This is a genomic window from Streptomyces sp. NBC_01197 (assembly GCF_036010505.1).
Classification (GTDB): domain Bacteria; phylum Actinomycetota; class Actinomycetes; order Streptomycetales; family Streptomycetaceae; genus Streptomyces.
Genome location: NZ_CP108569.1, coordinates 4,629,580 through 4,744,922, shown reverse-complemented (window position 1 = coordinate 4,744,922; position 115,343 = coordinate 4,629,580). Strand labels below are relative to the sequence as shown.

The 115,343-nt window shown below is 70.5% G+C and carries 99 protein-coding genes, 1 tRNA gene and 1 riboswitch (2 of these 101 only partly in view); of the genes, 44 read left to right on the top strand and 56 right to left on the bottom strand.

Translation table 11 applies throughout. The annotated features are described in order from the left end of the window. Positions 1-89, top strand: the end of a protein-coding gene (cofD, locus tag OG452_RS21760) for a 2-phospho-L-lactate transferase (protein WP_327297266.1). It extends 868 nt beyond the left edge of the window; only the last 89 of its 957 coding nucleotides appear in the window; the start codon falls outside the window, past its left edge; it ends in the stop codon at positions 87-89. After that, positions 86-1,393 carry a coenzyme F420-0:L-glutamate ligase gene (locus tag OG452_RS21755; RefSeq protein ID WP_327297265.1) on the top strand — a complete coding sequence of 436 codons (1,308 nt, stop codon included), beginning with the start codon at positions 86-88 and terminating at the stop codon, positions 1,391-1,393. The genes cofD and OG452_RS21755 overlap by 4 nt, the downstream gene beginning before the upstream one ends. A gap of 24 nt (positions 1,394-1,417) precedes the next feature. Here the strand turns inward: OG452_RS21755 and OG452_RS21750 are convergent, their stop codons facing one another. The 3 genes from OG452_RS21750 to OG452_RS21740 form a co-directional block, all read right to left on the bottom strand. Further along, positions 1,418-2,320 (bottom strand): DNA-3-methyladenine glycosylase family protein, encoded by a 903-nt coding sequence (locus OG452_RS21750; protein ID WP_327297264.1) that lies wholly within the window; start codon positions 2,318-2,320, stop codon positions 1,418-1,420. A 10-nt stretch (positions 2,321-2,330) separates the two neighbouring features. Then, a complete protein-coding gene (locus tag OG452_RS21745) occupies positions 2,331-3,413 on the bottom strand; it encodes an NDP-sugar synthase (protein ID WP_327297263.1) in 1,083 nt (360 codons plus the stop codon). A gap of 129 nt (positions 3,414-3,542) precedes the next feature. After that, entirely contained in the window at positions 3,543-4,970 is a 1,428-nt protein-coding gene (locus OG452_RS21740) for an N-acetylmuramoyl-L-alanine amidase (protein ID WP_327297262.1), read from the bottom strand. 149 nt (positions 4,971-5,119) lie between these two features. On the opposite strand from OG452_RS21740, the gene OG452_RS21735 reads away from it, so the two are divergent. The 4 genes from OG452_RS21735 to OG452_RS21720 all read left to right on the top strand — a co-directional run bounded on the left by OG452_RS21735 (position 5,120) and on the right by OG452_RS21720 (position 11,040). Continuing rightward, entirely contained in the window at positions 5,120-5,875 is a 756-nt protein-coding gene (locus OG452_RS21735; protein WP_327297261.1) for a TIGR03089 family protein, read from the top strand. A 179-nt stretch (positions 5,876-6,054) separates the two neighbouring features. Further along, positions 6,055-7,290 carry an LCP family protein gene (locus tag OG452_RS21730; protein WP_327297260.1) on the top strand — a complete coding sequence of 412 codons (1,236 nt, stop codon included), beginning with the start codon at positions 6,055-6,057 and terminating at the stop codon, positions 7,288-7,290. Positions 7,291-7,509: 219 nt separating this feature from the next. Further along, on the top strand, positions 7,510-9,282 hold the full coding sequence (locus OG452_RS21725) for an LCP family protein (RefSeq protein WP_327297259.1): 1,773 nt from the start codon (positions 7,510-7,512) through the stop codon (positions 9,280-9,282). Between the two features lie 48 nt (positions 9,283-9,330). Beyond that, entirely contained in the window at positions 9,331-11,040 is a 1,710-nt protein-coding gene (locus OG452_RS21720; protein WP_327297258.1) for an LCP family protein, read from the top strand. Positions 11,041-11,122: 82 nt separating this feature from the next. On the opposite strand, the gene OG452_RS21715 is transcribed toward OG452_RS21720, so the two are convergent. Beyond that, the gene (locus OG452_RS21715) at positions 11,123-12,145 is read right to left on the bottom strand and encodes a glycosyltransferase family 2 protein (RefSeq protein WP_327297257.1); all 1,023 of its coding nucleotides are present in this window, start codon (positions 12,143-12,145) and stop codon (positions 11,123-11,125) included. A 97-nt stretch (positions 12,146-12,242) separates the two neighbouring features. Here OG452_RS21715 and OG452_RS21710 point away from each other — a divergent pair, with 97 nt between their 5' ends. Continuing rightward, complete coding sequence (locus OG452_RS21710) at positions 12,243-13,709, top strand: LCP family protein (protein WP_442810165.1); 1,467 nt, start codon at positions 12,243-12,245, stop codon at positions 13,707-13,709. A 64-nt stretch (positions 13,710-13,773) separates the two neighbouring features. On the opposite strand, the gene OG452_RS21705 is transcribed toward OG452_RS21710, so the two are convergent. After that, positions 13,774-14,298, bottom strand: a complete 525-nt coding sequence (locus tag OG452_RS21705; RefSeq protein WP_327297255.1) for an acyl-CoA thioesterase — start codon at positions 14,296-14,298, stop codon at positions 13,774-13,776. A 118-nt stretch (positions 14,299-14,416) separates the two neighbouring features. On the opposite strand from OG452_RS21705, the gene OG452_RS21700 reads away from it, so the two are divergent. Then, on the top strand, positions 14,417-15,676 hold the full coding sequence (locus OG452_RS21700) for an LCP family protein (RefSeq protein WP_327297254.1): 1,260 nt from the start codon (positions 14,417-14,419) through the stop codon (positions 15,674-15,676). Between the two features lie 202 nt (positions 15,677-15,878). Continuing rightward, positions 15,879-16,262: a tautomerase family protein gene (locus OG452_RS21695; RefSeq protein ID WP_327297253.1), complete on the top strand. Its 384-nt coding sequence runs from the start codon at positions 15,879-15,881 to the stop codon at positions 16,260-16,262. A 608-nt stretch (positions 16,263-16,870) separates the two neighbouring features. On the opposite strand, the gene OG452_RS21690 is transcribed toward OG452_RS21695, so the two are convergent. Together OG452_RS21690 and OG452_RS21685 are read right to left on the bottom strand one after the other, a co-directional pair. Further along, on the bottom strand, positions 16,871-17,890 hold the full coding sequence (locus OG452_RS21690) for a DUF5954 family protein (protein WP_327297252.1): 1,020 nt from the start codon (positions 17,888-17,890) through the stop codon (positions 16,871-16,873). A gap of 201 nt (positions 17,891-18,091) precedes the next feature. Further along, positions 18,092-19,249, bottom strand: coding sequence for an acyl-CoA dehydrogenase family protein (locus OG452_RS21685; protein ID WP_327297251.1), 1,158 nt, complete (start codon positions 19,247-19,249; stop codon positions 18,092-18,094). Positions 19,250-19,415: 166 nt separating this feature from the next. On the opposite strand from OG452_RS21685, the gene OG452_RS21680 reads away from it, so the two are divergent. Next, entirely contained in the window at positions 19,416-20,759 is a 1,344-nt protein-coding gene (locus OG452_RS21680) for a UDP-glucose dehydrogenase family protein (RefSeq protein ID WP_327297250.1), read from the top strand. A 92-nt stretch (positions 20,760-20,851) separates the two neighbouring features. Here the strand turns inward: OG452_RS21680 and OG452_RS21675 are convergent, their stop codons facing one another. Genes OG452_RS21675 through OG452_RS21665 form a run of 3 tightly spaced genes read right to left on the bottom strand, consistent with a single transcriptional unit; the run spans position 20,852 to position 23,748 of the window. Beyond that, entirely contained in the window at positions 20,852-22,039 is a 1,188-nt protein-coding gene (locus tag OG452_RS21675) for a dipeptidase (protein WP_327297249.1), read from the bottom strand. A gap of 9 nt (positions 22,040-22,048) precedes the next feature. Then, positions 22,049-22,600, bottom strand: coding sequence for a 5-(carboxyamino)imidazole ribonucleotide mutase (gene purE, locus OG452_RS21670; protein WP_327297248.1), 552 nt, complete (start codon positions 22,598-22,600; stop codon positions 22,049-22,051). Continuing rightward, positions 22,597-23,748, bottom strand: coding sequence for a 5-(carboxyamino)imidazole ribonucleotide synthase (locus OG452_RS21665; protein ID WP_327297247.1), 1,152 nt, complete (start codon positions 23,746-23,748; stop codon positions 22,597-22,599). The genes purE and OG452_RS21665 overlap by 4 nt, the downstream gene beginning before the upstream one ends. Positions 23,749-23,909: 161 nt before the next feature. Here OG452_RS21665 and OG452_RS21660 point away from each other — a divergent pair, with 161 nt between their 5' ends. Beyond that, a complete protein-coding gene (locus OG452_RS21660; RefSeq protein WP_327297246.1) occupies positions 23,910-24,389 on the top strand; it encodes a GtrA family protein in 480 nt (159 codons plus the stop codon). 19 nt (positions 24,390-24,408) lie between these two features. Here the strand turns inward: OG452_RS21660 and OG452_RS21655 are convergent, their stop codons facing one another. Continuing rightward, a complete protein-coding gene (locus OG452_RS21655; protein WP_327297245.1) occupies positions 24,409-25,692 on the bottom strand; it encodes an ATP-binding protein in 1,284 nt (427 codons plus the stop codon). 75 nt (positions 25,693-25,767) lie between these two features. Beyond that, a complete protein-coding gene (locus OG452_RS21650; RefSeq protein WP_327297244.1) occupies positions 25,768-26,445 on the bottom strand; it encodes a response regulator transcription factor in 678 nt (225 codons plus the stop codon). A 466-nt stretch (positions 26,446-26,911) separates the two neighbouring features. Here OG452_RS21650 and OG452_RS21645 point away from each other — a divergent pair, with 466 nt between their 5' ends. Next, on the top strand, positions 26,912-28,393 hold the full coding sequence (locus OG452_RS21645; protein ID WP_327297243.1) for a peptide MFS transporter: 1,482 nt from the start codon (positions 26,912-26,914) through the stop codon (positions 28,391-28,393). Positions 28,394-28,548: 155 nt separating this feature from the next. Here the strand turns inward: OG452_RS21645 and OG452_RS21640 are convergent, their stop codons facing one another. The 6 genes from OG452_RS21640 to OG452_RS21615 form a co-directional block, all read right to left on the bottom strand. Beyond that, a complete protein-coding gene (locus OG452_RS21640) occupies positions 28,549-29,937 on the bottom strand; it encodes a hypothetical protein (protein WP_327297242.1) in 1,389 nt (462 codons plus the stop codon). 14 nt (positions 29,938-29,951) lie between these two features. Further along, complete coding sequence (locus OG452_RS21635; RefSeq protein WP_405561395.1) at positions 29,952-31,070, bottom strand: hypothetical protein; 1,119 nt, start codon at positions 31,068-31,070, stop codon at positions 29,952-29,954. After that, positions 31,067-32,071: a hypothetical protein gene (locus tag OG452_RS21630; protein WP_327297241.1), complete on the bottom strand. Its 1,005-nt coding sequence runs from the start codon at positions 32,069-32,071 to the stop codon at positions 31,067-31,069. The genes OG452_RS21635 and OG452_RS21630 overlap by 4 nt, the downstream gene beginning before the upstream one ends. A 47-nt stretch (positions 32,072-32,118) precedes the next feature. After that, entirely contained in the window at positions 32,119-32,820 is a 702-nt protein-coding gene (locus OG452_RS21625; protein WP_327297240.1) for a peptidase, read from the bottom strand. A gap of 146 nt (positions 32,821-32,966) precedes the next feature. Then, positions 32,967-33,458, bottom strand: coding sequence for an ATP-binding protein (locus tag OG452_RS21620; RefSeq protein ID WP_327297239.1), 492 nt, complete (start codon positions 33,456-33,458; stop codon positions 32,967-32,969). A 117-nt stretch (positions 33,459-33,575) separates the two neighbouring features. Continuing rightward, positions 33,576-33,944, bottom strand: a complete 369-nt coding sequence (locus tag OG452_RS21615; protein ID WP_327297238.1) for an STAS domain-containing protein — start codon at positions 33,942-33,944, stop codon at positions 33,576-33,578. A gap of 236 nt (positions 33,945-34,180) precedes the next feature. Here OG452_RS21615 and OG452_RS21610 point away from each other — a divergent pair, with 236 nt between their 5' ends. Further along, the gene (locus tag OG452_RS21610; protein WP_327297237.1) at positions 34,181-35,074 is read left to right on the top strand and encodes an RNA polymerase sigma factor SigF; all 894 of its coding nucleotides are present in this window, start codon (positions 34,181-34,183) and stop codon (positions 35,072-35,074) included. Positions 35,075-35,289: 215 nt separating this feature from the next. Here OG452_RS21610 and hutI read toward each other — a convergent pair whose 3' ends face one another. The 4 genes from hutI to hutU are packed head-to-tail and all read right to left on the bottom strand — an operon-like array spanning position 35,290 to position 40,722. Further along, on the bottom strand, positions 35,290-36,468 hold the full coding sequence (gene hutI, locus OG452_RS21605; RefSeq protein WP_327297236.1) for an imidazolonepropionase: 1,179 nt from the start codon (positions 36,466-36,468) through the stop codon (positions 35,290-35,292). A gap of 32 nt (positions 36,469-36,500) precedes the next feature. Further along, positions 36,501-37,850 carry a formimidoylglutamate deiminase gene (locus OG452_RS21600; protein ID WP_327297235.1) on the bottom strand — a complete coding sequence of 450 codons (1,350 nt, stop codon included), beginning with the start codon at positions 37,848-37,850 and terminating at the stop codon, positions 36,501-36,503. Continuing rightward, positions 37,841-39,040, bottom strand: coding sequence for an allantoate amidohydrolase (locus tag OG452_RS21595; RefSeq protein WP_327299724.1), 1,200 nt, complete (start codon positions 39,038-39,040; stop codon positions 37,841-37,843). The genes OG452_RS21600 and OG452_RS21595 overlap by 10 nt, the downstream gene beginning before the upstream one ends. A gap of 17 nt (positions 39,041-39,057) precedes the next feature. Further along, positions 39,058-40,722, bottom strand: coding sequence for a urocanate hydratase (gene hutU, locus OG452_RS21590; RefSeq protein ID WP_327297234.1), 1,665 nt, complete (start codon positions 40,720-40,722; stop codon positions 39,058-39,060). A gap of 119 nt (positions 40,723-40,841) precedes the next feature. Here hutU and OG452_RS21585 point away from each other — a divergent pair, with 119 nt between their 5' ends. From OG452_RS21585 to OG452_RS21565, 5 genes are all read left to right on the top strand, one after another. Next, positions 40,842-42,221 (top strand): diaminopimelate decarboxylase, encoded by a 1,380-nt coding sequence (locus tag OG452_RS21585; protein ID WP_327297233.1) that lies wholly within the window; start codon positions 40,842-40,844, stop codon positions 42,219-42,221. A 225-nt stretch (positions 42,222-42,446) separates the two neighbouring features. Continuing rightward, complete coding sequence (locus OG452_RS21580) at positions 42,447-42,869, top strand: hypothetical protein (protein ID WP_327297232.1); 423 nt, start codon at positions 42,447-42,449, stop codon at positions 42,867-42,869. Continuing rightward, a complete protein-coding gene (locus OG452_RS21575; RefSeq protein WP_327297231.1) occupies positions 42,869-43,666 on the top strand; it encodes a transcriptional regulator in 798 nt (265 codons plus the stop codon). Before OG452_RS21580 ends, OG452_RS21575 begins: the two co-directional genes overlap by 1 nt. Before the next feature lie 38 nt (positions 43,667-43,704). Continuing rightward, a complete protein-coding gene (locus OG452_RS21570) occupies positions 43,705-44,112 on the top strand; it encodes a roadblock/LC7 domain-containing protein (protein ID WP_327297230.1) in 408 nt (135 codons plus the stop codon). 134 nt (positions 44,113-44,246) lie between these two features. After that, positions 44,247-44,621: a hypothetical protein gene (locus OG452_RS21565; RefSeq protein ID WP_327299723.1), complete on the top strand. Its 375-nt coding sequence runs from the start codon at positions 44,247-44,249 to the stop codon at positions 44,619-44,621. A gap of 27 nt (positions 44,622-44,648) precedes the next feature. Here OG452_RS21565 and OG452_RS21560 read toward each other — a convergent pair whose 3' ends face one another. The 3 genes from OG452_RS21560 to OG452_RS21550 form a co-directional block, all read right to left on the bottom strand. Further along, positions 44,649-45,188, bottom strand: a complete 540-nt coding sequence (locus OG452_RS21560; RefSeq protein WP_327297229.1) for a hypothetical protein — start codon at positions 45,186-45,188, stop codon at positions 44,649-44,651. A 300-nt stretch (positions 45,189-45,488) separates the two neighbouring features. Further along, entirely contained in the window at positions 45,489-46,325 is an 837-nt protein-coding gene (locus tag OG452_RS21555) for a MurR/RpiR family transcriptional regulator (RefSeq protein ID WP_327297228.1), read from the bottom strand. A gap of 91 nt (positions 46,326-46,416) precedes the next feature. Further along, on the bottom strand, positions 46,417-47,910 hold the full coding sequence (locus tag OG452_RS21550) for an aromatic amino acid ammonia-lyase (protein ID WP_327299722.1): 1,494 nt from the start codon (positions 47,908-47,910) through the stop codon (positions 46,417-46,419). Between the two features lie 141 nt (positions 47,911-48,051). On the opposite strand from OG452_RS21550, the gene OG452_RS21545 reads away from it, so the two are divergent. From OG452_RS21545 to OG452_RS21530, 4 genes are read left to right on the top strand one after another with little or no spacing between them, the layout of a single operon-like run. Then, positions 48,052-49,185 carry an ABC transporter ATP-binding protein gene (locus OG452_RS21545; protein ID WP_327297227.1) on the top strand — a complete coding sequence of 378 codons (1,134 nt, stop codon included), beginning with the start codon at positions 48,052-48,054 and terminating at the stop codon, positions 49,183-49,185. Beyond that, positions 49,182-49,841: an ABC transporter permease gene (locus OG452_RS21540; RefSeq protein ID WP_327297226.1), complete on the top strand. Its 660-nt coding sequence runs from the start codon at positions 49,182-49,184 to the stop codon at positions 49,839-49,841. Before OG452_RS21545 ends, OG452_RS21540 begins: the two co-directional genes overlap by 4 nt. Positions 49,842-49,844: 3 nt before the next feature. Further along, on the top strand, positions 49,845-50,516 hold the full coding sequence (locus tag OG452_RS21535) for an ABC transporter permease (RefSeq protein ID WP_327297225.1): 672 nt from the start codon (positions 49,845-49,847) through the stop codon (positions 50,514-50,516). Between the two features lie 16 nt (positions 50,517-50,532). Next, positions 50,533-51,462 (top strand): ABC transporter substrate-binding protein, encoded by a 930-nt coding sequence (locus tag OG452_RS21530; protein ID WP_327297224.1) that lies wholly within the window; start codon positions 50,533-50,535, stop codon positions 51,460-51,462. A gap of 266 nt (positions 51,463-51,728) precedes the next feature. On the opposite strand, the gene OG452_RS21525 is transcribed toward OG452_RS21530, so the two are convergent. After that, positions 51,729-52,763: a LacI family DNA-binding transcriptional regulator gene (locus OG452_RS21525; protein ID WP_327297223.1), complete on the bottom strand. Its 1,035-nt coding sequence runs from the start codon at positions 52,761-52,763 to the stop codon at positions 51,729-51,731. A 246-nt stretch (positions 52,764-53,009) separates the two neighbouring features. On the opposite strand from OG452_RS21525, the gene OG452_RS21520 reads away from it, so the two are divergent. From OG452_RS21520 to OG452_RS21505, 4 genes are all read left to right on the top strand, one after another. Continuing rightward, on the top strand, positions 53,010-53,900 hold the full coding sequence (locus OG452_RS21520; RefSeq protein ID WP_327297222.1) for an amidohydrolase: 891 nt from the start codon (positions 53,010-53,012) through the stop codon (positions 53,898-53,900). A gap of 28 nt (positions 53,901-53,928) precedes the next feature. Further along, on the top strand, positions 53,929-54,432 hold the full coding sequence (locus tag OG452_RS21515) for a cysteine dioxygenase (RefSeq protein ID WP_327297221.1): 504 nt from the start codon (positions 53,929-53,931) through the stop codon (positions 54,430-54,432). A gap of 158 nt (positions 54,433-54,590) precedes the next feature. After that, positions 54,591-56,015, top strand: coding sequence for a purine-cytosine permease family protein (locus OG452_RS21510; RefSeq protein ID WP_327297220.1), 1,425 nt, complete (start codon positions 54,591-54,593; stop codon positions 56,013-56,015). A gap of 93 nt (positions 56,016-56,108) precedes the next feature. Further along, complete coding sequence (locus tag OG452_RS21505) at positions 56,109-56,543, top strand: hypothetical protein (protein WP_327297219.1); 435 nt, start codon at positions 56,109-56,111, stop codon at positions 56,541-56,543. A 459-nt stretch (positions 56,544-57,002) separates the two neighbouring features. Here the strand turns inward: OG452_RS21505 and OG452_RS21500 are convergent, their stop codons facing one another. Further along, positions 57,003-58,394 (bottom strand): cystathionine beta-synthase, encoded by a 1,392-nt coding sequence (locus tag OG452_RS21500; RefSeq protein ID WP_327299721.1) that lies wholly within the window; start codon positions 58,392-58,394, stop codon positions 57,003-57,005. A 97-nt stretch (positions 58,395-58,491) separates the two neighbouring features. Here OG452_RS21500 and OG452_RS21495 point away from each other — a divergent pair, with 97 nt between their 5' ends. The 3 genes from OG452_RS21495 to OG452_RS21485 all read left to right on the top strand — a co-directional run bounded on the left by OG452_RS21495 (position 58,492) and on the right by OG452_RS21485 (position 62,292). Continuing rightward, on the top strand, positions 58,492-59,622 hold the full coding sequence (locus OG452_RS21495) for an SGNH/GDSL hydrolase family protein (protein ID WP_327299720.1): 1,131 nt from the start codon (positions 58,492-58,494) through the stop codon (positions 59,620-59,622). 176 nt (positions 59,623-59,798) lie between these two features. After that, the gene (locus OG452_RS21490; protein ID WP_327297218.1) at positions 59,799-61,019 is read left to right on the top strand and encodes an acetyl-CoA C-acetyltransferase; all 1,221 of its coding nucleotides are present in this window, start codon (positions 59,799-59,801) and stop codon (positions 61,017-61,019) included. Between the two features lie 421 nt (positions 61,020-61,440). Next, entirely contained in the window at positions 61,441-62,292 is an 852-nt protein-coding gene (locus OG452_RS21485; protein WP_327297217.1) for a hypothetical protein, read from the top strand. A 74-nt stretch (positions 62,293-62,366) separates the two neighbouring features. On the opposite strand, the gene OG452_RS21480 is transcribed toward OG452_RS21485, so the two are convergent. After that, a complete protein-coding gene (locus tag OG452_RS21480) occupies positions 62,367-62,684 on the bottom strand; it encodes a hypothetical protein (protein ID WP_327297216.1) in 318 nt (105 codons plus the stop codon). Positions 62,685-62,794: 110 nt separating this feature from the next. On the opposite strand from OG452_RS21480, the gene OG452_RS21475 reads away from it, so the two are divergent. Next, positions 62,795-63,025, top strand: coding sequence for a DUF4287 domain-containing protein (locus OG452_RS21475; RefSeq protein WP_327297215.1), 231 nt, complete (start codon positions 62,795-62,797; stop codon positions 63,023-63,025). 145 nt (positions 63,026-63,170) lie between these two features. Here OG452_RS21475 and OG452_RS21470 read toward each other — a convergent pair whose 3' ends face one another. Both OG452_RS21470 and OG452_RS21465 read right to left on the bottom strand, forming a co-directional pair. After that, on the bottom strand, positions 63,171-64,052 hold the full coding sequence (locus OG452_RS21470; protein WP_327297214.1) for a Bax inhibitor-1/YccA family protein: 882 nt from the start codon (positions 64,050-64,052) through the stop codon (positions 63,171-63,173). A 129-nt stretch (positions 64,053-64,181) separates the two neighbouring features. After that, positions 64,182-64,264: transfer RNA gene (locus tag OG452_RS21465), tRNA-Leu, on the bottom strand. 408 nt (positions 64,265-64,672) lie between these two features. On the opposite strand from OG452_RS21465, the gene OG452_RS21460 reads away from it, so the two are divergent. Then, positions 64,673-65,443: an ABC transporter ATP-binding protein gene (locus OG452_RS21460; protein WP_327297213.1), complete on the top strand. Its 771-nt coding sequence runs from the start codon at positions 64,673-64,675 to the stop codon at positions 65,441-65,443. A 94-nt stretch (positions 65,444-65,537) separates the two neighbouring features. Further along, complete coding sequence (locus tag OG452_RS21455; RefSeq protein WP_327297212.1) at positions 65,538-68,063, top strand: ABC transporter permease; 2,526 nt, start codon at positions 65,538-65,540, stop codon at positions 68,061-68,063. Positions 68,064-68,178: 115 nt separating this feature from the next. Here the strand turns inward: OG452_RS21455 and OG452_RS21450 are convergent, their stop codons facing one another. Continuing rightward, positions 68,179-69,474 carry a cyclopropane-fatty-acyl-phospholipid synthase family protein gene (locus tag OG452_RS21450; RefSeq protein ID WP_327297211.1) on the bottom strand — a complete coding sequence of 432 codons (1,296 nt, stop codon included), beginning with the start codon at positions 69,472-69,474 and terminating at the stop codon, positions 68,179-68,181. Positions 69,475-69,679: 205 nt separating this feature from the next. Continuing rightward, entirely contained in the window at positions 69,680-71,092 is a 1,413-nt protein-coding gene (locus tag OG452_RS21445; RefSeq protein WP_327297210.1) for an NAD(P)/FAD-dependent oxidoreductase, read from the bottom strand. Between the two features lie 635 nt (positions 71,093-71,727). On the opposite strand from OG452_RS21445, the gene OG452_RS21440 reads away from it, so the two are divergent. Both OG452_RS21440 and OG452_RS21435 read left to right on the top strand, forming a co-directional pair. Continuing rightward, positions 71,728-72,000 carry a type II toxin-antitoxin system Phd/YefM family antitoxin gene (locus OG452_RS21440; RefSeq protein WP_327297209.1) on the top strand — a complete coding sequence of 91 codons (273 nt, stop codon included), beginning with the start codon at positions 71,728-71,730 and terminating at the stop codon, positions 71,998-72,000. After that, the gene (locus OG452_RS21435; protein WP_327297208.1) at positions 71,997-72,266 is read left to right on the top strand and encodes a type II toxin-antitoxin system RelE family toxin; all 270 of its coding nucleotides are present in this window, start codon (positions 71,997-71,999) and stop codon (positions 72,264-72,266) included. The genes OG452_RS21440 and OG452_RS21435 overlap by 4 nt, the downstream gene beginning before the upstream one ends. 50 nt (positions 72,267-72,316) lie before the next feature. Here OG452_RS21435 and OG452_RS21430 read toward each other — a convergent pair whose 3' ends face one another. From OG452_RS21430 to OG452_RS21385, 10 genes are all read right to left on the bottom strand, one after another. After that, positions 72,317-73,246: a Ppx/GppA phosphatase family protein gene (locus OG452_RS21430; RefSeq protein WP_327297207.1), complete on the bottom strand. Its 930-nt coding sequence runs from the start codon at positions 73,244-73,246 to the stop codon at positions 72,317-72,319. A 59-nt stretch (positions 73,247-73,305) separates the two neighbouring features. Next, entirely contained in the window at positions 73,306-73,854 is a 549-nt protein-coding gene (locus OG452_RS21425) for a DUF501 domain-containing protein (RefSeq protein ID WP_327297206.1), read from the bottom strand. Positions 73,855-73,971: 117 nt separating this feature from the next. Then, complete coding sequence (locus OG452_RS21420) at positions 73,972-74,448, bottom strand: FtsB family cell division protein (RefSeq protein ID WP_327297205.1); 477 nt, start codon at positions 74,446-74,448, stop codon at positions 73,972-73,974. Between the two features lie 199 nt (positions 74,449-74,647). Next, complete coding sequence (eno, locus tag OG452_RS21415) at positions 74,648-75,937, bottom strand: phosphopyruvate hydratase (RefSeq protein WP_327297204.1); 1,290 nt, start codon at positions 75,935-75,937, stop codon at positions 74,648-74,650. Between the two features lie 324 nt (positions 75,938-76,261). Beyond that, on the bottom strand, positions 76,262-76,966 hold the full coding sequence (locus OG452_RS21410) for a transglycosylase family protein (RefSeq protein ID WP_327297203.1): 705 nt from the start codon (positions 76,964-76,966) through the stop codon (positions 76,262-76,264). A 3-nt stretch (positions 76,967-76,969) separates the two neighbouring features. Beyond that, positions 76,970-77,157: riboswitch (cyclic di-AMP (ydaO/yuaA leader) on the bottom strand. Between the two features lie 257 nt (positions 77,158-77,414). Further along, complete coding sequence (locus OG452_RS21405; RefSeq protein WP_327297202.1) at positions 77,415-78,479, bottom strand: transglycosylase family protein; 1,065 nt, start codon at positions 78,477-78,479, stop codon at positions 77,415-77,417. 136 nt (positions 78,480-78,615) lie between these two features. Further along, positions 78,616-79,908 (bottom strand): cytochrome P450 family protein, encoded by a 1,293-nt coding sequence (locus tag OG452_RS21400; protein WP_327297201.1) that lies wholly within the window; start codon positions 79,906-79,908, stop codon positions 78,616-78,618. Beyond that, positions 79,905-80,873, bottom strand: coding sequence for a nucleoside triphosphate pyrophosphohydrolase (locus OG452_RS21395; RefSeq protein ID WP_405565416.1), 969 nt, complete (start codon positions 80,871-80,873; stop codon positions 79,905-79,907). Before OG452_RS21395 ends, OG452_RS21400 begins: the two co-directional genes overlap by 4 nt. Positions 80,874-80,972: 99 nt before the next feature. Further along, positions 80,973-81,644: a SurA N-terminal domain-containing protein gene (locus OG452_RS21390; protein ID WP_327297199.1), complete on the bottom strand. Its 672-nt coding sequence runs from the start codon at positions 81,642-81,644 to the stop codon at positions 80,973-80,975. Positions 81,645-81,752: 108 nt separating this feature from the next. Continuing rightward, entirely contained in the window at positions 81,753-82,205 is a 453-nt protein-coding gene (locus OG452_RS21385; RefSeq protein ID WP_327299719.1) for a GtrA family protein, read from the bottom strand. Between the two features lie 185 nt (positions 82,206-82,390). On the opposite strand from OG452_RS21385, the gene OG452_RS21380 reads away from it, so the two are divergent. Beyond that, a complete protein-coding gene (locus OG452_RS21380) occupies positions 82,391-84,952 on the top strand; it encodes a YfhO family protein (protein ID WP_327297198.1) in 2,562 nt (853 codons plus the stop codon). Positions 84,953-85,190: 238 nt separating this feature from the next. Beyond that, on the top strand, positions 85,191-86,093 hold the full coding sequence (locus OG452_RS21375) for a class I SAM-dependent methyltransferase (RefSeq protein WP_327299718.1): 903 nt from the start codon (positions 85,191-85,193) through the stop codon (positions 86,091-86,093). 15 nt (positions 86,094-86,108) lie between these two features. Here the strand turns inward: OG452_RS21375 and OG452_RS21370 are convergent, their stop codons facing one another. The 6 genes from OG452_RS21370 to OG452_RS21345 all read right to left on the bottom strand — a co-directional run bounded on the left by OG452_RS21370 (position 86,109) and on the right by OG452_RS21345 (position 91,001). Next, the gene (locus OG452_RS21370) at positions 86,109-86,441 is read right to left on the bottom strand and encodes a winged helix-turn-helix domain-containing protein (RefSeq protein WP_327297197.1); all 333 of its coding nucleotides are present in this window, start codon (positions 86,439-86,441) and stop codon (positions 86,109-86,111) included. Between the two features lie 506 nt (positions 86,442-86,947). After that, a complete protein-coding gene (locus OG452_RS21365) occupies positions 86,948-88,069 on the bottom strand; it encodes a serine hydrolase domain-containing protein (protein WP_327297196.1) in 1,122 nt (373 codons plus the stop codon). Positions 88,070-88,149: 80 nt separating this feature from the next. Then, entirely contained in the window at positions 88,150-89,157 is a 1,008-nt protein-coding gene (locus OG452_RS21360) for a DUF6895 family protein (RefSeq protein WP_327297195.1), read from the bottom strand. Further along, positions 89,154-90,119 (bottom strand): DUF6895 family protein, encoded by a 966-nt coding sequence (locus OG452_RS21355; protein WP_327297194.1) that lies wholly within the window; start codon positions 90,117-90,119, stop codon positions 89,154-89,156. The genes OG452_RS21360 and OG452_RS21355 overlap by 4 nt, the downstream gene beginning before the upstream one ends. Next, the gene (locus OG452_RS21350; protein WP_327297193.1) at positions 90,116-90,802 is read right to left on the bottom strand and encodes a hypothetical protein; all 687 of its coding nucleotides are present in this window, start codon (positions 90,800-90,802) and stop codon (positions 90,116-90,118) included. The genes OG452_RS21355 and OG452_RS21350 overlap by 4 nt, the downstream gene beginning before the upstream one ends. 10 nt (positions 90,803-90,812) lie before the next feature. Further along, positions 90,813-91,001 (bottom strand): hypothetical protein, encoded by a 189-nt coding sequence (locus OG452_RS21345; RefSeq protein ID WP_327297192.1) that lies wholly within the window; start codon positions 90,999-91,001, stop codon positions 90,813-90,815. A 752-nt stretch (positions 91,002-91,753) separates the two neighbouring features. Between OG452_RS21345 and OG452_RS21340 the strand changes: the two genes are divergently transcribed. From OG452_RS21340 to OG452_RS21315, 6 genes are all read left to right on the top strand, one after another. Then, on the top strand, positions 91,754-93,256 hold the full coding sequence (locus OG452_RS21340; protein ID WP_327297191.1) for a glycoside hydrolase family 3 protein: 1,503 nt from the start codon (positions 91,754-91,756) through the stop codon (positions 93,254-93,256). 327 nt (positions 93,257-93,583) lie between these two features. Continuing rightward, a complete protein-coding gene (locus OG452_RS21335) occupies positions 93,584-94,648 on the top strand; it encodes a phytanoyl-CoA dioxygenase family protein (protein WP_327297190.1) in 1,065 nt (354 codons plus the stop codon). Further along, a complete protein-coding gene (locus OG452_RS21330; RefSeq protein WP_327297189.1) occupies positions 94,630-95,937 on the top strand; it encodes a DUF6271 family protein in 1,308 nt (435 codons plus the stop codon). The genes OG452_RS21335 and OG452_RS21330 overlap by 19 nt, the downstream gene beginning before the upstream one ends. Further along, positions 95,927-97,174, top strand: coding sequence for a type III PLP-dependent enzyme (locus OG452_RS21325; RefSeq protein ID WP_327297188.1), 1,248 nt, complete (start codon positions 95,927-95,929; stop codon positions 97,172-97,174). Before OG452_RS21330 ends, OG452_RS21325 begins: the two co-directional genes overlap by 11 nt. Beyond that, complete coding sequence (locus OG452_RS21320; protein ID WP_327297187.1) at positions 97,171-97,668, top strand: GNAT family N-acetyltransferase; 498 nt, start codon at positions 97,171-97,173, stop codon at positions 97,666-97,668. Before OG452_RS21325 ends, OG452_RS21320 begins: the two co-directional genes overlap by 4 nt. A gap of 97 nt (positions 97,669-97,765) precedes the next feature. Then, positions 97,766-98,941, top strand: a complete 1,176-nt coding sequence (locus OG452_RS21315; RefSeq protein WP_327299717.1) for an MFS transporter — start codon at positions 97,766-97,768, stop codon at positions 98,939-98,941. 89 nt (positions 98,942-99,030) lie between these two features. Here OG452_RS21315 and OG452_RS21310 read toward each other — a convergent pair whose 3' ends face one another. The 3 genes from OG452_RS21310 to mfd form a co-directional block, all read right to left on the bottom strand. Then, positions 99,031-99,717, bottom strand: coding sequence for an HNH endonuclease family protein (locus OG452_RS21310; protein WP_405561436.1), 687 nt, complete (start codon positions 99,715-99,717; stop codon positions 99,031-99,033). Positions 99,718-99,784: 67 nt separating this feature from the next. Then, positions 99,785-102,079 (bottom strand): MMPL family transporter, encoded by a 2,295-nt coding sequence (locus OG452_RS21305; protein WP_327297186.1) that lies wholly within the window; start codon positions 102,077-102,079, stop codon positions 99,785-99,787. Positions 102,080-102,230: 151 nt separating this feature from the next. Next, positions 102,231-105,770: a transcription-repair coupling factor gene (gene mfd, locus OG452_RS21300; protein WP_327297185.1), complete on the bottom strand. Its 3,540-nt coding sequence runs from the start codon at positions 105,768-105,770 to the stop codon at positions 102,231-102,233. 382 nt (positions 105,771-106,152) lie between these two features. Here mfd and OG452_RS21295 point away from each other — a divergent pair, with 382 nt between their 5' ends. Then, complete coding sequence (locus OG452_RS21295; protein ID WP_327297184.1) at positions 106,153-106,644, top strand: SigE family RNA polymerase sigma factor; 492 nt, start codon at positions 106,153-106,155, stop codon at positions 106,642-106,644. Between the two features lie 144 nt (positions 106,645-106,788). Here the strand turns inward: OG452_RS21295 and OG452_RS21290 are convergent, their stop codons facing one another. From OG452_RS21290 to OG452_RS21280, 3 genes are all read right to left on the bottom strand, one after another. Beyond that, positions 106,789-107,121 carry a hypothetical protein gene (locus OG452_RS21290; protein ID WP_327297183.1) on the bottom strand — a complete coding sequence of 111 codons (333 nt, stop codon included), beginning with the start codon at positions 107,119-107,121 and terminating at the stop codon, positions 106,789-106,791. Between the two features lie 264 nt (positions 107,122-107,385). After that, positions 107,386-109,959: an ABC transporter permease gene (locus tag OG452_RS21285; RefSeq protein WP_327297182.1), complete on the bottom strand. Its 2,574-nt coding sequence runs from the start codon at positions 109,957-109,959 to the stop codon at positions 107,386-107,388. Then, entirely contained in the window at positions 109,956-110,744 is a 789-nt protein-coding gene (locus OG452_RS21280) for an ABC transporter ATP-binding protein (RefSeq protein WP_327297181.1), read from the bottom strand. Before OG452_RS21280 ends, OG452_RS21285 begins: the two co-directional genes overlap by 4 nt. Positions 110,745-111,202: 458 nt before the next feature. On the opposite strand from OG452_RS21280, the gene OG452_RS21275 reads away from it, so the two are divergent. Next, the gene (locus OG452_RS21275; RefSeq protein WP_327297180.1) at positions 111,203-111,472 is read left to right on the top strand and encodes a hypothetical protein; all 270 of its coding nucleotides are present in this window, start codon (positions 111,203-111,205) and stop codon (positions 111,470-111,472) included. Positions 111,473-111,544: 72 nt separating this feature from the next. On the opposite strand, the gene OG452_RS21270 is transcribed toward OG452_RS21275, so the two are convergent. Further along, positions 111,545-112,441, bottom strand: a complete 897-nt coding sequence (locus OG452_RS21270) for a cellulose-binding protein (protein ID WP_327297179.1) — start codon at positions 112,439-112,441, stop codon at positions 111,545-111,547. 342 nt (positions 112,442-112,783) lie between these two features. After that, positions 112,784-115,343, bottom strand: partial view of an SUKH-4 family immunity protein gene (locus tag OG452_RS21265; protein WP_327297178.1) — the 3' portion only. Its footprint extends 41 nt past the window's final position; the window shows 2,560 of its 2,601 coding nt (coding positions 42-2,601); the start codon falls outside the window, past its right edge — the gene reads right to left on this strand; it ends in the stop codon at positions 112,784-112,786.

Here is a 115,343-nt window from a genome sequence, read left to right as displayed (position 1 = left end):
GGGCCGTGCCGCTGATGATGACCGACCTGGGCGCCACCGCGGCGATGGCACGTGAGGCGCTCACCCTGGCCGAAGAGGTCAGGGCATGACGTCCTTCCGCGTCTGGGCCGTGCCCGGACTGCCGGAGGTACGCCAGGGCGACGACCTCGCCAAGCTGATCGCCACCGCGTCGCCCGACCTGGCGGACGGCGATGTCGTCCTCGTCACCTCCAAGATCGTCTCCAAGGCCGAGGGCCGGATCGTGCAGGCCGAGGACCGTGAGGCGGCGATCGACGCGGAGACGGTACGGGTGGTGGCGCGGCGCGGCACGCTCCGTATCGTCGAGAACCGGCAGGGCCTGGTGATGGCCGCCGCCGGGGTCGACGCCTCCAACACTCCTCCCGGAACAGTGCTGTTGCTCCCCGAGGACTCCGACAGTTCGGCGCGGGCGATCCGCGAGGGCCTGCGCGACGCGCTGGGCGTAGAGGTGGGCGTGCTCGTCACAGACACCTTCGGGCGCCCGTGGCGCAACGGCCTCACCGATGTGGCGATCGGGGCCGCCGGGGTGCGGGTCCTCGACGATCTGCGCGGCGGCACGGACGCGCACGGCAACCCCCTGAGCGCCACCGTCGTCGCCACCGCCGACGAACTGGCCGCCGCGGGCGACCTGGTGAAGGGCAAGGCCGCGGGCCTGCCGGTCGCGGTGGTCCGCGGTCTGCCGCACGTCGTCACGGCATCCGGTGCCGACGACGCTGCCGGGCGCGCCCGTGCCATGGTGCGCGTCGCCGCCGATGACATGTTCCGGCTCGGTACGTCCGAGGCGGTACGGGAAGCGGTCACCCAGCGGCGCACGATCCGCGACTTCACCGACGAGCCGGTGGACCCGGGCGCGGTGCGCCGGGCGGTCGCGGCGGCGGTCACCGCGCCGTCCCCGCACCACACGACGCCGTGGCGTTTCGTCCTGCTGGAGTCGGCGGCGGCGCGGACCCGGCTGCTGGACGCGATGCGGGACGCGTGGATCGCGGATCTGCGGCGCGACGGCAAGTCGGACGAGTCCATCGCCAAACGGGTGCGCCGCGGTGAAGTGCTGCGGCGGGCACCGTACTTGGCGGTGCCCTGCATGGTGCTCGACGGCTCACACACGTACGGGGACGCCCGGCGGGACGCGGCGGAGCGGGAGATGTTCTCCGTCGCGACCGGTGCGGGCGTGCAGAACTTCCTGGTGGCGCTGGCGGGTGAGCGGCTGGGGTCCGCCTGGGTCTCGTCCACGATGTTCTGCCGGGACGTGGTGCGGGAGGTGCTGGCGCTGCCCGCGGAGTGGGAGCCGATGGGGGCCGTGGCGGTCGGGCATCCGGCCGCGCCTGCGGTGGCGCGTCCCGAGCGCGCCGTGGAGGGGTTCATCACGGTGCGGTGAGGGTGCGGGGTGCGTGTGCGGGGTTTACAACCGCGCGATGTCCGTGCGCGGCATCTTCGGTGTGCGGCGCTGCGGTACCCGTCCCGTCAGCAGGATCAGCCGGACCGCGCGGTGGCGCTGGCCCGCGTACGGTTCCAGGAGTTCCAGCATCCCGTCGTCATCGACGCCCCGGCGCCCCGTCAGCGCGTAACCGACGATGCCCGGCAGGTGCAGGTCGCCGACCGTGACCGCGTCCGGTGCTCCGATGGCGCGCTGGAGCGTCTCCGCCGAGGTCCAGGGGCCGATGCCGGGAATCAGTTCCAGCCTGCGGGCCGCGTCGGCCGGTGCCATCGCCGTCGCCTCTTCCAGCCGGCGGGCCACCCGTACCGCGCGCAGGATCGTGGACGCGCGCTTGTTGTCGACACCCGCGCGGTGCCACTCCCAGGACGGGATGAGCGACCAGCCGCGCGGATCGGGCATGACGTACATGTGCTCGGGCGCGGGACCCGGCGCGGGTGTGCCGGACGCACGGAGCAGCCGGCGCCAGCCGCGGTACGCCTCGTCGGCCGTGACTTTCTGCTCCAGGATCGACGGGATCAGCGACTCCAGGACCAGGCCGGTGCGGCAGAGTCTGAGGTGGGGGCGGCGCCGGTGCGCGTCGGCGACCAGCCGGTGGCGCGGTACGAAGCCCGACGGGTCGTCCAGCTCGCCGAGCAGCCCGGGAAGGCCCGCGAGCAGCCAGTCGGCGCCGGGGCCCCAAGCCTCCGCCCCGTCCGCCGAGATCCGGAGTGTGCCCGGCCCCTCCGGCGTACGGCTGGCCCGCCACACCGCGCCGTCCGGCGTCGTCCGGTACGTGGGGTCCCAGGGACCACGGCGGAGTACCCCGAGGACCAGAGCGAGGTCGGCGGAGTGGGGGCCCGGGGCCCTGGCGATGAAACGTCCTGCCACCCCGTAGAGGCTACTGGTCCGACGAGAAACGCACGGCACCGTCCGGCAGCACGGCCCCGCACCAGATCCTTATCCCGGCGCGCAGCTCGTTGTCGGCGCCCACCCGTGCGCCGTCGCCGATCACCGCACCGGTCAGCACCGAGCGGGCCCCGATCCGGGCGCCGGCGCCGATCAGCGAGTCGGTGACCACCGCGCCCGGCTCGACGACCGCGTGGTCGAGGACCGTGCTGCCGTCGATCCTGGCGCCTTCGCCGACGACCGCGCCGGCACCGATGACCGTGCCGCCCGTCACCTTGGCGTCGGGGGCCACCGTGGCGCTTTCCAGGATCAGCCGGTCGCCGCAGAGGCCCGGGACTGCCGGGGACGGGGCGTGGCCGAGTACGAGGTCGGCCGAGCCGCGTACGAAGGCCTGCGGGGTGCCCAGGTCGAGCCAGTACGTGGAGTCGACCATGCCCTGCAGGTGGGCGCCCGAGCCGAGCAGGCCGGGGAAAGTCTCCCGTTCCACCGAGACCGGGCGCCCGGCCGGGATGGTGTCGATGACCGAGCGCGTGAAGACGTACGCGCCCGCGTTGATCTGGTCGGTGACGATCTCCTCGGGTGTCTGCGGCTTCTCCAGGAAGGCCGTCACCCGTCCGGTCACGTCCGTGGGGACGAGCCCGAAGGCGCGCGGGTCCTCCACCCGTGTGAGGTGGAGCGAGACGTCCGCGCCCGAGGTCCCGTGGGTGGTGACGAGTGCCTCGATGTCCAGGCCGGTGAGGATGTCGCCGTTGAAGATGAGGACCGGCTCGTCCGGCGCGGAGTGCAGGCGTTCCGCGACGTTACGGATGGCGCCGCCCGTACCCAGCGGTTCTTCCTCGGTGACGTACTCCAGGTGCAGGCCCAGCGCGGACCCGTCGCCGAAGTACGGCTCGAAGACCTCCGCGAGGTACGACGTGGCGAGCACGATGTGGTCGATCCCGGCGGCCCGCGCGCGGACGAGCTGGTGGGTGAGGAACGGGACTCCCGCCGCCGGGACCATCGGTTTGGGTGTGTTGACCGTGAGCGGCCGCAGCCGCGTGCCCTTGCCGCCGACCAGGAGAATCGCTTCTGTCACCTTGACGTCTCTGCTTCCTGCTGGGGCGGGCCTTGAACGGCTGGCCAGTGTATGCAGACGGGTGAAGCGCGGTTGCGGGCAGGCTGTACGGAGTTGCCGTCGCGGGCAGGCCGTACGGACTGCCGGGACTCAGCGGCCCTGGTCGCGGGCGGCCGCGCTGCGGATCGCGTCGAGCTTGGCGTAGAGGCGGTCTCCCGGGCACTCGGTGCTGAATCCGTCCCGGTGTCCGGAGATCACGTCCAGCGTCGCCTTGGTGCCCTCCGGGTAGCGGTTGCCGCCGCCGGACACCAAGGTGGTCTTCCCGGCCGGGTCGGCGCCGGTCAGCCCGAGCTTCCACGCCGTGAAACGGGAGAGCGCGGTGATGACGGCGGCGGGCGGTTCGGTCGAGGTGAAGGTGCCGAGGACGGCGACGCCGGTGCTGTCGGAGTTGAACCCGAGAGTGTGGGCGCCCATCACGGGCTTGGTGATCCCGCCCGCGCGGCCCTCGTAGATGGTGCCGCACTTGTCGATGACGAAGTTGTATCCGATGTCCCGCCAGCCGAGGCTCTTCACGTGGTAGCGGTAGATGCCCCGCAGCAGCGAGGGGGCCTCATCGCACGTGTAGTTGTTGCCCGTCGCGGTGTGGTGGACGAACGCGACCTTCACGGTGTCCGTGTAGCGGAAGGCGGACTCGCGGACGCTCTCGTCGGCGCCCCAGCCCTCACGGGTGACGATGCGCGGCCGGGGCGCGACGTAGGGGCCCGCCTTGGCACCCGTGGCCTCCAGCTCGGCCACGGTGGCGTCTTTGCTCAGGGCGGGCAGTTCGGTGGGGGCGGCGTGATCGCCGGACTGGGAGCCGGCGGTGTTCGGGCCGGCTGCCGTGGGGTCAGCCGCGGTGGGATCGGCCGCTGTCGGGTCGGTTGCCGTCGGCTCAGTCGCTGTGGGGTCGGCTGCCGTCGGGTCAGTTGCCGTCGGCTCAGTCGGCGTCGGCTTGGCCGCTGTGGGATCGGTTGCCGTCGGGTCGGCCGGTCGTGGGTGCGGGTCGGGGCCCGGGTCCACGAGGTCCAGCCGCAGCCCCTTCGGAAGCGGGGTGGCCGCGGCGCGGGTGGCACCGGTGGGCGCCTTGGCGTGTACACGGACCTGGACCGCGTCCGAGTTGCCCACCCAGAGCGGGGCGGTGGAACCGTGCACGGCCGAGGACTCGGCCTCCGCCGTGGCGGGGTCGGGCGCGTGGCCGTCGTTCCGGGCCTCGACCGACTGCCAGCCGGTCCAGGCCGTGGAGCCCACGCGGCGGGTCCGCAACTGGACGGTGCCGTTCAGGTGGGCGTTCTTGTCGTTCCAGACCACGCCGACCAGCGAGAACGGTTTGACCTTCTGCCTGGACAGAGCGGCGGCGGCCGAGTGGTCCGTGGAGCGGTCGGCGGAGGGGTTGAGCCGCAGCGACTGGGTGGAGCCGGGGAACGGCGTGGCCGGCGAATCGGCGCGGGGCGTGGTCGCGCCGGCCGGTCCGGCGGCCGGGAGGGCGAGCGCGGCGGCACATGCCACGGCAATCGAGGCGGAGAGTACAGAGGTAGTCATAGGAGCACGCATAGCAACGATTTGGACATACCCACCTGACTCTGTCCATCCCGCAACTGACGCCGCATCGGCTCGCCGGCGTGGCCGGCCGGCCGTGGAATCCGCGGAGGCAGCCGTCCCCGGCACCTCGCGCGACGTACGCTTCCCGCATGACTGCCAGCGACCACACCCCCGCCGACCTGCTGCGATCCGCACTCGCCCTGGAACCGGCGCGCCCTCTTGTCACGTTCTACGACGATGCGACCGGCGAGCGCGTCGAACTTTCCGTGGCGACCTTCGCCAATTGGGTGGCCAAGACCGCGAATCTGCTCCAGGGCGAGCTGTCGGCGGAACCGGGCGACCGGCTCGCTCTGCTGCTCCCAGCGCACTGGCAGAGCGCCGTATGGCTGCTCGCCTGTTCGTCGGTGGGCGTGCTCGCCGACATCGGCGGCGACCCGGCCAAGGCGGACCTGGTGGTCAGCGGCCCCGACACCCTGGAGCAGGCGCGCGCCTGCGGCGGGGAGCGGGTGGCGCTGGCGCTGCGCCCGCTCGGCGGCCGCTTCCCGCAGCCGCCGGCCGGGTTCGCCGACTACGCGGTCGAGGTCCCCAGCCAGGGCGACCGCTTCGCGCCGTACGCCCCGGTCGACCCGGCCGCACCCGCGCTCGCGGTCGGCGGAACCGAGCTGTCCGGCGCGCAGGTGGTGGAGCGGGCCATGCACGACGCGGCGGGTGTCGGACTCGCCCCGGGGGCACGGCTGCTGTCGGGGCGGCCGTACGACAGCTGGGACGGTCTCTCGACCGGTCTCTACGCCCCGCTCGCGGCGGGCGCCTCGGTGGTGCTGTGCCGCAACCTCGGGCAGCTGTCCGACGGCGGCCTCGAAAAGCGCGTCGAGAGCGAGCGGGTCACGCACTCCGTCGTGCACTGAAGCGAGCGGGCGCCAGGCTCGCCGACCCTGACGGGCCACCCGTCTGGCCCACCCCTGGACGAGCCCCCGGGAACCGGCGCGGTCTCCGGTACATGATCAGGAGAGAGCACAACCCCGCGCGCGGTTCAGCCGTCCGTCCGGTCGATCGGCGGCCCAGCGCGTCGCCGACTCCGTGAAGGATGGACGCAGACGTGACCGACAGTGCTGGTACGCCCGACGACGAGCCGCAGACGGACGGCCAGGACACGGATCCGTCGAACGCCGCCCCCGAGCCGCCGAAGCGGCGCAAGCGGCACTGGATGCGCTGGGCCGCCATCGGTGTCTCGTTCGTCGTGCTCGTCGCCGCGGGCGCCGGCTGGTGGTTCTACAACAAGCTCGACCACAACATCAAGACGGACAACACCACGACCGCGGAGCTGCGCGCGTACGAGAAGGAGCGCCCCACGCCCGCCGCGGCCGGCGCCGAGAACATCCTGCTCATCGGGTCCGACTCGCGCTCGGGCGACAACAAGAAGTACGGCAGGGACGAGGGGTCACAGCGTTCCGACACCACGATCCTGCTGCATCTCGCCGCGGACAAGAAGAGCGCGACGGCGGTGTCCCTGCCGCGCGACCTGATGTCGCACGTGCCGAGCTGCGTCAAGGCGGACAAGACCCGTACGCAGAAGCAGTTCGTGCAGTTCAACTGGGCGTACGAGTTCGGCGGCACCGCCTGCACCGTCCGCACCGTGGAGAACATGACCGGGATCCGGATCGACCACTACATGGTGGTCGACTTCAACGGTTTCAAGGGCATGGTCGACGCGGTCAACGGCGTCGAGGTCTGCCTCAAGAAGCCGGTGGACGACAAGGACGCCCATCTCAAGCTGCCCGCGGGCCGCCAGACGCTCAACGGGGAGCAGGCGCTCGGATACGTACGCCTCCGGCACTCCATCGGCAACGGCAGCGACACCGAACGCATGCAGCGCCAGCAGGAGTTCCTCGGTTCGCTGGTGAAGAAGGTGCAGAGCAACGGGGTCCTGCTGAACCCGGCGCGGCTCTACCCGGTGCTGGACGCGGCGACCAAGTCGGTGACCACGGACCCCGGTCTGGACACGCTCAGGGACCTGTACGACCTGACGCGGCGGATGCGCGACATCCCCACCCACCGGGTCCAGTTCCTGACGGTGCCTCGTGAGCCGTACACCGCCGACCGCGACCGCGACCAGCTCGTGCAGCCGGACGCGGACCGGCTCTTCAAGCGGCTCCGCGATGACGCCCCGGTCACCGTGACCAAGGGCGGCACCGGCACCTCGGCGGCCCCGGGCACGGAGAGCACCCGAGGCACCGCGGACGCCGGCGGGCAGGGCAAATCATCACCTTCTCCGCAGGCCACTTTCCCGGGCACGAATGCGGCCGCCGCGGCCTGCGGGTAAACAATTCTCAAACCCGTATCCGCAGGGCATGTGGATTGGGTGGTATGCCCAGTTGTAAGCGCCAAGGAATATGTCCCGGACGTCGCTGGACATTGATCCGGGCAGATAGTGTGACGCGATCCGGTGCGTCCGGCCATGTGGTCGCGCACTGCAGGACGAAAGACCGAGCGCCCGGGGGGAGGGCGCCTCGCGTGGCACCGACGGAGGACACAGGCAACCGTGGACGCGCATAGCCGTGGCCGGGACGATATCGACCCCGCAGACCAGTGGGTGCTCAACCCGGAAACCGGCAATTACGAACTGCGACTGAACCCTTCCGGACCGCAGTCGGGGGGCAGGACGGCTTCCAGTTCCGAGTCCGCTTCCGGCCGCACACGGCGCAGGGATTCGCTGCCGGAGCAGTCCTCCCGCAGGCGTTCGCAGCAGCAGTCGCCGCCGCAGTCGCCGCGCCGCGACGTGCCCGGACAGCGCAGCCGCCGGGCGGGGAGCGGCCAGGACGGCCGTCCCGGGAGCGGGCCGCAGACGGCGGCCGGCCGCCGGAAGCGCAAGCAGCAGAAGTCGCGCAGGAAAAAGGCGCTGATGTGGACCGGCGGTGTGACGGCCTTCGTCCTCATCGGCGGCTCGGTCGCCACGTATCTGCTCTACGAGCACTTCAACAACAACATCAACAAGATCGATGTGGTCGGCGGTACTTCGGGCTCCACCAAGGACCGGGCCGTCAACATCCTGCTGATCGGTACGGACAAGCGCACCGGCAAGGGCAACGAGGGTTACGGCGACAAGGGGAGCGTCGGCCACGCCGACACGAACATCCTCTTCCATGTCTCCAAGGACCGGACGAACGCGACCGCGCTCTCCATCCCCCGCGACCTGATCACCGACATCCCGGACTGCCAGACCAAGCAGCCCGACGGGTCGATGAAGACCATCCCCGGTACGCAGCAGGTCCGCTTCAACACCAGCCTGGGCCAGGACGACCGCGACCCCGGCTGCACCATGAAGACGGTCAAGGCCATAACCGGCCTGACGGTCGATCACTTCATGATGGCCGACTTCAACGCCATCAAGACGCTCAGCACCGCGGTGGGCGGCGTCGATGTCTGTGTGGCGCACCCCGTGGACGACAAGGAGTCGCATCTCAAGCTCCCGGCGGGGAAGTCCAAGGTCGAGGGCGAGCAGGCGCTGGCCTTCGTCAGGACCCGGCACAGCTTCGGCAACCAGGGCGACCTGGACCGCATCAAGGTGCAGCAGCAGTTCCTGGCCTCGCTGATACGCAAGATGACGTCGGGCGACACGCTCACCAGCCCCACCAAGCTCTACGACCTGGCGAACGCGGCGACCAAGGCGCTCACCGTCGACAGCGGCATCGGGAGCATCGACCACCTCAAGAGCCTCGCGATGGACCTGAAGTCGGTGAACCCGAAGAACGTCACGTTCACCACGCTGCCGGTCCTGGACAACCCGGCGGAGAAGGTCCACGCCACCGTGGTCGTGAACCACGCCCAGGCGGACCCGCTGTTCTCGATGATGCGCGACGACGTCTCGCTCACCGAGGTCAAGAAGAAGAAGGACGCGGCCGCGAGCAAGCAGGAGGCGCTCCTCAAGGGGAAGCAGGCCAACGCCTCCGACGTCCGGGTCAAGGTACTCAACGGCGGGGCCCAGCCGGGATCGGCGCAGACCACGCTGACCTGGCTGCAGAACACCGAGGGCGTACTGAAGTCGGAGAACGGCGGCAACTACAAGCCGGATCTGACCAAGACGACCCTCAGCTACGCGCCGAACCAGGCGGATCAGGCCCGCAAGCTCGCCGACATCATGGGCCTGCCCGCGGCGGCGCTCAAGCCGGGCACGAAGGACTCCGTCGGGCTCACCCCGATGACGCTCGTCCTGGGGGCGGACTTCAAGGCCGCCGGCACGCCGATCACGGCGCCGGCGAAGCCGCCGGCCGACATACAGAAGGTCGAAGCCGACAAGAGCGTGTGCGCCAAGTGACGCCAGGTCACCGGGCCATACGAATACCTGAGTAGCAGGGGGGACCTGGTGGGAAAGAGCAGCACGCGGGGGGAGGGGACGCGGCCTCGCAGTCGGGGCGCGAGCCAACTCGGCCAAGACGGCGCCCTGCACGGGCAGGGCGCCCCGAGACCTGGGCCCGACGGCCCGACGGGCGGCGGCCCGACGGGCGGCGGCCCGACGGGCGGCGGCCCGACGGGCGGTGGCGGAAGCCACCGACAACGGACGTCGCGGCGGCGCGCGCGGCGTGGGAAGCGCCGAATACTCCGCTGGGTGGCGGGCGCCGCGGCACTGCTGATCATCGGCACCGCGGGCGCGGGATATCTCTACTACCGCCACCTGAACGCGAATCTGCAGAAGAGCGCCCTCAACCTCGGCGACCATGAGGCCCCGAAGGCGAAGGCCAACGCGGCGGGCCAGACCCCGCTGAACATCCTCATGATCGGCTCGGACGCGCGGGACTCCAAGGAGAACCAGAAGCTCGGCGGCGCCAAGAACACCTTCGGCGCCGCTCCCCTGGCGGATGTGCAGATGCTGGTGCACGTCTCGGCCGACCGCAGCAACATGTCGGTCGTCAGCCTGCCGCGGGACACCGTGCTGAAGATCCCCAAGTGCACGGCTGAGGACGGCAAGACCTATCCGGCGACGGGCTGGACCCTGGCCAACGAGTCTCTCGGACGCGGCGGCCCCGGCTGCACCGTGGCCACCTGGGAATCCCTCACCGGCATCCACATCGACCACTTCATGAAGATCGATTTCGCCGGTGTGGTCTCCATGGCCGATGCGGTCGGCGGGGTGCCGGTCTGTGTGGACGCCAATGTTTACTCGCACACCCACGACGGCCACGGTTCGGGGCTCAAGCTGAAGAAGGGCACCACGTCGGTCAAGGGGCAGCAGGCGCTCCAGTGGCTGCGGACGCGGTACGGATTCTGGCCGGACACCGACGTCGTACGGACCAAGGCCCAGCACGAGTACATGAATTCGATGGTCCGCCAGCTGCGTGAGGGCACCAAGCTCACCGACCCCGGCAAGCTCATGGACCTCGCGAACACGGCCACCCATGCGCTCAAGGTCGATACCGGGATCGAGACGGTCAAGAACCTGTACGACCTGGCCGGGGAGTTCCAGAAGGTCCCGACGTCCCGGATCACCATGACGACCATGCCGAATGTGAACTCCGTACGGCCCGGGTTCGAGGAGAAGGTGGACCCGAAAGCGGGCGACGCGGACCAGCTGTTCGCGATGATCAGGGACGACACCCCGCTGGACGGCAAGGGGGCCAAGAAGAAGCCCGCCGAGAAGGTCTCCGACGATCCTGCGGCGCCCAAGGGCGAGATCGGCATCACCGTGCGGAACGGCACGGGGGGCGACGGCGGGCTGCCGTCGAAGGGCCGGGCCGGTTCGGTCGCGGCGCTGCTGACCGGGCAGGGCTTCGCACGCGCCGTGGCCGACCAGTCGCTGGACCCGCAGAAGAAGACCGAGGTGCTCTTCCCCAGCGCCGATCTGGAGGGCGACGCCCAGTCGGTGGCGAAGGCCATGGGCGTGCCGCTGAAGTCCGTGACGAAGTCCACCCAGGTCACCGGGGTCACGGTGATCGTCGGAAGCGACTGGCGTACGGGCGAGGTCTACCCCAAGTCCGCGGGGGACGACGGGAAGACACCGGACTCCGCCAACGCACTGCACGGGGACGACAAGTCGGCGTGCATGCATGTGGACCCGGCGTACACCTGGACCTCGTAACCCGGGTCCGTAAGCCGGAGCACAGCACGGGAAAGGGCCGGCCTGCCGCCTCACGGCGGGCGGGCCGGCCCTTTCTCCACGCTCAGACGGCGGTGCGGACCGCCGGGCGGCGGCTGGCGATGACCTTGCGGGCCAGCGCGCGCGGGCTGGTCAGGAAGCCGAAGCCCCAGCACATGTGCATGGTGGCCAGGGCCACCGGGATCCGCACCCGCGCCTTCGGCGAGAGCCCCTTGCCGGCCGGCAGCGAGCCCGCCACGATGGCCGCGACATAGCCGGCCGGCACCAGGAAGGCCCACGGGGTGACGGCCGCACCGACCACGATGCCCGCCGCGATCGCGCAGACCGCGGCCGGCGGGGCGAGGTAGCGGAGGTTGATCGAGCCCTCGTGGTAGCGGGCGACGACATGGCGCCAGCGGCCGTAGTCCTTGTACTGCTTGGCGAGCGCCCGGACCGAGGGGCGCGGGCGGTACTGGACGCGCAGCTCGGGCGAGAACCAGATCAGGCCGCCGGCCTCGCGGATCCGGAAGTTCAGCTCCCAGTCCTGGGCGCGGATGAACTCCTCGTTGTACCCGCCCTGCTGCTCCAGCGCCTCGCGCCGGAAGACACCCAGGTAGACGGTCTCGGCGGGGGCCGCCTTGCCGCCGGTGTGGAACGCCGCGTTGCCGACGCCGATCTTGGAGGTCATCGCGGCGGCGACCGCGTCCTCCCAGGCGTTCTCACCTTCGGCGTGCATGATCCCGCCGACGTTCATCGCGCCGGTCTCCTCCAGGAGGCGGACCGCGGTGGCGATGTAGTTCGGCGAGAGCATTCCGTGGCCGTCCACCCGCACCACGACGGGATGGCTCGACGCCTTGATGGCTGCGTTGAGCGCGGCGGGCGTACGGCCGGTCGGATTGGCGACGGTGTGGACCCGGGGGTCCTCCCGTACCAGCTCGGCGGCGATCTCCTCGGTGCGGTCGGACGACGGGCCGATGGCGATCACCACCTCCATCTCGCCGTCGTACTCCTGCTCCAGGATGTGGCGGACCGAGTTGCGCAGATGCCTCTCCTCGTTGAGGACCGGCATGATCACAGAAACAGCGGGCGTGGCGGGCGTGGCGTCCATAGGAAGGTCACGTTACCGCGAACGAGGGACACCGGGCGCGGCGGCCGGGTGGCCTGCCCGGGATGTTGATCACAGCGGCTTACCGTGGTCGCTTCCCCTGCCCGCCCCCCGCGGAGGTGTCCCAGTTTCCCCCGTGCCCCCACCCCGCCGCCGCAGGCCGCCGCCGCGCCGCCCGCCCCGCCCTCGCTGGGGTATGCGCATCACCACCACCCTGTCCGTCCTGGTGCTGGGCGCCGGCGGGATCGGTCACGCGCTCATCGGCGAGCTGGACGGCATCGGCCGTATCGACCCGTTCAAGGACATGAAGGACCGTCCCGCGCCGGGCCGCGGTATGAACGTGCTCCTCGTCGGCACCGACGGCCGCGACAAGATCACGCCGGCGGAGAAGAAGAAGTACCACCTGGGCGGAGCCCCCTGTCACTGCACCGACACGGTCATGCTCGTCCACGTCTCGGCGGACCGCTCCCGGGTGAGCGTGGTGAGCCTGCCGCGGGACAGCTACGCGGTGGTACCCGCGCGCACCGACCCCGCCTCCGGGAGGCGCTACCCCGCCCACCCGCTCCGGCTCAACGCGGCGTACGCCCAGGGCGGCCCCCAGCTCACAGTGCAGACCGTGGAGAAGATGACCGGCGTCCAGATCAACCACTATCTGGAGGTCGACTTCACCAGCTTCATGAAGACGGTGGATGTGCTCGGCGGCGTCGACATCTGCTCCGCCCGCCCGCTGAAGGACTCCTACACCGGGCTCGACCTGCCGGTGGGGACCAGCAGGCTCAACGGTGGCCAGGCGCTGCAGTACGTACGCTCCCGCCACCTCGACGCGGCGTCCGACCTGGGCCGGATGCAGCGCCAGCAGCGCTTCATGGCCTCCCTCATCGCCAAGACGACCAGCAGCGGCGTCCTGCTGAACCCGGTCAAGTTCCGCGATGTCGCGTCCACGATCTTCGGCTCGGTCCGGGCGGACAAGGGCTTCGGCCCGGACGAGATGCTCTCCATCGGGCAGGCGATGCGGGGCTTCGAGCCGGCGTCGTCGGAGTTCACCTCCGTACCCATCGGGCAGATGAACTACCAGGTCAAGGGCATCGGCTCGACGGTGAAGTGGGACCCGGTCAAGGCGGGGAAGCTCTTCAGGGAGATCCGCGCGGACGTGCCGATCGCCGTTCACCGGTCGGCGGCGCCGAAGGCGCGGAAGGTCGACGTGCCGCCCAACCAGATCAGGGTGCAGGTGTCCAACGGCACATCGACCACCGGCCTGGCCGCCCGCGCCGACAAGAGCCTGCGCTCCACCGGCTTCCTCTCGTCGGTCGCGGCCACGGTCCCGGGCGGGCCGGTGACCTCGGACAGCAAGCGCACGGTCATCGAGTACGACCCGCGCTGGAACCGGTCGGTGCGCTCGCTGGCGGCGGCGCTGCCGCACGCGGAGCTGCGTCCGGTGACGGGGATCGGCTCCACGCTGAAGGTGACGCTCGGGTCGGACTTCACCACGGTGACACCGGTCCGGGCGGACGAGCCGGATCCGGGCAGGTTCGCGGCGGTCACGGGCGACCAGGTGGTCTGCAAGTAAGGGGTTGCGAGTAAGGGTCCGCGAGTCGGCCGGCGGTCCCGGGGCGCGTGTCCGTCCCGCTCGCTCAGTCGTCGATGCCGTCGGCCAGGTGCCGCTCCCGCAGCTCCTTGATCGCGCGGCGCCGGGCCAGCCGGTGCGTGCGGCGGATCTGCGCCTCCTGGTAGCGCCGCTTGTCGCGCTCGCTGCCGGGGACCACCGGCGGTACGGCCCGGGGCTTGCCGTCCGCGTCGACCGCGGCGAAGACCAGATAGGCGCTGCCGACCTGCTGGGCCGGGGACGACTCGTTCCACCGCTCGGCCAGGACCCGTACGCCGACCTCCATCGACGACCGGCCGGTCCAGTTCACCTGAGCCTTCACATGGACCAGGTCACCGACGCGGACCGGCTCCAGGAAGACCATCTCGTCCATCGACGCGGTGACCGCGGGCCCGCCGGAGTGCCGGCCGGCCACGGCGCCGGCCGCGTCGTCCACCAGTTTCATGATCACGCCACCGTGCACGGTACCGAGGAGGTTGGTGTCATTGCCCGTCATGATGTGACTCAGGGTGGTTCGTGAGGCCGAGGTGGGCTTGCCCGGAAGATCTGTCATACGTGCCAGCTTAGGCCGGGCCCGCAGCCCGGCACTTTGCATCAGCTCTGCAACAGCACAGCCCCGATTCCACACCCGCCCTGTAATACATACGCACTGTGACGGCACACTGGTCCACATGGACGACAGGGACCGCTACGGACGCGGCAGCGAGAACGCACAGCCCGACGGTGCTCGGGTCATGCGGCACGTGCAGCGTTCGACGCCACCTGCCCAGCGGCAGTACGGCGGACAGCAGCAGGACCAGGGTTACGACAACGGATACGACTCCGCGTACGACAGTGGCTACAACACGGGCCAGGTCTACGGGCAGGGTGGCCCCTCGGGCCCCGGCAGCCGGAGAGGCCAGGGCGGCCAGGGCGCTGGCGGCCCGTACCCCACCACACGTCCGGGCACCCCCCCGAACTGGCGCCGCCGCATCAAGATCGGCGCGCTGGTCCTGGTGATCGCGATCCTCGGCGTCTCCATCGGTACGTACTTCTGGGCCGACGGAAAGCTGCGCCGCGAGGTCGACCTGTCCAAGGTCATCGACCGTCCCGCCACGGGCAAGGGCACGAACTACCTGATCGTGGGCTCGGACAGCCGCGACGGCATGTCCGCGGCCGACAAGAAGAAGCTGCACACCGGCTCCGCCGAGGGCAAGCGCACCGACTCCATGATCATCCTGCACGTCGGTGACCACGGGAACACGATGGTCTCGCTGCCCCGTGACTCGAACGTCACGATCCCGTCGTACAAGGGCTCGTCGTCCGGCAAGCTCTACCCGAACACCGGCCGGCAGACGAAGCTGAACGCCGCGTACGCGGAGGACGGCCCGGAGCTGCTGGTGCGCACCATCGAGTACAACACCGGGCTGCACATCGACCACTACGCGGAGATCGGTTTCGACGGCTTCGCAAGCATCGTGGACGCGGTCGGCGGGGTCCAGATGGACATTCCGCAGGCGTTCAAGGACAAGGACTCCGGCGCCGACTTCCCGGCGGGCAAGCAGACCCTCAACGGCAGCCAGGCCCTGGCCTTCGTCCGCACCCGGCACGCCTTCGCGGCCAGCGACCTGCAGCGCACGAAGAACCAGCAGAAGTTCCTGGCGGCCCTGGCCTCCCAGACGGCCACCCCGTCCACGATCATGAACCCCTTCAAGCTCTACCCGGTGATGGGCGCGGGCCTGGACACGCTGATCGTGGACAAGGACATGAGCCTGTGGAACCTGGCATCCATGTTCTGGGCCATGAAGGGTGTGTCGGGCGGTGACGGCAAGCAGATGAACATGCCGATCTCCGGCTCCACCGGCGGCAATCTGGTCTGGGACAAGACCAAGGTCAAGCAGCTGGTGCAGGAGCTGAAGGACGACGACACGGTGACGGTTTCGGGTAACTAGCGCCGGCTTGGGCCCGAACTGGCCCGGCTTGGGCCCGAACTGGACCCGAACTGGTCCGCTGGACAAGACGGAGCAGGCCCCCGGACCCCGGCCCGGGGGCCTGCTCCGTCCAATGCAGTTGCTTTAGGCGGCACTCGCACGTCGTGTGTACCTACTGGTACGTACACTCGGTGTCGCATTGCCGATCTCCCCAGGAGGCTCCATGCCGCTCGTTCGCATCGATGTTCTGGGCTGTGACGCCCAGCGATTGAAGGCATTGGGGCGCGCCGTCCAGGAGGCGCTGGGCGAGACGATGGGGATCCCGGACGACGATCGTTTCCAGATCCTCACCGGACACGACGGGGAACGCAGCGTTTTGCGTCACGGCACCTACCTCGACGTGCAGCGGGACGACGGCATCGTGTACGTGGCGATCACTTTGCGGGGTGGCCGGTCGGCCGCCCAGAAGCAGGCGCTGTACCGACGTATTGCCGAGCTCGCTCAGGAATACGCGGGGACGGAACCCCGCAACGTGTTCGTCGTGCTGACCGAGAACACCGATGCCGACTGGTCGCTCGGGAACGGGGACGCCCAGTACCTGCTCTAGGGCGGTGGGGGTTGGTGCTTCTCTGAGTCGGCCTTTCGACCCGGCAGGTGCTCTTCGGCTTCCTGGACTGATTGTGGGCCCAACGGCCGGGCTGCACGGTGCCGCGTCTGGCGCGGGTCCTCAGCACGGGCTATCGGTTCGGCTTCTTGTACCGCGCGTGGGCAGTCCCGATTGCGCCGGGCCGGGAGGAGGCGCGCGCGTGCCTCCTGCCTGGCCTCAGTGAAGGAGCGGGTGAGCCTGGCGTCGGTCGCTCCGAGCTGGGGTGGGATGCTGCGGACGCACTTCAGGTCGGAAATGCGGTCGGCGTCCACGGCGGGGCGGGCGAGCGCCGCTGTGTGAGCGAACTTGCGGATCGCGTGGTGACCGCGAAGTAGGCCCACAGTTCCAGCCGGACGCCCTCCGGTGCGACCTGATCGGCCCGGCAGGGAAGTCGGCGGCGCCGCTCGGCTCGGTCGTGCTTGGCTACTCCGCATCGACCAGCTCGGCGGTGAACACCTTCGTCAGGGTCCCAATTCGCACCCGCTGGCCCGCGCCCCACCCCGTCACACGCGGGGCAACGATCTCCGCTACTCAAAGACAACTGCATTGTCCTGCTCCGTCCGCCCGGGCTACTCCCCGTGCGTGATCGTGCCCCACTCGTCCATGGTGGGGCGGATCTTGATGGGCTCCTGGATGTCCGTGTCCGAGCGCCGCGGGGGCTCGGGGCCGTCCGGGCCGATGCGCATCATGCGCTCCACCCGGACGATCTGGAAGCAACGTCCGCGCACCCGGAGCTCATTGGGCCTGCGCTGCTGGGTGAACCGCCCGGCCGCCCGTGCGTACACCTCGGCGTCCCGTTCGCTGATGTTCCCGAACATCGGCAGCGACTCGGTCAGGTAGTGCACCAGCCAGCGCCGCGCCTCCTGGGGGGTGACGCACTGCGCGCCCACCATCGACCAGGTGTGCTCCTTGTGCTCCATGATCCGGAAGGCGACCGGCAGCAGCACCAGGCCGGGGTGGGTCGTCACCGCACGCCGGGAGTCCGCCAGTACGTCGGGCGGGAAGCGCCGGGAGGTGTACGAGAGCGGCAGCAGGCCGGCCCGGTCCAGGCCCTCGGTCAGCCCGACCGCGGCGCTGTGGTCGATCACGAAGCCCTTGGTGCGCGGCACCGGGCGGACGCGCGGCTCGTCCCAGCCGTCCGTATCGACGTCGGTGGGCCTCGGCGGCTCCAGCCGGCCCCCGCCGATCCTGGCGAACTCGTCGGCGCGCACGATGCGGTAGCGCGTACCCCAGGCGGACACGGCGTTCAGCGGCTCGGTCTCCAACCGGGCGACCGCCGCGAGCAGTTCGCGCCGTTCCAGGTGATCGTCGGTCTCGTCCTTGGCCTTGAGCCAGAGATACGAGTTGAGTTCGTCCCGGGCGTCCTGCGGATACCCCGTGTCCATCCCGCCGAGCAGCCGCCACCGGGGCCGTTCACCACGCCGCTGCTCGGCGAAGCCGAAGAGCGGCCCCCGGACCACGATCTCGCCGTACTTGCGCGCCGAGGCCATCGCATCCAGCTCGGTGACTTCGGATACGGGGTCGTCCCGGCGCTGCACATTGATGAAGAACCGCCCCGGCGTCTGCGTCTGCTGTTCCTGATCCTCCATGGCGACAGTGTGCAGACGGTCAGGGACACCGGGCAGGGGGAATGCGGAAATACAGTCCTCTTCGGTCAGAGCTGTCGTATACCTGAACGTATTGCGACAGCCCGTACAGCGCGCGCAGCGTGGTCAAGGGCCCTGCCCGAAGTGAGGAAGCCCCGGCGGCCGGGGCTTCCCTGGGCGTGCTCGGGCAGGGGGCGGTGGCCGCTACGGCAGGTTCCGCGCCATCACGATGCGCTGGACTTGATTCGTTCCCTCATAAATCTGCGTGATCTTCGCGTCGCGCATCATGCGCTCCACCGGGTAGTCGCGCGTGTAGCCGTACCCGCCGAGGAGCTGGACCGCGTCCGTCGTGACCTCCATCGCGACGTCCGACGCGAAGCACTTGGCGGCCGCGCCGAAGAACGTCAGGTCGCCGTCGAGGCGTTCCGACTTCGCGGCGGCCGAGTAGGTGAGCTGGCGGGCCGCTTCGAGCTTCATCGCCATGTCCGCGAGCATGAACTGGATGCCCTGGAAGTCGCCGATCGGCTTGCCGAACTGCTTGCGCTCCTGGACGTAGCCCTTGGCGTAGTCGAGGGCGCCCTGCGCGATGCCGATGGCCTGGGCTGCGATCGTGATGCGGGTGTGGTCCAGGGTCTTCATCGCCGTGGCGAAGCCTGTGCCCTCCTCGCCGATCATCCGGTCGGCGGGGAGGCGAACGTTGTCGAGGTAGACCTCACGGGTCGGGGAGCCCTTGATGCCGAGCTTCTTCTCGGGGGCGCCGAAGGAGACCCCCTCGTCGGACTTCTCGACCACGAAGGCGCTGATGCCCTTGGAGCGCTTGGTGGGGTCGGTGACGGCCATCACCGTGTAGTACTCGGAGACACCCGCGTTGGTGATCCAGCGCTTCACGCCGTTGAGCACCCAGAAGTCCCCGTCGCGCACGGCCCTGGTCTTCATGCCCGCCGCGTCCGAACCCGCGTCGGGCTCGCTCAGGCAGTACGAGAACATGCCCTCGCCCCTGGCCAGGCGGCTCATGTACTTCTTCTTGAGGTCCTCGGAGCCCGACAGGATCACCGGGAGCGAGCCCAGCTTGTTGACGGCCGGGATCAGCGAGGAGGACGCGCAGACGCGGGCCACCTCCTCGATCACGATGACCATGGCGAGCGCGTCGGCCCCGGCGCCGCCGTACTCCTCGGGTACGTGCACGGCGTGCAGGTCGGCAGCTGTCAGCGCGTCCAGCGCCTCCTGCGGGAAGCGGGCTTCCTCGTCCACCGCGGCGGCGAAGGGCGCGATCTTCGCCTCAGCCAAGGCACGCACCGAGTCGCGGAGCATGTCGTGCTCCTCGGCCGGGCGGTACAGGTCGAAATCGGGCGAACCTGCCAAGGTCACTCACTCCCCAAGATGCTAACTACCGTTAAGTAACTAGATTTTAGAGGCTGCCCGCCCACAGGGATACGTGAGCTGCACGACAGGGGTCGGGCCGGGCACCGGGCGCCCCGACTATGCTCGGGCGCGCAACCGATCCCGTACGCCCCCCTGGAGCTCCCTGATGGCCCTGAAAATCACCGTGATCGGTACCGGTTATCTCGGTGCCACCCACGCCGCGGCCATGGCTGAGCTGGGATTCGATGTGCTCGGTCTGGACATCGTCCACGAGAAGATCGAGATGCTCTCGCAGGGGCGCGTCCCCATGTACGAGCCCGGACTCGAAGAGCTTCTGCAGCGGCACGTCGCGGGGATCCAGGGGTCGACCGGGCGGCTGCGCTTCACCACGTCGTGGGAGGAGGCGGGCGGGTTCGGCGATGTGCACTTCGTGTGCTGCAACACCCCGCAGAAGCACGGCGAGTACGCCTGCGACATGTCGTACGTCGACAACGCCTTCCGCTGGCTCGCGCCGCATCTGAAGGCGAACGCGCTGGTCGTCGGCAAGTCGACCGTGCCGGTCGGCAGCGCGGCCAGGCTCGCCGGGGTGCTCCGGGATCTTGCGCCCGCCGGTGCGGGTGTGGAGCTGGCGTGGAACCCGGAGTTCCTGCGGGAGGGCTTCGCCGTCAAGGACACCCTGCACCCCGACCGGATCGTCGTCGGCGTGGAGAGCGTGGGGGCCGAGAAGCTGCTGCGCGAGGTGTACGCGGGGCCGGTGGGCGAGGGGTCGCCGTTCGTGGTGACCGACTTCCCCACGGCCGAGCTGGTGAAGACCGCCGCGAACTCCTTCCTCGCCACGAAGATCTCCTTCATCAACGCGATGGCCGAGGTCTGCGAGGCCGCCGACGGCGACGTCGCGAAGCTCGCGGAAGCACTCGGGCACGACGAGCGCATCGGCAAGAAGTTCCTGCGGGCCGGGATCGGCTTCGGCGGCGGGTGTCTGCCCAAGGACATCAGGGCCTTCATGGCCCGCGCCGGCGAACTGGGCGCCGACCAGGCGCTGACCTTCCTCCGCGAGGTCGACTCGGTCAACATGCGCCGCCGCGGCCACATGGTGGAGCTGGCGCGGGAGGCCGTGGGCGGCGGCTCGTTCCTTGGCAAGCGGGTCGCGGTGCTCGGCGCGACCTTCAAGCCGGACTCGGACGACGTACGGGACTCCCCCGCGCTGAACGTCGCGGGCCAGATCCACCTCCAGGGCGGCCAGGTCACGGTTTACGACCCGAAGGGCATGGAGAACGCCCGCCGTCTCTTCCCGACGCTCGGCTACGCGGAGACCGCGCTGGACGCGGTACGCGGCGCGGATGTCGTCCTGCACCTCACGGAGTGGCGCGAGTTCCGCGAGCTGGACCCGGCGGCACTGGGCGCGGTGGCCTCCGAGCGGATACTGCTGGACGGCCGCAACGCGCTGGACCCGGTCGCTTGGCGGGAGGCCGGCTGGGTGTACCGGGCGATGGGGCGCCCGCGGGCTTAGGTGTACGCGGATCCCGCCGGGCACCCGTTCTGTCTCTGCGTCTGCTGAGCACGGTGGCCGGCCCGGGATTCTCCCCCGGGCCGGCCATCCATTCAGCCGTCCAGGTCGGCCAGAGTCGCGTTGGACGGGCCGCGCTCGGCCTGGAGGCCGCGGGCCACGTCCTCCGCGGCGCGCAGCACCCGTACCGCGTTCTGCCAGGTCAGCTTCGCCAGGTCGGGTTTCGACCAGCCGCGGCCGATCAGCTCACCGATCAGGTTCGGGTAGCCCGCCACGTCCTCCAGGCCGGCCGGGGTGAAAGCCGTGCCGTCGTAGTCGCCGCCGATGCCGATGTGGTCGACGCCCGCCACCTCACGCATGTGGTCCAGGTGGTCGGCGACCGTCGACGCGGTGGCCATCGGGCGGGGGTGCGCCTCCTCGAAAGCGCGCTGGACCTTCAGCCCCGCGGGCGTGGTGTTCAGGTGGTGCAGCCCGTGGGTGCGCATGTTCTCGTCCGCGCGGGCGGTCCAGGCGACCGCCTCGGGGAGGATGAACTTCGGTACGAACGTGGCCATCGCGATGCCGCCGTTCGCCGGGAGCAGTGCGAGGACGTCGTCCGGGATGTTGCGCGGGTGGTCGCAGACCGCACGTGACGAGGAGTGCGAGAAGATCACCGGCGCCGTGGAGGTCGCCAGCGCGTCGCGCATCGTGGACGCCGCCACGTGCGAGAGGTCCACCAGCATGCCGGTGCGGTTCATCTCGCGGACCACCTCGTGGCCGAAGGCGGTCAGTCCGCGGGCCTTCACGACGTCGGTCGCGGAGTCCGCCCAGGCGATGTTGTCGTTGTGCGTGAGCGTCATGTAGCGGACGCCCAGCGTGTGCAGGGCGCGCAGGGTGCCCAGCGAGTTGTTGATGGAGTGGCCGCCCTCGGCGCCCATCAGGGACGCGATGCGGCCCTGGCTCCTGGCCTTCTCCATGTCGTCGGCGGTCAGCGCGCGGACCAGGTCACCGGGGTAGCGGGTGAGCAGCTGGTCCACCGCGTCGATCTGCTCCAGCGTCGCGCTGACCGCGTCCTCGCCCGCCATGTCGCTGCGGACGTAGACCGACCAGAACTGCGCGCCGACGCCGCCCTTGCGCAGCCGGTGCAGGTCGGTGTGGAGATGGCCCGTCTGGTCCCGGGCGATGTCCAGCGCGTCCAGGTCGTACCGGACGTTCTCGCGCAGTGCCCAGGGCAGGTCGTTGTGGCCGTCCACGACCGGGTACTCGGCGAGCAGGTCCAGCGCTTCGGTGAGGTGATTGCTCATGGGAGCCGCCTACTTTCCGAATCCGAAGGTCTCCGCGCCCGCCGCCCTGGCGCGCAGCCGGGTGCCCTTCTCCGTCGCTTCGTCGTTCAGCTTCTGCTGGAACTCCCGCATCTTGTCCTGGAGTTGCGGGTCGGACGCGGCCAGGATGCGCACGGCGAGCAGCCCCGCGTTGCGCGCGCCGCCCACCGAGACGGTCGCCACGGGGACGCCGGCCGGCATCTGCACGATGGACAACAGGGAGTCCATGCCGTCCAGGTACTTCAGCGGCACCGGAACGCCGATGACCGGCAGCGGGCTGACCGAGGCCAGCATCCCCGGCAGATGGGCCGCTCCCCCGGCGCCCGCGATGATCGCCCGGAGCCCCCGTCCGTCGGCGTGCTCGCCGTACGCGATCATCTCGCGCGGCATCCGGTGGGCGGAGACGACGTCCACCTCGTACGCCACCCCGAACTCGTCCAGGGCCTTGGCCGCTGCCTCCATGACGGGCCAGTCGGAGTCCGAGCCCATCACGATGCCGACCACGGGAGCGGCAGAGGCCGCGGGAGCTGACGGAGAGGTCATTCGGTGATCGTCCCTCGCAGGTATCCGGCGGCATGACGGGCGCGTTCCAGCACGTCGTCGAGGTCGTCGCCGTAGGTGTTGACGTGGCCGACCTTGCGCCCCGGCTTCACGTCCTTGCCGTACATGTGGATCTTGAGTTGGGGGTCGCGGGCCATGCAGTGCAGATAGGCCTGGTACATGTCCGGGAAGTCGCCGCCCAGGACGTTGCACATGACCGTCCAGCGGGCGCGCGGGCGCGGATCGCCGAGCGGCAGGTCCAGGACCGCGCGCACATGGTTGGCGAACTGCGAGGTGATCGCGCCGTCCTGGGTCCAGTGGCCGGAGTTGTGCGGGCGCATCGCCAGCTCGTTGACGAGGATGCCCGGCGTGCCGTCGGGTCCGCGGACCTCGAAGAGTTCGACCGCGAGGTGGCCGGTCACGTCCAGCTCGGCGGCGATCCGCAGGGCGAGCTGCTGGGCCTCGCCCGCCAGCTCCTCGCTGATGCCGGGCGCGGGGGCGATCACGGTGTCGCAGACCCCGTCGACCTGCTGGGACTCGACCACCGGGTAGGCCACGGCCTGGCCGTGCGGGGAGCGTACGACGTTCGCCGCCAGCTCCCGTACGAAGTCGACCTTCTCCTCGGCCAGCACCGGGACGCCCGCCTTGAAGGGGGCTTCGGCGTCCGCGAGGGAGCGTACGAACCAGACGCCCTTGCCGTCATAGCCGCCCCGGACCGTCTTGAGGATGACCGGGAAGCCGCCCGCCTCGTCCGCGAAGGCGACCGCGTCGGCCGGGTCGGAGACGATGCGGTGGCGGGGGCAGGGGGCCCCGATCGCGGTGAGCCGCTCGCGCATCACCCCCTTGTCCTGGGCGTGCACCAGCGCGTCCGGGCCTGGCCGGACGGGGATGCCGTCCGCCTCCAGGGCGCGCAGGTGCTCGGTGGGCACATGCTCGTGGTCGAAGGTGATCACGTCGCAGCCGCGCGCGAAGGCGCGCAGCGTCTCCAGGTCGCGGTAGTCGCCGACGACGACTTCGCTGACCACCTGGGCCGCCGAGTCCTGCGGGGTGTCACTGAGCAGCTTGAATTTAAGGCCGAGGGGAATACCCGCCTCGTGGGTCATCCGGGCGAGCTGTCCGCCACCGACCATGCCGACTACGGGGAACGTCACGTACCCCAGGGTATCCGCAGGCCCCTGGCCCGCATGCCAGCACGTCACAGCCTTGGGCGGGCACCCGAACGGACCACTGGCTAGCATGGTCGCGTTGACCCACCCGACGACACACTCGACCGAACGCTGACTCCATCGACCGAACGGGGCTTTCCACCACCATGAGCGATTCCGGCGGGATGCGGACGCGGGTGCAGCGGCTCTGGCGCGAGGTCGCCAAGTTCGGCGCGGTGGGCGCCCTCGGCCTGCTGGTCAACATGGCGGCGTTCAACCTGCTCCGCCACACGACCTCACTGCAGGTGGTACGGGCCAGTGTGCTGGCGACCGTCATCGCGGTCGTCTTCAACTACGTGGGCCTGCGGTACTTCGCCTACCGGGACCGCGAGAAGAGCGGCCGCGCCCGGGAGATGGGTCTTTTCCTGCTGTTCAGCCTGGTCGGGGCGGTCATCGAGAACGGGATCCTCTACGCGGCGACCTACGGCGCCGACTGGAACTCCCCGCTGCAGAGCAACTTCTTCAAGTTCCTCGGTATCGCCGTCGCGACGCTCTTCCGCTTCTGGTCCTACCGCACCTGGGTGTTCCGGGCGCTGGCCGCGCCGGCCCCGGCTGCCGGGGCCCTGGTGGAGGCCGGCCCGGAGTAGGGCCTGCCGGCAGCCCCGGTCACCGGATCGTCGGCTGCGGGTCGGGGGCGCTGTTCTGCTGCGGCGGGTTCTTCGACACCCGGCTCAGGAAGAGCGCGAAGACCGGCGGGTACTGCTGGAGCATTTCGAGCCGTCCGCCGTCCGCCTCCGCCAGGTCACGGGCCACGGCGAGGCCGATACCGGTGGAGTTGCGGCCACTGATGGTCCGCTCGAAGATCCGCGCCCCGAGGTCGGACGGCACACCGGGCCCCTCGTCGGTCACCTCGACGACCGTCTGGGTGCCGGTGACCCGTGTACGCACCGCGACGGTGCCGCCGCCGTGCATCAGCGAGTTCTCGATCAGGGCGGCCATCACCTGGGCCACCGCGCCGGGCGTACCGATGGCCCGCAGCCCGCGCTTCCCCGACCGTACGATCGCGCGCCCCGCGCTGCGGTACGCCGGGCGCCACTCCTGGAGCTGCTGGGTGACGACCTCGTCCAGATCGAAGGTGACGGCGGAGCCGGTGCGCGGGTCGCGGGAGTTGGTCAGCAGCCGCTCCACGACGTCCGTCAGCCGCTCGACCTGGGTCAGCGCGATGGTCGCCTCCTCCTTCACCGTGCCCAGGTCCTCGGTGAGGGTGATCTCCTCAAGGCGCATGGAGAGCGCGGTCAGCGGCGTACGGAGCTGGTGCGACGCGTCGGCGGCCAGCCGGCGCTCGGCGGTCAGCATCCTGGTGATCCGCTCGGCCGACGAGTCGAGCACATCGGCGACCCGGTCCAGCTCTGGCACCGCGTACCGCTTGTGCCGGGGGCGCGGGTCACCGGAGCCGAGGCGTTCGGCGGTCTCGGCCAGGTCGGTGAGCGGCGAGGTGAGCTTGTTGGCCTGGCGTACGGCGAGGAGCACCGCCGAGACGATCGCCAGGAGGGCCACCGCGCCGATGATGAGCAGGGTCCGGCCGACCTCTCGGGTCACGGTGGAGCCCGCTTCCTCGACCGTGACCTCCTCGCCGTGGGCGCCGGTCGCCCTGGACCGGATGACGCTACCCTCGGGCTCGGTGCCGAGCCTGACGGTGTCCCGGCCGGGGACCTTGATCACCGCGTAGCGGTGGGCCTCGACCTGGTCGTGCAGGACAGACCCGGTGACCCGTTCGTTGCCGACGATCCGGCTCTCGACGATGCTCGCGAGACGCAGCGCCTCGGAGTCCACGCTCTCCTGAGCACTGCTGCTGATGGTGCGCGTCTCGACGATGACGAGTGAGACGCCGAAGACGGCGATCACGACGAGTACGACGGCGAGCGTGGAGTTGATGAGTCGGCGGCGCATACGGCAAGTGTCGCAGTCGCCGCCCCCGGGACCGGGACGGTTCTACGCCCGCGGCCTCGCCTTGTGGCTCCCGCCTCAGCTCTTCTCGAAGCGGAAGCCGACGCCCCGCACGGTGGCGATGTAGCGCGGGTTCGCCGCGTCGTCGCCGAGCTTCTTGCGCAGCCAGGAGATGTGCATGTCGAGCGTCTTGGTGGACGACCACCAGGTGGTGTCCCAGACCTCGCGCATCAGCTGGTCGCGGGTGACGACCCGGCCTGCGTCCCTGACCAGGACCCGCAGCAGGTCGAACTCCTTTGCCGTCAGCTGGAGTTCCTCGTCACCCATCCAGGCCCGGTGCGACTCGACGTCGATCCGTACGCCGTGGGTGGCGGGCTGCGGGGTGGTCTCGGCGGCGCCGCGCCGCAGCAGGGCCCGTACCCGCGCCAGCAGTTCGGCGAGCCGGAACGGCTTGGTGACGTAGTCGTCGGCACCGGCGTCCAGGCCGACCACCGTGTCGACCTCGTCGGCGCGGGCGGTGAGCACCAGGACGGGCACGGTGTGCCCGTCGGCGCGCAGCCGCCTGGCCACCTCCAGGCCGTCCATGCCGGGCAGGCCCAGATCCAGGACGACCAGGTCGATCCCTCCTTGAAGGCCGGCGTCGAGCGCGGTCGGTCCGTCTTCCCGCACCTCGACCTCGTAACCCTCCCGACGCAGTGCGCGGGCCAGCGGCTCCGAGATGGATGCGTCGTCCTCGGCGAGCAGTACACGGGTCATGAAGGTGATGGTAGACCGCGACGGGTCGTGCTCGTGAGGTGATCGCGGAGGGCTGCGGGTCTGGGCGGTCATACGGATTGCCACCTTCGAATACAGTGGCCGGTTCCGGCATTCACCTGTGATCCATGTCTCAAACCCTTTCAAATGCCGCAGCTGCCTCTTTATGGTGGCGAGACGCCTCAAGCAGTACTTGAGGTTCTTTGGCCTGCCATGAGGCGGCAAAGGCCCCCTTATTGTGTGCGCGGTCGGCATTTCGGCCGCTTGGACAGTGAATGACCTAGCGGCCGGGCCCTGTGTGCGAGGAAGCGCGCGGAGCGTGGATCCCGGTGTGGTCTCCCCCTTCGGTACGGATCACATCCGGCTGGCCCCTCAGGCGTGGGGCGGGGACGGACCATGCCGGTGCCGGCCACCCCCCCACCGGGCGCGTCACCGATCTGCGACGCGTCCCGAAAAGCAAGGAACGACCATGGCGTCAAGCCTGACGAAGGCTCCGGAGACCCCGGAAAAGACCTTCTTCGGACACCCCCGCGGCCTGGCAACGCTCTTCATGACCGAGATGTGGGAGCGTTTCAGCTTCTACGGCATGAGGGCTCTGCTCCCGCTGTACCTGGTGTCCAACAGCGGTCCGCACCTGAGCGCGGCCACCGCCACGGCGATCTACTCGATCTACCTGGCGATGGTCTACCTGCTCGCCATGCCCGGCGGCTGGTTCGGCGACCGCGTCTGGGGGCCCCGTAAGACGGTCGCCATCGCGGCCTCGGTCATCATGGTCGGGCATCTCACTCTGGCGCTGCCCAGCACGGGTGCGTTCTTCGCGGGTCTGGCGCTCGTCGCGTTCGGTTCCGGGCTACTGAAGGCCAACATCTCCACGATGGTCGGCCACCTGTACAAGGGCCCCGACGACCCGCGCCGCGACGGTGGCTTCACCGTCTTCTACATGGGCATCAACCTCGGTGCCTTCCTGGCGCCGCTGGTCATCGGCACGGTCGGCGAGAACGTCAACTGGCACCTCGGCTTCGCCCTCGCGGCGCTCGGCATGGCGATGGGCCTGATCCAGTTCCTGGTCGGCACCCGCCACCTGAACGCGCGCAGCAGCGTCGTCCCGAAGCCGCTGTCGGCGCAGGAGCGCAGCTCGACCCTGACCAAGGGCCTGATCTGCCTGATCATCGCCGCGGTCTTCTACGGCGGCGTGGTCTTCAGCGGAGCGTTCACCCAGAACTGGGCGCTCTACCCGATCACCGTGCTCGGTCTGCTCATCCCGATCGGCGTCCTGGTGCGCATCAAGCGCGACCGGGACCTGTCGGGCCACGAGCAGAAGAAGATGTCCGGGTACATCTGGTTCTTCGTGGCCGCGGCCGTCTTCTGGATGATCTACGACCAGGGCGGCTCCACGATGTCGCTCTTCGGTGAGAACTCCACGACGAACAGCCTGCTCGGCTTCCACTTCCCGACCTCCTGGTACCAGTCGGTGAACCCGGTGTTCATCATGGCGCTGGCCCCGGTCGTCGCCTGGATCTGGCTGGCCCTCAACAAGAGGGGCAAGGAGCCCAGCACGGTCGTCAAGTTCGTCTCGGGCCTCTTCCTGATCGGCATCTCGTTCTTCGTCTTCATGCTGCCGCTGATGTCGACCACGGACGGCTCGAAGGTCAGCCCGATGTGGCTGGTGGCGGTCTACTTCATCCAGACCGTCGGTGAGCTCTGCCTCTCCCCGGTCGGCCTCTCGGTGACCACGAAGATGGCCCCGGCGAAGTACGCCAGCCAGATGATGGGTGTGTGGTTCCTCGCCGTCACGGCGGGTGACTGCTTCACCAGCCTGATGTCGCTGGCCGGTGTGAACCTCAACAAGTCCGGCATCGTCGGTCTTGAGGCGGCGCTCGCGGTGGTCGCGGCGATAGCGATCTGGATGTACCGACGCAAGGTCAAGGACCTCATGGGCGAGGTCCGCTGACGCGGTCCGCGCTCGACCTGTTTTTGTACGCAGGCCCCGCCGCACCGGTCAGGTGCGGCGGGGCCTGTCCCGTACGCGCTCAGCTTCGGGAGCCCTCCGGTACGCGCCGGGCCCTCCCCAGGACGGCGGCGGACCCGGTGCCCTGTGCCCGGGGGTCAGCGAGTGCCGCGCAGCCTCCTCCACGGGGTGAAGGTGAACACCGCGCCGCCCAGCAGGATCACCGTGCCGGCCACCAGGCCGAGCGCCCGCAGACCGCCGTTGTCACTCGCACCGGTCTCGGCGAGGCCACCGCTGGTGCTGGTGCTGCCGCCCGAGCCGCCCGTCGCCGTGCCGCCGGTGGTACCGCCGGTCGACGTGCCACCCGACGCGCCGCCCGGCTGGGCCGACGTGTCCAGTTGCAGTGAGACGGCGACGTTCCCCGGCGGGGTGCAGGTGGTGGTCGTACCGAGCGCCTTGACGGTCAGTACGCCGGGGCTGAGCGTCGTCTTGCCGCTGGCGCCCGGCTTGTACGTGCCGGTCAGGTCGGGGATCACGATGGGCGCCCCCGACTTGATGGCCGACTTGTTGGCCGGGCCCACCACATGGACCGTGCCCTTGTCGGAGCCGCCCAGTTTGACGTCCATGGACGGGACGACCGAACCGGCGGGGATGTCGGCCGGGCTGTCCATCACGGACTTGCTGAACTTCACGGTGAGGCCGTAGTTCCCCCCGCTCTTCTTGGCGTTGATCTGCACCGGCGATGTGGCGTTCTTGTCGCCGATGGGCGTCTTGCAGGCGTAGGCGACGGAGACCTGCTTGCCGGGGAAATCGGTCGCGCCCCCGGTGCCGCCCGTGGTGCTGCCGCCTGTGGTGGACCCGCCGGTGCTCGTACCGCCGGTGGTGGTGCCGGCCGTCGTACCGCCCGTGGTGGTACCGCCGGTGGTCGTCCCGGCCGTCGTGCCGCCGGTGGTCGTCCCGGCCGTCGTGCCGCCGGTGGTCGTTCCGCCCGTCGTGGTCCCGCCGGTGGTCGTCCCCCCGCCGTCCGTGACCTTGATGGTGGTCGACGGCTTCACCGTCTCCTTGGGCGAGCACTTGGTGTCCGTGGAGATCGGCTTGCTGACGTTGATGTTGTACTTGTCGGCCGTCAGCGTGACGTCCCCGGCCTTGGTCAGCTTCAGCTTGGCCGTCATGTCGGAGAGGACCATCGGGGCGCCCTTGGGGATGGGCGGGTTGGTCCGGGGCCCCTGCACGGCCAGGTCCGCTGTCTGGGCCCCGCCGACCTTGACCGTGCCGGTCGGCTGCACGGTGTTGGCGTCCAGATTGAGGATGTCGGGGTTCTTGGAGGCGGCCGAGACCGTCTTCCACACGACGTCGACCTCGTCGCCCACCTTCGCCGTGGCGGGCGCGGTGATCGCCACGGCGGTCGTGCCCTCGATGGGCGGCAAGCCGGAAATCGAGGGCGGTATGCACTCGGTCTTGTACGAGACGTCCGCGGCCTGCGCGGGGCCCGCGGCCAGCATGATCCCCGCACCGCCGAGCATCAGCGCGAATCCTGCCGCGCTCATCCTCCGTTGTCTGATCACGAGTTTCCCTTCGTCGTCGGGTGCTTCTCGGCCGGGTGGTTCTCAGACGGTGCGGTGTCCGGGGTGAACCACGGCAGAACCGTGGTCGTAGAGGGCGGCCCGTCACCGGACGGCGACGCCGCCCGCCCGGGCCTGCGGAACGCGGGCATTCTCACGGTGAGTCCGGGCAGCAGCGCGTTCCGGTGGCGGCCGGCGCCACCGGCCGTACCGCGTGCGCCCCGCGGCCTGACCTTGTCGACGACCGCCATGCCGATACGGAACACGGCGGCCGGTACGACCACGCACAGCAGCAGCCAGAAGAACGTGACGCCCCACGGGCGGCCCACCCCCCAGGGCTGCTCGACCAGCACCTTGCCGGCGTACTTCACCGCGACCTGGTAGTCGCCGTGGGCGCCCGCCGACAGTTCGGCGTCCAGTCTGATCTGCGCCTTCTTGCCAGGTGCGACGGTGCCGTGCCACTGGCCGTCCTGCCACTGCGGGGCGAACACGCCGTGCGAGGTGCCGAGGGAGAAGAGCGGGTCCTTGACGGGCGTCGAGCCGAGGTTGCCCACGGTGAAGACGATGGTCCGGCTCGGTGGCGCCCCGAACCAGGTGAGGACCCCGCTCGACCCTTCGAGACGGGCGTCGGACAGGACCGCCAGCCGCCCGGGCGAGGGTTTCGGCAGGGCCGCGACCGGATGTCCCGCGACCTTGAACACCACGTCGGCCGCGGCCTGTTCACCGGTCACGGTCGCGATGTGCACCACGCACGGGCAGGGCTTGGGCGGCTCGGCGACCGGCAACTTCTTGCTGAAGCCACCCTCGGAGTCGGTGGTGACGGCGCGTCCCTCGGAGTTGGCACAGGAGTTGGTGCCGCCGATCACGCCGCGGGCCGGGGTGGCCTGACCGCAGATCAGCATCATGAGCAGCGCGTCCGGACGCCAGCCCGTGCCCCTGACGGTGATGTCGCCGCCCTTGCCCGCCTGTTGCTGGGAGAGCGTGGCGCCGGGCCGGCCGGCCGCGGCGGCGCCGGTGGCCGGGGACACGACCAGGACGGGGAGCAGCGCCAGGAGGAAGGCCAGGGCGGCCCCCCAGCTCCCGAGTGCCCGCAGCCACCGGGCGGGTTCGATCTTCACGTTGCCGCTCCCGCCGTCGCCGGTTCGCTGTCGGTGTACTCCGTGTCCCTGGTGCCGCTGCCGCCGGTGCCGCTGTCGCTTGCGTACGGGTCCGGGCCGGCGCCCGGCCCCTCTTCCCGGCGTCTGCGCCGTACGGCGGACCAGCCGCCCGTACCCGCGAGCACCAGGACCACAGCCCCCGCCACGCGCCACCACGGCACGAACACCGCGGACACGGTCCCCGTCCCGCGTGCTCCGCCCCCGGCCGCCACCGTGAGGTGCACGGACGCCGAGTCGAGCGCCGGCGGATGCGGCCACCTCTCCGTGAGCCGTGCGCGCCGTCCGGGCAGCAGTTCCACCGGCAGCGTGCGCCCGGCGATGTGGTGAGCGCCGCTGATGAGGCCGTCGGTACGTACATCGAGGTGCGGGGTGAGGGCGGTGTTGCCGCGGTTCACCAGCGTGTAGTGGATCAGCCCCCGGCCCTTGTCGACCCGGACGTCCTCGACGGTCAGCGCCGAGAGCGTCGGTCCGCTCACCCGTAGCTGGACCCGCACCCCGGCCTCGCGCCCGCCTGCCGCCGCCACGATCGCGGCCGGGTGGTCGCCCGGTTCTGCGGTGGCGGGGACCGTGACGCTGAAGGGGACCCGGGCGCTGGTGCGCGCCGGGACCTTCACCGTGCGGGCGGCCGGAGTGATCCAGGAGTGGCCCGTGGTGCGGAACGCGGACCCACCGGAAGCCGTGTTGTCCGCCTCGGCCCCCCGCAGCCGTACGGTCACGGCCTTCTTCCCCGGATTGGTCAGCGCCAGGGTGTCCTCCAGGACGGTCCCCGGCGCACCCTCCAGATAGAAGTACGGCCGGCCGTCGGCGCTGGGTCTGGTCCCCGCGCCGGACGCGGGCGCCGCCGTCCAGCCGGAGCCGCCGGCCGCCGGTTCCGCCGCGGCCGCGGGTACGAGCGCGGGTACGGCGGAGCAGAGCAGTACGGCAGCCGTGAGCACGGCGGAACGGATGTTGCGCGTGAGCATGAGAGAACTCCCTGTTGCTTGGACCGCCTCCCTGGTCCCGGCAGGTGTCAGGCGGACCGCTGGCCCCGCCGGGTCAGCCACAGCACCCCCGCGGCCCCGCTGAGCAGCACGGTCCCGCCGAGCGTGCCGAGCGCCATCGTGGAGTCGAGCGGCCCGGTCTTCGGCAGGCTGCCGCCCGATGTGCTCTGCGAGGAACCACCGCTCGTACTGGAGCCGCTGCCCCCGCTCGTACCGCCGCCGCCCGATCCGGCGACCGTCAGTTCCAGTGAGGGCTTGGGGCTGTTGGACGGAGTACAGGTGGTCGTCGTACCGAGCGCCTTGATGGTCAGCGTCGACGCGGTGAAGGTGACCTTGCCGCTCTTGTGGGGCGTGTAGGTGCCCGACAGATCGCTGATCTTGATGGGCGAGTTGGCGGGTATGGCCGCCGGGTTGGTGGGTCCCGAGACCGGGACCGTTCCGCTCTCGGCGCCGCCCAGCTTGATGAGCGCGCTGGGCTTCATGGCGCCCTTGCCCAGTTCGACCGGGCTGGACGAGACGCCTTTCTGGAAGGACATGGTGAGGGTGTAGCCGCTGCCGCTCTTGACGCCCTTGATGTCGATGGGCGAGACGGCTCCCTTGTTACCGATCGGCGTCTTGCACTGGTAGTTGACGTCCACCACGTCGGCCTGGGCTGCCGGTGCGGTCATCAGCACCACCGAGCCCGCGACGGCCGCCGCCAGCGCAAACGCTGTCCGCTTCTGGTACGACACCTCGAAACCCCTTATGCCGGATGCCGCCGCTAAGTTACTGACGACACATCAGATTGGGCGCTCAAGGTACGCCGGAGCCCTTGCCGAGGGAAGACAAAGAGCGCACCGGATCGGTGCGCTCAGGGGAAGAGGAGAAGAGGGGGAAGTTAAGCCGGTGCGGCCAGCTCGGCCCAGACCATCTTGCCTGGCCTGCCGGGAGTACGGACCACGCCCCAGTCGAGGCAGAGCCGCTCCACGATGAACATGCCGTGCCCGCCGGGCCGGCCCGCCCGGTGCGGGCTGCGCGGTGCGGGCTGGCCCGCGCCGCGGTCGACGACCTCAAGACGGAGCACCTTCTGCCCGTACGAGACGCGAAGCTCCTCGGGGCCCTCGGCGTGCAGGCACGCGTTGGTGACCAGCTCGGACACGACCAGCAGGACGTCCTCCGCCGCGGCACGGCGGTCGGCGCTCTCGGCGGGCAGCCAGGCCCAGTCGTACAGCGCCTGGCGCGTGAAATCACGCGCCAGGGGAACGATGCCGCTCGCGCTCTGCAGGGAGAGCGTGCGACTGCGGCCTTCGGCGGACTCGGCAAAGGCTGGTCCGGCGTCGTCGCGCTCGGGACCGAGGTCCCCCGGCGGCTGCTGCCGGGTGGTGCTCATCAGCGCTTCACCTCACCGATTCACCGGTTCAAAAAAGTCAGCGGTACAGAGATTGCGGAGGGACTCCTGCCCTGCCTAATGGTGACAACACTCTTTTCTTTCTACAGAGTGTGCGGATCAGTCGCGCAGCGCGTCTTCGAGACAATCGTGCACGGTGAAGACTGCCTCGGCGCCTGTGATCTCGAACACTCTGGCCACCACGGGAAGCATCCCGGCCAGGTGAACCCCTCCCCCGGCGGCCTCCGCCTTGAGACGGGCCCCGAGGAGCACGTTCAGGCCGGTGGAGTCACAGAATTCCAGCTGGGAGCAGTCGATGACCAGCCTCGACCGGCCCCGCTCCAGCGCGTCGTCCAGCGGCTCGCTCAGCAATTCGGCAGTGTGGTGATCGAGCTCACCTGCCGGAGTCACCACCTCACTCCGGTCAACGGACCTGACTTCGACCTGAAGCCGGCCCCGGTTTGTGCTGCCGACCGTCCCGCGGTCCATGTCCGTTCCTCTTCGCCGTCTTGGAGATGTCGCTGACGTGCGACGAAGACTACGCCTTTCGCACGTCGACCGGTAGCCGAACAACCCCAACAAACCTTATCAATACGGACATTTAACACTTGCGCTTGGCCATCGCCAGCCGGTAGGGGTAGTAGCGACATCATTCGAACACGGTCGGCTTCGGAGGCGCCGCTACACCGCTGAACACAGGCATCGGCAGCCATATGCCGAGAACCATGGAGGACACCATGTCACCCCGGCTCGACGAATCCCGCAGCGATGCGTCGACTGCACGTCCTACCCAGCCCCACCGGATCGAGTCCGGAATCGAGGATTTTCCTGAGATTCCGCCGTACGGCGAAGTGGGCCCGCTGGACGCCAGGGCCCTGTCGAAGACGCTCTTCTCGCGGCTGGAGTCCCTCGAAGAGGGAACGCACGAGTACGCATATGTCCGTAACACGCTCGTCGAGCTCAACCTGGCCCTGGTCAAGTTCGCCGCCTCCCGGTTCCGCTCACGCAGCGAACCGATGGAAGACATCATCCAGGTCGGCACGATCGGGCTGATCAAGGCGATAGACCGCTTCGAGCTCAGCAGAGGCGTGGAATTCCCCACGTTCGCGATGCCGACGATCATCGGCGAGATCAAGCGCTTCTTCCGTGACACGTCCTGGTCGGTGCGGGTACCGCGCCGTCTCCAGGAGCTCCGTCTCGACCTCGCCAAGGCAGGCGACGAGCTCGCCCAGCAGCTCGACCGCGCCCCGACCGTGGCGGAACTCGCCGCACGCCTCGACCTGACCAAGGAAGAGGTCGTCGAAGGGATGGCGGCGAGCAACGCGTACACCGCGAGCTCGCTCGACGCCCAGCCCGAGGAGGACGAGTCCGAGGGCGCGCTGGCCGACCGGATCGGCTACGAGGACCACGACCTCGAAGGCGTCGAGTACATCGAGTCGCTCAAGCCCCTCATAGCCGGGCTCCCCTCGCGCGACCGGCAGATCCTGTCGCTGCGCTTCGTCGCCAACATGACGCAGTCGGAGATCGGCGAAGAGCTGGGCATCTCGCAGATGCACGTGTCGCGGCTGCTGTCGCGCACCCTGGTGAAGCTGCGCAAGGGGCTGACCCTGGAGCAGTGAGGCACCGTCGCGAGGAGCGTCCGTCCGGCACACGGCCGGGCAGCGCCTCGGCGGAAGAGCCGGTCCCGCTCGCCGGGACCGGCTCTTCCGCGTGCGGAGCCGGTACGTACGGGCCGCGTACGGAGCTACCGGGCTACGGGGCGTTACGGCGCGCGTTCAAGCCCGCGTACGCCGGTCGTGAACGGCGTACGCGGGCTGAGTGAGTTTCGGCCGGGTCAGACCACCCGGGTTCCGCGCTGCCACACCCCCGAGACCAGCGGGACACCGGGCCGGTAGGCGAGGTGGACGTGGGACGGGGCGTCGAGCAGTGTCAGGTCCGCCCTGGCCCCCGGCACGAGCCGGCCGATGTCCGTACGGCGCAGCGCCTGCGCGCCGCCCGCCGTTGCCGCCCAGAGCGCCTCGTCCGGGCTCATCCCCATGTCCCGTACCGCCAGGGCGATACAGAACGGCATGGAGGACGTGAACGACGAGCCCGGGTTGCAGTCGGTGGAGAGCGCGACCGTCACCCCCGCGTCGAGGAGTCTGCGGGCGTCCGGCCAGGCTGCGCGGGTGGAGAACTCGGCGCCCGGCAGCAGCGTGGCCACGGTGTCGCCGTCGGCCAGGGCCGTGACGTCCTCGTCGGTGAGATGGGTGCAGTGGTCGGCCGAAGCGGCGTCCAGCTCGACGGCGAGCTGGACTCCCGGCCCGTAACCGAGCTGGTTGGCGTGGACGCGCGGATGCAGGCCCCTGGCCCGTCCCGCGGTGAGGATCGCGCGGGCCTGGTCCCCGTCGAAGGCGCCCTTCTCGCAGAACACGTCGATCCAGCGCGCGTGCGGCGCGCAGGCGTCGAGCATCTCGCCGGTGACCAGGGCGACGTACCCGTCGGGGTCGTCGGCGTAGTCGGGCGGGACGATGTGGGCGCCCAGGTAGGTGACCTCTTCGGTGTGGCGGGCCGCGATCCGCAGGGCCCGTGCCTCGTCCTGGACGGTCAGGCCGTAGCCGGATTTCGTCTCCAGCGTGGTGGTGCCCTGGCGGAGCGCCTCGTGGAGGTACGCCGCGACGTTCGCCGACAGCTGTTCGTCGGTGGCCTCGCGGGTGGCGGCGACCGTGGTGCGGATGCCGCCCGCCGAGTAACTGCGGCCCGACATGCGCGCGTTGAACTCGGCCGTCCGGTCGCCCGCGAAGACCAGGTGCGAGTGCGAGTCGACGAACCCCGGGATCACCGCCCGGCCGCCCGCGTCGACCGCGTTGTCAGTGGCGGGTGCTTTGCTGGATTCACCGACCCAGGCAATGCGGTCGCCGTCGATGACGAGCGCCGCGTCCTGGATCAGACCGAGCGGGGATCCGTCCCCGAGGGAGGGGTCGTTGGTGACCAGACTGCCGATGTGGGTGAGGGCGGTGGCGGGGTTCGTCATCGCGGTGTGCTCCTACGTGTACGGGTACGGGGTCAGGGACGCAGCGCCGCGATCGACTCGGCCAGCGCGTGCGGGACGTCCGGGACCAGTGCGTGGACTCCGTCGCGTACGACATGGCGGCCGCCCACGACCGTGTGGCGTACGTCCGCTGCGGAGCCGGCGAATACCGCGGTCTCCGCTCCGAGTCGCGGTACGGGGCCCGCTGTTCTGACCGTGTCGAGTGCGATCGTCGTGAGGTCGGCGAGCGCGCCGGTCTCGATGACGCCGCCCTCGGACCAGCCGAGCGCGCCGTGCCCGTCCAAGGTGGCCGCGCGCAGCAGGGCCGCCGCCGTCCAGTGGCCGCGGGTGCGCGAGCGCAGTCGTTCGTTGAGCTCCAGGGCGCGCGCCTCTTCGAGGATGTCGATCACGGCGTGGCTGTCGCTGCCCAGGGAGAGCGGGCTGCCCGCGTGCTGGAGCCGGACGGCGGGGCCGATGCCGTCGGCGAGGTCGCGTTCGGTGGTGGGGCACATACAGGTGCCGGTCCCCGAGGAGCCGAGGAGGCTGATGTCCTCGTCGGTGAGGTGCGTGTTGTGGACGCCGACGGTGCGGGGCCCGAGCACTCCGTGGTCGGCGAGCAGCCGGGTGGGCGTGCAGCCGTGCGCCGCAAGGCAGGACTCGTTCTCGGCGGTCTGCTCCGAGAGGTGGACGTGCAGCGGGGCCTGCCGGCTCTCGGCCCACGCGGCCACGGTGGCGAGCTGGTCGGCCGGGACCGCCCGCACGGAGTGGACGGCCGCGCCGATCCGGGCGTGATCGCGGTCCTTCAGCAGGGAGGCCCGCTCGGCCCAGCTCTGCGCCGAGCCGTCGGAGAAGCGCAGCTGGTGCTTCTCGGGCTCCGCGCTGCGGTACTTGTCGATCATCCCGGACGCCAGGTAGGCGGTGTCGAGGAGGGTGATGCGGATGCCGGCGTCGGCGGCGGCGGCGATCAGCGCCTCGCCCATCGCGTTCGGATCGTCGTAGGGGGCGCCGCCCGGCGTGTGGTGCACATAGTGGAATTCACCGACCACGGTGATCCCGGCCATCGCCATCTCGGCGTACACCGCGCGGGCGAGCGCGTGGTAGGTGTCCGGGGTCAGCCGGGCGGCCACGCCGTACATGACGTCGCGCCAGGTCCAGAAGGTGCCGGAGCCGACCTGGGCTGCGGACCGCAGGGCGCGGTGAAAGGCGTGGCTGTGGGCGTTCGCCAGGCCCGGGATGGTCAGACCGCGCAGGGCCGTCGCACCGGGCGGCGGGGCCGGCACCTCCTTGCGGACGGCCGTGATCCGGCCCTGGCCGGTCTCCAGGACGACGCCTGGCTCGACATGTGTGTCGAGCCAGGCGTGTTCCAGCCAGTACGTCACCTGCACGCCAGGCCCTCCAGTACATCGGCGAGTGCGGTCACCCCGGCCAGGCAGTCGTCCTCACCGGCGGTCTCCGCCGGGGAGTGCGACACACCCGTGGGGTTGCGTACGAACAGCATGGCGGTCGGGACGGACGCGGAGAGGATTCCGGCGTCGTGTCCCGCGCCCGTTCCGAGAACGGGCACGTCGGTGGCGTCGCCGCCGAGGATCTTGCGGAGCTCGTCGCGCAGGGTGTGCTCGAACTCGACGACGGGGGTGAAGGACTCCCGGGTGACGCGGACGTCCACGCCGTCCCGCTCGCCGCGTTCCCTGGCGGCCTGCTCGATACCGGCGATGACCGTGTCCAGCGTCGACTGGTCGGCGGCGCGCGAGTCGAGCCAGCCGCGCACCAGGGAGGGGATCGCGTTGACGCCGTTCGGCTCGACGGAGACCTTGCCGAAGGTGGCCACGGCGCCGGCGAGTTCCGCCTGGCGGCGGGCGGCCAGGACAGTCTCGGCGTATGTCAGCATCGGGTCGCGGCGGTCCACCAGCCGGGTCGTCCCGGCGTGGTTGGCCTCGCCGTGGAAGTCGTACCGCCAGCGGCCGTGCGGCCAGATCGCCGATGCGATGCCGACCGGGTCGCCGCTGAGGTCGAGGGCGCGGCCCTGCTCCACATGGAGCTCGACGAACGCGCCGATCCTGGCCAGCCGCTGGGGGTCGGCGCCGATGGTGGCGGGGTCGTACCCGGCCTGCTCCATGGCGTCGGGCAGCGAGACGCCGTCGCCGTCACGGAGCTGGTGGGCCTTGTCGACGGTGAGCTGTCCCGCGGTGAGCCGGGAGCCTACGCAGGCGAGCCCGAAGCGGGCGCCTTCCTCGTCGCCGAAGTTGCTGATCGCCAGCGGCCTGGTGAACTCGGCTCCCCTCCGGCGGAGTTCGTCGAGCGCGGCGAAGGAGGAGACCACCCCGAGGGGCCCGTCGAAGGCGCCGCCGTCCGGTACGGAGTCCAGGTGCGAGCCGGTGACGACGGCGTCGGTGCCCAGCGGGTCGCCAAGCCAGGCCCACTGGTTGCCGTTGCGGTCGAGTTCGTATGTGAGACCGCGGGCCAGGGCCTGGTCCTTGAACCAGGCGCGGCAGTCGGCGTCGGCACCGGTCCAGGCGTACCGGCGGTACCCGCCGGACTCGGAGCTGCGGCCGATGGGCAGCAGCTCCGCCCACATCTCTTGGAACGAGGAGGTCACTGCGTACCGCCCTCGCGCATCGGCACGCGGACGCCGCGCTCGTCGGCGACCCGCTCGGCGATGTCGTATCCGGCGTCGACATGGCGGATGACGCCCATGCCCGGGTCATTGGTGAGCACCCGGCGGATCTTCTCGCCCGCGAGCGGGGTGCCGTCGGCGACGGAGACCTGTCCGGCGTGGATGGAGCGGCCCATGCCGACCCCGCCGCCGTGGTGGATGGAGACCCACGAGGCACCGGAGGCGACGTTGACCATGGCGTTGAGCAGCGGCCAGTCGGCGATGGCGTCGGAGCCGTCGAGCATGGCCTCGGTCTCGCGGTACGGGGAGGCGACCGAGCCGCAGTCGAGGTGGTCGCGGCCGATGGCCAGCGGGGCGGCGAGGGTGCCGTCGGCGACCATGTCGTTGAAGAGGGCGCCGGCCTTGTCGCGCTCGCCCTGGCCCAGCCAGCAGATGCGGGCGGGCAGGCCCTGGAAGTGGACGCGCTCACCGGCCATCTTGATCCAGCGGTGCAGCGACTCGTTCTCGGGGAAGAGCTTCAGGAGCGCCTTGTCCGTCTTGTGGATGTCCGCGGCCTCACCGGAGAGAGCGGCCCAGCGGAACGGGCCCTTGCCCTCGCAGAAGAGCGGGCGGATATAGGCGGGCACGAAGCCGGGGAAGTCGAACGCCCTGCTGTAACCGGCGAGCTGGGCCTCACCGCGGATGGAGTTGCCGTAGTCGAAGACCTCGGCCCCCGCATCCATGAAGCCGACCATGGCCTCGACGTGCCGGGCCATCGACTCGCGGGCGCGGACCGTGAAGTCGGCGGGCTTCTCGGCGGCGTACGCGGCCATGTCGTCGAAGTCGATGCCGAGCGGCAGGTAGGCGAGCGGGTCGTGGGCGGAGGTCTGGTCCGTCACGATGTCGATCGGCGCACCCTCGGCGAGCATCCGGGGCAGCAGTTCGGCCGCGTTGCCGAGGAGGCCGATGGAGAGCGGCTTGCGGGCGTCGCGCGCCTCGACGGCGAGCTGGAGCGCGTGCTCAAGGGAGTTCGCGCGGACGTCCAGGTAGCGGTGCTCGATCCGGCGGTCGATGGCGCGCGGGTCGACGTCGATGCAGATGGCGACACCGTCGTTCATCGTCACGGCGAGCGGCTGGGCGCCGCCCATGCCGCCGAGGCCGGCGGTGAGCGTGATCGTCCCGGCGAGGGTGCCGTTGAAGCGCTTGGCGGCGACGGCGGCGAAGGTCTCGTAGGTGCCCTGGAGGATGCCCTGGGTCCCGATGTAGATCCAGGAGCCGGCCGTCATCTGGCCGTACATGGTGAGCCCGAGCGATTCGAGCCGCCGGAACTCCTCCCAGTTGGCCCAGTCGCCCACCAGGTTGGAGTTGGCGATGAGCACCCGCGGGGCCCACTCGTGGGTCTGCATCACGCCGACGGGGCGACCCGACTGGACGAGCATCGTCTCGTCCTGCTTGAGCGTCTTCAGCGTGCGCACCATGGCGTCGAAGGAGCGCCAGTCGCGGGCGGCCTTGCCGGTGCCGCCGTAGACGACGAGCTTGTCGGGGTGCTCGGCGACTTCCGGGTCCAGGTTGTTCTGGAGCATGCGCAGGGCGGCTTCCTGCTGCCATCCCAGGGTGCTCAGCTCCGTACCGCGCGGGGCCCGTACCGGCCGGGGTCCTGACATGGTCTGCCTCCTCGATCCCACACTGTTACACGTTCTATTCACATATTGACGAGCTGAATAGAACTAGTCAATACAGTCGGGCGTCCCACCCCGCCCCGGTCGATGATTGGCTGGATCACATGGCTTCTGAAACGGGTTCTGAAACGGGTTCCGATACGGGCGCCGCCGCCCGGCGTGAGCAGGCGGTGCGGGCCGCGGTGGCGACCGGGCTGGCCGGGCCGGACAGTCCCGTCGTCGGGCTGCTGGACATCCACGGCATCCGCGGCAGCGCGGCCGCCCTGCGGGCCGCGTTCGAGGAGGTCACTCCGCCGGGTACGCCCGTTCTGCACGCCTTCGCCGTGAAGGCGGCCCCGCTCGTCCCCGTCCTTCGGCTGCTCGCCCATGAGGGCATCGGCGCGGAGGTCGCGAGCCCGGGCGAGCTGGCGCTGGCCCGCGCCGCGGGGGTGCGCCCGGCGCGCACCGTCCTGGACTCCCCCGCCAAGACCGCCGCCGAACTGCGCGAGGCGCTCGCCATCGGGATCGCCGTGAACGCCGACAACCCGCAGGAACTGGCCAGGCTCGACGCCCTCGTCCGGTCCGCCCCGACGGCCTCACCGCTGGGCCTGCGCGTCAATCCGCAGACCGGCGGCGGCTCCATCGGCGCGCTGTCGACGGCCACCGCGACCTCCAAGTTCGGGGTGGCGCTGCGTGACGAGGGCGCCCGCGCGTGGGTCGTCCGCGCCTTCCTGGACCGCCCCTGGCTGAACCGGCTGCACACCCACTCGGGCTCGCAGGGCCTACCGCTGGCGCTCATGGCCGAGGGCGTACGGGCCGTCCACGAACTGGCCGAGGAGATCAACACGGCGGCGGGCCGGCAGCAGATCGACACCATCGACATCGGCGGCGGCCTCCCGGTCAACTTCTCGTCGGACGGTGAGACCCCCACGTACGCCGAGTACGCACGGCTCCTCAAGGCGACGGCGCCCGGCCTGCTCGACGGCCGCTACGGCCTGGTCACCGAGTTCGGCCGCTCGCTGCTCGCCAAGCACGGCACGATCCTGGCCCGCGTCGAGTACGCGAAGTCGGCGGGCGGGCGGGCCATCGCGGTCACCCACGCCGGGGTCCAGGTGGCCACCCGCACGGTGTACGCGCCCGCTTCATGGCCGCTGCGGATCGCCGCGTACGACAAGGAGGGCCGCCCCAGTACGGCCCCCGCCACCACCCAGGACATCGCGGGCCCCGCCTGCTTCGCGGGCGACCTGCTGGCGGAGGGCCGGGAACTGCCACTGCTCGGACAGGGCGACTACGTCGCGGTGCTGGACACCGGGGCGTACTACTTCGCGCACCATTATGCGTACAACAGCCTTGCCAGGCCCGCCGTTTACGGGTTCGCGGCGGGGGCTGCGGCCGAGACCGCGTCCGGCGCGCGCGGGGTCCGGTTCGCGACGGTGCGGGACGCGCAGAGCGTGGCAGAGATCGTCGCCGAGTCGGGCGGTTCACACGCGGACGCGCTGCTCTGACCTCTGGCGCACGCCGGTCGACGGCGCAGGCACAGCAGCCGGACCGGGCACAGGCCCAGCCAAAGCCGCACGAACAGTCGGAACGCAGACCCTAATCCCGCCGCGCATGTTCCGCTGGAAAATGCCAGAACTCCCCCCGGAGGACTGAGCGTTGCGTAACTTGGCCGTCACTGGAGCACGGCCGCCCCCGCGGCCACGCGCGCCACGCTGGGAGGGGAGTTCCGCGTGCCCGGAATCGATGAGTGTCTGCTGGAAGCCATGCGGCTGCCCGGTTCCCTCGGTGCCGCCGTGGTCGACTGGACCAGCGGGCTCGCACTCGGCACCATCGGCGAGTCACCGAACGACGACCACGAGGCGACCGCGGCCGAGACCGCGGAGCTGGCCCGGATGGCCGCCGAGCAACCCGCGTTCGCCCCGGCCCCGGCAGCCACCGGCGAGATACCGGAAGCCTCGACGCCCGCCCCCCGTGAGGGGCTTCCGGTCGAGGACGTCATCGTCACCAACCGCACCGGCTACCACATCCTCCGCTTCGTCGAGACGACCTTCGACAGCAGCGTCTTCCTGCATCTCTGGCTCGACCGCGACGAGGGCAACCTGGCGCTCGCCCGGTTACGGCTGCGGGACCTGGCCGGACGACTGGTGCTCTGATGGCCGCCGCGACCACCGCGAACAGATCTCCGGGCGTCTCGCCCATGCTCGTCCGGCTCGCGGGCGAACGCGCTACCGGCGCCCTGCTGCGTGACCGCGGCACCCTCTATCTGGTCGACGGCCAGGTGGTGCACGCCGAGAGCCCGGCCGCCCCCGGGATAGACGTCCTGCTGACCGCATCGGGACGGCTGCGCCCCGAGGGATGGCAGCAGGCTCTGGACCGGGCCGGGGCGCACGGCCGGGTCGGCCGGTTCCTGGTCGAGAGCGGCCAGGTCGCGGACGGCGAGCTGGAGATCTGTCACCTCGGCGCCCTGCACGACGCGGCGTACTTCGCCCTCGCCCCCAGCAGCGGCCCCACCCGCTTCCGCTACGGCGTCGCCCACTGGATCGGCACCGTGCACCCGGTCGCCGCCGACACGGTGGAGCGGGAGGCCGCCCGCCGCCGGGAACTGCTCGACCGGCTCTGGCCGTACCCGGACATCGACACCGCCCCGGTGGTACGGGCCCCGAGCCGCTCCGACGCCCCGGTCACCCCGCGCCAGCGCGCCGTGCTCGACCTGGTGGACGGGGTCCGCACCCCGCCCGGCATCGCCAGGGCACTGGGCCGCCCGGCCTTCCATACCCTCATCGACGTCCGCAGGCTGGCAGCCGCCGGCGCCGTCGAGACCCCGCGCGCACCCGTACCGCAGTCGCCCACGGTCCCCGCCCGGTTCGCCGACGCGGTCGCCGACATGGCACCGGACCCCGATGTCGCCCTGCTCCGCCGGCTGCGAGACGCATTGGAGGCCACGCTGTGATCCGCGCTCTGCGGCAGCGCGCCGAGAGGAGACAACTGATGTCCGCGGAGGCCGAAGTACTGGACGAACTGCGGCGGTTGAGAGCCCGGGTGCCCCTGATCAGCGGGGCGCTCGCAGCGAGCGCCGACGGCCTGGTGCTGGCGCAGGACACCACGTCGGCCGAGGGCGAGTCCGTCGCCGCGCTCACCGCTGCGGCCCTCGGCGTCGCGCAGCGGCTGACCGAGACGACGGGCCAGGGCGCCTTCCGTGAGCTGCTGGTCCGCGGCGAGCACGGCTATGTGGCGACGTACGCGGCGGGGCCGTCCGCCGTGCTCACCCTGCTCGCCCAGCCGCGTACCAACGTGGGCCGGCTGCATCTGGAGGCCCGCCGGTCGAGCACCCGGATCGGCGAACTGGTCGACGGCGCCCTCGACCGGCCGGAGAGCCCACGACCGGAGAGCCCATGACCCGCACACCCTCTCGGGGCGCCCACTCCGGAGCCGCCCGCACCCGTACGGCATCGGAAACCAGCCGCTCGGACACCACCCGCACTGACACCACCCGCTCCGACACCAACCAGAAGAAGGGAAGTGCGCCTCCCATGGCGAACACCGAAACCGCACTGAAGGACGCGATGAGCTCGATCGAGGGGACCATCGGGGTGGCCCTCGTCGACTACACCAGCGGAATGGCCCTCGGCACGCTCGGCGGCGGCAAGGATCTCGATCTGGCCGTGGCCGCGGCCGGGAACACGGATGTGGTGCGTGCCAAGGTGCGGACCATGGAACACCTCGGTATGAAGGACGAGATCGAGGACATCCTCATCACCCTGGGCGGGCAGTACCACCTGATCCGGCTGCTCAAGGGACGTGGGAACAACGGCCTGTTCCTCTATCTGGCGCTGGACAAGTCCCGGGCGAACCTCGCGATGGCCCGTCACCAGCTGAAGAAGATCGAGGCCGAGCTGGAGGTGTGACCCGGCCGGGTCACCTTCACGGCCCTGTCAGCGACGCCGTGCCCCGCCGGGTGCGGCGTCGCCCGCGAGGACACCCGTGGAGCTGTAGCCCTTGACCGGCTTCCCCGCCGGGCCGCGTGCGATCCAGTCGGTACGGACCCAGAAGAGCAGGTCGTCCGCTTGTTCGCGACGGCCGAGCCGCACCGCCTTGAGCCAGAGTCCGGCGCCCGCTCCGGCGAGGGTCAGCCCGCCCGCGGCGGGAAGCGCGAACGACGAGCCGAGCGCCGCGGCGAAGGCCACGAGCAGCCACCAGCGGTGGGCACGCCGCCAGTTCCGTACCGTCACGGCCCGGTCCTGGAGGAAGTCCGAACGGCCCGCCCGCGAGGGCGACTTCGACAGATGGTCGAACCTGCGCCCGCGGACCAGGGCCACCAGCGCGCAGGTGACCAGGGCGAGCGCGGCCCCGGCCAGGAGACCGATCCTGCGCCCCGTCAGGCCGGGCAGCAGCGCCCCGGTGGCTGCGGCCACCAGCCCCAGCCACCACAGCGGCGCGGCCCCGGCCCGTACCAGCACCGCGACTCTCGCCACGGTCCGCGGCCGGCCCTTACCGTGCCCCTCCGACCACCGGCCCTGACCCTGTCCCCGAGTCTGCGCCTGCCCCCGCACCTGTGCCTGCGTATGCGCTCTGCCGCGCCCCACGTCCGTACTCCCTCCGCACGCCTGCTCCGGACCGAGCGGAGATTAGCGACGGTTTCTGAGAGTGTTCTTTATGGCCCGGCCCGTCGCATCCGGTGACGCTCTCGACGCGTCCGGCTGTGACGAATGTGCGCCCAACCCGTTGGCGCCCGGCCCGCCGGGGCCTACAACCCTCCTCACGTATGACCTGAGCTACTCCATGAACAGCCCCCGCGCCACCGCCCGGGTGTCGAACTCCTCCAGGCGCGACTGCGCCTCCGGCAGGTCGTCGCACATCGCCTCAAGCAGCACCCGCCCCAGCAGCATCGGCCCGCACACCGTGTCGAAGGCAAGGCCGGTACCGACGGCGGCGGGGATCAGGATGTCGCTGTGCTTGGCGACGGGCGCGAAGGCCGAGTCGGCGACCGTCACCACGGTCAGCCCGGCCGACTGCGCGTACGCGAGCGCCTCGACCACCTCACGCGGGTGGCGGGGCAGCGCGAAGCAGAGCAGCACCGTGGCCCCCGCCCGTACCGAGGCGTCGATACGGTCGGCCAGCATCGTGCCGCCCTCGTCGAGCAGCCGGACATCCCGGTGGACCTTGGCGGCGAAGTACGCGAACCCCCTGGCCTGCGAGGAGGCGGCGCGCAGCCCCAGTACCGGCAGGGTCGGGGACTGAGCGAGCAGCCGGCCCGCGCGTTCCACCAGCGAGGGATCGGCCAGTGCCTCGGCGAGCCGGCGCAGATTCTCCATCTCGGCGTGGACTGCCTGCTGGTACTCGTTGAGGCTGTCGTCGTCCGCCTCACGTCCGGCCGGGGCGACCTCCCGCAGGTGCCGGCGCAGCGCCGGGTAGCCGTCGAAGCCGAGCGCCACCGCGAACCGGGTGACGGACGGCTGGCTGACCCCGGCCAGTTCGGCCAGTTCGACGGAGGAGAGGAAGGGCGCCTCGGCGGCCTGCCGCACCATGCAGTGCGCGATGCGCCGCTGGGTCGGTGTCAGCCGGTGCCCTTCGAAGAGCTGTTGCAGCCGTGCGGCCGGGCTGTCGCTCATGCCGTCATCCCCCTCAAGTTCCACTTCCACATCGGAGTTCATTGAACCGCCGCCTTCCGGACGTGCCCGCTCCGGGGCACCGCCCGTTCCCTCAGAGGTCATGGAACCGGTCGAGGAGCGCCGCCGCCGTCTCCACGTCGTCGGTGAGCGGCCGGTCCGCGAGATCCGGATCGAGCACCTCGTCCGCCAGGGCGAAGGCACATCCGACCGGCAAATCGGGGTCGATCCGCAGCTCGCGCTGGCGCAACGCCCTTACAGCGGAGACCAGTTCGCAGCCCACGACATAGCGGTACGCGCGTCCGGCCCGCAGCGCCTGCCGGGCCGCGAGCGACGCGAAGCTGGCCTGTTCCTCGACGCCGCGGGAGAGTACGGCGTGCCCGAGCGAGGCGGGCGCGGACAGGGCGCTCAACTCACCGAGTGCCGCCCCGGCCGCGTACTCCAGGATCATCACGCCCGACGACGCCGCCTCACCGTCGGCGAGGAAGGGCCTGAGCCGGGTGAACCCGGGTTCGTTCAGCTCGGAGAGCCGGGACGTGGAGAGCCGGGCGGTCTGGGTGAGGGCCAGCCGGAAGTGGTCGAGCGCCAGGGCCAGCTGGGCCATGTAGAAGCCGCCGTGGTGGTAGGCAGCCATGTCCTCCGCGTGGATCAGCGGGTTCTCGGCCGCCGAGTTGATCTCGACGGCGATGGTGCGTTCCAGCAGGTCGGCCGCGTCCTGAGCGGGCCCGTGGATCTGCGGGACACAGCGGAAGCCGTACGGGTCCTGGATGCGGCCCAGCGGCGGGGTGGGCCGGTCGGGCGCGCCGAGCAGCCGGCGGCTGCGGGCGGCGACGGCGTACGAGCCGGGGTGCGGGCGGGCCGCGTGCACCGGCTCCGCGTACGCCTCGAACGAGCCGTCCACGGCGAGCAGCGACAGCGCGGCCACCACCTGGGTCGCGTCGACCAGTGCGCGCAGCTCGTCGAGTGCGAGCGCTGCCTGTCCGAGGGTGAGGGCGTTGCTGCTGATCAAGGCGAGGGCGTCGTTGTTGTCGAGGAGCAGCGCGGCGGGCGGCGGGCCGCCCTGCCAGGGATGCTCGCCGGCCAGCGCGAGGCCCATCTGGGCGAGGGCCGCGATGTCGCCGGTTCCGACCGAGCCGAACTCGTTGACGACGGGGTGGGCGCCGGACTCCAGAGCTTCGCAGAGCGCGGTGACGACGGTGGGCCGCAGCCCGGCCCCTCCGGCGAGCAGCTGGTTGGCGCGTACTGCGAGCATGGCCCTGACTTCGTGGCCCGGCAGCGGGTCCCCGATGGCCCCGGCGTGCGAGCGCAGCAGCCGCAGTCCGTGGTCGGCGGCTGCGCCGGAGGGCACCGACTCGTTACGGTTGGCGCCGACACCGGTGGAGCGGCCGTACACCCGGCCCGACGCGGCGAGCTCACGCGCCGCGTCCCAGGACTGTTCGACACGCTTCATCGCCTCGGTCCCGGGTACGGGCCTTGCCGTGCCACGGGCGAGCCGGACCACATCGGCGACCGGAAGGGACTCACCGTCGAGGACCACGATGCCGGTCTGGGGGGTGCCGGTCCGGGTGTCCACCGTGCGGTACGACATCATGCGCGAACGCCTCCTTTTCCCGACATTCGGTCTCGCCTGATGGACCGGCGTCACCAGTGTTTCAGCGCAGCCCATTGACAAATTATTCAGACACCGAGAACTCTGCATGACCATATGCAGCCGGGCAAGGGATGACCGATGATCAAATTCGACGCCGTGCACAAACGCTTCCCGAACGGCACCACCGCGGTCCACGACCTCAACCTGGACCTGCCGGAGGGGCAGATCACGGTCCTCGTCGGATCGTCCGGGTGCGGCAAGACCACCACACTCCGCATGATCAACCGCATGGTCGACCCGTCGTCCGGGACCATCCGACTCGCGGGCAAGGACATCCTCGAAGCGGACGCAGCCGAGCTGCGGCGCGGCATCGGGTACGTCATCCAGCAGTCCGGGCTCTTCCCGCACCGGACGATCCTGGACAACGTGGCCACCGTGCCGCTGCTGCTCGGCTGGGGCCGCAAGAAGGCCCGCGCCCGCGCGGCGGAGCTGCTGGAGACGGTCGGGCTGAACGCCGACACCGGCAAGCGCTATCCGCACCAGCTCTCCGGAGGCCAGCAGCAGCGCGTCGGGGTGGCCCGCGCGCTCGCGGCCGACCCGCCGGTGCTGCTGATGGACGAGCCGTTCGGCGCGGTGGACCCGGTGGTCCGCACCCAGCTCCAGGACGAGCTGCTGCGGCTCCAGAAGGACCTGAACAAGACCATCGTGTTCGTCACCCACGACATAGACGAGGCCGTCCGGCTCGGCGACCGCATCGCGGTCTTCCGTACCGGCGGCCATCTCGTCCAGTGCGCCGAACCCGCCGAACTGCTCGCCCGGCCCGCCGACGACTTCGTGGCCGACTTCCTCGGCGCCGAGCGCGGACTGAAGCTGCTGTCCCTCTCCACGCTCGCGGGGATACCCCAGACCCCCGCCCCGGTCATCCGCGCCGACGAGCGAATATCGGAGGGGAAGGGCTCGGGCCGCTGGCAGCTTGTGGCGTCCGCCGACAACAGGCCGCTCGGCTGGCTCGACGCGGACACCGCACCAGCGGCCGGGACCGCGGGCGACGCCCCGCTGCTGCCCGTCCGGGCGCTGCGCGACACCGACTCGCTGCTCTCGGCGCTCAACGAGTCCGTCTCGTCCCCGGCCGGCCTGGTGGCCCGGGTGGACGCCGACGGCGCACTGACCGGCGTCACCTCGCGCGACGCGATCCACGACCGTGCAGGCGAGGCCCACACGAGCGCGGGAGCCGCAGGCGACACCCCCGCGAAGACCGGTACCGCCGCATGACCGTCGACTGGGGCTGGTTCCCCGACCACACCGGCGAGATGGCGCACCTCACCGCGGACCATCTCTCCACCGCGGTGCCCGCCGTCCTCATCGGCCTGCTGATCGCACTCCCGCTGGCAGTGCTCGCCCACCGGGTCCGGGCGCTCCGCGGCTTCGTACTCGGACTCTCGAACATCCTCTACACGATCCCGTCGCTGGCCTTCTTCGTCCTGCTGCTGCCCATCACCGGGCTCACCCGGACGACGGCGATCACCGGCCTGACCGCGTACACCCTGGTGGTGCTCGTACGGAACACCGTCGAGGGCCTGGACGCGGTGCCCGCCAAGGTGCGCGAAGCGTCCACCGCCATGGGCACCCGGCCGCTGCGCACCCTGCTCACCGTGGAACTGCCGCTGGCGCTCCCGGTGATCATGGCCGGTATCCGGGTCTCCACGGTGATGACGATCTCGCTGGTGAGCGTCGCCAGCTACATCGGGTACGGCGGCCTCGGCCAGCTCTTCACCGACGGCTTCCAGCGCAACTACCCCACCCCGGTCGTCGCCGGAGTGATCCTGACCCTGCTGCTCGCCCTGGTGGCGGACGCGCTGCTCGTCACCGTCCAGTGGCTGTGCACGCCCTGGACCAGGCAGCGCCATTCCATGAAGAGGGGCGCCTGACCCATGCTGGAACTCCTCAAGAACCTCGCGTCCTGGCTCACCAGCTCCGCCCAGTGGTCCGGCCAGGCAGGCATCGCGCACCGGCTGGTCGAGCACCTGCAGTACTCACTGCTCGCCACCGTCGTCGCGGCCGTCATCGCGCTCCCCATCGGCATGCTGATCGGCCACACCGGGCGGGGCGCGTTCATCGCGGTCAACCTGGCGTCGTTCGGCCGCGCGCTGCCCACCGTCGGCCTGGTGACCCTGGTCTTCCTCGCGGGCGGGCTCTCCATCTGGCCGGTGTACATCTCCCTGGTCGCCCTCGCCGTGCCGGTGATCATCACCAACACCTACGCCGGCATGGCCGCCGTCGACCCGGAGGTCAAGGACGCGGCGAAAGGGGTGGGGCTCCGCGGCCACCAGATCCTCTGGCAGGTCGAACTCCCGCTCGCGCTGCCCCTGATCATGACCGGCATCCGGCTGGCGACCGTGCAGGTCGTGGCCACCGCCACCATCGCCGCCTATGTCAGCTTCGGCGGCCTGGGCCGGTACGTGTTCGACGGGCTCGCCCAGCGAGACCTGGTGCAGGTGCTCGGCGGAGCGGTGCTCGTCGCCGTCCTGGCCGTCATCGCCGACCTGGCCCTGGGCGGGGTGCAGCGGCTGCTGCTGCGCGGCCGACCCGACACCGCCCGCTGACTTCTGGAGACCCGAGATGAACCGACGTACCGCACTCACCACCCTGCTGGCCGGCGCATCCGCGCCCATGCTCGCCGCCTGCTCCTCCGGCATCACATCCCTCAACGGGGACAGCTCCGGCGGCGACGCCGGAAGCAGCTCGGGCGGGCTGGTCATCGGCACCGCCAACTTCACCGAGAACCAGATACTCGGCTACCTCTACGCGGGGGCACTCAAGGCCGCGGGCATCAAGTCCACGGTCAAGCCCAATCTGGGCTCCCGCGAGATCATCGTCCCCGCGCTGAAGGGGGGCGACATCGATCTGCTCCCCGAGTACCAGGGCAGTCTGCTGCTCTATCTGAACAAGAAGGCCACCGAGACGGAGGCGGGCGCCATGCAGAACGCGCTGGCCGCTGTACTGCCCGCGAGTCTGGAGGTCCTGCCGTACGCGGCGGCCGAGGACCGCGACAGCTTCGCGGTGACCCAGGAGACGGCCGACAAGTACGGCCTCAAGACCCTCGCCGACCTGAAGAAGGCCAACGGCAAGCTGGTGTTCGGCGCGGCGGCCGAGATGCAGAAGCGGGTGGTCGGGGTCGTCGGCCTGAAGGACCAGTACGGCGTGGAGTTCAAGGAGTTCAAGGCGCTGGACTCGTCGGGCCCGCTGGTCAAGGGCGCGCTGAAGAAGGGTGATGTGGATGTCGCCAACGTCTTCACGACGGACGTTGATGTCGCGGCGAACCACTGGGTGGTCCTGGAGGACCCGAAGCACCTGGTGCCCGCGCAGCACATCGTCCCGCTGATCGCCGCCCGCAAGGCGGACGGCAAGGTCCGCAAGGCACTGGCCCTGCTGGGCAACGCGCTGACGACGGAGGAGCTGACGAAGCTGAACCGGCTGGTCGACAAGGAGAAGCAGGACCCGGACCGAGTCGCGGACGCGTGGCTGAAGCGGCACAGGCTGATGGCGTAGCGCTGCCGTTCCGGGGCGCTGCCCCGGGCCCGGTCCGCAACCCCCCTCTTCCCCTGCTATCGCTGGGAGGTGCCTCCTGGCCTCAGGCTTGACTTTTCAAACCTGAGGCCACAGAAGGCCCCCACCGGCCCCCTCAACAACCCGAGAACATCCCTGACCAGCGAAAACCAACGAATCACATCCGTCAGGAGAACGGCTTCCAGGCCGAACCGAGCCGCCCGGCGCTTGAGGTCGCGTCCAAGCCCGTCCAGGGGCCCCTCCCAGCGTCAGCTGGGGGAGTTCGAGTGCCGGGGGCCCGGGGGCATCGCCCCCGCAGCCGACCCGCGCTCCACCAGCCGCGGCGCGCACAGAATCCGCTTGCGCCGCACCCGCCGCCCCTCGATCGCCGCCACGGCCAGCCGCGCCGCCTCCGCCGCGATCTCCGCGAGGCCCCAGTCCAGGGTCGTCAGCGCGGGCGTCAGGACCCGGGAGACCGGGTGGTCGTCGAAGCCGACCACCGACAGGTCCCGGCCGATCGCCAGGCCCGCTTCGGCGGCCGCCGCGTACACCCCGTACGCGATCGAGTCCGAGAAGCAGAACACCGCGGTGGAGCGGCCGTCCACCACTCCGCGCGCCACCCCGGTCGCCTCGCCCAACTCCTGTGCGCACGGCACCACTTCGACATCGAGCCCGAGCCGGCCCGCCGCCTCGCGCACATAGACGTCGGCGGGGCGGTCGGGGGTGCTGGGCCCCGTCGGGGTCAGCACCGTCACCCGCCGGTGTCCGAGCCGGCCCAGATACGCGAGCACCGCGTCGATCCCGGCCCGGTTGTCGAAGAGCACCTCCCCGGCGGTCCTGGCCTGCTGGAGCGAGTCACCGATGGAGACCACCGGCACCACGTCGGCGATCTTCGCCCACCCCTCGGCCGACGGGTCGACGGGCGAGACGAGCAGACCGTCCACCCGCTGGTCGCGGAGCTGCTTGGCGAGGACGAGCTCCCGTGCGGGGTCGCCGCCCGCGTCGAGGATCAGCGCATAGCGGTCCCCCGCCAGGAGTTCGCGCCCTATCGCCGCCATCAACTGCTGCTGCCAGAGGTCCTGGAGGTCACCCGCGAGGACACCGACCATGCTCGTACGGCCGCTGGCGAGGGCGCGGGCGATGGGATCCGCCTCGTACCCCAGCTCGGCGGCGGCCTTGCGGACCCGCTCCTCGGTCTCCTTGGAGACCTGTTTGCCGCGCAGGGCGTACGAGACGGCGGCAGTGGAGAGGCCGGTGGCCTCTGCCACCTCGCGGAGGGTGGTGCGCTTGCTCGGCCTGGCCATGACGGGAAGCCTACCGGCCACCTCCGACAGCCCGCCGTGCCATTGCGCAGACCCGCGACCGGCTTTCCCCGGCCCGATCGGCCCCGTCCGGCCCAGCCCGGCCCGCTCACTGGCCCCGCCCGGCCCGGCACCGGGTGCCGGCCGGCGCCCACCCGGCACCCAGCCCTGACACCTCACCTTGACACCACACCTCGTTAACCGCTTCACTTAAGCGCGTCAGTTAATCGCTTAACACAAAGGTGAACCTTGCTTGTAGACGTCCACCAGCACCTCTGGCCGCCGGGCTTCACGGAGCTGCTGCGTGCCCGCACCGCCGCCCCGCACCTCGACGGCTGGACGCTCCACCTGCAAGGAGAGCCGCCGTACGCCGTCGACCCGGCCGATCACGACATCGCGGCCCGCACCGCACTGGCCCACTCCGACGGCCTCGGCCTGGCGCTCGTCTCGCTCTCCAGCCCGCTCGGTATCGAATACCTGCCGCCCGCCGAGGCGGACCCGCTGCTGGCCGCCTTCCACGACGGCGCACTGGCCCTCCCGGCACCCTTCGGCGCCTGGGCGTCGGCGGGGCTCGTCGCGCCGGACCCCGAAGCTCTGGCCCGCACCCTGGGCCAGGGGTGCGCGGGGCTCCAACTGCCCGCCACCGCACTGCTCGACGAGGCGGGCTGGGCGCACTGCGCACCGCTGCTCGACACGCTCACCCGCATCGGCAAGCCGCTCTTCGTCCACCCGGGCGCGGCGCCGCCCAGCGGCCCCGGCGCCCCGCCGTGGTGGCCCGCACTTGTGCCGTACGTCCAGCAGCTGCACGCCTCCTGGTTCGCCTTCCGCGCGTTCGGCCGACCGCGCCACCCCGGCCTGCGGGTCTGCTTCGCCGCCCTCGCGGGTCTCGCCCCGCTGCACGGCGAGCGGCTCGCGGCCCGGGGCGGCGGCCGGGGCCAGGTCGATTCCGATGTCTTCTACGAGACCTCCTCGTACGGCACCCGGGCGGTGGACGCCCTGGTGCGGGCGGCCGGTATCGACGTGATCGTGTCCGGCAGCGACCGCCCGTACGCCCGGCCCGTCATCCCCGACCTCGGCGCCGAAGCGGCCGTCCACGCGCTCCGCGCCGCCAACCCCGCCCGCCTCCTGCGGATCCGGTGAAACCCCTCCTCCCGAAAGGAGCAACCCCGTGACGTACGACGCCGCGCTGCCCGACCGTAATCTCGACAAGCGTGAACTCCAGGCGCTGGTGGACGACTTGGCCGCCCGCCCGGAGCTCTGGCGCTCCGAGGTCGCCTTCTCGGACACCGACCGGCACTACGCCTCGCTGCACCGCGACGAGTACGTCGACATCTGGCTGCTCTGCTGGACCCGGCAGAACGACACCGGCTGGCACGACCACGACATCTCGTCGGGCGCGGTCCGGGTGGTCCAGGGCGTGCTGACCGAGTCGAATCCGCGCATCGGCGGCCGGCACCTCGCGACAGCGGTCGGCGCGGACACCTCCTTCTGCTTCGGTCCGGACCACATCCACCGCCTGACCGGGGCGACGGACGACGCGGTCTCGATCCACGCGTACTCGCCGCCGCTCTGGAGGCTCGGCCAGTACGACATCAGCGATGACGGTCTGATGCGCCGGATTTCCGTGTCATATGCGGACGAACTACGCCCAATGGACAGTCCCGCCGCCTGAAGGATCAGCTAACCAACCGGCACTAATTTGCCTGGACCTATTGACCTTCCATTCATCACGGCACACTCTGCATAGATCGATACAACGTCGGTCGGCACACACCCGGCCAGCGATGGCAGCGCGGTGAACGCAGCGCAGTGGTGAGAGGGAGGCCGTCAGTGGCAGGCCTGGTTGAACAGCGGTCGATCGATGTCGTCCCCGACGAGGAGCGCCACGGCAGCGCCTTCTCGCAGTTCACCCTCTGGGTGGGCGCGAACCTCCATATCACCGCGGTCGTGACCGGCGCGCTGGCCGTGGTCTTCGGCGGCGGCGCGCTCTGGTCGATCGTCGGACTGCTGCTCGGCAATCTGCTGGGCGGGACGGTGATGGCCCTCCACTCGGCGCAGGGCCCCCGGCTCGGGCTGCCCCAGATGATCTCGTCCCGTGCGCAGTTCGGCGTCAAGGGCGCGGTGGTCCCGCTGGCCCTGGTGATCCTGATGTACGTCGGGTTCTTCGCCAGCGGCACCGTCCTGGCGGGACAGGCGGTGGGCAAGCTGACCCACCTCGGCGACACCGCGGGCATCGTCATCTTCGCCGTGATCACCGCGGCGATGGCGGTCATCGGCTACCGGGTGATCCACACCCTCGGCCGGGTGGCGAGCGTCATCTGCGCCATCGCCTTCATCTACCTGGGGATCCGGCTGCTCGACCGCATCGACCTGGGCACGGTCCTGCACGACCACAGCTTCTCGTTCCCGCTGTTCCTGCTCGCGGTCTCGCTCTCGGCCTCCTGGCAGCTGGCGTTCGGCCCGTACGTGGCGGACTACTCGCGCTATCTGCCCCGTACGACGAGCGGCCGGGCCACGTTCTGGTGGACGCTCGGCGGCACCACGCTCGGCTCGCAGTGGTCGATGACCTTCGGTGTCCTGGTGGCGGCCACGGCGGGCGACGCCTTCCTGAACAGCCAGGTCGGCTACGTGGTCGGGCTCGGCGGCACCGGCCTGATGGCCTCGGTCCTCTACTTCGTCATCGCGCTGGGCAAGCTCACGATCAACGTGCTGAACACCTACGGCGGCTTCATGTCGATGGTGACGAGCATCAGCGGCTTCCGCGGCCAGAAGACCCTCACCCCGCGCGGCCGCACGCTCTACATCCTGGTCATCATGGTCGCGGGCACGGCGGTGGCCCTGGCGGGCAAAGACAGCTTCCTCGACTCCTTCAAGGACTTCCTGCTCTTCCTGCTGGCCTTCTTCACCCCGTGGTCGGCGATCAACCTGGTCGACTACTACCTGGTCTCCCGCGAGCGCTACGACATCCCGGCCCTCTCCGACCCGAAGGGCCGCTACGGTTCCTGGCGCTGGGACGCCCTGCTGGTCTACGGGATCGGCCTGGCGGCCCAGTTCCCCTTCCTGGCCACGTCCTTCTACACCGGACCGCTGGTCGGCCCCCTCGGCGGCGCCGACGTCTCCTGGATAGTGGGGCTCGTGGTCCCGGCGGCGCTGTACTGGGTCCTGGCGCGGCGGAACACCTCGCACATCCCGGCGGCCACCATCCTGTCGACGCCGGCCGCCGAGCCCGTACCGGAGCAGGTGCCGTCCCCGTAGGGCGGCGCGGACGGCGGGACGGGTGGAGGTCCCCCCTGAATTGGGGGGTTAGCCCCACTGCTCCCCGCGCCCCGGGTTCGTACCATGGACACCATGGAAGCCAGCGACCCGGAGTTGAAGAAGGAACTCGACGCCGCCCTGCACGCCCGCAGGGAACTGGGCGAGGATTACGACTCGGCCCTGGTCGAATCGTTCCTGGAGAAGGTCGAGCAGCGGCTCGACTCCACGGTGGACCGGCGGGTTCGCCGGCAGATGGCCGAACAGCAGATGGTCGTCGCGCGGGGCGGCAAGCGCCCGCAGCAGCCCGAGGGCAGCTTCGGCGAACGGTTCGGGTTCGGGATCGTCACGATGTTCCTGGCCGTCCCGCTGTCGGCGATCGGGGTGGTCAACGCGGGCCTGGCGGGTCTCATCGTCACGTGGGCGGGGATCGCCGGGGTCAACATGGTCCACGCCGCGCGCGACGGCGGGCTGTTCCATCGGCTGCGCACCCACTCGAAGACCTCGCCGGAATCCGGCTGGGAGGACTGACGAGGGTCCGGTCATCCCATACAGCCGCCGGCCGGCCCGGCGCGGCAGACAGCAGCCGCTGCTGCCCCCGCACAAGGGTGAGCGCGGGGACCGCCGCACCCCCGGCGGACCGGGGGCCGGGACGACAGCGGTCCCCGCGAGGGACGCGGGTCCGGGTCAGGGGCCGGGGTGCCGCGTCCAGGGCGTCCTGGAGGCCGGGAGCCGCTCCGGAGGTCCGTGACGCCGTTCGTGGTGCCGGCGGGTCTCCCTGCCGGCATCCACCAATCTGCCGCAGCCTTGTTAAGAGGGTGCTGCGCGGGCGTGTCACCCGTGTACCGCTTGCGTGTACCGCTCGGACGAGCACTGCCCGCGGAGGCGGGATCAGCGGGTGTACGGCGGTCCTCCCCGCGCACGGGATACGCGGGGAGAGCCGCCGACCGAACCAGCCGCACACCGGCTGCCGGACCGGAGTGCCAGGTCTCAGCGGGCGTCGGCGTTACGTGCCAGGTAGCTCAGCAGATCCTGGCGGCTGACCACCCCCGTCGGCTTCCCCTCCACCAGTACGATCGCCGCGTCCGCCTTTTCCAGGACGGCCATCAGATCGGCGACCGGCTCGCCCGAGCCGACCAGCGGAAGCGGCGATGACATGTGCTTCTCCAGCGCGTCCCCCAGCGAGGCCCGCTGGGTGAACAGCGCGTCGAGCAGCTCGCGCTCCACCACCGAACCGATGACCTCGGCGGCCATCACGTCCGGGTGCCCGGCCCCCGGCTTCACGATGGGCATCTGCGACACGCCGTACTCGCGCAGCACGTCGATCGCGTCGCCGACGGTCTCCTCCGGGTGCATGTGCACCAGGTGGGGGATGCCGTCCTCCTTGCCCAGCAGCACATCGGAGACGCGCGGCTCGGTGCCGGGCTGCTCCAGGAACCCGTAGTCGTTCATCCACTCGTCGTTGAAGATCTTCGAGAGGTAGCCGCGCCCGCTGTCCGGCAGCAGCACGACGACGATGTCGTCGGGCCCGAGGTCCTCCGCCACCCGCAGCGCCGCCACGACCGCCATCCCGCAGGAGCCGCCGACCAGCAGGCCCTCCTCCTTGGCGAGCCTGCGCGTCATCTGGAAGGAGTCCTTGTCGGACACGGCGACGATGCCGTCGGTCACCGTCCTGTCGTACGCGGAAGGCCAGAAGTCCTCACCGACGCCCTCGACCAGGTAGGGCCGCCCCGAGCCGCCCGAGTACACGGAGCCCTCCGGGTCGGCGCCGATGATCTTGACCTGGCCGTCGGACACGTCCTTGAGGTACCGGCCGGTGCCGGTGATCGTGCCACCCGTGCCGACGCCCGCGACGAAGTGGGTGATCCGCCCGTCCGTCTGCTCCCACAGCTCGGGGCCTGTGGTCTCGTAGTGCGAGCGCGGGTTGTTGGGGTTGCTGTACTGGTCGGGCTTCCACGCGCCCGGCGTCTCCCTGACCAGGCGGTCGGAGACGTTGTAGTACGAGTCGGGGTGGTCGGGGTCGACGGCGGTGGGGCAGACGACGACATCGGCCCCGTACGCCCGCAGTACGTTGATCTTGTCCGTCGACACCTTGTCCGGACAGACGAAGATGCACTTGTAGCCCTTCTGCTGGGCCACGATCGCCAGGCCGACACCAGTGTTGCCACTGGTCGGCTCCACGATCGTGCCGCCGGGCTGCAGCTCGCCGCTCTGCTCCGCCGCCTCGATCATGCGCACGGCGATACGGTCCTTCACGGAACCGCCCGGATTGAAGTATTCGACCTTGGCCAGGACGGTCGCCCTGATCCCTGCGGTCACGTTGTTGAGCCTCACCAGCGGGGTGTTGCCGACGAGGCTGATCATCGAGTCGTGGAAGTGCACCATGGCGGTCAGCGTATTGGACAAGATTGGGCAGCACCGGTGTACGGGCAGTTACGTCGTGTACGGCTATGAGGAGGTGGCAGTGTCGAGGGCGAGGGTGGCGCGACGGATCGCCGCGGGCGCGGCGTACGGAGGCGGCAGCATCGGGCTGGTCGGAGCGGCCGCGGTGGGTGTGGTGCTGGCGGAGGTCCAGCTGGCCAAGCGTTCCGTGGGCGGGGGGCGGGCCCCGCAGGCTCCGAGCGCGGACGGGCGGTACGGGCTGGCGTTCGCGGACCGCACGGGGCGTCTGGAGCCGTTACGGCTGGCCATGCTCGGCGACTCGACGGCGGCGGGCCAGGGCGTACGGCGGGCGGGCCAGACCCCGGCCGCGCTGCTGGCCTCCGGCCTCTCCGCGGTGGCCGAGCGGCCGGTGGATCTGCGGAACGTCGCGCTGCCCGGCGCGATGTCGGACGATCTGGACCGGCAGGTGGGGCTGGTGCTCGCCGACCCGGCGCGGCTGCCCGAGGTCTGCGTGATCATGATCGGCGCGAACGACGTGACCCACCGGATGCCGGCCACCCAGTCCGTACGCCATCTGGCGACCGCGGTCCGCAGGTTGCGGACCGCGGGGGCCGAGGTCGTCGTCGGGACCTGCCCCGACCTGGGCACGGTCGAGCCCGTCTACCAGCCGCTGCGGTGGCTGGCCCGGCGGGTCTCCCGGCAGCTGGCGGCGGCGCAGACGATCGGGGTGGTCGAACAGGGCGGGCGGACGGTGTCGCTCGGCGAGATGCTGGGCCCGGAGTTCGCTGCGAACCCCCGCGAGCTGTTCGGCCCTGACAACTACCACCCATCCGCCGAGGGGTATGCGACGGCCGCGATGGCGGTGCTGCCCACGCTCTGCGCGGTGCTGGGTCTGTGGCCGGAGACCGACCGCCTGGACGCCACCCGCGACGAGGGCATGCTGCCGGTGGCCAAGGCCGCGTCGGCCGCCGCGTCCGAGGCGGGCACCGAGGTCACGGGCGCCCGCGCACCCTGGGCCCTGCTGAAGCACCGCAGGCGGCGGCGCCTGCCGGAGTCACCCGAAACGGCGCACGCCGCGCCGGCCGGGGAGCACCGGCACGGGCCGCAGCCGCCGATCGCCCCCGGGCCGGGACCGGGCCCGGATGCGGACCCGGCTCCCCGCCGGGGGCCGGGCCCTGATCCGGGCCGGGAGCCGGGGGTCGCGCAGCCCCCGGTCCCGCCATCCTGAGCGGTCGCTTAGAAAAGAGGCCCGCATCACACACCGTCCCCGGTGACCCAGGCGGTACGTCCGGGTAACTTCCAATCAGCCCTGCCGCCCAACCAGCACCGCCCCCGAAACAGCACTGCCGTCCGAACCAGCACTGCCGCCCAGCCAGCCCGCTTTCTCAGCCTCATGGAGCCGTGATGCCCGAAGCCGTGATCGTCTCAACCGCCCGCTCCCCCATCGGCCGCGCCTTCAAGGGTTCGCTGAAGGACCTGCGCGCCGACGACCTCACCGCCACCATCATCCAGGCCGCCCTCGCCAAGGTCCCCGAGCTGGACCCGCGGGACATCGACGACCTGATGCTGGGCTGCGGGCTGCCCGGCGGCGAACAGGGCAACAACCTGGGCCGCATCGTCAGCGTGGCCATGGGGATGGACCACCTCCCCGGCTGTACGGTCACCCGCTACTGCTCGTCCTCCCTCCAGACCTCGCGGATGGCGCTGCACGCCATCAAGGCGGGCGAGGGCGACGTCTTCATCTCGGCCGGTGTCGAGATGGTGTCGCGGTTCGTGAAGGGCAACTCCGACAGCCTTCCCGACACGCACAACCCGATCTTCGCCGAGGCCGAGGCGCGCACCGAGGCCGTGGCCAAGAGCGAGGGCGCCTCCTGGCACGACCCCCGCGAGGACGGCCTCGTCCCGGACGCGTACATCGCGATGGGCCAGACCGCCGAGAACCTGGCCGGGCTCAAGGGCGTCACCCGGCAGGACATGGACGAGTTCGGCGTGCGGTCGCAGAACCTCGCCGAGGAAGCGATCAAGAACGGCTTCTGGGCCCGTGAGATCACCCCGGTGACGCTTCCCGACGGCTCGGTCGTCTCGGCGGACGACGGCCCGCGCGCCGGCGTGACCCTCGAAGGAGTCCAGGGCCTGAAGCCGGTCTTCCGCCCCGACGGCCGCATCACGGCGGGCAACTGCTGCCCGCTCAACGACGGCGCGGCGGCCGTGGTGATCATGAGTGACACCAAGGCCCGCGAGCTGGGCCTGACCCCGCTGGCCCGGATCGTCTCGACCGGCGTCACCGGCCTCTCCCCCGAGATCATGGGGTACGGACCGGTCGAGGCGTCCAAGCAGGCGCTGAAGCGGGCGGGCCTGACGATCGGCGACATCGACCTGGCCGAACTGAACGAGGCGTTCGCCGCCCAGGTCATCCCGTCCTACCGGGACCTGGGCCTCGACTTGGACAAGGTGAACGTGAACGGTGGCGCCATCGCCGTCGGCCACCCCTTCGGCATGACGGGCGCGCGCATCACCGGCACGCTGATCAACAGCCTGCAGTTCCACGACAAGCAGTTCGGCCTGGAGACGATGTGCGTGGGCGGCGGCCAGGGCATGGCGATGGTCATCGAGCGCCTCAGCTGATCCCGCCAGGCCCCGGTTCCACCGTGGTTCACAGTCGCCCCACAGTGATCCCACAGCGACATCACAGACACGCACACTGCGCACCCGGACACTGACGCTGCGTCGGTCAAACCGCCCCCGACCCCTCCCGCAGGAGGGGTCGGGGCGGTCGCAACTCCGCTACCCAGAGGCACGATTGATGCCGTCACTGTCACAACTCCCCTCCGCTCACGCCTCTCGCCACCCAGTCGTGACCGAATCTCCCCCAGGATGTGACCTATCTCCTGGGAACTTTTCGTTCCCGCAGGTCACGGCAGTATCAGAGGGAAAAACAGGGCCCAAAGACCTGTCCAATTCATGACGTAATGCACTGACAGCGGACACACTCTCACGACAAGCTGATGTAGGAAGTCGGGGACCGATTGAATCCGGGAGTAAGTCAGTGAGCACTTTGTCGATTGCCCTGCTGCTGACGACGGCCGCCGCCACGGCCGTCGGCGCTGCGTCCCTGCATGCCGCACACGGCCTGCGCCGCCAGATCGCCGCCCTGCGCGACGACCTCGCCGGCGCGTCCGGCGGCAGCACCCGGGGCGCGACCGTACCGGCCGCGCGTGAGACCCCGGCGGCCGAGATACGGGCGGCCGTGGCGGAAGCGCTGGCCGAGGAGCGTGAGCGCGAGCTGGCCGAGGCGCGCGCCTTCTGGGCCGCGCAGGAGTCCCGCGACGCGGCGGACGCCCCGTCCCTGCTGGGCGGCCTGGCCGGACTCGGCGAGGACGCCGCGTTCTTCCTTCCGCGCCAGACCGACTTCACCGGCGTCGACCCGGCCTTCGAAGCCGGTTTCGGCCCGGAGCTGGAACCGGCCGTCGAGCCGGGCGCCGACGCGGACGACGAGCCGGGCCCCGACGAGTACGTGGCCGACAGCGCCGAACTGGCCGCGGCCCGCCGCAGGCACCCCTCGCACCCCGACTTCGTCCCGGTGCAGACACCCGTGGTGACCGAGCACGAGCGCATGGTGACCCGCCTCGAAGAGCTCGCCGAGACCCGCACCGCGCTCTCCGACGTCCGTCCGGGCCCGCTCGGGACGCTCGATGTGTACGTCTTCACGGACGGCACGACGCTCTGTATGACGCCGGGCCACCGCGAGACCGCCGAGCGGCTCTCCGAGGCCCTGCGCGCGGGCGACAACCCGGTCCTGCTGGGCGGTTCCGGCATCTCCGGCGCGTACGCGCTGACCTTCACCTGCGGCGAGGAGAACGTCTACATCCTCGCGGACCGCGTCATAGCGTCGCTGTAACGCCGGACCGCGTCACAGCGCCGCCGTAGCACCCGTCGCTGCAACCCCCGTCGCCGTAGCGCCCCTCGCGCCCCTCACAGCCCCGATCGGGCCTCGGCAGCCTCCACCGACTTCACGGCCTCGTCCAGCTCCACGGACGGGGCCGTTCGCAACTCATCGGCCAAGTCGTGTGCCGCCACGGCGACTTGATCGGCGACGGCGAATATCCCGGCGTCCGGCATGATCCGTACGGCGGTGTCCGGGGACTCCAGACGCTGGGAACGCGAGGACAGTTCCCTGGCCAGCTCAAGACCGACGGCGGCGGCGCCGCGCTGGAGCCGACTCTGCGGGGCGGAGCGCAGCCGGTCGGCGAAGCGGTCCGCAGCGGTGGTGAAGGGCGTCGTATCGAGCACGCCGCGACCCTACGCGCCCGGCCCTGACGGTTGCCAACGGGCCAATGCTGAGGCACGGTGCAGTGAAGGCACAGCAATACCGACTCAGCGCAATGCCTCCGGAGGCGCCGATGTCCCAAGTCTTCTCCGAAGAGACCCATCGCAACATGCTCTCCCGCATCCCCGAGTGCACCGGCCGTGAAGTGTCCGACTGGCTCCGTGCCGTCGACGAAGGCCCGACCCTCGTCCGCTTCGACGAGAAGGTCAGCTGGCTCAGGACCGAACACCAGCTTGCCTACGGCCACGCCAAGGCGATCATCCACGAGTACGACCTGAGACGAGCCGCAAGGCGGCTGCTCTAGGACCTCCGGGCACCAGGCACCGCAAAGCGACCCACCATTCCAGCGCACGTGACAGGGCAAGTTGAAGGGGCCCGTCCGGATCACCTCCGGACGGGCCCCTCACTGGCGGCCGGGGCCGCCCACTCACTGCCCCGGTGCCACTGCCCTAGTCGTTGCCGCTGAAGATCGCGACGAGCCGCAGCATCTCCAGGTAGATCCAGACGAGCGACATGGTCAGACCGAACGCCGCCAGCCACGACTCCTGGCGCGGGGCGCCGTAGGTGATGCCGTCCTCGATCTGCTTGAAGTCCAGCGTCAGGAAGAAGCAGCCGATCAGGATCGCCAGCACCCCGACGAGCGCACCGAGCGGTCCGAAGTCGCGCAGCCCGCCGTCACCGGCGACACCGAAGGCGACCAGCAGCAGATTGACCACCATCACCATGAGGAACGCCATCGCGATGATCATGCCGATGCGGGCGTACCGCGCGGTGACCCGGATCCAGCGCTGCTTGTACGCCAGCAGGCTCGCGGCGGACACCGCCATCGTGCCCAGTACCGCCTGGAAGGGTGCGCCCGACCACTGGCTGTTGTACATCTCGCTGAGCACGCCGAGGAAGACGCCCTCGAAGAACGCGTAACCGAGGATCAGCGCGGGTGCCGGCGTGCGCTTGAAGGACTGCACCATCGCCAGCACGAAGGCCACCAGCGCGGAGCCGACGGCCAGCCCGTAGCTGGTCGAGGAGACCGGCAGCAGCGCCCAGGCCAGCACAGCGCCGAGAGCGACCGTGCCGAGCGTCATGGCCGTACGCGTGACGACGTCGTCCATCGTCATCGCGCCGGCGCGCGCGGGCGCCTGGGGGCCGTACGGGTCGGTCGCGTACGGATTGGCGGCGTACGGGTTGGCGTACGGGTTCTGGCCGGACGGGTTCTGCGCGTACGGGTTGGTCCCTACCGCGGGGCCCCCGGCCTGCGGCGCCGCGTTGAATCCCGCGTAGCCGTTGTCGCGGCTGAAGCCCCGTCGCGAGAAGACCGGGTTGCTGCTCCTCATCTCACTCCTCAGTGGCCACGGTGCGTGGCCTCGTGAGACAGAGTAATGGGACAGCAAAGAGAAGGGCGTAGTGCCTGGGAAGGATCTTTCCGCGATCGTGACACCGGCCGCACCCGGTGCCCGGCGAGGTGCCCGGAACCGGACTTGAACCGGTACGCCCCCGAGGGGCAGCGAGGTTTAAGCTCGCCGTGTCTGCATTCCACCATCCGGGCAAGACGCGCGGCACCGCATTCGCGTTTCAGAGACTATCCGGACGCGCCGCCCTGACAGCGGACCCTTATCCCGATGTTGTCTTATTTTATTGATGCCTGAAGGTGCGTCAGCGAGTGGATGCGCCATCGGCACATGCCGCACGTGGTGACGGCCCCGTACCGAAGCGTTCGGGATTGACGGAAAGTCGCCGTAGCGCCCGCCACCCCCGGCCGGGCCACGGGGCGCCGCCGGGCCCAGGTACCCGCGGGGGACGGCCTCAGGGGCGGTGTCATACCGGAGGAGGAGGCGGCGCCCTCCCGGTCACTCTCAAGAGGGCCATGGGAACGGGCATGCGGAGGGACGTTCCGGCGCCGGGCGGCCGCGAGGATGGAGAGGTCCCCGCAACCCGTTCCGAACAGGAGCCCCACGTGACCTCGACCACCACCGCCCGCCGCGCCACCGCGGTGGCCGCCCGCGCCTCCGACCTCTCCAAGGTGTACGGCCAGGGGGAGACCCAGGTGGTCGCCCTGGACGGCGTGTCCGTGGACTTCCGGCAGGGCGAGTTCACCGCGATCATGGGCCCGTCCGGTTCCGGGAAGTCGACGCTGATGCACTGCGTCGCGGGGCTCGACACCTTCACATCGGGATCCGTACGCATCGGTGAGACCGAGCTGAGCACCCTCAAGGACAAGCAGCTCACGCAGTTGCGCCGGGACAAGATCGGCTTCATCTTCCAGGCCTTCAACCTGCTGCCCACGCTGACGGCTGCCGAGAACATCACCCTGCCGATGGACATCGCGGGCCGCAAGCCCGACAAGGCGTGGCTGGCGAACGTCATCGAGATGGTGGGGCTCAAGGACCGGCTCAGCCACCGGCCCACCCAGCTCTCCGGCGGGCAGCAGCAGCGCGTCGCGGTGGCCCGTGCGCTGGCCTCGCAGCCCGAGATCATCTTCGGCGACGAGCCGACCGGGAACCTGGACTCGCGCTCGGGCGCCGAGGTGCTCGGCTTCCTGCGCAACTCCGTACGGGAGCTGGGCCAGACCGTCGTCATGGTGACCCATGACGCGATGGCCGCCGCCTACGCGGACCGGGTCATCTTCCTCGCGGACGGCCGGATCGTCGACGAGATGCTGTCGCCCGGCGCCGACGCCGTACTGGACCGGATGAAGGAGTTCGACGCCCGGGGCCGGACCAGCTGACCCCGCCCCGGCCGGTCCCGCCCCGGCCGACCCCACTCCGTACGGGCCACTCCGCCCGCCCCGCCGGCTCCTCACCTCAGGACTGACACCCACCATGTTCCGTACCGCCCTGCGCAATGTGCTCTCGCACAAGGCCAGGCTGCTGATGACCGTTCTCGCCGTGCTGCTCGGCGTGGCCTTCGTCTCCGGCACCCTGGTCTTCACCGACACCCTCAGCCACGCCTTCCGCAACCAGTCGGCCAAGAACTACTCGGACGTGGCCGTAGCGGTCACCTCGTACTCCGACTCGGACAACCCCAAGGAGGCCCCCGGGGTCAGCGCGAAGACCCTGGACCGGATACGGGGCCTGGACGGTGTCGCCTCGGCCACCGGCCGCCTCTCCGGGTTCGCCGGTGTCGCCGACCACAAGGGCAAGCTGATCGGCAACGGCTGGTCCAACAAGGGCGGGAACTACTCCCCCGGCGCCCAGGGCAAGGACAGCCAGTACGCGTTCACCGACGGCTCCGGCCCGGTGCGCGGCGGCCAGATCGCGCTGGACCGGGACACCGCGGACAAGGGCGGCTACCACGTCGGCGACACCGTGCGGGTCGCGACGAACGGGCCGGTGCGCACGTACACCCTCGGAGGGATCTTCACCACCGACGACGGCGCGGTCGGCGCGGGCGGCAGCCTGGTCCTCTTCGACACCGCGGTCACGCAGAAGCTCTATCTGCAGCCCGGCTGGTACCAGGACGTCAACATCGCGGCCTCCCCCGGCACTTCCCAGGCGAAGCTCCTCTCCGAGGTCAAGCCGCTCCTCCCGAAGAACGCCGACGCCCAGACCGGCAAGCAGCTCGCCGACAAGCAGGCCAAGCAGATCGAGCGGGAGATGTCGGGGCTGAGCCAGATGCTCCTCGGCTTCGCAGCGGTCGCGCTCTTCGTCGGGATCTTCCTGATCTCCAACACCTTCACCATGCTGGTCGCCCAGCGCACCAAGGAGCTGGCCCTGCTGCGCGCCGTCGGCGCGTCCCGTAAGCAGGTCACCCGCTCGGTGCTCGCCGAGGCGCTGGTGGTGGGCACGATCGCCTCCGTGGTCGGCTTCGGACTCGGCATCGGCCTGGCCGTGGGGCTGCGCTCGGCGATGGGCTCGTTCGGGGCGAAGGTGCCGGGCGGCCCGCTGATCGTGGCGCCCAGCACGGCGCTGATCGCGCTGCTCGTCGGCGTGCTGATCACGATGCTCGCCGCCTGGCTGCCGGCCCGCAGGGCGGCGAAGATCCCGCCGGTCGCGGCGATGGGCAGCGCCCATCTGCCCGCCACGACGAAGTCCCTGGTGGTACGGAACTCGATCGGCGCCGTCATCACGCTGGCCGGCGCCGCGGTGATCTTGGCCGGCGCGTCGGCAGGCTCCAGCGGCCGGATGATGATCGGGGCCGGTGCGTTCCTGGCGCTGATCGGCGTGATCGTGCTGATCCCGCTGCTCTCCCGTCCCGTCATCGCGCTCGTACGGCCGCTGCTGACCCGGGTGTTCGGGGTGTCGGGCAAGCTCGCGGGCCAGAACGCGGTCCGTAACCCGCGCCGCACCGGGGCCACCGCTTCCGCGCTGGCGATCGGTCTGACCCTGGTCACCGGTCTCTCGGTAATCGGTGTCACGGTGGGCCAGTCCGTGGACCGGATGACCACGGACAACTTCAAGGGCGACTACATGGTCCAGATGGCCAACGGCATGTCGCTGACGCCGTCCACGGTCACCGCGCTGGAGAAGGCGAAGGGCGTCACCGCGGTCTCCCCGCTGAGCGGCACCCAGATCGTCATCGACGGCAGTGATCAGTCGGTCTCCGGTGTGAAGCCCGGCGACATCCAGCAGGTGCTCAACCTCCCCGTGGTCTCGGGCTCGCTGGACTCGCTCGCCAATGGGCGGATCGCTGTCGAGCAGAAGACGGCGGAGAAGGAGGGCTGGAAGCCCGGCAGCAAGGTGTCCGCCAAGTACCTGGACGACAAGAAGGGCTCGCTGACGGTCGGCGCGGTCTTCAAGGAGAACCAGTTCGTCTCGTCCGTACTGGCCCCCGCCTCGGTGCTCGCCCCGCACGAGAAGACGCAGGACATCCAGCAGATCTTGGTGAAGACGGACGGCGGCAGCGGCTCCGGTGAGCAGGCCCTGGTGGACGCGATGGGCGGCAACCCGGCCATCTCCGTCATGGGTCAGCAGGACATCCGCAACTCCATGGGCGGCATGATCAACACCACCCTGAACATCATGTACGGGCTGCTGGCGATGGCCCTGATCATCGCGGTGCTCGGCGTCATCAACACCCTGGCGATGTCGGTCTTCGAGCGTCAGCAGGAGATCGGGATGCTGCGGGCGATCGGCCTGGACCGGGCAAAGGTGAAGCGGATGATCCGGCTGGAGGCCGTGGTGATCTCGCTCTTCGGCGCGGTGGTCGGGATCGCGCTGGGATCCTTCCTGGCCTGGGCGGTCGGCCAGACCATCAAGTCGAGCATCCCGCACTATGTACTGGTCATGCCGTGGGGGCGGATCGGCGTCTTCCTGGCGCTCGCGGCGGTCGTCGGAGTGCTGGCCTCGCTCTGGCCGGCCCGCAGCGCGGCACGGCTGAACATGCTGACGGCGATCAAGACGGAGTAAGCGGAGTAGGCCGGCGGGCGCCGGTCATACGCAGGCGGGGAGGCCCGGGACATCGACAGTCTCCCGGGCCTCCCTTGTGTGTGCCCGGCGCCCTCCCGGCAGGCTCGCGGGCCCGTCAGCGCCAGTCGCGGGCCCGGCGCGGCAGCCCCGAGGCCCCGCTCTCCGGGGTCTTCACGGCCAGCACCTGGTTGACGCCGATCCGGTTCTTCTCGAAGGCGAGCGCGGAGGCGGCCATGTAGAGGCGCCAGATCCGGGCCCGGCCCGGACTCGTCAGCCGGACCGCCTCCGCCCAGCGGGCCTCCAGGTTGGCCACCCACTCCCGGAGCGTCAGCGCGTAGTGCTCGCGGAGCATCTCGACGTCGCGGGCCTCGAAACCGGCCTCCTCAAGGAGCTCCACGGTCCGGCCGACCGGCGACAGCTCACCGTCCGGGAAGACGTAGGCGTCGATGAACGCGTCGATCTCGTACGCCGATTCGTCGCGCTCGGGGCGGCGGCCGATCTGGTGGTTGAGCAGCCGGCCGCCGGGCTTGAGCAGCGCGAACAGATCGTCCGCGTACTCCCGGTAGCGGACCGAACCGACGTGCTCGGCCATCCCGATCGACGAAATCGCGTCGTACGGGCCGTCCTTGACGTCCCGGTAGTCCTGGACGCGGATCTCGATCCGGTCGGTCAGGCCCTCCTCGGCGATGCGCTTGCGTGCGAACGCGGCCTGCTCGCGGGAGAGCGTGACACCGGTGACCCGCGCCCCGTACTCGCGCGCGGCGTGGATGGCCATCGAGCCCCATCCGCAGCCGACGTCGAGCAGCCGCATGCCCTCCTTGAGATCCAGCTTCCGGCAGACCAGGTCGAGCTTGTCGCGCTGGGCGGTCTCCAGCGTGGAGTCCTCGGCCCAGTAGGCGCAGGAGTAGACCATCGAGGGCCCGAGCACCAGCTCGTAGAAGTCGTTGCCGACGTCGTAGTGGTGGCTGATGGCCTGCTGGTCGCGGCGCTTGGTGTGGATCGGGCCACGGCGGCGTCTGATCTCCTCCGCGGGCGGGGGCGGTGGGGGCAGCAGCCCGCCGATGTCCAGCAGCCCGCGGGCGGCGGCCCGCAGCTTCGGGTCGAGCAGCGGCAGGCGCGCCTTCTTGAGCTCCGCCGGGTCGTCGCGCTCCCAGATCAGTCCGGCCAGCAGGTCGAGCGCCGCGTACAGATCGCCGTCCACATCGATCTCACCGGCGACCCAGGCCCGGGCGAGGCCGAGCTCCCCCGGCTTCCACAACAGCCGCCGCAGGGCGCGCCGGTGACGGATCACCAGGGCGGGCGTCCCCGGCGGCCCGGACTCGCTGCCGTCCCAGGCCCGGATGCGGACCGGGAGCGGGGCTCCCAGCAGCTCCTCGGCGAGAGTGGTCAGCCGCAGCGCGGCGTCGGCCATGGCGCACACCTCCGTACAACAGATGGGAAAGGCTCAGCAGTAGGTAAACACCGAACACCCGCCGCCACAGTCCCAATACCACATAACGGGAGCGTAAAATCCGTGGTGGATACATGTACATCTGTCCCGGTACGTCGAAGAGGCCGCCCGCACCACGGATGGCGGACGGCCTCTTCGACTTGAACGAACCTGCTGCGCTACCGGGTCAGGCCTTGGCCTTCTCGGCGTCGGACTTGCCCGCTTCGGACCTGCTCGCTTCGGACTTCGGCGCCGCGGGACGGGGCGCCGGCTTGGCCGCCTCGTAGAACTCCTCGCGCGGAGTCTCCATCGCACCGAGCGAGACGACCTCGCGCTTGAGGAACATCGCGAGCGTCCAGTCGGCGACGACGCGGATCTTGCGGTTCCAGGTCGGCACCGCGAGGCCGTGGTAACCACGGTGCATGTACCAGGCGAGACGACCCTTGAGCTTGATCTTCATCTTGCCCATGACGATCATCGCGACGCCCTTGTGGAGGCCGAGACCCGCCACCGCGCCCTTGTTGGCGTGCTCGTAGTCGCCCTGCGGGAAGCCGCGCATACCCGAGATGACGTTGTCGCCGAGGACCTTGGCCTGGCGCAGCGCGTGCTGGGCGTTCGGCGGGCACCATGCGTTCTCGACGCCGGCCTTGCGGGCGGCCATGTCCGGGACCTGCGCGTTGTCACCCGCAGCCCAGATGTAGTCCGTGCCCTGGACCTGGAGCTTCTCGGAGGTGTCCACGTGGCCGCGGGGGCCGAGCGGCAGACCGTAGCGCGCCAGGACCGGGTTCGGCTTGACGCCGGCGGTCCAGACGAGCGTGTTGGCGTCGACCTCCAGGCCGTTGTTCAGCACCACGTGGCCGTCGATGCAGGAGTCCATGCCGGTCTTGAGGTAGACCTCGACCCCGCGGGACTCCAGGTGCTCCTTGCCGTACGCGCCGAGCTTCGGCCCGACCTCGGGAAGGATCTTGTCCGCCACGTCGACCAGCAGGAAGCGCATGTCCTCGCGCTTGACGTTGGTGTAGTACTTCGCGGCGTCCCTGGCCATGTCCTCGACTTCGCCGATGGTCTCCGCACCAGCGAAGCCACCGCCGACGAAGACGAAGGTGAGCGCCTTGCGGCGGACGTCCTCGTCGGTCGTCGAGTCGGCCTTGTCGAGCTGCTCAAGGACGTGGTTGCGCAGACCGATCGCCTCTTCGACACCCTTCATACCGATGCCCTGCTCGGCGAGGCCGGGGATCGGGAAGGTGCGGGAGACCGCGCCGAGCGCGATGACCAGGTAGTCGAAGGGCAGCTCGTAGGCCTCGCCGACGAGCGGCGCGACCGTGGCGACCTTGCGGTCCTGGTCGATCGTGGTGACTCGGCCGGTGAGGATCTCGGCCTTCGGCAGCACGCGTCGCAGCGGGACGACGACGTGCCGGGGCGAGATGCTGCCGGCAGCAGCTTCGGGGAGGAAGGGCTGGTACGTCATGTACGAGCGCGGGTCCACGACCGTGACGGTCGCTTCGCCGTAGCGCATCTTCTTGAGAATGCGTCGAGCTGCGTACAGGCCTACGTACCCGCCTCCAACTACGAGGATCCTGGGACGCTCCGTGGTGCTCATGGCATCGAGTATCCACCTCCTGAGGGGGGGTACCTCGTGCGCCCCTTCACAAGGTCGACGGGCACCTCTGCTACACTGCGCGGCTCACATGACGGAGGTCACTCCTCCATAAGGGAACCAGCACCCCTTGATGGACGTTGTCCACCCCTCTTGAGCTGGCCCTCACGGCGTCGCGGCGGGTGGACCACTGCCCGATGACAGCCCCCTGCGACACGTCCAACACCGCACGCGATACGCGGAATAGAGACCTGTGGGCACTCGACGGCGACCAATGTCCGCAGATCTTCGGCCGAGAGGCCCGAATTCCTTGTGAAGAACTTCACGAAGTTTCCCGCGGCCGACCGCCGGGGCGGCTCACAGGGACGCCCCGGAAGCCTGACAACGCTGTCATCGACACCCCCGGAGACGCTTCCCTGACCCACGTCCTCGTCGTCAAAACCGGCGACCGGCGCGACGCCTGCCGCAACATCTGAGAGCAGGCAGCGCGGAGCCCTGAGACTCCGGGCCGCCTCAGAGCCTGGGGGTCACCCGGCGTCGCGCGCGCAGCCCCAAGCGATGCCGTCGGGCATCGCCTCCAAAGCGTCACTCCACTCCCGAGGCGTGTACGTGTACACGATCGTGCGTACACTTCCTTTATGGCCGAGCGCACTGTGACTGTACGGGAAGCCCGCGCACACCTGGCGGACCACATCAATCGTGCCGAGGAGGGCACACCTACGGTGATCACCCGCAACGGCGAGCCCGTCGCGGCCGTGGTGCCGATCGCGGACTTCAACGCACTGGAGGAAGCAGCCGACGTGTTGCTGGCCCGGGAGGCGGAAGCGGTCCTGGCCCAGGGCGGCCCGACGGTGCCTATGGCCGAGCTGCTGGCAGACCTGTTCGCCGAGCGCACCGACGACGCGGCGTGAAGTACGAGTTCCGGTTCACCACAGCCGCACCGCGGCAACTTCGGGCCATCGGCCGGCCTGCCGCCATGCACATCCTGGCGGCGCTGACCGCGCTCGGCGACGATCCGTACCGTGAGGACGCCGACATCAGGAAACTCACCGGCCCGTCGGGCCTCTATCGGCTCCGGGTCGGCAGCTACCGGGTCGCCTATCAGGTCGAAGACGGCGAGCTCATCATCCTCGTCGTCAAGATCGGCGACCGGCGCGACGTCTACCGCCACATCTGAGATCAAGCGGCCCGGAGCCCTGAGACTCCGGGCCGCCTCACAGCAGAGGGTCACTCGTCGTCGAGTGCGGCATGCCAAGCGATGCCGTCCAGGATGTCGTGCTCGCTGACGACCACCTCGCCGGCGCCGGTCCGCTTCATGACCGAGTGCAGGATCATCGCGCCCGCGCCGATGACGTCGACCCGTCCCGGATGCATCACCGGGATCGCCGCTCGCTCTTCGTGAGACGAGATCAGCAGGGTTCCGGCGATCTCGCCGACCTGCGCGGCGGTGATCCGTGAGTGGTGGATCGCCGTCGAGTCGTAGGCTTCGAGGCCCAGCGCGATGGCGCTGACGGTGGTGACCGAACCGGCGAGACCGACGAGTGTGCGGTTCCCGGACAGCGGGACCGTCTCCGCCGCCTGGTCCAGCGCGGCGTCGATGTCGGCCCGCATCGCGGTGATCTCGCCGAGCGTCGGCGGGTCGTGGCGGACGTGCCGCTCGGTGAGCCGTACGCAGCCGATGTCCACCGAGCGGGCCGCCTCGACGTTCTCGTCCCCGACGACGAACTCGGTGGAGCCGCCGCCGATGTCCACCACCAGGTACTCGCCGCCCTGCCCGGCCAGCTCTTTCGTCGCGCCGGTGAAGGAGAACTCGGCCTCCTGGTCGCCGGTGATCACCTCGGGTTCGACGCCGAGGATGTCGCGCACCCCGCTGACGAACTCGTCGCGGTTCTCGGCGTCGCGGGACGCGGAAGTGGCGACGAAGCGGAGGCGTTCGGCGCCGTGGGCCTTGATGATCTCGGCGTACTCCGTACAGGCCGCGAAGGTCCGCTCCAGCGCCTCGGGGGCGAGCCGGCCCGTCCGGTCGACGTCCTGGCCCAGCCGGACGATGGTCATCCGCCGGTCCAGGTCGACGAGTTCACCGGTGGCGGGGTCGGCGTCCGCGACGAGCAGACGGATGGAGTTCGTACCGCAGTCAATGGCAGCGACGCGGGTCATATGAGTGTCCTCACAGATGTATGAAAGGGGGGGTGGGGTTCCATCCCCGGCCCAGATCCTCAGTCGCCGAGCGGGGTGGAGCCTTCGCCGTCCCGCGCCCGCGGCACGCACGGGCCCTTCGCCCACCACTCGGGCAGCATCGCGATCGCCTCGTCCCCCAGCGGGTTGACGCCCGGCCCCGCGGCCAGCGAGTGACCCACCAGGACGTGCAGGCACTTGACCCGGTCGGGCATGCCACCCGCACTCGGGAAGCCCTCCAGGACCTCGATCTCGTCGCGGCGGGCGAGGTAGTCCTCGTGCGCGGCCCGGTAGGCGGCGGCCAGTTCGGGGTCGGTACGCAGGCGCTCGGTCATCTCCTTCATGACGCCGTTCGCCTCCAGCGTGCCGATCGCGGAGGCCGCACGCGGGCACGTCAGGTAGTACGTCGTCGGGAACGGCGTGCCGTCCTCCAGACGCGGGGCCGTCTCGACGACGTCGGGGTTGCCGCACGGACAGCGGTGCGCGATGGCGCGCAGCCCGCGGGGCGGGCGGCCGAGCTGCTCCTTGAACGCGCTGATGTCCGCGTCGGTGGGCTCGGTACGGTCGGTCTGCGGAGGGGGCGTTTCCATGCCTGCCTTGGATCTGAGTGCCTGTGAAGTGATGTGCTCGGGAAGTGATGTGCTCGGGAAGTGCGTGCCTGTGGGACGGGGCCGGCAGCGAACAGCTGATGGCCGGCGCGGCCCCGCCTAAGGGGCCTTGGTGCGGTCCGCGCTGTCCACGCCGTCCCACAGGTTCGAGTACCACGGCCGGTCCGCCGCGCCCTTGCCGCCGGAGCGCTGGGTGCGGGCATCGGGGTCGATCATGGTGTAGCTGGTCTCCCCCGGCCGCACGTAGTGCAGTTGCTCACGGGCCAGCCGCTCCACGTACGCGTTGTCCTGGAGGCGGGCCTTCTCGTCCCGCAGCTCCTCGACCCGCGCCCTCGCGTCGCTGACCTGGCGCCGCTGGTCGGCGATGTCGCCGCGCTGCGACACGTACTGCCGCATCGGATAGGCGAGCGCCACCACCAGGGTGCAGAGCACCATCAGCAGTATCGCCGCCCGGCCGGTGAGCCGGGGTCTGCGTGCCTGGCGCCTGGACTGGGAGCGGTAGACACGGGCCGCGGTCTGCTCGCCGAGCACCTTGAGTCTGGTCGCGGTGGAGAACCGGTCCCGGTTCCCTGCCATGCCGCCTCCCCGTTACACACGCACGTCCGTCCCCGGACACGGTACGGGACCGGGTACGGGGACGGCTGCGCGTGGCTGCGCCTTTGCTGCTGATTCAGCTCTTTATTCAGTTCTTCGGCCGTGTCAGCTGTTCTTCGTTCGATTCAGCTGCTCTCCGGCTGTGTCAGCTCCCGGCCGTGGCAACTGCCCTCGAACCGTTTCAGCTGGAGCGGAAGCGCGGGAACGCCGAACGGCCCGCGTAGACCGCGGCGTCGTCGAGGATCTCCTCGATGCGCAGCAGCTGGTTGTACTTGGCGACGCGGTCCGAGCGGGCCGGGGCGCCGGTCTTGATCTGGCCGCAGTTCACGGCGACCGCGAGGTCGGCGATGGTGACGTCCTCGGTCTCGCCGGAGCGGTGCGACATCATGCACTTGAAGCCGTTGCGCTGCGCGAGCTCGACGGCGTCCAGGGTCTCGGTCAGCGAACCGATCTGGTTGACCTTGACGAGCAGGGCGTTGGCGGAGCCCTCCTCGATGCCGCGGGCCAGACGCTCCGGGTTGGTGACGAAGAGGTCGTCGCCGACGATCTGGACCTTGGCGCCCAGCTTGTCGGTGATGACCTTCCAGCCGTCCCAGTCGTCCTCGTACAGCGGGTCCTCGATGGAGACGAGCGGGTACGCGGAGACGAGCTCCTCGTAGTACTCGGTCATCTCGGCGGCCGAGCGGGACTTGCCCTCGAACTCGTACTTGCCGTCCTTGTAGAACTCGGAGGCGGCGACGTCGAGCGCGAGCGCGATGTCCTTGCCCGGCGCGTAACCGGCCTCCTTGATGGCCTCAAGGATGAGGTCGAGGGCGGCGCGGTTCGACTCCAGGTTCGGCGCGAAGCCGCCCTCGTCGCCGAGACCGGTCGACAGACCCTTGGTCTTCAGGACCTTCTTGAGGGTGTGGTAGACCTCGGCGCCCCAGCGCAGCGCCTCCGAGAAGGACTCGGCGCCGATCGGCGCGATCATGAACTCCTGGATGTCGACGTTGGAGTCGGCGTGCGACCCGCCGTTCAGGATGTTCATCATCGGAACGGGCAGCAGGTGCGCGTTCGGGCCGCCGAGGTAACGGAAGAGCGGGAGGTCGGAAGCCTCGGACGCGGCGTGCGCCACGGCGAGCGAGACGCCGAGGATGGCGTTGGCGCCGAGCGAGCCCTTGTTCTCCGTCGCGTCCAGGTCGAACATCGCCTGGTCGATCAGGCGCTGCTCGGTGGCGTCGTAACCGACGAGCTCCGGCCCGATCTGCTCGATGACGGCGAGGACTGCCTTCTCGACACCCTTGCCCTGGTAACGGTTGGGGTCACCGTCGCGGAGCTCGATGGCCTCGAACGCACCGGTGGAGGCGCCGGACGGGACGGCGGCACGGCCCGTGCTGCCGTCGTCGAGGCCGACCTCGACCTCGACCGTGGGGTTGCCTCGGGAGTCCAGGATTTCCCGGGCTACGACGACGTCGATGGACGGCACTAGCATCTCCTTCTGGGATGTGACGCTATGGGCGCAGGGTCTCTTTGGCCTTGCGGCATGAGCCTAACCGGCTCTGAGTCATCAGTCGGCAGGGCGCCCGGCCCGTGGGACGAAAAAGGGCCCAAAAGCTTGTATGACGGTGTGAAAGTCAACAAATCTACCAGACGGTGACCAAGTGACCTGCCCCGGCCGGGTCGCGGGATGAACCAGGACGCGGCTCCGGTCGGTCCGGTCGGCTCCGGTCAGTCCGGTCGGCTCCGATGGAGAGACCCCCGGCCCGGCGCGTACGGGGGAGTCGCGCCGGGCCGGGGGTGCTGCGGAGAGCTGATATCAGCTCAGGTGGAGCTGCTGACCGGGGAAGATCAGGTTGGCGTCCTTCACGATGTCCTTGTTCAGGTCGTAGACCTTCTTCCAGCCACCGGAGACGTGCTCGGCCTTGGCGATCGTGGAGAGGGTGTCGCCGGCCTTGACCTTGTACTCGCCGTCACCCTTCTGGATCGGCGCGGCGTGGCGGGGAGCGGCGTGCTTCGGGGCGGCCGGCGCACTGGTGCGGGCCTCGCTGCGCGAAGCGGACTGCTGGTCGGTGTGGGTGCTCTGCTGGCCGGCGCTCGACGAGGAGGAGCCGCTGTTCGAGCCGGTGGAGACGTCCGGGCTCGGACCGCCGCTGGTCAGGCCGCCGGCACCGGCGCAGGACCAGGCGCCAGGGCCCTGCATGGCGAGAAGCTTCTCGGCGGTGGCGATCTGCTGGCCCTTGGTGGCGAGGTCGGCGCGCGGGGCGTACTGCGTACCGCCGGCGGCAGCCCAGCTGGAGTTGTTGAACTGGAGGCCGCCGTAGTAGCCGTTTCCCGTGTTGGTGGACCAGTTGCCACCGGACTCGCACTGCGCGACCGCGTCCCAGGTGGAGACCGAAGCGGCGGAGGCCGAGGTCGCCCCGATCAGCGGAACGGCCACGGCGGCACCGGCAACACCGGCGAGCGTGGCGACGCGAACGGCCTTCGAAGGGCGACGGTGCTTGGACTTGCTGGAAAACAGCATGAAGAATCTCCTCACCGACGCCTACGAGGTGAGCTGTCGGGTTCGGGCCAATGAGTTGCCCGGCTGCGCGACCTAGCGCACAGCTTCACCCCAAGCCGGTCCCGGTTCGTGCCGTTCTCTGACTCTGAACGGACGGCCGGCCCCGGCGGCTTACCTGGGTCCCCCGCTCCTGCCTACGGCGCTTCTTAGCGTCAACTGTCTCCCTTCGACCGATGGCAGGATTCGGCGTGGCGATCGAAGAGGCCCGCGGTGCGAGCGGTCTGACCGTAATCACAGGACCCCCCGATATTCAAAGATGAACATCGGGGAGCAAATTCCCGGTTTACGACCCGGCGTTACCCGTTTCCCCAGGTGAGAGGCGGCGCGCGCCGGGCGGACAGTCTGGTCATTCAGCCGAGCCGACGAGAGTCATGTCTCACTCGAACAGAAGCGGACATACGACCCCGAACTACCCCTGATTCCGGTCGAGATCAAGGCTCTGGCCAGGAACGATGAAGTCCGGATCGCCTCCGACGGTCCGATGGTTCGCCGCGTAGAGCGCGGGCCATCCGCCGGGCAGATCGTGCGCCTCCGCGATGGACCACAGGTTGTCACCCGCGCGGACCGTGTAGCTGCCCTCCGTACGGGCGTCTTCTCGGGATGTCTCCCCGCCGCGCGAAGCGTGCCGGCCGGTCTCGTCACGGCTCGCGCCGGTGTCGCCGGCGGCCTCACCGCCCCGGTGCTTGCCGGCCCCCGAGGGCGCCGGGGCATTCCCGGAATCAGGGCCGTCGGATGTCGCCGAGCCGGAAGGGGCTGGAGGCGCGGAATCCGACGGGCCGGGCGCGGCGGATGCACTGGAGTCCGAAGTGGCCGAAGTATCCGGAGTGTCGGAATGACCCGAATCGCGGGAAGAGTCCGATGCGTCCGATGAAGGGTCAGATGCCGGAGATGACGGCGATGATGAGGACGACGATCCGGAGTGGGAATCCGACGGGCTCGGACTCGCCTGCTTGGACGGCGCCTGCGTGGAGGACGTCTGCTTCGAACCGTCCGCACTCGTGTCCGCACCCAGCGGGTCCCCGGCGGAACCGGTCGCCTTCGTGGGGCTGGGGCTCGCGGTGTCCGGGGCGCCCGGGTCCACCAGGGCCGTGTCGGCGTCGTCCTTGGTCAGACCGGCGATGGCCGCACAACTGGCCCAGGGAGCCGCGCCCTCGGCCGCGTACACCTTCTGGGCGACGGCTATCTGCTGGGAGCGGCTGGCCAGGTCGGCGCGGGCCGCGTACTGCCCGCCGCCGTACTTGTCCCAGGTCGCCTGCGAGAACTGGAGGCCGCCGTAGTGCCCGTTGCCGAGGTCGGTACTCCAGATGCCGCCGCTCTCACACAGTGCCACCCGGTCCCAGGTCGTGGCGTCAGCCGCGTGGGCGCCGGTCGACGCCAGCAGCGGAAGGGCGATGGCCGAGCCCGTGACTCCTGCCGCTACGACAAGAGCTGGAGCCTGACGGGGGCGGCGGTGCCGACCGTTCCCGGTGCGCATGCGGTGGCCTTCCGTGTGACGGATGAGTCGAGGGGTGAACGTAGCCGCACTCGAACACCAGTCACAAGTCGATGCAGCGGAGATCACGTGAAAGTCACAGCCTTGACGCCCCGTCAGCCGGGCATCCGACAACCCGTCAGTTCGACGGCGTACCGAACTCCACCGGAAGCGTGCGCAATCCCCGCATGATGAGTCCACCGCGCCAGCGCAAATCGCCAGGTTCCACCGCAAGTCGCAGGTCCGGCAGACGGCGCAGCAGGGTGGCTAGCGCGGTCTGCGCCTCCAGCCGGGCGAGGGGCGCGCCGAGGCAGTAGTGGATGCCGTGCCCGTATCCCAGATGCTGGTTGTCGGTGCGTGAGAGGTCGAGTGTGTCGGGCTCGGCGAAGCGCTCCGGATCGCGGTCGGCGGCGGCCAGCACGACCAGTACGGGATCGCCCTCCGAGACGGCCTGTCCGCCCAGGGTCAGCGCCTCGGTGGCGAACCGCCAGGTCGCCAGCTCCACCGGCCCGTCGTACCGCAGAAGTTCCTCCACACCGGTGGCGAGGAGGTCGCTCTCCCCCGCCGCCAGCGAGGCCTCCAGACGCTCGCGCTGGTCCGGATTGCGGAGCAGCGCGTACATACCGTTGCCGATGAGGTTGACCGTCGTCTCGAACCCGGCGAAGAGCAGGATGAACGCCATCGCCGCCGCTTCGTTCTCGGTCAGGTGCTCGCCGTCGTCGCTCGCCCTGATGAGCCCGGAGATGAGGTCGTCGCCGGGGCTCTCCCGCTTGCGGTGGATGAGTTCGGCGAGGTAGTTCCGCATCTTCTTGACCGACCGCGCGACCCCGCCGCGCGGACCGCCGCCGTGACGGATCATCATGCCCGCCCAGTCACGGAAGTCGTCCTGGTCCTCGCGGGGGACGCCGAGCAGGTCGCAGATGGCGTAGATGGGGAGCGGGAAGGCGAAGTCATGGATGAGATCGGCCTGCCCCCCGGCCTCCTGCTCCTCCCCTTCGCCCCGCTCCGCGCTCCTCGCCACGAAGGCGTCGATCAGCTGGTCCGTCAGCTCCTGCACGCGCGGTGCGAAGAGCGCGACGGTGCGCGGGGTGAACGCCTTGGAGACCAGACGCCGCAGCCGGGTGTGGTCCGGCGGGTCGATGTTCAGCAGATGCGTCATCAGCTCCGCCTTGCGCTCGCCCGGAATGCCGGTCTTGCCCTTGGCGTGCGGGGACTCCGCGTGGTGCGCGGGGTTCTTCGACAGCCGGGGCTCGGCGAGTGCCGCCCGCGCGTCCGCGTACCGCGTCACGAGCCAGGCCTCCACCCCGCTCGGGAGCGCGGTCCTGTGGACGGGCGCGTTCTCGCGGAGCCAGGCGTACGCGGGGTACGGGTCGGTCGCGAACTCCCAGGTGAAAAGGGTGGGGGCCGGGCCTGCGGTGCTGTTGTCGGTCACTCCTCGACGGTAGCCGTACCGGCTGTCGCGCTCTCCGCGGCCCGGATCGCGTCCCGGTACGCCCGCGCCGCGGCGCGCAGCGCGGCCTCCGGGTCCGTACCCGCCGCCTCCGCGCTCGCGGCCAGGGCGAGCAACCGGTAGCCGACACCCTCCCCCGCCGGGAGCGGCACGTCGAGCTCCGAGCCCCGCACCCGGGACGTCAGCTTCGCCGCGAGCGCGAGGGCCGGCTGACCGACCGGGACGCCGTCCGTCACCGACGCACGCTGCTTCTCGATCGCCTTGGTGCGGTTCCAGTGGGCGTGGACGTCCTCGGCGGTCTCCGCCGTCTCGTCGCCGAACACATGCGGGTGGCGGTGGATCAGCTTCTCGACCAGGCCGCCCGCGACGTCGTCGATGGAGAACGGCTCGTCCCCTTCTTCCCCGGTGCCCTCCTGCGCGATCCGGGCGTGGAAGACGACCTGGAGCAGTACGTCCCCCAGCTCCTCGCGCAGTTCGTCGCGGTCGCCGTCCTCGATCGCCTCGACGAGTTCGTACGCCTCCTCGATCAGGTACTTGGCGAGCCCCCGGTGGGTCTGCTGGGACGTCCACGGGCACTCGCGGCGCACCCGGTCCATCACCTGCACCAGGTCGAGCAGGCGCGCTCCCGGCAGATCGTACGAACCGGGCAGCAGCTCCAGGTCCGGCATCCGCACCCGGCCGCTGCCCGCGAGCCTGGCCAGACCGTCGGTCAGCTGCCGGTCGCCCTCGCCCGAGGGGAGGACGACGACCGTGCGGCCGCCCGCGCACTCCTCGACCAGCTGGTGCGCGTCGGGCGCAGCGTGCTCGACGGTCACCCCCGCCTCACGCAGATACGGCAGCTGCGGGTGCTCGGTGTCCACGCAGAGCACCCGGTCCGCCGTGTGCAGCAGCTGCCAGGCCGGCCAGGACAGCAGCCCAGGCGCGACCCGGTGGCTGGTGGTGAGCAGTACGACCCGGCCGGGGGCGTCGAGCGCCTCGGGGACGGCGGCGAAGGAGGGCGCGGAGCCGGTGGCGTCAGGGGTGTTTTCAGCGGTCACCCCTCGAAACTACCCCGCCGCACTGACTCCGGTTCCGGCGGACGGGTCGGCCTGTTCCTTGGTGACCTGGGTGATCCACGGCGTCTTGTACGTACCGAGCTGGCTCTTCTTGACGTCCCAGACCCCGTAGCGCGGATTGACGTCCACGCCCATCGCCTTGGACGTCTTCATCATCGCCCGGAGCACCGCGCTCTGGCCCTGCGGAGTGCTGAGCGAGGCGCCCAGCTTCTCGGCCAGCTTCGACGCGGTGACCTGCTCCTGGAGCGCCTGATCGATCTGGCCGGGCGCGATGCCGTTCTGCTGGAGGTAGACCTGCTGGAGCCGCTGCTCGCTGCCCGCCTGCTTGACCAGCTGGGCGCGCGCGTCCTGGATGTCCTTGGGCGTGACCTTGGCCCCGGCGTCCGCCGCTGCCTTCGCGAGTACCCGGTCGAAGATCATGTTGCCGAGCTTCATGCCGCTGAGGTTGTTGCTGCTCCTGATCAGCTCGGCGGCCTGCGGGGACTTGTTCTGCGCCGCGCGTACGTCGTTCACCTGCGTCTGGAGGGCGGCGACCGTGATCCGGTCCTTGCCCACGACGGCCGCGGCACCCGGGTGGGGCTGGCTGCCGCAGGCGGCGAGGAGCGGGGCTGCGGCGACGAGCGCGGCGGATACGGAGAGCGCAGTGCGACGACGGCGGTGCAAAGGAGCCTCCTGGCGGGCTGGTTTGTGCAAACTTTGGTGCGGCGCCCGGCGCCTCCTTGAGGGGGGTCGGGCGACGGGTGGGAGCACAAGGCCTTGCGTTGATCGATGTTAGGCACTTGGCGTGGCGGGGGCCACTGGTTCGACCAACGATTCAGGGGCCTGCCGGTTGTCGGGGCGGAGCATGATCGTCCGAGAGATGACAAAAGTGAGCGGAATGGCGGCAGCCGCCGCGACCAGCGGAGCGTAGGCGGCGCCGAGGCCGGCCACGTCCACCAGCAGGTACACCCCGCCGGTGGTGATCACGAAGTTGGCCGCGTTGGTCAGCGGGAAGAGCAGGAACTTCCGCCAGGTCGGCCGGATCCGGTAGGTGAACCGGGCGTTCATGAAGAAGGAGCCGACCATGCTGAGGCAGAAGGCGACGGTGTGCGCGGCGAGGTACGGGAGCCGGGTGAGCAGAAGCAGGTAACAGCCGTAGTAAGTACCGGTGTTCACCACGCCGACGAGAGCGAAGCGGACCAGCTGGCCCAGCTTCGCCGTAGGGGCCAACCGTGCGGTGTTCATCTGCGTACGCGCTCCTGAAAGCGGGAGGAGGGGAGGGGCAGGGCGCAGTAGGACCCACCCGGTCCAGGTGAAATCGAAGTCGAAGTCGAAGATGAAGTTGAAGTTGAAGTTGAAGTCCCGGTGACGGCTGAGTGAACTCACCATATTCCAGGCCAATTCCGCGTATTCGCTGCCATATTCGGGGCATGAGACCCCGCCGTCCGGCAGTGACACCCCGCCTTCGTGCCACCGTACTGGCCACGCTGCTCACCGTACTGGCCGTGTGCACAGGGGACGCCGCCGCCCGCATCTATCCCTACGGTCCGCGCCACCGAAGCGTCAGCGACCTGGGCAACCAGTACATCCCCTTCCACGCCCACCTCGAGGATCTGCTGCACGGCAGGGCGCACGGCGGACTGCTGCTCAACTGGCAGTCGGGGTACGGCACGTCCTTCCTGCCGGATCTGGGGACGTATCTGAGCAGCCCGTTCGCGCTGCTTGTGGCGGCCTTCCCGAAGGACCGGATCGACCTCGCGGTGTATGTGGTCACGCTGCTCAAGATGGCGGCGGCCTCGGCGGCGATGACCTCGCTGCTCCTCACGCTGCGGCCCGGCCGCTGGTGGGCGGCCGGGCTGCTCGGCGCCTCGTACGCGCTCTGCGGCTGGTCGGTCCTGGAGGCGTCGTACAACCTGATGTGGCTGGACGGGCTTATCGCCTTCCCGCTGCTGTGCCTGGTCGGCGAGTGGGTGCGGAACGGGCGCCGACCGCTCCTCGGGCCGGTGGTCGTCGCGCTCGCCTGGACCGCGAACTTCTACACCGCGTACATGGCGACCATCGGGGCCGCGCTGGTGCTGCTGGTACGGCTGCTGCTGAGCAAGGGAGAGGGGGCGGGGGCGCACCGCCCGGTCCGGGTGCTGCTCCGGGCGGCCGGAACGGTCCTGCTCGGCATCGGCCTCTCGGCCCCGCTCCTCTGTACGGTCTTCCTCGGGACCCGGCACGCGTACCCGGGCTGGACCCGGAACTTCGCGCCCGCCTCATGGACGGATGTGTTCGCGCGCACGCTCCCCGCCACATACAGCTTCTCCACGCCCGCGCTGTTCCTCGGCACGGGCACCCTGCTGCTGGTCTGCGCGCTGGCGTTCCACCGTGCGGTGCCGCGCCGGGAGCGGGCCGTGTGGACGGGGCTCGTGGTGCTGGTCGCGCTGTCGATGCAGTGGAAGCCCACGCATCTGTTCTGGCATGTGTTCGCGACGCCGAACGGCAGCCCGTACCGGCAGACGTTCGTCCTGAGCGGCCTGCTGGTGATCGCGGCCTGGACAGCGCTCTCGTACGGGGTGCCGGGCGGCCGGGCCCTGGTCGGCGGGGCCGGGGTGCTCGCGGCGGGGGCGGCCTTCGCGGGCTTCTCGCGGACGGTGACTGTATATACGTATCCGCTCTTCGGTCTCGGCCTGGCCGCGGCGGTGGCCGGGCTGGTGCTGCTGGGAAGGGCGGGGCGGGTGCGGGGACCGGGCGCCGGGCGGCCCGGCGACGCGCGGCCCGGGAGCGACTCGGGACCGGAAGGCGACACTCCGCGGCCCCGGCTGCGGGTTCGGCGGTGGCAGCCGGTTGTCGCCGTGCTGCTGCTGGTGGGGGCGCAGGCGGGTCAGGCGGCCGCGACGACGGCGTACGCGGACCGGGTCAAGATCCACCGGCTCGACGACTACGCGCCCTGGGGCCGCCACCTGGACGAGGAGGCGGCAGCGGTCGCCGGGGCGGACGGCTGGCCGCGTTACCGCACCGACCCGGGGCGTCAGCAGACCACCGGGAACGACCCCTTGCTGGTCGGCGGGGAGGGCGGCTCGTACTACAGCAGCATGACGCCGGACCCGTACACCCGGACGATGGCCGCGCTGGGGGCCGGCTGGACCTCGCGGGGGCGGAGTATGCAGTCGCTGGACAACCCGGTGACGGACGCGATCTTCTCGGTGGGCGCGCGGGTTCGGTCGGCGCCGGACGCGAAGGGCGCCGGTGCGGTGACGGTGACGCGGGCGGCCGCGCCTCCGCTGGTGACCGTACGGCCGCCGGGCCCGGTGCCGCACTTCGGGCGCTCCCCGTTCCGGAACCAGGAACTGCTCCTTGGCGCGGATGTGTACACGTACGCGGACAAGTGCCCGGTCGGCACCGATGTCTTCTACTCGGCACCGGACTTCACCGGCTTCGCCCGGCTGGGCGGCGGCGAACCGGTGGAACTGCGCGGCGGCCGGCGGGGCCGGCGCGCGGCACTCCAGCCGATGGGCCGGGCGCCGGGCGGCGCGGCGGTCACCCCGCATCCGCACGGCAGGACGGGCTGTCTGTCCCGTACGGAACTGGCCGCGGCGGTGAATCATCTGACGAAGACGGGAGCCAGCTCGGTCCAGGTCACGGACGACGCGGTACGGGCCCAACTCCCGCCGGGCTCACGGGGAACGGCGGTATTCGCGATGCCCCGCATCTCCGGCTGGCAGTGCCACACGGGCCACGGGGCCGACCGCCCGGCGCGCTCGTATCTGGGCCTGGTGGCGGTCCCCCTGACCGGCGACGCGACAGAGGTGAGCTGCGCTTTCCGCCCGCCCGGACTTCGGCTCGGTTCGGCGGCGGGAGGTCTGGCACTGGCGCTGCTGATCGGGTCGGCGGTCGTACGGAGGGTGCAGCGCCGGGGAGTCGGCCGGGCACACCGCCGGCAGCCGGGCAGCGCCGGGGACGCGGAGCCCACACCATACAGCGATGCATCATACGTCGATGTCCGTTAAGTGACGCGTGACCGGATCTTGCACCGCCCATTCACGGGGCGGACGGGTGGATCTCACCGCGACGACACCGGCGGCTACCAGGCTCTCGGGCAGCCGGCGCGGCCCGCCGAACCCACAGCGCGGCGTGTCCAGCGCCCCGACGCACATGTACTGGCGGGTTCAGCGATCTCCGAACGGATCCCTCATGACCAGCAGCACACCCGGCGCAACGCCGTCGGACAGCAGGCCTTCGGACTACATGCCTGCGGATGACACCGAGCAACTTCCGGCCCCCGCCGGGCTGGACGAGGTGAAGGGGTGGTTCTTCGCGGCGGACCAGTTGCTCTTCGACTGGCTCCTGACCCGGCAGAAGGTCCTCGCCCAGGCCGGCGATCTGCTGGAAGTGGGCGCGTACATGGGCAAGAGCGCGATCTTCACCGGTTCCTATCTGCGCCCCGGTGAACGCTTCACCGTCTGCGATCTCTTCGACGGCCCTGCCGACGACTCCGCCAACGACGCCGAGATGGCCAAGTCCTACTCCACCCTCACCCGGCGGGCGTTCGAGGCGAACTACCTTTCCTTCCACGACGAGTTGCCGACCGTTGTGCAGGGCCTGTCCTCGATGGTGCCCGGACAGGTGGCCGACGGCAGCTGCCGCTTCGTGCATGTCGACGCCTCACATCTGTACGAACACGTCCATGCCGACATCGCGACGGCCCGCGCGGCGCTGAAGCCGTACGGCGTCGTCGTGCTGGACGACTTCCGCGCCGAGCACTGCCCCGGCGTCGCCGCAGCGGCCTGGCAGGCGGTGACCAGCGGAGGTCTGCACGTCCTCTGCATCACCGGCACCAAGCTCTACGGGACCTGGGGCGATCCCTCCGCCCTGCGCGCCGAGCTGGCGGCCTGGCTCGCGACCCGTAAGGACCTCTGGCACGGCGAGGAGTCCGTCGCGGGCGAACCGCTCATCCGCATCAGCGGCAAGAAGGCGCAGCTCCCGCCGCAGCCGGTGTCCCGCCACCCCGCACCACCGCGGACCGCGACAGCCCCCGGACCCGGCCCTGCCACGGCACCCCGCGGCCGCCCACAACTGCACCGGTTCGCGGCGAACGTCCTGCCACCGTTCCTGACGAAGGCGGCAGCGTCCGCGCGACGGCGCGGGTAGAGGCCGGCCTCCCGCTTACCCCGCGGGGGCCGGAACGTACTTGTAGCCCACGCCGACCACTGTCGCGATGGCCTTTCGGTACTGCGGGCCGAGGCGGCGGCGCAGCCGGGCGACATGCACATCCACCGTGCGCTCACTGCCTGCTGAATCGGGCCAGATCGCAGCGATGAGCCGATGGCGCGTATGGACGTGGAGCGGCCGGGAAATGAAATATGCCAACAGGTCGAACTCCAGCTTCGGCAGTTCGAGTTGACGCCCCGCGACGTGCACCGTGCGGGCACCGTGGTCGACTTGTATGGGGTCCGTAAGGGGCTCCGGGGGCGCGGCCGATTCGACTCTTTCAGCCATGTACCCGGGAAAGGCCTCCGGTTCCGGGGAAGGCGCGAACACGAGATGGACCTCGGAGGATGTCTGGTGCACCGAGACGGGGACGTACCCCTGAGCCGCGAGCATCCATCGCCCGCGGGAAATCGGTTCGACAGTCACCGCAGGGTCAGCCGGCGGGCGACCTGACACAGTGTGCCATCCAGTCCTGTCCGGACCATGTGCTGTGAAAGTGCCTGTGGACATTGGCTACTCATTCCCATCGGGGCGTGCAGAGCAGACGTTCACGGAATACGGCCGCGTCGACAGCGGCGCGCCAAACACTACACGTGATGGCATGAGTTCGGAAAGTAACCTCCACATAGTGGATGTGAGGCCCCCGGCGCCAATATCAGAAATCGGATAGCCGGCACATCGCCTCGCAGGGCCGGCCATTTCGGCTTGATCCCCGCAGCCGGTGAGGACCAAGCCGAATCCCCTTGTTCCTCAACCGGCCCGCTTCCAGGAATTGTTGCGAGTGCAGCTGCAACTCAGCCGGATTCCTCGCTGAGCAGTGCGTACGCCGTCGCGATGAACGTGTCCCGGAGGCGGATACGGCGGGTGGCCACGGCCACCACGGCCGTGTGTGTGGCGGGCCGGAAGCCGATGAATGCCTGCTGGCCGGTGGTGGCGCCCGCGTGGAAGTACAACGGGCCCTGCGGTGAGGGGTGTTGGAACCAGGCGAGGGTGTGGGTGTGACGGTGGCCCGTTCCACGGCGGAGCACGGGGCGGCGGATGGTGTGGAGGGCGGTCTCCAGCGGGGTGCCGGCCGGGTCCAGGTGTGCTTCCAGGTAGGTCAGGAGGTCGCCGGGGGTCGCTCGTACGGCGCCTGCGGGCTGGAAGCCGCCCATGGCCAGACCCGGTACGGGAGTCATGCCGTTCGGGCGGTACCCCGTGGCGTCGGCGCCCGGCCGGTCCGTGCTCGGTCCGCCCGCGCCCGGTCCGCCTGTGCCCGGCCTGTCTGTGCCCGGCCTGTCTGTGCCCGGTCCGCCTGTGCCCTCCGGGTGCAGGCGGGTCTCGGCCAGGCCGAGCGGGGTCAGGACCTGCTGGGTGATCAGTTCCTCCCATGGGGTGGCCGTCGCGGCGGCGAGAGTGTGGCCCAGGACCGAAGCGCCGAAGTTGGAGTAGTGCCAGCGGGTGCCCGGGCGGTGGCGTGGCCGGGTGCGGAGGTAGGCGGCTACGACGCGTTCGGCCGGGTAGCCCCGGTACGGGTCGGTCGACCAGCGCCGTACCGCCTGCGGGTAGAAGTCGGCCGGCAGGGCGGGCAGCCCGGCGGTGTGCGTGATCAGGTGCCGCAGGGTCGCCGGGTTCCTGGGGGCGGTGTCCGGCGTCCGGCCCGGCGCCAAGTGGCGGGCGGCCACGTCGTCGTACGAGAGGCGGCCGGTGCCCACGAGTTCCGCGAGGAGGAGGCCGGTGAACGTCTTCGACGCCGAGCCGATCTCGTACCGCTGCTGGTCGCGCGGGAGGACCGGCGGAGGGGCGCCGCCCCCGCAGTGGACCGTGCGGTGGCCGCGGTGGCTCACCGCGATGACGAGGCCCGGGGCGTCGATGGCCTGCGCGGCGGCGGCCAGGCGATCGGCGGTCCCGGTCCGCGTCCGCGTGCGTGTCGACATCTGTTCCGTCCCCGTCTCTTCCGCCACCGCCGCCGCCGTCTCCGGTCCCGACTCGGGTCCCGTTCCCGGTGCCTTCCTCGTCATGAAGGGGCCGGTGCGGTCAGGTCGGCCATGGCGCGGGAGACCGCAAGGGCGGAGGCGAACGCGGCCACCAGGGTCGGGTGGTAGACGAGATCGAAGACGTGCTCCTCGTCGCCCTCGGGCATCGGGCCCCGCACGGGCATCGCGCCGTCGGGCTGCTGGGCGGCCGCGAAGCCGCGCCAGGCCGCCGGGTCCAGCGTCGGTTCCGGCAGGCACGCGTCCACGACGAGCAGTTCGCCGAGCAGGTCCCACCGTCCGAGGGCGAGCCAGTCGTCCAGCCAGACCGGCAGCCAGATGGCCAGATAGTCGGCGATGGCCGGGGGCAGACCGGACGGGTTCTCACCCCAGTCGGTCAGATGGAACACCGTGTGCGTGATGTCGTAGCCGATGTGGCCCTCCACCGTCCACGGCTCCGGGCGGTGCGCGAGCCAGGTGCGGGCGGCGGCCTCGTCCTCCGGCAGGCCGGGCGCGAGACCGAAGCGGCGTTCCATGGCGGAGAGCCCGAGTCGGCGGACCGGCAGCACTTCCAGCACCTGCCGACTGACGAGCCGGTGGTTGAGCCGGGCCGCGGCCTCGATCCGCGGATTGCTGTAGCCGAGCTCCTTGAACGGTACGTAGACCTCGAAGGGCACCGGCGACAGCGGTTCATGGGTCTGGCCCTCGGCGAGCCTGGCTCCGGACGCCAGCAGTTCGTGCCAGGCGTGATCCAGCAGCTTCTGCGCGGTCGCGGCCTGCTTCGAGCCCGCGACGCCCTCGCGGAAGATGACCTTCCCGATGAGGGCCAGCTCGCCGAGCGGCTTGAAGCGGTCCAGCGCCCCGGCCTCCGGGTCCGGGTCGTCCTCCAGCCGGAAGCCGTCGCGGTGGGCGTACAGCCACTCCAGGGCGCGTGATCCGACGTCGTGGATCCGCCGGATGCCGGTGGCGGTGCCTGTGCCTGTGCCGGTGCCGGTGCCGGTGCCGGTGCCGGTACTGGCTGCCGCGTCTGCTGTCTGCTCGCTGTCGTTCATACGGCACCTCCGTCCGGTGGGCCGACCAGGCCGTTCCGGGCCAGGGTCAGGGCGGCCGCGAAGGCCGTGACCAGCGTGGAGTGGTAGCAGTTCAGGAACTCACGCGGAGTCTCGCCGGTATCGGGCGGGCCCGTCTCGGGGACGGCGCCCGTGGCGTCCTGTACGGCGGCGAGCACCGGCCAGCAGGTCTCCACCAGCTCCACCGGCGGCGGGTCAGGCAGACACGCGGCGACGGCGAGCAGCTCGCCCCCCAGGTCCCACTGGCCGTTCTCGAAGCAGCCGTCGATCCACGCCGGCAGCCAGGTGCCGAGATACCCGGCGACGTCGTACGGCATCCGCTGCGGGGCGTTGCCCCAGTCCGTGAGGTGGAAGACCACATGCGTCAGGGCGTACCCGGAAGCGCGCTCGAAGGTCCACGGCTCGGGCAGCCCGCCGAGCCAGGTGCGGTGCAGCACCGGGTCCGCCGCCGTGTGCGCGGGAACGCCGATCCGCCGCTCGGAGTTGAGCAGCCCCAGCTCGCGGTTGGCCTGCTGCTCGGTGAGCGCCCAGCTCCGGGTGGTGGCAACGATGGAGGCGAGGCGTTCGAAGCCCTCGTGTCGCAGGCCTTCACCCGCGAAGGCCGCGTAGATCTCGAAGGGGTACGTGGCGAACGGCTCGTTGCGGGCCAGGTCGAGGAGCAGCTCCCCCTCGCGGACCTGCTCCCAGGCGAACCGTACGAGAGCGGCAGCCGCCGCGTGATGCGGGTCGTCGGGATGGGTACGGCGGCGGACCGTGGTGCAGAGCTGCGCCAGTTCGCCCAGGGGCTTCATGGTGCGGTTGACATCGGTGTGGGGTTCCAGGACGTCGTCGGGCAGCGCGAACCCGGTGCGGTTCTCCCGCACCCAGTCCAGGGCGGCGCCCGCGACACCGTGCACAAGCCCGGTGCCCGGTGGTTGCGTTCGCGCCTCCGGGGCGGCGGTCACCGCGCCTGTCCCGACCTGATCAGTCCGGCCGCGCGCAGATGGAGGGCCACCCGGGGATCCTGACCGCCCATGAGCTGGACGAAGTCCAGGCCGGCGGCCAGGCCCAGGGTGTCGGGCACCCCGTCGAGCGTGGCCAGCCAGCGGCCGGCCCCGGCTGCCTGGAGCCAGTCGCGGCGCCGTACGGCTCGGACGAATCCACGGGCCACGTCGGCCGGCCGGCGGCTCGCGGCCCGGTTGACCGCCGAGGCGGAAGCGGGTCTGGCGAGCGGGGCGAGTACGGAGAGCTGGTGGGTGAACGCCTGCCAGGGGGCCTGTTCGAGCCACGCGGCATCGGGTTCCACCACCGTGTCGCCGGTCGGCGGTGTGCCGAGCGCCGACTCCATCGCCCAGTGGCTCCAGGTGCTCGCCGCCGGGGCGCCCGCGCGCGGCGGGAAGTCGATCACGGCACGCTGGAGCACCGCCACGTCACCGGGGTGCGGATCACGTCCGTACAGCAGGCTCGGCAGCAGGAGATCGGCCCCGATCACCCTGACCGCGGCGATCCCGGTTCTGTCGTCCTCGCCGATTCCGGCGGCGCCGCAGACCGTGGAGAGGTGGTCTTCGCTCTGCAGAGCGAAGACCACCTCGGACGCCAGGTCACGCACAGCCCCCGCGATGCGGGAGGACGCACTTGACTCGTCCATGTGCGCCTGCTTACGCCCTCTTCGGGCGCGGAGTCGGCGGCGAGAGCAGCAAGCTGCCTCCTCCGCTGATCAGCGCCAGGCTCGCGCATTCACGCGAGTCGCGGAAGACGCCTTCGGCCTCGCCCGGGTTGAGCGCAGCCTCGACATCCTCATCGAGGTCGGTTGCCAGGCGGTCGGTCACCGGTTCAGTGGAGTACATGACGCTTCCCATCCGTATAGGGGGATTCGTTCCTTGCGGTCTCAGTCAAACTCAGGAACCGGACGCACGCAAAGGGAGCCAGGGATCCCGGTCCTCAAGGCTTCAATTGAATGGTGAACGGCGAAATGATCATGGCGTTCACAGGCATTCATGCGGGAATTCCCGGAGTGACTCGGAGGCCGGGCGAGGCATGTCGCGCCCGGTCTTGTATCACGCAGGACCTCGGTGACCGTTCACCGTTCACGCGCCGCTCGCTTCCCGGCCCCGCGTGAGCCCGTCCGGACCCGGGGCCCCGCGACCCGTAACAGCGCGCCTTCCGTACACCGGGACCCGCCCTGCCGGACGCCCCGGCGGACCCGTACGAGACCGCCGCCCCGGCCAGGCCGGTCATCGAGCATGGCCGGTACCGCCCGGCGGCCGAGGCGAAGGGAATCGCCCAGGAGCCCGTCGATCCATGAACTCCCGCCAGAACTAGCCAAGTTCAGCTGCCGACGCAGTTCCGCAACGCCGGAATCCACCCTCCCTCGCGCCGGAACACCAGAGCCATGCGGCCCCATTTCGGGGCAGACGGAGCGGTACTGACGGGCAGTCATTCCGGGCGAACAGGGGCGAGCGCACACCTTCACGGCACTTGACGTGACGCTTGGTCCAGGCCACTATCCAATTGGTCTGGACCAAGCGCATGGCCAAGTACATGGCCCGCCTGTGGCGGCTCGGTCCCCTATCGGCACGCCAGGAAGGCCCGGCTGACCTTGCCCAGCACACCAAGCAGTGAACTGACGCACCTCGCCTACAAGATCCTCCAGCCTGGTTTCAAGGGCACCGAGGCACCGGACTGGCTGCTCCGCCGGATCGGTGAGGGACTGTCCAGCGTGGTTCTCTTCTCGCGCAACATCGCCAACCCCGGTCAGCTGGTCCGGCTCACCCGGCAGCTGCGCGCGGAGAACCCGGACCTCATCATCGCCATCGACGAGGAGGCCGGCGACGTCACCAGGATCGAGTCGCTGACCGGCAGCACCCGCCCGGGGAATCTGGCACTGGGCGCGATCGACGACACGGAGCTGACCGAGGCCGTCGGCCGGGACATCGGCCACGAGCTGCACTCCGCCGGCATCAGCCTGACCTACGCCCCCAGTGCGGACGTCAACTCGAATCCGAACAACCCGGTCATCGGCGTCAGGTCGTTCGGCTCGACCCCGGATCTGGTGGCCCGGCACACCGGCGCCTGGATCCGCGGTCTCCAGTCCGCCGGAGTGGCCGCCTGCGCCAAGCACTTCCCCGGACACGGTGATACCGCGGTGGACTCCCATCTCGGACTGCCCCGCTACGACGCGACCGCCGAATCCGTCAGGGAGCAGGCGCTGCCGCCGTTCCACGCGGCCATGGAGAGCGGTGTACGGGCCGTCATGAGCGGCCATCTGCTCGTACCGGCCTACGACGCCGACCTCCCCGCCACGCTGAGCCCCCGCCTCCTCGTCGACCTGCTGCGCACGGAGATGGGCTTCGACGGCCTGGTCATCACGGACGCCATCGAGATGGGGGCCGTCAGCGGTCTCTACGGTATCGACGGCGCCACGGTACGGGCGGTCGCGGGCGGCGCAGACGCGGTGTGCGTCGGCGGCGAGAGCGCCGACCCCGAGGTGGTCGGCCTGCTGAGCGCGGCCCTGGTGTCCGCCGTGCACGACGGTGAGCTGTCCGAGGAGCGGCTGAGAGAAGCGGCCGCACGCGTCGAGGAGTTCTCGGCCTGGTCGAACGGCATCTTCCACGCCACGCCACCGCACCGGATCAAGTCGGACATCGGCTTCGTGGCCGCCCGGCGGGCGCTGCGCCTGACCCTGGCCGACGGCGGGTCCCTGCCGCTCGACGCGGCACCGCACGTCGTGGAGCTCATCCCGTCGATGAACCTCGCCATCGCCAAGGAGACACCCTGGGGCGTCGCGGCCCCGCTGCGCGAGCGGCTGGCCGGAACGACCTCGGTCGGGATCCACGAGGAGGACGTGGCGGCGGACCTGACCGTACTCGACCAGTACGCGCTGGACCCCGCCACCGAACGCCCGCTGGTCGTAGTGGTCCGGGACGCCTGTCGGCACACCTGGATGACGGACTCCCTCAAGCACCTGCTGACCGCGCGGCCCGACTCCGTAGTGATCGAGATGGGCCTGCCGGCCTCCGCGACCCAGGGTGCGGTGCACATCACGACCTACGGAGCCACCACCGCATCGGGTGTGGCAGCGGCCGAGGTACTGGCCGGCTGACCGCGCCCCACCCGGCACATCCCCCTCACCACCTCCCACCCGCCGCCCGGCACCCACCGCACCGCGGGACTGGCTCCCGCCGCGCGGTGCCGGCCCGGAGCGCGTACGCGGCAACGCCGCCGCATCCCCCGTCGCGCGGGTGAGCTCCCCACCCCGCGGCCGTCCCGCCGGACCCGCGGTCCGCCGACGGCATCCTTCCGTGGCCTGGCCCGGCCCGGTCCACGGCCCTGGCCGCGCGGGACGCGCCGCCGGGCGGCCGCGCCCGAACTTTCCGCCCAGAACGAGAAGCAGAACCAGAACCAGCACATTCATACCTGGAGTGGTTGCATGTCGACGTCTGACCCCTATCTGTATCGAGCCGCATCGGACATCCCCTATTTCAGTACGGACGGGGAGATGTACCTGGCGCAGACACCGTTGCGGGACATCAAGAAGTCGCAGCCGCTGCGCGTGCTGTCGGAGGAGGACTTCGCCTTCTGGCAGACCTACGGCTACATCGTCGTGAAAGAGGCGATACCCCCTGCCGCGGCGCAGCGCCTGCTGGACTTCACCTGGGACTTCCAGGGTCTCGATCCGGACCGGCCCGACACCTGGTACGCCGACCGCGATTTCCGGTCGGACCTGGACCGTGAACTGCACATCTACGGTTTCGTGGAGGCGTACCACCACCAGCTCATCTGGGACAGCCGCCAGGCGCAGCGCGTCCATGACGCGTTCGCCGACGTGTGGGACTGCGAGGAGCTGTGGGTGACCCTGGACCGGCTCAACCTGAACCCGCCCAACATCAAGAACCGTGACCGCGCGCTGATCGCGCCCACGGACAAGGGGTTCGACATCGAGCTCCACTGGGACGTCGACACCACGCTCAGCGTGCTGCCCCAGCGTGTCCAGGGCATCATCGCGCTGAACGACACCGAGCCCGAGCGGGGCGGATTCCAGTGCTCGCCCGAGCTGTTCCGCCAGTTCGACCGGTGGAGGATCGCGCAGCCCGACGGCCGGGACCCGATCAGGCCGGGCACCGACCGCGCGGAGTTCCCAGTCGTCCAGCCGGAACTCAAGGCGGGCGATCTGCTGATCTGGAACGGCCTGCTCGCCCACGGTGTGGCACGCAACATCTCGGAGAGCGGCGTCCGCGCCGTCCAGTACCTCTCGATGATGCCCGCGCTGGAGTCCCACCAGGAGATGCGGAAGTCCCGGATCGAGTCCTGGCGCACCCTCTCCACCCCGGACTGGAACAAGACGCTGGTCGGCGACGCGGACCGGCATGAATCCCTCAGGTACGGCGCCGCCGAACTGAGCGACCTCGGCGCGAAGCTCCTGGGACTCGAATCCTGGGGCGGCCGGAACGCCGAGCGGTTTACCGGAGAACTGGCATGCACCGAATCTGTCTGACCCTTCCCACCAACAGGGCGTGCGCCGCGACGATTTCGGCCATGCGCGCCGAGGCGCAGTACGCCGCAGCTCACTTCGACGTCGACGTGCATCTGCTGATCCTGGACTCGTCGGGCGAGCGGGATTTCGCCGAGCACGCGGAAGTCGCCGGTGAAGCCACCGGGACGCCGCATGTGATCGTGCACCACCTGGACGAAGCCGAACAGCGTTCGCTGTTGCGGCGGTTGATCAGCCTCGCCGATGTGCCCAAGCCCGATCTGCTGCTCGACCTCATGCTGCCTTCCGAGGTCTCGTACGGCGCCTGCACGAACCGCGCCTTTCTGATCGCTGCCGCGCTCGGCTGTGAATCGCTGCACCGCAGGGACTCGGACAGCACCTACCAGACGCTGAACGGCGTGCCGCTGTTCCCCGTCCACCACGAGCTGGTGTCGCTCGGGAAGCGCGCGATCGACGCGGTGGACAGCGTCTCCGACACCCACCTCGACCCCGCCCACGCGGAGCGGACGGTGTCTTTGGTGGGCAGCTCCTTCGTGGGCGAACTGTCCGTGGACATCAGCGAGATCCAGCAGCTCGACCCCTCCGTCTACCACGACGTCGTCAGCCTGTGGGCCCCTCGCACGTGGTCGGAGGAGGCCAGGGAACAGCTGGTCGCCGAGGCGTTCAAGGGCGCGGGCACCGGCCTCTTCACGCACGATCACTCGGCCGTCGGCCTGGTCGATCCCATGCGGGTGGACATGTGCAACATCAGCTTCCACCGCGACGTGTACGAGAGCGTGCCGCTGCCGCCCGCGACCGACACCATCGGCAGCGACTACTTCCTGATGCATCTGGTCCACGACGCCGGACTGCCCGGCGTCCTGCACAACCGCCACATCGTGAACTTCTACACCGGGGAACGGCGCACCGACGCCGGATTCATGGCGTACCAGCTGCGGTTGGTGAAGTTCTTCCTGTCGATGCTCTATTTCAATTCCGTGTACGAGCGGATGGCGGAGGCCGGCGACTCGCTGCTCGACGACCGGCTGCGGCTGCGCGCGGACAAAGTGGCCGAACTCGCCCGGGAGAGCAGCTGGCTGGACCGGGAGGAGAACGAGGAGCGGCTGCGCAGCCTCGACCGTTCCTACCGGAAACTCGGCGGCAGATACGCCGAGTTCGCCGATGCGCTGGCGGAGCGCGGTGACCGGCTGCTCAACGAGGCCCAGCAGGACATGGAGGATTTCGCGCTGCTGATCCAGGCCTGGGGACCACTGATACGGGTGAGCAGGGAAGCAGGCATCCATGAGCACTAGGCCCCTCAACAGAACCGGGCACCTCAGCACCCCCCTCTATGAAGCCCTGGCAGCGGCTTCCGACGACCGGATCGTCTACGACCTCGGCGGAATCCGGCAGCAGTACGAGACGCTGACCTGGGAACTGCCGGACGTCGCCGTCCGGTTCGCGATGAAGGCCTGCCCGGTGGACGAGGTGCTCGCCTGCCTGGCGGAGCTGGGCGCCGGGTTCGACGCGGCCGGCCCCCACGAGATCGAGCGGGCCATCAGGACCGGCGTCCCGGCCGGCCGGATCCACTACGGCAACACCATCAAGTCCGACCGGAACATCGGCGACGCGTACCGGCTCGGCGTCCGGGACTTCGCGACCGACAGCGTGGAGGACGTGACGGCCATCGCGGCCCATGCCCCCGGCGCGCGGGTGTTCTGCAGGCTGGCCACCAGCGGCGAGGGTGCGCTGTGGGGACTCAGCAAGAAGTTCGGCTGCTCGGGCACCGACGCCGTACGGGTGCTGGAGACGGCCCGGGCCACGGGGCTGACACCTGCCGGTCTCTCCGTGCACGTCGGCTCCCAGCAGATGACGGCCGAGGCCTGGGAAAGCGCGTTCGCGAGCCTCGCCGGCGTGCTGGCGGCCCTGCGGGGCCGGGGGATCCACCTCGACCACATCAATCTCGGCGGCGGGCTGCCCGCACTCGGCTATCTCGACAGCCGGGGCCGACCGCTGGATCCGCCGCTGGACAAGATCTTCGCGGCGATCCGGGAGGGTATCCGGCAGCTGCGGGCAGTGTCGGGCACCCCGCTGGACTTCGTCATGGAGCCGGGGCGCCACCTGGTCGCCGACCACGGCGCCATCCGGGCCCATGTGGCGCGGCTGTCCACGCGGGAGCAGCTGAACGGTGAACGTCAGCACTGGCTGTATCTGAGCTGCGGAAAGTTCAACGGCCTGTACGAGATGGACCAGCTCCAGTACCGCCTGGTCTTCCCGTCCCACCCGGGAGCGCCCTCGGTGCCGGCCGTGGTCGCGGGCCCCACCTGCGACAGCGACGACGCCTACGCCCATGAGCACCGCCTCGTCCAGGTTCCCGAGGCCGTCGCGTCGGGGGACCCGGTCTGGGTCCTCTCGTCCGGCGCCTACGCCACCAGTTACGCGACGCAGGGCTTCAACGGTTTCAGCCCCCTTCCGTACACCGTGATACGCGGGCTGCCGTCCGGGTCCGGGACATCCACCCCCGGTTCTGCCACGGAGGATCTGCCATGACGGACCAGGACGTTCAGATACGGAACATCACCGCCGACGACTGGAACGCGATCGCGGCGCTGGAAGCCAGTACGTACACCGACAACGCCCTCTCGGAGGGCCGGGCCGCGCTGGAGTCCCGGGCCCGCCCCTCGCCCGCCACCTGCTTCGTGCTGCGTCTCGACCGGCAGATCGCGGGCTATCTGCTGGCCCTGCCCTACCCGCTGTTCCAGTACCCCGACCTGAACCGGGCGGAGAAGACCGTCTTCCGCTCGCCCAATCTGCATCTGCACGACCTGGTCATCGCCGAACACCTGCGCGGCAGAGGGCTGGCGAAGCGTCTGCTGCACCACCTCACGACGGCCGCCAGGTCGAAGACGCACGAACGCATCTCCCTCATCTCCGTCGCGGGCAGCGAGACCTTCTGGTCGGCGAACGGATACGCGGCCCATCGCGACATCGCACTCCCGGGAAGTTACGGGACGAACGCGGTGTACATGTCCAAGGCGGTATGAAGTGACCCACCAAGACGTCGGAACCGAACCGGTCATGGAACCGGACGTCGACCCCGCCACCGAGCCGAGTCCGGCCGCCCGGCGGCGGCCGCTCGATCTGATCCGCGTGCGCGATCCGTTCCGCCGGGCGCAGGTGGCGATCGCCGCGCTGTTCTGCTTCCTGGGCTTCCAGTACGGCACCTGGGCATCGCGGCTGCCCACCCTCAAGGCACAGCTCCATCTGACCGAGGCGGAACTGGGTCTGCTGCTGATGGCCTGCGGTGCGGGTGCGGCGGTCTCGTTCCCGCTCGTCACCGTACTGATGAGGCGCCTGGGCTCGCGCCGCCTCGCCTCGCTCTCCGCGCTCTGCCTCGGGCTGCTCCTGCTGGCGCTTGCCGAGGTGCCGAACTATCCGGTCGCCGTGGTCATCGTGGGCTGCGACGGAATCGCCGTCGGCTGTCTGAACGTGGCCATGAACGCGCAGGGAGCCGCGCTCGAAACCACGTACGGGCGTACGGCCATGGCCAGACTGCACGCGACGTTCAGCGCCGGTTCGCTGGGCGCGGCGCTGCTGGCGTCCGGCGTGAACACGCTGACCACGTCGCTGGCCGTCCACTTCGGTACGGCGGCCGCGATCCTGCTCCTGCTGGTCGGGTTCGCCCAGACCGGGCTACTGACGGAGGACCAGCAGCCGGAGAGCCGGCAGCCGGAGAAGAAGAAGGCGACGACCCGGCGACGACTCTCCGTACCGTCGCGTCTGACGCTGTGGATGGGGTGCGCGATGGCGTTCGGCACCGTGACCGAGGGCGCCATGAACGACTGGTCGGCGCTCTATATGAAGGACGTGCTCAAGGCGGCGGCTTCGGTGGCCCCGCTGGGCATCGCCGTCGTCTCGGTCATGATGGTGCTGGCCCGCGTCTTCGCCGACGGCTGGCGCACCCGCTGGGGCGACGGGCGGATCGTGCTGACCGGCAGCGTGCTGGCGGGCGTGGGCCTGGCGCTCGCCCTGCTGGTCGGCGGCGTGGTCCCGGCGCTCATCGGATTCGCCTGCGTCGGCCTGGGGGTGGCGGCCGTGACGCCCTGCGTGTATGTCGCCGCCGCGCGGCAGGGCCCGGAGGCGCTGGCGCTGGTCGCCGCGATGGGGACCGTCGGCCTGCTGGCCGGGCCGGCGGTGATCGGTTTCATCGCGAACGCCGGCGGCCTGGTGTGGGGCATGGGCGCCGTGGCGGCCGCGGCCCTCCTGGTCTCCCTGTGCGCGACCCGGATCCGCTGGGCGCCGCCGGCAGAGAACTGATCGCGGGGGCCCGGTAGTTACATCACCCGGACCCCGCGACAGCCCGGCGGTCGCGTCAGCCCGGCGGTCCCGACAGCCCGGTGCCGGGGTCAGCCGGTGGGCAGTCTCTCGGACGGGCAGCCGGAGAGGATCCGCTTCATCGCGTTCTTCTCCGCGCCCGTCACCCACAGCCCGTACTTCTTCTTCACCGCCACCTGCCGTGCGACATAGCCGCACCGCGCCGGCTTGTACGCGGGCAGCCAGGTCGCCGTGTCACCGTCGCCCTTGCTGCGATTGGTGGAGGAGTCGACCGCCAGCAGGTTCAGCGGATCGTTCGCGAGGGCGGTCCGCTTGGTCCTGTCCCACTGCTGGGCGCCCTTCTGCCAGGCGTCGGAGAGTGCCACGACATGGTCTATGTCGACCTTGCTGTGCCCGCGCACGAAGTTGATCGTCGTCCCGGTGTAGGGGTCCTTGACCAGCGTTCCCGAAGTGATCTGGCAGTCACCGCTCTTGTACCGGACATCCCGCAGATCGCGCTTGAGCACGTCGTCCCGGGTCGGGCAGTGATTGTGGTCGGTGTCCGACCAGGCGCTGCCGAACTCCTTGCGCGCGTAACCGGTCTTGGGCGCACGCCCCTTGACGGTCAGGGCGTCGGCGGCGGCGAGCGCGGAGCCGTGCGGCGCCTTCCCCGCGGGCCCGGACGAACCTGAGGAGCCGTCACCGGCCTTGCAGCCGCCGAGGGCGAGTGCGGTGGCGACGGCCACAACTGCGGGGAGGGCGGAGCGCGTACGTATCAAGGAGAGCCGTCCTGGCGGATAGGGGTCGGGACCGCACAATCCTAGAACCGCGCAATCCTGCACACGCTCAGCCGGCCCCGGCAGCCCCCTGGCGCTCGCCCTCGGTGTCGATGTGCGGCAGCACCCGGTCGAGCCAGTGCGGCGTCCACCACGCGCTGCTGCCGAGCAGGGTCATCACGGCGGGGACCAGCAGCAGCCGGACGACCGTCGCGTCGATGAGGACGCTGACGGCCAGTCCGAGGCCGAGCATCTTGACCACGATGTTGTCGCTGAGGAGGAACGCGGCGAAGACGCTGACCATGATGAGCGCCGCGCAGCTGATGACGCGCGCCGTGATCTCCAGACCGTGCGCGACGCTGCCCCTGCTGTCGCGGGTGCGCACCCAGGCCTCGTGCACCCGGGCGAGCAGGAAGACCTCGTAGTCCATGGAGAGCCCGAAGACGATGGCGAACATCATCATCGGGACGTAACTCTCGATCGGCACCGTCCCGTGGACGCCGAGCGAGGGGCCGCCCCACCCCCACTGGAAGACGGCGACGACCACTCCGTAGGACGCCGCGATCGACAGGAGGTTGAGCACGGCGGCCTTGAGCGCCACGAGGAGCCCGCGGAACACCGCCAGGATGATGACGAAGGCGACCGCGACGACCACGGCGATGATGAGCGGGAGCCGGGCGGCGATGATGTCGAGGAAGTCCTGCTGGGCCGCGGTCGTGCCCGTCACATAGGTCGTGGCGGCGGTCCCGGCCACCGCGTTGGGCAGGATGGTGTTCTTGAGGTTCTTGAACAGTGTGCTGGTTCCGGCGTCCTGCGGTGAGGTGCGGGAGACCACCGACCCCGTCAGCACCTGGCCGTCGCTGGTGGGTTTGAGGCTGCTGACGCTCGCCGCGCCGGGGACGTCGGTGAGCGCCTTCTTGAGACTGTCCGCCAGCGCCGACCGGTCGCTCGACGGCACTTTGCTCTGGTCGACGACGAGGGTCAGCGGCCCGTTGGCGCCGGGCCCGAACCCACTGGCGATCAGGTCGTACGCACGCCGGTCCGTGAAGCTGGTGGGGTCGGCGCCGTCACCGATGTGGCCGAGCCGGATGGAGAACAGCGGGATCGCCAGCACCCCGGCGATCACCACTCCGGTCACCAGGAACCACCACGGGCGGCGCTCGATGCGCTGTGCGTAACGGTGCCAGCCGCCGACCCGACCCGCGGACTTCGCGGGCCCCGCGGATTTCGCGGCCGGTTCCGCACCCTGCTCGGCCGGGCCCTCGGCGACCGGCTTCCGCACCCGGTAGCGGTCGATCCGGCGCCCCGCGAGCCCGAGCAGCGCCGGTACGAGGGTGACCGCGCCGATCACCGCGGTGACGACCGTGACGGCGGACGCGACCCCGAGTCTGCCGATGAAGCTGACCTGCGACACGTACAGCCCGGCCAGCGCGACGACGACCGTGCAGCCGGAGACCAGCACGGCCCGGCCGCTGGTGGCGACCGCCCGCCCCGCCGCGGTGACCGGGTCGGCGCCGTCGATGAGCTGCTGCCGGTGACGGGTGATCAGGAACAGTGCGTAGTCGATCCCGACGCCGAGCCCGATCATCGTGGCGAGGGTCGGCGAGACACTGGCGAAGGTGAACGCGGCGGCGAGCAGCGCCAGACAGCTCAGCCCGACGATGACGCTGATCAGCGCGGTGACCAGCGGCACCCCCGCGGCGATGACACTGCCGAAGCCGATGAGCAGGACGACCACGGCCACCCCGAACCCGATGCCCTCACTGGTCAGATCGGTGGCCTTGGGCCGGGCCAGCTCCCCGAGCGGCCCGCCGTACTCGACCTCGACGCCCGCGGCCCGCAGTGGCGACACCGCGGAGTCCACGCCGTGGAGGTACGACGTCCCGAACGAGGTGGGGTTAGCGGTGAATCGGACGGTGATGTAGCCGGTCTTCCCGTCGGAGGACAGCGCGCCGGTGGGCGGCGACGAGGACGAGGCAGGCAGCGGGTTCACCGCCGAGAGGACGTGCGGGAGTTTCTGCAGCGAGCTGACGGTCTGGTCGATCTGGCTCTGGAAGCCGGTCAGGGACTTCTTCCCGTCGTGCAGCACCACCTGCGCGCCGATCCCGCCGGCCGCCGGGTCGTGGTGGCTGAGCACCTGGGCGCCGTTGTTCGACTGCGTACCAGGCAGCGAGAAGTCGTCCGAGTACGTGCCGCCGAAGCTGCCCTGGAGGGCATGGAGCACGCCGAGGGCGACCAGCCAGGCCACGATGACGACGACGAAATGGCGGGCGCACCACTCCCCGAGCCGCCGCAGCCGGCCCGCCCGGGCCCCGGCTCCCGGCGCCGCCGTCGCTCCCGTGTCCGTACCGTTCTGCGCGCTCATGCGTTCCCCTGGAGGGTGCGGAGATCCGACAGCAGAGACAAATGCGGTTATTATAGCTTTTCAGTACACAATGACCGGTTTGACCTTTTGTCGGGCGCGCCTCCGCGCAGCGGAACGCCGCCTGAACGCCCCCTTCCAAACGCTCCCCGCCTCACGACCCCAGGATCGACGCCAGGAACTCCCCGGTCCACGACAGGAGTTCGCGGCCCACCACCGGCTTTCCGCCGATCTTCCCGGCCGTCGGGCGCGGCACCAGGATCTGGTGGGCCGCCGCCTTGATGACCGTACGGGGATAGAGCCGCTTGAGGCGCAGTTCCTGGGACTCCCTCAGTTCCACCGGCGCAAACCGGATGTTGGGGCCCTGGAGGACGATCTCGCCGACCCCGCAGGCCCGCGCCAGCATCCGCAGCCCCGCCACAAGGAGCAGGTTCTCGACCTGCTCGGGCAGCTTGCCGTACCGGTCGGTGAGTTCCTCGCGTACCGCCCTGATGTCCTCGTCCGTGGTCGCGGAGGCGATCGCGCGGTACGCCTGGAGGCGCAGCCGCTCGCCGGGCGCGTACTCGTGCGGGACGTGCGCGTCGACCGGGAGCTCGATCTTGACCTCCAGCGGCTGTTCCTCTTCGGCTCCCCCGTCGACCGCCGTGCGGTAGTCGGCCACCGCCTCGCCCACCATCCGGATGTACAGGTCGAAGCCGACACCCGCGATATGGCCGGACTGCTCGCCGCCGAGCATGTTCCCCGCGCCGCGGATCTCCAGGTCCTTCATGGCGACGTACATACCCGCGCCCATCTCGGTGTGCTGCGCGATCGTCGCCAGCCGCTCGTGCGCGGTCTCGGTGAGCGGCTTCTCCGGCGGGTACAGGAAGTACGCGTACCCGCGGTCGCGGCCACGGCCGACCCGGCCGCGCAGCTGGTGCAGCTGGGAGAGGCCGAAGTTGTCGCCGCGCTCCACGATCAGGGTGTTGGCGTTCGCGATGTCGATCCCGGACTCCACGATCGTCGTGGAGACCAGGACGTCGAACTTCTTCTCCCAGAAGTCGACCACGACCTGCTCAAGCGCGCTCTCACCCATCTGCCCGTGCGCGGTCTGGATGCGCGCCTCCGGGACGATCTCGCGCAGCCGGGCGGCGGCCCGGTCGATCGAGTCGACCCGGTTGTGGATGTAGAAGACCTGCCCCTCGCGCAGCAGTTCACGGCGGACGGCCGCGCCGATCTGCTTCTCCTCGTACGGGCCGACGAAGGTCAGCACCGGGTGCCGCTCCTCCGGGGGTGTCGTGATGGTCGACATCTCGCGGATCCCGGTCACGGCCATTTCGAGCGTACGGGGGATGGGCGTCGCGGACATCGTCAGGACGTCGACGTTGGCGCGCAGTTTCTTCAGCTGCTCCTTGTGCTCTACACCGAACCGCTGCTCCTCGTCGACGATGACCAGGCCCAGGTCCTTGAACTTCGTCTCCGAAGAGAAGAGCCGGTGCGTGCCGATGACCATGTCGACCGAGCCGTCCCGCAGGCCCTCCAGGGTCGCCTTCGCCTCGGTGTCCGACTGGAAACGGCTCAGCGCCCGCACGACCACCGGGAACTGCGCGTACCGCTCGGTGAACGTGCCGAAGTGCTGCTGTACGAGGAGGGTGGTCGGCACGAGGACCGCCACCTGCTTGCCGTCCTGGACGGCCTTGAAAGCGGCGCGCACCGCGATCTCGGTCTTGCCGTAGCCGACGTCGCCGCAGATCAGCCGGTCCATCGGGACCGTCTTCTCCATGTCCTCCTTGACCTCGGCGATCGTGGAGAGCTGGTCGGGCGTCTCCACGTAAGGGAAGGCGTCCTCCAGCTCCCGCTGCCACGGGGTGTCCTGGGCGAAGGAGTGACCGGGAGCCGCCATCCGCGCCGAGTAGAGCTTGATGAGGTCCCCGGCGATCTCCTTGACCGCCTTCTTGGCGCGCGCCTTGGTCTTCGTCCAGTCGGAGCCGCCGAGCCGGTGCAGCGTCGGGGCCTCGCCGCCCACGTACTTGGTGACCTGCTCCAGCTGGTCGGTGGGGATGTACAGCCGGTCCCCCGGCTGGCCGCGCTTGGCCGGGGCGTACTCGACCAGCAGGTATTCACGGGTCGCGCCCTGCACCGTGCGCTGCACCATCTCGATGTAGCGGCCCACGCCGTGCTGCTCGTGGACGATGAAGTCGCCCGTCACCAGCGTCAGCGGGTCGATGGACTTGCGGCGCCGGGCCGGCATCCGGCCCAGGTCCTTGGACGCGGTGCGCTGGCCGGTGAGGTCGGTCTCGGAGAGCACCGCCAGCTTGATCGCCGGGTCGATGAACCCGTGGTCGATGGAGCCGCACGAGACGTGCACGACCGAAGGGGTCAGCTCGGCCAGGTCCGCGTCGAGCCGGGCGGCGATGCCCTCGCCGCTCAGGACCTCGACCGTACGGCTCGCGGGGCCGTGGCCCTCCGTGAGATACACCGTGCGCCAGCCGTCGGCGATCCAGCCCTTGGTGTCGGCGAGGGCCCGCGCGGTGTCGCCGCGGTACGTCTCCGGGGCGTGCATCCCCAGCTTGATCATGTCGTCGGCGATGTCCTCGTCAGCGGCGAACGGGCTCACCGCCCACCACATCATCCCCAGCTCCCGCGCCCGGTCCCGGACCTCGGCGATACCCCGGAGCGAGGCGGCGCCCACATCGATCGGCGCGTCGCCCCCGCCCGCGGTGGCCGCCCACGACGCCTGCAGGAACTCCTGCGAGGTCGCCACCAGATCGGCCGCCCGGCTCCGCACCCGCTCCGGGTCGCAGACCACGGCCATCGAACCGGCCGGGAGCACATCGATCAGCAGCTCCATGTCGTCGACCAGTACCGGAGCCAGGGACTCCATGCCCTCGACGGCGATCCCCTCGGCGATCTTGTCGAGCAGCTCGCCCAGCTCGGGGTGGGCCAGCGCCAGCGCGGCCGCCCGCTCCCGTACGTCGTCGGTCAGCAGCAGCTCCCGGCAGGGCGGCGCCCACAGCCCGTGCTCGGCGATCTCCAGCGAGCGCTGGTCGGCGACCTTGAAGTAACGGATCTCCTCGACCTCGTCACCCCAGAACTCCACTCGCAGGGGGTGCTCCTCGGTCGGCGGGAACACATCGAGGATGCCGCCCCTGACGGCGAACTCGCCGCGCTTCTCGACCAGTTCCACCCGCGCGTACGCGGCGGCCGCCAGCGCCTCGGTGATGTCGCCCAGATCGGCGGACGAACCCTGTCGCAGCGCCACGGGCTCCAGGTCGCCGAGCCCCTTGACCTGCGGCTGGAGTACGGACCTGATCGGCGCGACGACCACGCTGACCGGCCCGGCGGACGGGTCGTCGGCGCTCGGGTGCGCCAGCCTGCGCAGCACCGCGATCCGCCGCCCCACCGTGTCCGAGCGCGGCGAGAGCCGCTCGTGCGGCAGCGTCTCCCAGGACGGGTACTCCACCACCGCGTCCTGCTGGTCCGCCGGGAAGAGCGAGCGCAGCGCGGCGGCCAGATCCTCGGCCTCCCGGCCGGTGGCGGTGACCGCCAGCACCGTGCGGCGGGTCTCGCGGGCCAGCGCGGCTACGGCGAAGGGCCGGGCGGCGGGCGGGCCGACCAGATCGACATGCATCCGGTGCCCGTCGCCGGCGGCCTTCACCGCTTCGGCGAGCGCGGGGTCCGAGATGGCGGCATCGAGCAGACCGTGCAGGCTCATGAAGAACGCTTTCCGTCCGGTGGATCCGGAGATCAGATGGTGGCGGGCAGGGGCGGTCGGGGGTGTTGCCGTGGTGGTGCGGATACTCAGGGGGTGCGGATCGTTCAGGCGGTACGGACGGTTCGGATGGTGCGGTGTGCAACGCGAAGGGCCCGACACGTCCTACGGGCCGGGGGCTCTCCAGCGTACGACTTCACGAAGAAGTCGGCTTCCCCTGTCAACCGGACCGGCCTCTCCGTCGTATTCATCCATGAGACCAGACCGGTCCGGGGCCAATGACCTGCCCGCTGCCCGCTGCCTCCTGTCCGATGACCCTGCCCGATGACCTGCCCGTGACCCGTCCACGTCTGAGATCTGAGATCTGTCCACGCCTGGGAGCCGCATGACCGTCGAGGAGTTCGAGGAGTTCTACGCTCACTCCGCGAAACAGCTGGTGGGACAGGTCTACCTGATGACCGGCGACCTCCATGAGGCCCAGGACGTGGTGCAGGAGGCATTCGTACGGGCCTGGGGCCGGCGCTCCGCGCTCTACCGGGACGCCGGCCCCGAGGCGTGGATACGGACCGTGGCCTGGCGGCTCGCGGTGAGCCGCTGGCGCAGGCGTGGCCGGAGCGCCGAGGCCTGGCGCCGGCACAGCGACACCCGCCCCGCGACCGTGCCCGAGCCCGATCCGGGCACCGTCGCGATGGTGTCCGCGCTGCGGCAGCTGACCGAGCGGCAGCGGCGGGTGGCGGTCCTGCACTACGTGTGCGACCTCACGGTCGAGCAGGTGGCCGCCGAGACGGGGATATCGGCGGGAACCGTCAAGACCCATCTCTCCCGCGCCCGCGCCTCGCTCGCGCCGCATCTCTCCGAGGAGGAACACGGTGTCTGAGACCGAGTACCAGCCCGCGTACGAGAACGGGCCCGGCCGTGGATCCGACGGCACGTCCGGCCGCACATCCGACTGGGCGTCCCCCTGCGAGTCCGCTGACGGGTCCGGTGACAGGTCCATCGACCGGTCGGCTCACAGGTCCGATCACGCTCTGGCCCGTGCGATGAAACAGGCCGCCGAGTCGGCGGGCCGGACAGCCGCACCCGCACCCGCCGCGTACATCTCGGCGCGGGGCGCCGGACGCAGGCGCCGGGTCCTGGCGTCGGCCGCCGCCGGCACCGTGTGCGTCCTGGCGAGCGGGGTCGTGGCGGCCTTGCTGCAGCTCCAGCCCGGCCCTCCCGCGCTCCCCGCCGCGCCGCCGAGCCCCCGCCACTCCGCCGGCAGCGAGCGCCCGGGCCCGTCCATGGGGTCCGGCTCGGCCTCACCGTCCCGCCCGTCCGGCGCCACGTCCGCCAGCACGGTGAGGGAGACGCCCACCGCCCCGGCCACCTCGCCCCGGTCGTCACCTCCGCCCGGTTGATGCTCTCCGGTGGAGATGCGTGGCAGCGGACACGATCCAGCCCCGGCCGACGCGCCTGGCGTCCACCGGGGCTGAATCCTTCCCCGTACCCCCGTTGTCCCCCGCCGCCCGCCCCCGTACCCCCGGCCCCCCGGTCAGCGGACCCGGTCATTCCGGACGGGCATCCCGTACCGGCATTCCGTACCGAGCCTGGCCCGGAACAGAGACGCACCCGCGCCGCGTCAGTCGGTCGCGATCGCGTTCAGCACGTTCATCCGGCCCGCCCGGAACGCCGGGATCAGGGCGGCGAACAGGCCCACGAACGCCGAGGCGACGAAGACCGTGATGATCGTGGGCCACGGGATCTCCAGGACCCCCATGCCCTCCAGGGCGAGGATCTTCTGGGCCGATGTGCCCCAGCCCATCCCGAGCCCCAGGCCGAGCAGCGCACCGAAGAGCGCGATGACCACCGACTCCAGCCGGATCATCCGGCGCAGCTGCCGGCGCGAGAGGCCGATCGCCCGCATCAGGCCGATCTCCCTGGTCCGCTCGACGACGGACAGGGCCAGCGTGTTCACCACACCGAGCACCGCGACGATGATCGCCAGGGCCAGCAGCGCATAGACGATGTTGAGCAGCTGCCCGATCTGGTCCTTCAGATCCTGCTTGAAGTCGGTCTGGTCCTGCACCTTGTACTGCGGGTACTTGGCCAGGGACTTCTTCAGCCCGGCGTAGGCCGCCTTCTCCTGGCCGTCCCTGGCCTTGGCGAACATGATGACGTTCGGCGGCATCTTGGCTGCGGGCACATACCGCGCGGCCGTCGTGATGTTCAGATACATCGCGCCCTTGTCGACGCTCGTATCGTCCGAGGTGATGGCCGCGATCCTCAGCTTCGCCGTCCGGCCGCCCTTGAACGCGACGGACATGGTGTCGCCGACCTTGATGTGGTGCTTCTTGGCGTAGGCGTCACCGACGGACATGGCGTCCTTGCCGTACGCCGCCGAGAGGTCGCCCGACACGGTCTCGCGCCGCAGGTCCTGCGAGTACGTCGGGTCGGCCGCGATGACTGACTCGTCCTCGCTCTTCCCGTCGGGCGCGGTCAGCCTGGAGTCGACCGCCTTGTAGTTGGTGACGTGCTCAATGCCCGGCGTCGCTTCCAGTGCCTTCTGGGCCTGCGGCACGATCAGCTGGCCGCTGCCGCTCTGGACGATGAAGTCCGCGCCGACCGATTTGTCGAGCTCATCGGTGGCCGAGGCCACCATCGACGAGCCGACGACCGACAGACAGGCGACCAGTGCGAGCCCGATCATCAGCGCGGCGCCCGTCGCTCCCGTACGCCGCGGGTTGCGCAGCGCGTTGCGCTCGGCCATCCGCCCGACCGGGCCGAAGAACCGCAGCACAACCGCGCTGATCCCCCGGACCACGACACCCGCGAGGAGCGGGCCGATGACCACGAAGCCGATGAGCGTGAGAACCACGCCCACGCCGAGGTAGAGCGAACCCTGGCCGGACTTGTCCGCGGCGGCCGCGGCGAACAGCGCCGCCGCACCGCCTCCGGTGAGCACCAGGCCGATCGCCGCCCTGAGCCGGCCGGCGCTGCCGTCGGCGGGCGTACCGGAGTCCCGCAGCGCGGCCATCGGGGAGATCTTCCCGGCCCGGCGGGCCGGGATGTACGCGGCGACGATCGTCACGATGACACCGAGCAGCATGCCGACGAGCGGAGTCGTCCACTTGACCGTCAGGTCCTCCGTGGACAGGTCCATGCCCACGGAACTCATCACCTTCATCAGCCCGACCGCCAGGCCGACACCGGCGCCGACACCGAGGAGCGAGCCGAAGACACCGAGGAGCAGCGCCTCGACCAGCACCGAGCGGTTGACCTGTTTGCGGCTGGAGCCGAGGGCCCGCATCAGGCCGATCTCACGGGTGCGCTGGGCGACCAGCATCGAGAAGGTGTTGATGATCAGGAAGATGCCGACAAGGAAGGCGATTCCGGCGAAGCCGAGCATCGCGTACTTCATCACGTCGAGGAACGAGCCGACCTCCGAGCGGTTGGCGTCCGCGTTCTCCTTCTGCGTCTCGAACTTGTACGGGCCGTGCAGCACCGCTTCCACGTTCTGCTTCAACCGGGCATCGCTCACCCCGGACTCGGCGTTGACGGAGATGCTCGTGAAGAGGCCTGGGCCGCCCAGCAGTTCGCGCTGCGCGGTGGCGGTGTCGTAGTACACGACGGCCGCACCGGGGTTGGTCACCTTGAACGTGGCGATACCGGATATCCGGGCCCTGATGTCACCGCTGACGGTGATCGTGCGCAGCTCGTCACCCAGCTTGAGGTGGTGCTTCTTCGCGGTGTCCGCGTCGACCATCACCTCTGTGGCGCCGTGCGGCGCGTGGCCGGAGGTGATCTCCATCGACTTGTTGTCGTCGGTCGTCCAGTTGCCGGCGATCGTCGGAGCGCCGCTGCTGGAGCCCATGTCCTTGTTGTGGCTGTTGACGACCGTCACGTTCATGCTGCTGACGCCGCCCTGCGCCGACCGCACCCCGTCGGCCTTCTCGACCTGCCGCACCGCGGAGGCGGGCAGCGAATCCGGCTTGCCGTTCTGGGTGCTGTTGTCGGTGCCCTTGGCGGACTTGGGGCTGACCGTGACGTCCGACGCGGTGGCCGCGAAGAGCTTGTCGAACGTGGCGTTCATGGTGTCGGTGAAGACGAGCGTGCCGCACACGAAGCCGACCGACAGCAGGACCGCGACGGCGGAGAGCGCCATCCGTCCCTTGTGCGCGAAGAAGTTGCGCATCGAGGTCTTCCAGACGGTCATGACGTCCGCCCGCGCGCGTCGAAGTCCTTCATCCGGTCGAGGACCTGGTCGGCCGTCGGGCCGTACATCTCGTCCACGATCCTGCCGTCCGCGAGGTAGAGCACCCGGTCCGCGTACGAGGCGGCCACCGGGTCGTGCGTGACCATCACGATGGTCTGGCCCAGCTCGGAGACCGACTTGCGCAGGAAGCCCAGCACCTCCGCGCCCGCACGGGAGTCGAGGTTCCCGGTCGGCTCGTCACCGAAGATGATCTCGGGCTGCGCGGCCAGGGCACGCGCCACGGCGACCCGCTGCTGCTGGCCTCCGGAGAGCTGCGTCGGCCGGTGCTTGAGCCGGTCCGCGAGACCCACGGTCTCCACCACCTGCCGCAGCCACTGCGCGTCCGGTCTGCGCCCCGCGATGTCCATCGGCAGCGTGATGTTCTCGATGGCGTTGAGGGTGGGCAGCAGATTGAACGCCTGGAAGATGAAGCCGATGCGGTCCCGGCGCAGCTGCGTGAGTTTCTTGTCCTTGAGCCCGGTGATCTCGGTCTCGTCCAGATAGATCTGGCCGCCGCTCACCGTGTCGAGACCGGCGAGGCAGTGCATCAGCGTCGACTTGCCTGAGCCAGAGGGGCCCATGATCGCGGTGAACTGGCCGCGGGCGATGTCGACATCGACGTGGTCGAGCGCGACGACCCGGGTCTCACCCGATCCGTAAGCCTTGACGACCTGCCGCGCTCGCGCGGCAACGGCCGTACGCCCTCCAGTACCCCCGTGCCTGGGAATGGTTACAGCCGTTGTCACGGTAAGTCTCCTATTTCGGTTCCGCCCTGCTTGTCAGCAGGCATGGTTGAAGTCTGTCGATCCGGAGCGCGCAGCACACTGGTGCGCGTAGCCGCATCCGCCCTGGGGTTTTCCCCACCCCCACCGCTGCGGGCGGCCATAGACAAACGCTAAGGACCGGCCCGGCCCACCACCTCCTCCGGCCGGACGAACACGCCCGGGCCGTTAGTAGGGGTCGGTCCCTAGGGGGTTTCCACCCCGGGGAGCGCCGCCTCTCAGGGGACGCTGGACCCGGACGCCGCTGGAGACGCAAGGGGCGACCTCCACCCGGCCGGAAAGGGTGTACGGGGAACGCGTCCGCGGGCTGCTGCTGTCAACTCGCGGGTGGACAGCACCCATTGAGGCGAGGAAGAGCCATGAAAAGCACACTGGCACACGCCTGAGGCATGGCCTTCATATGACAGATCCGGAGAGACCTGATGACCACCCTGAGTTACTTCTTCCAGTCCGAGGCCGCCCACCAGGTCCGCGAGGAAGGACGCGAAGAAGGACGCGAAGAAGGTCCGCGAGGAAGGCCGCGCGGAAGCGCAGGCCGGGGCGGCGGTGATGGTGCTGGAGCGGCGCGGTGTCGCCGTCTCCCCCGCGGCACGGCCCGTGTCACCGCGTGCACGGACCTCGCCACGCTCGCCGACCGGCTGGACGGGGCCTGGACGGCCGGCTCGGCCGACGAACTCTTCACCCGCCCCTGACCGGCCCCGGCGGTCCCTGCCCCCTCCCGCCGCGGGGGCAGGGACCACCGGGGCCGGGGGCATGGCCGTCGGTCAGCTGCCCTCTGTCGCCGGGGCCCTTCCCGTCAGGGAGGCCAGGCTGTTCCTCACATGGGACATGTGCGCCCGCAGCTCGTCCTGCGCCTCGCCGTTCTCGCGAAGCACCCGCTCCGTCTCGCGCTCCGTACGCTCCGCGCGGGCCCGGGCGTGCGAGACCAGCTGTGCCGCCTGCGCCTCCGCCTCCGCCTGGCCGTGCCGCGCCGTCTCCTCCGTCACCGACAGCGCCCGCTGCGCCTCCGCCAGACGGGCCTCGGCGCGGGCGATCAGATCCGCGTGACGCGCATCGAAGTCGGCCTCCCTCGCGGCCAGTTCACGCTGAGCCGCTTCGGCGCGCTCGCCGTGCTCCTTCTCCAGCTCCGCCAGCGCAGCCGAGGTGCGCTCCCGCATCTCCCGCAGCACACCCAACGCCTCACCACGCCACTGCTTCGCGTCCTTGCGCGAACCGATCCGCAGCTCGTCGGACGTACCCTGCGCGGCGGCCAGCACTCGCTGGGCATGCGTCTCGGCCGCCGCCAGCGCCGCGTCCGCGTCTGCCCGCGCCGCGTCCCGCAGCCCCCGTTCCGCCGCGCCCGCCTCGTCATGGAGCCGCTGGGCCGCCGCCAGCGCCTCACTGTGCAGCCCGGCAGCCTCCTCGGTGACCAGCGTGATCAGCGTCCGGGCCCGCTCCCCCAACGTCTCGTACGTCTGCGGTGCGAGTGCGGCGACCTGCTCGGCGAGCGCGGCGGACGTCGCCTCCATCTCCTTCGTGAGGACGGTCAGCCGAGCCGCGCGCTCCCAGGCCCCGTCGCGGTCCTCCGAGAGTTCCGCGACGAACCGGTCGACCTGCTCGGGCCGGTACCCACGCCCCCGGACGCCCGTGAAGCCATGAGGTGACACCGCTGCTGAACTCATCCTTCAAAGCCCCTCTTCGAACACGATGTGCGACGGGCCGCCCACGCGTCCCGGCGCACATCTTCGTAGATCATCGCGAAATGCCCATACCGCGACACTCCGCCCATCCCATCCACCCAGGATGCGTCACCCGGCTCGGGAAGTCGGCACCGCCGTCCGGGACGGCTGATTTCGGTCCCTCGTACCCGGCTCAGGGACGGACCTCACGTACAGACACGGCCGGCCTACGCGCGCGCCCCGACCCCGGCGCCCCTCACGTACGCGCATACAGCAGAGGCGCCCGGCCGCGGCTCGCGGTCGGGCGCCTCGTACGGCCCGGCAGGGGCCGTGCCAGGGACTACGTCAGAGCAGCCCGTCCCACATCTGCTCCAGCAGGACCGACCACCAGCTCTCCGGCGAACCGAGCGCCGCCGGATCCAGCATCAGCAACTGCGCCTGGAAGTCGACCGTCCACCGGCCGGCCTGCTCCGGAGTGAGGCCGAAGCGCAGCCGCCACATCCGGCCCAGCAGCGCCAGCGACCGTACGAACTCGGGCAGCCCGGAGTTCACGAACTGCGGCGCCACCGGCCGGCCGCCAGGACCCGCCTCCACCGGCACCGCCACGATGTTCGCCGTGCCGTACTGCACACAGATCGCCCGCCCGAAGTCGGAGCCCATCACCAGATACGACCCCGCGTCGGACGCGGGCTGCACCTGGCGCTGCGCGGCCAGCTCGGCCAGCGTCGGAACGGGCTGGCCCGGCACCGCCTGCGCCCAGAAGAACGGGCCGAAATCGACCGGCAGCCCCGCCCACACCAGTGTCTGCGCCACGACGTCCGGCACACCCTGACGGGACACCGCCCGCTGATCGAAACGGAAGACGGCCTGCGGTCCGAAGGCCTGCGCCAGTTCGTGCGCGACACCCTGCGGCGGGATCGGCGGCGCCGACTGCACCGCCGGCAGCGGAGCACGCACCGGCGCCGGCCGCGCCGGTCCGTCCGCGACCTGGTGCAACTCGCCCTGATGGGTCAGCAGATGCTGCATCCCCTGCTGGCGGCCGGCGTGATCACTGCCGTACGGGGCAACGCTGGTGATCCGGACCTGCGGCCAGGTCTCCCGGATCATCCGCGCGCAGTACCCACCGGGCAGCTCGCACGACTCCAGCTCCGTGTGCAGCTCGATGACCTGCTGCGGCGGCACGTTCATGGCCCGCAGCTCGTGCAGCATCTGCCACTCGGGGTGCGGGGTGCCGGGCGCGGAGCGGCGGATGAGCTGCTGCTCGGAGCCGTCCTGCGCGCGGTAGCGCAGCACCGCCTGGTAGCCAGGGCCCACCGTCGGCAGCCCGCCGGGGGGCTGCTGCGGATACCCGTACGAAGCACCCTGCGGCGGCGGCACGTGACCGGGCGGCTGCACCGGACCGGGAGGCGCCATCCGGCCGGGCGGCGGCGTGCCCCCGGGACCGGCCAGCATGGTGGCCGCCTGGTGCACACCCCCGCCGACGCTCCCACCGGGCGGCGGAGGCGCCTGCGGGCCGGCCTGGCCGGGCCGGCCCGGCGGACCTGGCGGCTGCGGCACACCGGCGCCGGGCACACCGGGCGGACCCGGCGGCTGCGGCGCACCGGGCGGACCGGCAGGCCTGGAACCGCCCGGGCCACCCAGACTGCCCTGGCCGCCCAGACTCGGTCCGGCCAGCATCGTCGCCGCGTGGTGCACATCGCCACCGGTGCTCCCACCGGCACTTCCGCCGGGCGGCGGAGGCGTCGGCGGCCCTGGCGGCACGCCGGGCCGACCGGGCGGCTGCTGACCGGGAGCCTGCGGCGCGCTCGGGGCGCCGGGCGGTCCTGGCGGCTGCGGGCCTTCGGGTCCGAGCTGCGAGACCAGCTGCGTAGGTACGTAACCAGCGGCCGGAACACCCGGCGGCAGCGGCGGAGCCGCATCGGGCCGCGCACCCGGGGTGCCCGGGGCGCCAGGCGGGGGCGGAGTGGTCACACCACTGCCGCGCGCCGACCGTGGGGGCGCCGTGGCCTTACTGGTCGCGGCGTCGGCGATGTCACCGGGACCGGCAGCGGGGCCAGGACCGGGACCCACACCGGCACCCTGGCCCGGAACCTGACCGGCGGCCGGCGGCAGCGTCTGCGCCGGGGGCTGCGGCAACGACTGCCCCGGCTGACCTCCCATCGGCTGCCGTTGCGACGGCGGCTGCTGGCCCCCCGTCGACGGCTGATGCGGCGGCTGCGGCTGCTGGGACCCGTCCAGCGCGGGCGCGATGGTCGTCCTCGGCAGCCCGCTGCCACCGGACATCAGCGTCGTCTTGGCCTCGGGCGCCACACCGGGCGGCGGGGCCTCCTCGTCGTCCGAACCGGCAAGCGGCGGCGCGAACACGGTCGCGGGCAGCGGAACCGAACCGTCCTGGCCACCCGGCGCCGCATTGGTGTCGGTCCCGGCCCAGGGGGTCCGGTCCGCGGGAACGCCCTCATCGGCCGTGGGCTCGCGGCCCCCCGGCGCCCCCCAGCTACCGCCCGCAACAGGCGCCCCCGCACCCACACCCGAACCGGACCCAGCACCAGCACCGGACTCCGACCGCCGGTCAGGGATGCCCAGCTTGTCCGCCGCGTCCTGCAGCCACTCCGGCGGAGTCAGCAGGAACGACGTCTGATTCAGATCGATCCGCTGCGGCGGCTCCGGCGCCGCGGGCGCATCGCCCGCCGCCCCGTACTCCTCCTCGTACCGCCGCACCACCTCGCCGACCGGCAGCCCGGGCCACAGCGTCGCCTCACCGCCGTCCCGCGCGATCACCAGCCGCTGACGGCCGCCACCACCCGAAGGTCCCTCCGCGCGGTCCTCCGCCCACACCACGAACCCGAGCTCGAACTCCCGTACCCGCACCTCACGGTGCTGATACGCGGGAACGTCCCCGTTAACC

Excerpts from the sequence above, each read along its gene's own strand:
- OG452_RS21690 (WP_327297252.1), bottom strand. The coding sequence starts at position 17,890 with ATGGAGGATCAGGAACAGCAGACGCAGACGCCGGGGCGGTTCTTCATC.
- OG452_RS21585 (WP_327297233.1), top strand. The coding sequence starts at position 40,842 with ATGGCTTCTGAAACGGGTTCTGAAACGGGTTCCGATACGGGCGCCGCC.
- OG452_RS21705 (WP_327297255.1), bottom strand. The coding sequence starts at position 14,298 with ATGACAGATCTTCCGGGCAAGCCCACCTCGGCCTCACGAACCACCCTG.
- OG452_RS21675 (WP_327297249.1), bottom strand. The coding sequence starts at position 22,039 with ATGAGCAATCACCTCACCGAAGCGCTGGACCTGCTCGCCGAGTACCCG.
- OG452_RS21350 (WP_327297193.1), bottom strand. The coding sequence starts at position 90,802 with ATGGACGAGTCAAGTGCGTCCTCCCGCATCGCGGGGGCTGTGCGTGAC.
- OG452_RS21695 (WP_327297253.1), top strand. The coding sequence starts at position 15,879 with ATGCCGCTCGTTCGCATCGATGTTCTGGGCTGTGACGCCCAGCGATTG.
- OG452_RS21370 (WP_327297197.1), bottom strand. The coding sequence starts at position 86,441 with ATGGCTGAAAGAGTCGAATCGGCCGCGCCCCCGGAGCCCCTTACGGAC.
- OG452_RS21630 (WP_327297241.1), bottom strand. The coding sequence starts at position 32,071 with ATGCTCACGCGCAACATCCGTTCCGCCGTGCTCACGGCTGCCGTACTG.
- OG452_RS21755 (WP_327297265.1), top strand. The coding sequence starts at position 86 with ATGACGTCCTTCCGCGTCTGGGCCGTGCCCGGACTGCCGGAGGTACGC.
- hutI (WP_327297236.1), bottom strand. The coding sequence starts at position 36,468 with ATGACGAACCCCGCCACCGCCCTCACCCACATCGGCAGTCTGGTCACC.
- OG452_RS21295 (WP_327297184.1), top strand. The coding sequence starts at position 106,153 with ATGACCGTCGAGGAGTTCGAGGAGTTCTACGCTCACTCCGCGAAACAG.
- OG452_RS21420 (WP_327297205.1), bottom strand. The coding sequence starts at position 74,448 with ATGGCAGGGAACCGGGACCGGTTCTCCACCGCGACCAGACTCAAGGTG.
- OG452_RS21640 (WP_327297242.1), bottom strand. The coding sequence starts at position 29,937 with ATGAGCGCGGCAGGATTCGCGCTGATGCTCGGCGGTGCGGGGATCATG.
- OG452_RS21360 (WP_327297195.1), bottom strand. The coding sequence starts at position 89,157 with ATGAACGACAGCGAGCAGACAGCAGACGCGGCAGCCAGTACCGGCACC.
- hutU (WP_327297234.1), bottom strand. The coding sequence starts at position 40,722 with ATGTCAGGACCCCGGCCGGTACGGGCCCCGCGCGGTACGGAGCTGAGC.
- OG452_RS21660 (WP_327297246.1), top strand. The coding sequence starts at position 23,910 with ATGAGCGATTCCGGCGGGATGCGGACGCGGGTGCAGCGGCTCTGGCGC.
- OG452_RS21680 (WP_327297250.1), top strand. The coding sequence starts at position 19,416 with ATGGCCCTGAAAATCACCGTGATCGGTACCGGTTATCTCGGTGCCACC.
- OG452_RS21535 (WP_327297225.1), top strand. The coding sequence starts at position 49,845 with ATGCTGGAACTCCTCAAGAACCTCGCGTCCTGGCTCACCAGCTCCGCC.
- OG452_RS21335 (WP_327297190.1), top strand. The coding sequence starts at position 93,584 with ATGTCGACGTCTGACCCCTATCTGTATCGAGCCGCATCGGACATCCCC.
- OG452_RS21270 (WP_327297179.1), bottom strand. The coding sequence starts at position 112,441 with ATGAGTTCAGCAGCGGTGTCACCTCATGGCTTCACGGGCGTCCGGGGG.
- OG452_RS21655 (WP_327297245.1), bottom strand. The coding sequence starts at position 25,692 with ATGCGCCGCCGACTCATCAACTCCACGCTCGCCGTCGTACTCGTCGTG.
- OG452_RS21325 (WP_327297188.1), top strand. The coding sequence starts at position 95,927 with ATGAGCACTAGGCCCCTCAACAGAACCGGGCACCTCAGCACCCCCCTC.
- eno (WP_327297204.1), bottom strand. The coding sequence starts at position 75,937 with ATGCTAGTGCCGTCCATCGACGTCGTCGTAGCCCGGGAAATCCTGGAC.
- OG452_RS21540 (WP_327297226.1), top strand. The coding sequence starts at position 49,182 with ATGACCGTCGACTGGGGCTGGTTCCCCGACCACACCGGCGAGATGGCG.
- OG452_RS21475 (WP_327297215.1), top strand. The coding sequence starts at position 62,795 with ATGTCCCAAGTCTTCTCCGAAGAGACCCATCGCAACATGCTCTCCCGC.
- OG452_RS21275 (WP_327297180.1), top strand. The coding sequence starts at position 111,203 with ATGACCACCCTGAGTTACTTCTTCCAGTCCGAGGCCGCCCACCAGGTC.
- OG452_RS21530 (WP_327297224.1), top strand. The coding sequence starts at position 50,533 with ATGAACCGACGTACCGCACTCACCACCCTGCTGGCCGGCGCATCCGCG.
- OG452_RS21550 (WP_327299722.1), bottom strand. The coding sequence starts at position 47,910 with ATGTCGTACCGCACGGTGGACACCCGGACCGGCACCCCCCAGACCGGC.
- OG452_RS21305 (WP_327297186.1), bottom strand. The coding sequence starts at position 102,079 with ATGAGCGCGCAGAACGGTACGGACACGGGAGCGACGGCGGCGCCGGGA.
- purE (WP_327297248.1), bottom strand. The coding sequence starts at position 22,600 with ATGACCTCTCCGTCAGCTCCCGCGGCCTCTGCCGCTCCCGTGGTCGGC.
- OG452_RS21320 (WP_327297187.1), top strand. The coding sequence starts at position 97,171 with ATGACGGACCAGGACGTTCAGATACGGAACATCACCGCCGACGACTGG.
- OG452_RS21410 (WP_327297203.1), bottom strand. The coding sequence starts at position 76,966 with ATGCTGTTTTCCAGCAAGTCCAAGCACCGTCGCCCTTCGAAGGCCGTT.
- OG452_RS21740 (WP_327297262.1), bottom strand. The coding sequence starts at position 4,970 with ATGACTACCTCTGTACTCTCCGCCTCGATTGCCGTGGCATGTGCCGCC.
- OG452_RS21385 (WP_327299719.1), bottom strand. The coding sequence starts at position 82,205 with ATGAACACCGCACGGTTGGCCCCTACGGCGAAGCTGGGCCAGCTGGTC.
- OG452_RS21730 (WP_327297260.1), top strand. The coding sequence starts at position 6,055 with ATGGACGCAGACGTGACCGACAGTGCTGGTACGCCCGACGACGAGCCG.
- OG452_RS21445 (WP_327297210.1), bottom strand. The coding sequence starts at position 71,092 with ATGAGCACCACGGAGCGTCCCAGGATCCTCGTAGTTGGAGGCGGGTAC.
- OG452_RS21440 (WP_327297209.1), top strand. The coding sequence starts at position 71,728 with ATGGCCGAGCGCACTGTGACTGTACGGGAAGCCCGCGCACACCTGGCG.
- OG452_RS21735 (WP_327297261.1), top strand. The coding sequence starts at position 5,120 with ATGACTGCCAGCGACCACACCCCCGCCGACCTGCTGCGATCCGCACTC.
- OG452_RS21430 (WP_327297207.1), bottom strand. The coding sequence starts at position 73,246 with ATGACCCGCGTCGCTGCCATTGACTGCGGTACGAACTCCATCCGTCTG.
- OG452_RS21565 (WP_327299723.1), top strand. The coding sequence starts at position 44,247 with ATGGCGAACACCGAAACCGCACTGAAGGACGCGATGAGCTCGATCGAG.
- OG452_RS21570 (WP_327297230.1), top strand. The coding sequence starts at position 43,705 with ATGTCCGCGGAGGCCGAAGTACTGGACGAACTGCGGCGGTTGAGAGCC.
- OG452_RS21375 (WP_327299718.1), top strand. The coding sequence starts at position 85,191 with ATGCCTGCGGATGACACCGAGCAACTTCCGGCCCCCGCCGGGCTGGAC.
- OG452_RS21505 (WP_327297219.1), top strand. The coding sequence starts at position 56,109 with ATGGAAGCCAGCGACCCGGAGTTGAAGAAGGAACTCGACGCCGCCCTG.
- OG452_RS21450 (WP_327297211.1), bottom strand. The coding sequence starts at position 69,474 with ATGGCCGACGCCGCGCTGCGGCTGACCACTCTCGCCGAGGAGCTGCTG.
- OG452_RS21470 (WP_327297214.1), bottom strand. The coding sequence starts at position 64,052 with ATGAGGAGCAGCAACCCGGTCTTCTCGCGACGGGGCTTCAGCCGCGAC.
- OG452_RS21490 (WP_327297218.1), top strand. The coding sequence starts at position 59,799 with ATGCCCGAAGCCGTGATCGTCTCAACCGCCCGCTCCCCCATCGGCCGC.
- OG452_RS21555 (WP_327297228.1), bottom strand. The coding sequence starts at position 46,325 with ATGAGCGACAGCCCGGCCGCACGGCTGCAACAGCTCTTCGAAGGGCAC.
- OG452_RS21650 (WP_327297244.1), bottom strand. The coding sequence starts at position 26,445 with ATGACCCGTGTACTGCTCGCCGAGGACGACGCATCCATCTCGGAGCCG.
- OG452_RS21620 (WP_327297239.1), bottom strand. The coding sequence starts at position 33,458 with ATGAGCACCACCCGGCAGCAGCCGCCGGGGGACCTCGGTCCCGAGCGC.
- OG452_RS21615 (WP_327297238.1), bottom strand. The coding sequence starts at position 33,944 with ATGGACCGCGGGACGGTCGGCAGCACAAACCGGGGCCGGCTTCAGGTC.
- OG452_RS21345 (WP_327297192.1), bottom strand. The coding sequence starts at position 91,001 with ATGTACTCCACTGAACCGGTGACCGACCGCCTGGCAACCGACCTCGAT.
- OG452_RS21380 (WP_327297198.1), top strand. The coding sequence starts at position 82,391 with ATGAGACCCCGCCGTCCGGCAGTGACACCCCGCCTTCGTGCCACCGTA.
- OG452_RS21405 (WP_327297202.1), bottom strand. The coding sequence starts at position 78,479 with ATGCGCACCGGGAACGGTCGGCACCGCCGCCCCCGTCAGGCTCCAGCT.
- OG452_RS21525 (WP_327297223.1), bottom strand. The coding sequence starts at position 52,763 with ATGGCCAGGCCGAGCAAGCGCACCACCCTCCGCGAGGTGGCAGAGGCC.
- OG452_RS21645 (WP_327297243.1), top strand. The coding sequence starts at position 26,912 with ATGGCGTCAAGCCTGACGAAGGCTCCGGAGACCCCGGAAAAGACCTTC.
- OG452_RS21700 (WP_327297254.1), top strand. The coding sequence starts at position 14,417 with ATGGACGACAGGGACCGCTACGGACGCGGCAGCGAGAACGCACAGCCC.
- OG452_RS21610 (WP_327297237.1), top strand. The coding sequence starts at position 34,181 with ATGGAGGACACCATGTCACCCCGGCTCGACGAATCCCGCAGCGATGCG.
- OG452_RS21575 (WP_327297231.1), top strand. The coding sequence starts at position 42,869 with ATGGCCGCCGCGACCACCGCGAACAGATCTCCGGGCGTCTCGCCCATG.
- OG452_RS21285 (WP_327297182.1), bottom strand. The coding sequence starts at position 109,959 with ATGACCGTCTGGAAGACCTCGATGCGCAACTTCTTCGCGCACAAGGGA.
- OG452_RS21425 (WP_327297206.1), bottom strand. The coding sequence starts at position 73,854 with ATGGAAACGCCCCCTCCGCAGACCGACCGTACCGAGCCCACCGACGCG.
- OG452_RS21545 (WP_327297227.1), top strand. The coding sequence starts at position 48,052 with ATGATCAAATTCGACGCCGTGCACAAACGCTTCCCGAACGGCACCACC.
- mfd (WP_327297185.1), bottom strand. The coding sequence starts at position 105,770 with ATGAGCCTGCACGGTCTGCTCGATGCCGCCATCTCGGACCCCGCGCTC.
- OG452_RS21715 (WP_327297257.1), bottom strand. The coding sequence starts at position 12,145 with ATGGACGCCACGCCCGCCACGCCCGCTGTTTCTGTGATCATGCCGGTC.
- OG452_RS21595 (WP_327299724.1), bottom strand. The coding sequence starts at position 39,040 with ATGTGGGCGGAGCTGCTGCCCATCGGCCGCAGCTCCGAGTCCGGCGGG.
- OG452_RS21330 (WP_327297189.1), top strand. The coding sequence starts at position 94,630 with ATGCACCGAATCTGTCTGACCCTTCCCACCAACAGGGCGTGCGCCGCG.
- OG452_RS21455 (WP_327297212.1), top strand. The coding sequence starts at position 65,538 with ATGTTCCGTACCGCCCTGCGCAATGTGCTCTCGCACAAGGCCAGGCTG.
- OG452_RS21365 (WP_327297196.1), bottom strand. The coding sequence starts at position 88,069 with ATGTCGACACGCACGCGGACGCGGACCGGGACCGCCGATCGCCTGGCC.